Source organism: Mycobacterium sp. D16Q16 (assembly GCF_002013745.1).
Classification (GTDB): Bacteria; Actinomycetota; Actinomycetes; order Mycobacteriales; family Mycobacteriaceae; genus Mycobacterium.
Genome location: NZ_MAEY01000025.1, coordinates 57,672 through 139,001, shown reverse-complemented (window position 1 = coordinate 139,001; position 81,330 = coordinate 57,672). Strand labels below are relative to the sequence as shown.

Here is an 81,330-nt window from a genome sequence, read left to right as displayed (position 1 = left end):
TGCCGCCAAGGTCTTGGTTAGCCGCTAACAGCAGTGCTTGATGGGCGCCACCGGTGCGGCGTCACCTTCTGTCCGTGAGGCGTCGAGGAACGCGTCCAGGTCGACCCTGCGCCCGCCGATCGGTTGCCATCTGCTGCCGTTCTCGTGATAGAAGATCTGGCCGTCCAGCAGATCACCCCAGTAGTAGTACTGGAACGGCGACATGGATACGTGCACGCCCAACCGTGCGGGGCGATCGAGCTGTGCACGGGTGGCTCCTCCGGCATGTTCGAGGCGCCACCGGTGATCGGTGCCGAGCAGGCCATGACCCTGCAATGCCGCCTCGTACGCATCAAGCTGCTCGCGAGCGGGTTCCGCCCACCGTGCCGGGGTCGATAGCCGCACGCCTGGTGGCAGCCGAGTCGACGTACGCAAAGGACGTCGCGCCTGACCCAACCCAGACCGCGCCATCGGTCCACAGCTTGACACCCGTTTTGCACAGCAAATCGTCGCTGGCAGTGAATGTTTCTGGCTCGGTGTAGGTTTCGGTGGTCGACATCTCCCACAGACTCACCCGCAGCGGACGTGACGGGGACGCGGCGAGTGCCTCGTACGCGGGCTTGAGCTGAGGGTCGTACGTCATATCCGAAGTTGATGTGTATCCGGCACGGGACATCACGGCGAAGAACTGTGCGGCTGAGTGCAAGGGATTGCCCAGCCCAGCGATCAGGGGAGCGAGCACTTCCGTCAGCGCGGGAACTTCAAACCCGCGCCCCTTGAGAGTGCCATCGGGGTTGCGTTGATAATGCCCGCCCACCGGGTCCGCCGGCGGAGCGCTGTCCCACCGAAGTAGACCCCGTGGCCGGAATTGTCAGTGACGGCCGCGACCCGATCACCGAATATCTGATCCAGCTCATCGACATCCGGTGCAGCATGTTCATGCAGGAGCGCGTCGAATCCGCTGAAAATCAACGGTTCTGAGGGATCTGTGTGTTCGCGAGTGCATCCCGAAACGCGGCGGTGACGTCGGCCCAGCTTGACGCCTTCCAGGGGGCGATCGAATGGACTGGCGCTTCGGTGATGACGCCACTCATGAACGGATGGCCATGTGGTTCAACGAAACCGGGAAGAAGCGCCCCCGCTCCGGTGTCGATTACCTCGACACCCGGCAACGCCGCGGCGCGCTCCTTGCGGCGCGTGCACTCCTTCCCGCCGAGTGGAGTCGGTCCTGGCCGTCACACAAGTATCTGGTGAAGGGCGCCATGACCTGGGGGAATGCCCACGTCTCCCCGGTATGGACCACGACAACGCTGAATCCCGAACCGCCCTGCCTGCCGCGATGCTGGCGGCTGGTTCGAGTCTGCGACAGAATCAGGGTGTACTCCGTGACGAGAAAGAGAGACAACCAATGACCGATTGGGATGTGGCCGGCCGGGCGAACTACGTGTCGTTCACGAGCTATCGCAAGGACGGCACGGCGGTGTCCACACCGGTCTGGATTGCTCCGGCCGACGGCAAGCTTTACTTTTTCTCGGAGGTCAGCGCGTACAAGGTCAAACGCATCCGGCGCAATCCCGCGGTGACGTTGCAGCCGTGCAGTGTTCGCGGGCAGCTGACTCCCGGTGCGCCAGTCGTGGCAGGTACCGCGCGGGTGCTGGACCTCGACGACACTCCCCGGGTCCGCAAGATCGTCAACCGCAAATATTGGCTTTTGGGCCCGTTGAGTGAATTCGGAGTCTGGATTGCCCGCCGCCAACAGGCGTCGGTTGCCATCGAGATCTCCCCCGGTGTCCCTGTTTCGCCGTAACTGGGCCAGGCTTTGCGCAGACTCAGATCAAGATCGCATGGCGATATGATCAACGTGTGAGCGTACGAAGCCTAAATCTGGACGATTTACGGTGCTTCGTAGCGGTTGCCAACAGATTGAATTTTACCCAGGCGGCACGAGAGCTGCATCTGACTCCATCCGTCCTGAGTAGGCGGATAAGCAATGCGGAACGACTTCTCAATGCGAATCTTTTTCTCCGCGACACACGTACGGTCGTGCTGACAGGCGAAGGTGCGCGGCTGCTTCCGCTCGCGCAGGAGATCATTGAGAAGTTCGACAAGATGCCGCATGAAATCTCCAAGGGTCCACTCCCGGTGCGGAAAATTCGGTGCGGCATCCCTCCCTGGTTGCCTCCGGCATTACAGGCCAAGCTGACCACCTTGGGGGAAAGTAACACCGAGAAATTCAAGTTCACACAGGCGCCGCTCGCCAGCCCCGACATCATCGAAGGGATACTGAACGAAAGGTTGGATTTCGGCTTCGTCAGGCCCAATTCGCATGCGACCGTGCTGTCCTACACGACCGTGTGGAAGGAAAGGATCGGCGCCGTGCTCTCGCGCGAGCGGTACGAGACTCGCGATTCGATCTCCGTCGCCGAGCTCCTCGTGCTTGATTACATCGGCGACCGGCGTGACAGCGATACCGAGTACCGGCGCCATGTGGAAACAGAGCTGGAGAAGCAAGGGCCACTCACGCGGACGGAATTCACACTCGGCGACGTCGTACGGGTCAAGCAGGCAATCGCGTCAGGGCAGGCTTTCAATCTGGCGCCGATCCCGGCACCTGGCGAACCGAACGCGCTGGAATACGACGAGTTCGTACTTGTTCCGATATCGGATCTGAATTTCAGGCTCTTGACCTGTCTGGCGTACCGGGACGACACGGCCGGACGTGATCGCGAGCTGCAAGAGATTCTTAACACGGTAATTCTGCTGTTCCGCGAATAGCCGCGTGGGAGGGGGCCCGCCTCGCGGCGGACCACCTCATACTGTCCTCGGTGTCAATGGCGTCCGAACCGTCGCCTCGGGCGCCCAGCGCCTGACTCCTGCCCCAGCGGCTGTTCCGGGGAGCTGCTACGGCAAATGAATCGATTGGTGCGGCACCTTTCCTATCGTTTGCCTTGGCCAACATGAGTAGACCTGTAATTTACATTTTCGATACCTTCGAACATGCCTTACCTTGTGCTACAGACTATTTGAGCCTCGCCCCGAGGGTCACGTGGTAAAGCGCATTGCGGAACTCATCCAATTCGCTCGCTCGATCTCAGAAAAGCTGTAGTAATTCGCAAACACCTTGACTATCACGAGTGTGGCGATTTCACCATCCGAGGTACACCCGGTGCTGGTGGGGATTGTGCAGTATGTTCATTCGCAAAGGTAAAAGCACAGCATCGGGGCCTCGAGGAGTTATGAAGCTTGGGCAGGTATTCGATAGACGTCACAATGCTCTGACCATGTGGCGTCTCGTTCTGGCGATCGGAGTGGTCCTCTACCATTCCTGGCCCCTGACCGGTCGCCAGATTGACTACGCACCGGCGGTGCGGCTGCTCAGCAACATATTTGCCGATGGATTCTTTGTGATCTCCGGATTCCTCATCACCGCGGCGTGGATGCGTCGTCCGTACCTCAAGGAGTACTGGGCATCCCGTGTATTGCGAATCTTCCCGGGCTTGTGGGTATGTCTGCTCGTGGTCGCCTTCGTCATCGCTCCGATCGCCGCCAGGGTCCAGCACTCCACTGTCACCCTGTCTTCAGAGCTCGCGTATGTCGTCAACAACGCCCTGCTCAATGTGGCCTATTTCGACATCGACGGCACCCCTGCGGATGTGCCATATCCGGGAGTCTGGAACGGATCCATCTGGACACTCTTTTTCGTTCTGCTCTGCGATGTCATGGTTTCGGTGCTTGGCATTATCGGCCTACTGAAGCACCGCTGGGTCATTCCGACTCTGTTCGTCTTGGCGACAATGTGGGCTGCCTACGTTTCGTACACTCCACCGCTGTACAGCTGGCCGCAGGTGCTGGCCCGATTCTTCGTCGTGTTCCTTGCGGGCGCGATGCTCTACCAGTACCAAGACCACGTGCCGGCTCGCTGGTCGCTGGTCGCGGTGAGCGTCGCCATCGTTCTAGCGTCGGGATTCACGCAAAACTACCGGGTAATCGGCGCCCTACCACTGGCCTACGCGATCGTTGTTTCTGGCGCCCTCATCCGCAAAACGCGGCTGCGCAACGATCTTTCGTACGGCGTGTATATCTACGCATTCCCCGTCCAGCAGTTGCTGGCTTGCTGTGGGCTTGCCCGGTTGAATCCGTTCTTGTTCTTTCTTCTTGCCGCCACAGTCACCCTTCCGGTTGCCGCGCTGAGCTGGTTTGTGGTGGAGAAGCGTGCCGTGGCCCTCAAATCTCGTATCCACCGGAAGTCCGTCGAGCAACCCACCGCGCACAGGGTGGCGATGCCCTGACAGCAGCGCCAGTTGCGTTGGCGTTCAATGTCGTTGCGGACGGGATGGAAGTGTTCATGTGAATGGCAGAACAATGCGCGATCTTGGTGCTAGCTTCTGCTCTTGTGCTCCCCTTCACGCCTCGCCTGATCGTCGAGCCGGATGACGGCCTGGAACCGGTTCGCGATTTCATCGAGAGCGCGGAGACATCGCTTCTCATCAAACAATTCACCTTCACCGAGGAAAGCTTGATCGGGGCGGTGATCGGTCGGTGTCAGGCGGGTGTAGATGTCCGCGTGATGCTCAACCCGCAGCGGTCGGGCGGTGACCGAGCCAACGATGATACGTTCGAGACGCTCTCCACGGCCGGGGTGAAGGTCGCCTGGTCTAGTCCGAAATTCTATGTCACACATGAGAAGTCGATAGTCGCCGACAACAAGGCGGCGCTGGTGGCCACCTTCAACCTTTGTGAGAAGTACTTCACACGGACTCGCGACTACGGCGTCATCACGGCCGTGCCCAGCCACGTCAGACAGATCGTCGAGGTGTTCGAGGCCGATTGGGAGCACCGGGATTGGGTGCCGTCAGTCTTCGAGGGGCTGTTGTGGAGCAATGCGAACTCTCGCTACCACATGGCGGAGTTCATCGACGCGGCCGAACAGCGGCTCGACATCCAACATCCGAAGTACGTCGATGCGGTCATCCTGGACCGCGTCGCCGCAGCGGTGGACCGAGGTGTCAGAGTCCGTGTGCTGTGCGGAGGCAGACACGGCATCAGCGAATGGGACATTCTCGACACGTTCGCATCGCTGCGGACACTGCGCCGCATCGGGGTGAAGGTCCACAAGCAGAAGAACCTGAGGGTGCACGCCAAGCTGCTTGTCGTCGACAACGCCCACGCCCTGGTGGGCTCGATGAACATCGATCGCAGCGCCTTCGATCTGCGCCGCGAGCTTGGGATCACGATCACCGATGAACTTGTGGTCGCCCGGTTGCAGGATGTGTTCAACACCGACTGGGACCTGTCGCATCAATATGACCCGCCGGATCCGCTCGATTCATACCAACACCAGGAGGATGACTTCCCGCACGATCCGGAATTGATGCATGAGTAGCGAGGATGTCGATCCCCCACTGCCACAGGTATCCCTGTTTCGGTTGGCCTGGACGTTCAACCACATCGCGCTGGCCTCGTTCGGGGGCGGCCTCTCGGCATGGTCGCGGGAGGTGCTCGTCGTCGAAAGAAAGTGGCTGGGCGAAGAAGAGTTCTTGTCCGCGATGACGATGTGCCGAATTCTTCCGGGGGCCAACCAGATCAACATGGCCGTCTTTGTCGGCACCAAGATGCGTGGTGCCCCGGGTGCCGCCGCGGCCGTCATAGGCCTATGCCTGGTACCGCTGGTCCTCGTGTTGACGGTGTGCTACTTCTACTTTCGCTTCAAGGAGGTGCCCGCCGTCAAAGGCGTGCTACATGGCGCCTCGGCAGCCGCCGTGGCGCTCACCCTGGCAATGGTGATCAAGACGGGCCAGAAGTGCCTGACCGGGCTGATACCGGTTCTCTTGTTCACCGCCAGCTTCGCGCTCAACGGATTAATGCGCTGGCCCTTGCTGGCAACACTGGCACTGCTCGCACCGTTGGCTCTCTTCTGGGCGTGGCCCAGGAGGGCGTCCGCGTGAATACCTACTGGCAGTTGGTGGTGTTGTTCGGGTCGCTCTCGCTGATGTCCATCGGCGGCGGCAATGCGGTGCTGCCAGAGATGCACCTGCGCTCAGTGAGCGGCGAACACTGGTTGACCAATTCGCAATTCGCCGACATCTTTTCGATTTCCCAGACCACACCGGGCCCGAGCATTCTGATCGTGGCGATGGTCGGGTACGCCGCAGGGCTTCCGGTCGGCGGCGTCGCGGGGGGCATTCTCGGTGGAGTCGTCGCGACCGTCGCCATGGTGTTTCCCGCCGCATCATTGGTGTACGCGGTGACGCGATTCTGGCAGCGGGCGCAGAAATCGAAATGGCGCATCGCGATGGAGCGAGGCCTGGCGCCGCTGACCGTCGGTCTGATCCTGGCGACGTCACTGGTGATGAGTCGCGCGGCGGATCACGATTGGCGTGCGTACACGCTGACTGGTGTCTGCACACTAATCTTCGTTGTCACAAAGATGAATCCCTTGATCGTGGTCGCCGCGGCGGGAGTGTTCGGCTACTTCGGCCTGGTGTAGTACCGCTATCCGGATCAGCGCCACCCATAGCCGGGTGCGCCAAACCCGTACCCAAATCCGTCGTCGCCTGCCCACATCCATGGCGAAAGGTCATCATCGGTACTTTGTGTGCACGCGGCATCGGGGCCCAGGCCACCCGAGAACTGGCACGGAGGTTCGGCCCTAGCCGGCGCGGCCAAGGTCACCGCTGCCACCAACACCGCTGTGACACATGCGCTGTAAGGCATTCCGCACCCCCTTTTTTTTCGTGACAACAACGTGCGGGGCTGGAATTGAGATTAGCACCGGAATCGGTGATCCGCCGAGGGTTGAACCAGGCATTCTCGTGGTCTGATCTGCGGCGCGACATTCACTTGCGACAATGGCTGCATGGTTGAGCAGAGCCTCTGGATGCAAAAAGTCGCGGCCGATCCACACCATTCGCATTGGTACATCGAGCGCTTTCGCGCGCTGGCGCGTGAGGGCGCGGATTTGGCGGGCGAGGCCCGCCTCGTGGATGCGATGGTGCCGCGTGGTGCCCGCGTCCTCGATGCCGGGTGCGGCTCCGGTCGGGTGGGCGGATTTCTCGCCGCGGCCGGTCACAATGTCGTCGGTGTCGACGTCGACCCCGTGCTCATCGAGGCGGCCACACAAGACCATCCCGGATCGCGTTGGATTGTTGGCGATCTCGCCGATCTGGACCTGCCCGCGTGCGGTATCGCCGAGCCATTCGACGTCATCGTGTCAGCGGGCAACGTGATGGCATTTCTTGCCCCGAGCACCCGCGTTCAGGTGTTGACTCGACTACGTGCGCACTTGGCGAGCGACGGCCGCGCGGTGATCGGTTTTGGGGCCGGCCGTGACTACGAGTTCACCCAGTTCTTCGACGATGTGGGCGAGGCCGGCCTCATCCCAGATCTTCTGCTGTCCACCTGGGACTTGCGGCCCTTCACCGACGACTCCGATTTTCTCGTCGCGTTGCTACGGGCAGGAGATACCCAGCGTGAACTCTGAGGGCGAGACCATCACGCGGAGCAAGCGGCAATCATTGGCCTTGGTCGGCATCGCTTACGTCATCGCCGTGTGCGTGGGCGCCGCGTGGCTTGCCTGGGGGCCAGGTACGGGACGCATGTGGCTGGACACCTTGATCGCCGATGTGCTGGCCACCGTGGTGATATTCGTGTTCAGCAGGCTGTACCGCAATTCGAGCTTCTACGACGCCTATTGGAGCGTGATACCCCCGCTGCTGCTGATCTATTGGTGGTCTCAGTCCGGGGTCTACGAGTTGCGTTGTTGGCTCGTCGCACTCGTCGTCCTGGTGTGGGCAGTGCGTCTCACGGCCAACTGGATATATGCGTTCCCCGGTCTGCACCACGAGGATTGGCGTTACCCCATGCTGCGCGCCAGCGCTGGGCGATGGAGTTTCCTGGCCGATCTGGTGGCGATCCATCTCACTCCCACGCTGCTGGTTTTCGTCGGGATGCTGCCGGCATATGTCGCGGTGACTCGACCCGGAGGCGACCTGGGCTGGCTGACAGCGATCGCATGTGCCGTTGGCCTCGCGGCGGTCGCCCTGGAGCTGGTCGCCGATACACAAATGCACCGGTTTACCCGCACCCGTCGCCCCGGCGAGGTGATGGACCGTGGTCTGTGGTCGTGGTCGCGGCATCCAAACTACTTTGGAGAGTTCAGTTTCTGGCTTTCTCTGGCGCTCTTCGGCATAGCGGTCTCCCCTGCGGATGCGTGGTGGCTGTGTCTCGGCGCCGCGGGCATGTTGGGGATGTTCCTGGGCTCGAGCATCCCGATGATGGAGCAGCGCAGTCTGCAGCGCCGCCCCGAGTACCAGGACGTGATCGCGCGGGTGCCACGATTCGTGCCGCGTCCACCACGGAAATCGACGTGAGACGTCGACGGGTCCTGGTCGCCGGGCTCGGCGACAGCGGCCTGCTCACCGCGATCCGGCTCGCGCGCCACTGCGATGTCGTCGGAATCTCCGCCAAACCCGGGTTGGTCAGCGGACAAGAGCTGGGCCTACGCCTGTCACGCCCAGCAGAGTGGACGCAGAACTACTGGGTCCCCTTCGACCGATTCCGCGGCTTGGACCGCGTGCGCACGGTGCACGCCGACCTTACCGGCGTCGACCTCAATGCCCGAACGGTTTTCGGCCAGGACGGTGACGGTTCACCGCTGACCGAACCGTATGACACGTTGATCATCTCTACCGGTGTCAGTAACGGGTTCTGGCGGCAGCCGACTCTGCAGTCGAGCGCCGAAGTGGCCGCGGACCTGCGCACGGCCCATCATCGGCTGGCCTCCGCGCATACGGTGATCGTCATCGGTGGCGGAGCCGCCGCCGTGAGCAGCGCTGCCAATCTGGCGATGACATGGCCGAACCTGCGCGTCGATCTGTACTTCCCCGGTGAACACGCGCTGACACAGCACTCGCCGAAGGTCTGGGACCGGATCCGCCAGCGGCTGAAGGAACTTCGCGTAGGATTGCATCCCGGGCATCGTGCACTCATCCCCGAAGGATTCGCATGCAACCGGATTACCGGCGAGCCGGTTCACTGGAGTACCGGCCAGTCACCGGCGTCCGCCGATGCGGTGGTGTGGGCCATCGGTCGCGTCCGGCCCAACACCGGCTGGCTGCCGGCGGAGCTGCTCGACGAGCACGGATTCGTGCGGGTGACACCGGAGCTGCACGTTCCGCACCACCGGGATGTCTTCGCTGTCGGAGACGTCGCGGCAACCGATTCGCTCCGCACCTCTGCCCGCAATCGTGCCGATCGGATTGTGGCGCACAATATTCGAGCCGGGGCCTCTGGGCGGCCGTTGCGTACCTACCGCCCACCCAGGTACCGGTGGGGCTCCGTGCTCGGTGTGCAGCCCAACGGGCTGGAAGTCTTCGCGCCCTCCGGCCATGCGTTCCGATTCCCGGCATGGTCGATCGAGCGCGTACTGCAACCCTGGATCATTAGACGCGGGATCTACCGGGGCATCCGCGACAACCGGCCGCTTGCCTCCACCGTCGACGCGCTCGAACCTCCCCGGAAGGACTGATCACTTGGGTATCGACAGCACCATTTTCCTCGCTGCGTGCGCGGGCCTTGTCACCCTCACTGTGTCGTGCGGGTCGTCGACGGTGCAATCTGGCCGGGAGCCGGTAAGCCGCACCGACTTACAGCGTCATGATCTGAGCATCCCGGGCCGTGAGGCGCTGCAGACGCGTGTCGATTTTCAGCCGGGAGCCGAAGCCGCCAGGCACAAGCATCCAGGCGAGGAGATCATCTACGTACTCAAGGGCACGTTGGTCTACGACATCGATGGTCAGGGTTCCAAGACGGTCACTGCCGGCGATGTACTGTTCGTTCCCGCCGGGACCTTCCATTCGGTCCGCAACGTCGGCACCGACGAGGGTTCGGAGCTCGCGACCTACGTCGTCGACAAGGACAAACCCCTCGTGGTGTTGGCGAAGTAGGGCACGATATTTCTGGGGTTAGCCCGTGATGGTGTTACCTTTCACGGCAACCGCTTTGGCCCATTCCTGCCGCTCGGACACCGTGTAGACGCGTCCGTTGCGAAAGACGAAGTCCACCTCGGTGCTGTCCGAATTGTCGCTGCTCGCTGTGGACGACGAATCGGTCCCGGTCGAGCATGCCGCGACGGCGCCCGCCCCGAGAGCGACCGTGGCTACGCGCAGCGCCGTCCGGCGGGTGGTCTTGGCACTCAACGACGAGAAATGCGGGGCCCACTCGGACGCGGTGCACATATCCGCACAATACCCAATCTTGACTGAATTTTCAGTTTGTTCTACCGTCGCAGTTATCACCCCCCAGGAGGTAAGCAATGCCCGAGTCGGGATTTGTCGTCGAAACCGCGTTCACACCGCCGAGCTCACCGGCGCGCGTACGCGAGCCACGGCGAGCGGCGCTCCGTGTGGGTCTGGTGCAGCACTGCTGGCTCGCCGATCCGCAGCACCTGCGCGACCAACTCTCCGAAGGCATCCGATTGGCCGCCGACGAGGGTGCAAAGGCCGTGTTCCTGCCGGAGCTGACGCTTTCCCGCTACCCCGCCGATGTACGGGCAGGTGCGAACCCGGGTGCCCGTGCCGAGGACCTGCTGTCGGGGCCCACGTTCTCCTTCGCCGCACAGGCCGCGAAGGAGAACGGCGTGCTGGTACATGCGTCCCTATACGAGCGTGCGGATGACGCTGATGGGCTCGGCTACAACACCGCCATCCTGGTATCCCCCAGCGGTGAGCTCGTCGGGCGCACCCGGAAACTGCACATTCCTGTGACCGCGGGCTATTACGAGGACACGTACTTTCGCGCCGGACCCGCGGATAACCCCTATCCGCTGTATCGCGTGGCCGAGCTTGATGATGCCGCGGTCGGGATGCCCACCTGTTGGGACGAGTGGTTTCCTGAGGTCTCGCGGATGTACTCGCTGGCGGGCGCGGAGATCCTGGTCTATCCGACAGCGATCGGTTCCGAACCGGCCTTTCCGGCCTTTGACACCCAGCCGCTCTGGCAGCACGTGATCGTGGGAAACGGGATTACCGCAGGGACATTCATGATCGTGCCCAACCGTTTTGGCGATGAGGGAAATGTGAACTTCTATGGTTCCTCGTTCATCTCCGATCCGTACGGCCGGGTTCTCGCGCAGGCGCCGCGCGATGCCGCGGCGGTATTGGTGGCAGATCTGGATCTGGAGCAGCGCCAAGATTGGCTGGATCTGTTCCCGTTCAACATGACCCGCCGGCCCGACACCTACGCCCGGCTTATCGCACCTGTCGATACGGCTAATCCGTACGGGTCGCACGCGTCATGACCTGGCTCATGCCGCCGGAAACTGCCCGGCAGGAACGTATCTGGATGGCATTTCCGTCGCAGGGGGCGACCGTCTTCGAGAACGCGGAATCCACGCACGAGGCGCGTACCGCATGGGCCGCGGTCGCGCACGCCATCCTCGACTTCGAGCCGGTCTCGATGATCGTCGACCCGGCCGATCGCCCGGCGGCGCGCACATATCTATCACGGGAGATCGAGGTATTCGAGGCGCCGCTCGATGATGCCTGGATGAGAGACATTGGACCCACCTTCGTGCGCGGGGCAGACGGTGGCCTGGGTGCGGTGGACTGGGTGTTCAACGGATGGGGTGCCCGTGACTGGGCGCGCTGGGACGAAGACGCACACATCGGTGGGCTTGTAGGTCGGCTCGCCGGGGCGGAGATTGTCTCCTCTCCCTTGGTCAATGAGGGCGGAGGTATCCAGGTTGATGGTGAGGGCACGGTACTGGTCACCGAGACGGTGCAGCTTGATCCCGCCCGTAACCCGGGGCTGGACAAGCCCGCAGTGGAAGCGGAGCTGGCACGCACGATCGGCGCGCGGCATGTGATCTGGCTGCCGCGCGGCCTGACTCGTGACGCGCAGCGGTTCGGCACGAATGGCCACGTCGACATTGTGGTCGCCATCCCGTCGCCGGGACGGCTGCTGATTCACACACAGAACAACGCCACACACCCGGACCATGAGCTCACCAAGGAGATCATCGAGCTACTGGCGCAGAGTCACGATGCCCGGGGAAAACCTTGGGAGATAACGCAAGTCCCGGCGCCGGGCGTGCTGCGCGACAGCGAGGGCTGGGTGGACTACAGCTACATCAACCATCTCGTGGTCAATGACGCCGTGATCGCTTGCCGGTTCGGTGACCCGGCCGACGACACCGCCAAAGCCATTCTCGCCGAGGAGTATCCGGGGCGCGCCGTGGTGACCGTCGACGCACGTGAGATCTTCGCGCGGGGCGGCGGTATCCACTGCATCACCCAGCAAGAGCCAGCCCTGTCCTGATGGCAACACGATGCGGGATCGCGGCCATTCCCTAGCATGTAGCGAGCTGTCGAGACGGAAGGGAGGTGTCGGGTGACCAGCCGACAGGAAGCGATTCTGCAGGCCAGTGCCGCCGCCATCGCCGAGAACGGTGTCCGGGGCCTGCGTGTCAGCGATGTAGCACGGGTGGCCGGGGTTTCGTCGGGTCTGCTCTACTACCACTTCAGGGACCGTGATGGACTGCTCGCGGCGGCCCTCACCTACATCAACGATCAGGCACGCGCGTACCGGCAGGCCGCCAGCGGTTCCGGGGTATCACGGGGCCAGCTTATTGAGCATATTCTCGGGGAGATTCAGGATTCCGCCGCAGTAGTGGAGAACTCGTTGGTGTGGAACGAGTTACGTGCGTCTGCGGTCTACGAGGAACCACTGCGCGAACCCCTTGCGCGAACTTCCGAAGAGTGGACACGTGAAACCGCTGCCGCCATCCGGGCCGCTCAGGACATCGGTGAGGTCTCCGAAACCGTGGACGCGGACAGCATTGCCCTGGTTCTCAATGCGCTCACCGAGGGTTTGGCGTCCCGTTGGCTTTCCCACGAACTGACCGCCGCCGAGGCGCGTGCTCATCTGCGCGCCACTGCCGAGTTGATGCTCCCTGCACATCGCCGTGGCCCCAAGGGTGTTCAGCCAATGCGCGGATGACGCGACAGCACCGCTATCTGGCCGTCGGATTGGAGTAGACGCGGCGGGGCGTGATGAGGACGGCGGCACGACGTTCCTCCGCCATCACGCGGTCGTAGATTTCCCAGTCGTCGTGAGTGCCGCCCGCCGCCTGAAAGATGTTGCGTAACAACAGGCGTAACGCCTCGCTGTCGACGCCGGGATCCGAGTCGTCGGGACCGATGATCTGCGCGGTTCCCTCGACTGTGACCCATTGCCACCCGGCCCGCACGACGATGGTGGCCCGCGGATCGGCCCGCAGATGGTCAAGCTTGCGGGTACCCCCTGCCGCCACCAGCGCGACGATCGGCTCGCCGGTTTGGGGATGCCGCATGACGCCGGCATTAATCACCGAAGACTGGACGCTGCCGTCGCCCCGAACCGTGCTGAGCACACACAGCCCGTGATCGAGCTGAACGAGCTCGGCGAATGCGGAAATGTCTGTCACGACTGAGTCCCTTCCGTGAGCTGCCACGAGCGATCTATCTCACTGTAGGCGGCGGGTTCGCTCACGGGAGTGAGCTGGCCACTCTCACATCGTTGTACGTGACGGTGTGCGCGACATTCGGTACCCGGCGGTGAGTAGCAACAGCCACACCGCCCCGACGACGAGCGCAACGCGAGTGTCGGCGCTAAAGGCCAGCAGGACCATGACGAACACCAAAAACCCGGTTGCGAACACCTGTAGGTACGGCCAGCCCGGCACCGGAAAGGCCGGGGCCGATGGATCACTGACGCTTGGCTGTGCCCGGAATCTGAAGTGGGACAAGAGGATCATCAGCCAGACAAAGATCGTCGCGAAGGTGGCGACGGATGCGATCATGACGAAAACGCGCTCCTCTATCGCATAGTTCAACACCACGCCGACGAGCAAGGCCGCCGTCATGACGACGACGGTCGTCTAGGGGACACCATTTCGCGACACCCGCCTCATGATCGCCGGGGCCTGTCCCCGCTGGGCCATCCCGTAGATCATTCGCCCGGCGGCGAAGATATCGCTGTTGATGGCAGACAGTGCGGCCGTCACCACCACGATGTTCAACACGGTCGCGGCCGATGTGAGCCCCAGACGTTCAAAGATCTGGACGAAGGGGCTGCTGTTCGCATCAATGGATCGCCAGGGATTCAACGACATGATGACGGCGAGCGTCAGGACGTAGAAAAGCATGATGCGCACCGGGACTGTATTGATGGCCCGGGGAATCGTGCGCGCAGGGTCTTTTGCCTCGCCCGCGGTGATTCCGATGATCTCGGTGCCGCCGAACGCGAACATCACGATCATGAAGCTGCCTACGAAACCAGCCAGCCCGTTGGGAAAGAACCCCCCGTCATTCCATAGATTGGCGACACTGTGCTGAGCGCCGGGATCGGAAGATGTCCCCCACAGCAGGATCGCGATACCGCCGCCGATCATCGCCACGATAGCCAGGACCTTCACCAGGCTGAGCCAGAATTCGACTTCCCCGAACACCTTGACGCTGAGCAGATTTACCGCGCCGATGAAGAAGATGATCGACAGAACCCAGATCCAGCGCGGCACGTCCGGGAACCAGAAGCCCATGTACACGCCGAACGCGGTGACGTCGGCCAGACAGACGACGATCATCTCCAGGGCGTACGTCCAGCCGGTGAGAAAGCCTGCCAGCGGGCCCATGTATTGAGTTGCATACTCGCCGAACGATCCCGCGACCGGGCTGCGCACGGCCATCTCCCCCAGGGACCGCAACACGATATAGATGACGGCCCCGCCCAGCAGATAAGCCAGAAGAACCGACGGGCCCGCTTGCCTGATCGCTTCGGCTGACCCATAGAACAGCCCTGTACCGATGGCCGAACCCAATGCGATGAAGCGGATATGGCGAGCGGAGAGCCCTCGCTTGAGCGTCTCCGACGTGCTGTTCACAGGGCGAACTCCTATCGCGTGGCCACATTCAGGGTTATGAGATAACCGGGAAGTTAGCTGAGTTTAGGTGCTCTGCCGGTGAACATGCCCGTCGGAGCTGCCAGACGCGATCACGTGAATCCCCCGTTGACCAGAATTTAGCTTGGCTGATCGCTAACCGGCACGATGCCCGGCGTTAGGTGAGGATCACGTGCCAGGCGCGTTCAGCGAGAAGATGGCAGACCTGGTGCCGCCGCTAGAAGCAGGCGCATCGCTACCGCAGCCAACTAGCGAAGCGATGACCGCCATGGAGCTGAGCCTGTCTTGTGCGGCGCATGATGAGGCGAATATCCTGTGGGCAATTGGCTAAACACCACAGGTACGGCCCGCATGGCCGGTGCCTCCGAGGGGTGTCGGACGGTGAGGTTGTGGTCACGGCATGTCTGATGAACTTATGGAGACGGCGGCCGACGCCAGCTTGGAGCAGGCGTTGGCGGGCGGGGCACCGCAACACGTCGGCTGGTTTCGCTTCTATTTTGCCGACGAGCGATGGGAGTGGTCCGTCGAGGTTGCGCAGATGCATGGTTATGGACCCGAAGAAGTCACCCCGACCACGGAAATCGTTCTTTCCCATAAACACCCTGACGACTTTCGTCAGGTCGCCGCAACGCTCGATGAGATCCGCCGTACGGCACAGCCCTTCAGCACTCGTCATCGCATCATCGATTTGCAGCAGCAAGCTCACCACGTCGTAGTGATTGGCGACCGGCTCTATGACGGCGACGGCACCGTGGTCGGAACCCACGGGTTCTATGTAGACGTCACCCCGTCGGCCCAACAGGACCGTGAGGATTCGCTGACCGCCGCCGTCGTGGAGATTGCGGAGAGCCGCGGGATCATCGAGCAGGCAAAAGGCATGCTGATGCTGATCTACCGGCTCAACGCCGACACAGCATTTGAGTTGCTGAAATGGCGGTCACAAGAGAGCAACGTGAAACTGCGCGCGCTTGCCCAACAGATCGTCGCAGACTTCCAAAATTTGGATTTCGGAAGAAGCTTGCCCTCGCGTTCGGAGTACGACCGACTGCTTCTGACCACTCACCAACGAATTCCTCGGTAAGGGTTTGACACCAAGTCATTCCGGGAAACCTTTCCGCAAGGGATCTGAAGGAAGGACAACGCCGTGGCTGCGTACGCGACCCGCGAAACGCTGGTATCCGAGCGCGCTCACTCGGTGTGCCAGACAGGTATTACGGGAGCCTGCGATAGCTAGTTGCCACGGATATGAACGCCCCGATGTACAGCGACCCGGCACGAAGATTCCGGGATAGACGGAGCGTCCAGAAAGCGGTGAGGTTCAGCCTCACGGTCGTGATACTTGCCGCCATCACCCTCGTCGCTACCGTGATGTGGATCGGACGGTGCTCGATCAGTCTGGATGTGAACACGGCGCTGTGCAGCCGAGAAGGAACACCCCTGATCGCGCTGGCCTCGCCGACTGTCCTCTTGATAGGTGGGATTGTTGCCTTCATTCAGACTTACCGCGTCTGGAGGCGCCGGGAGAGCTGGTGGGTCTGGCAGGGCGCCGGTTGGTTTCTGCTGGTGCTCATGGTGGTGAACCTCATGCTGACTGGACGGATGATGACGACCTGACTCTGCTTGCCGGTTTGATCGACGGGATCGCGGGTAAAGCTGAAATGAGTACCGTTACCCCTCTTGTCAATAGGAGATCCCGTGCAAGAAGCAGCTGACGACCCTGTGGACCACGCCCGCACCTTTCGCCCCCATGCTGGTGAGACCTTGACGGACAGGGCGTCGTGGCCGGGATTGGCGTTCATGGCACTTGGCATCACCGCGGTGGTGCTGGGCCTCACCGCTGCCGGCTATCGGTTGTACGGATGGACATCGGTAGCAGGCGCATCGGCATTGGTGTTCTTCTTCGTCGGGTGGCTCTGGCTCCACATCGAACGCAAGCGGATTCGCGGGATGGAAAGCCGTTGGCACCAGGAATATTCGGAACCTCACCACGATTGAGCTAGCTACTCGTACGCTTCTGACACATCTCGTCGGATTTGGCCTCTGCCCTGGCCTTGTCGACCTCAGCATTCCCCCTGCGCTGCACCACGCTCCTGTTTAAGGGCCGCGATGCAGGGTAACGCGGCGATCGATGAGCAAGACGAGCACGGCGATGCGTAACAGTGCCAGGAAGCTCAACGGGATTGCCGACGGGTTCGCTGATATCGCCGATGCATTGGCGCGCATGAACCCGGAGTTGGCGTCCAACCTAGGCCGGGACCGTGTGGATCTGCTCGATGCGGTAGGGCTCGAAGCGCATGAGAGCACGGAATCCGGATGACCTCGAGTCTCCGATCCCATGGAGGGGCGGGCTCGTACGTCGGCGTCGCCGCGCGAAAATACTCATTCGTTATCGTCCACTCGCGCAATCGATGATTGAGTCCACGGTGCACCGGGTAGACCACATCCATCATGAACGAACAGGCTCTGCTCGTAACCCGCGTCGCATCCATCGGCGACATGCATGTCGGAGAGGACCCCGGAATGTACGTCGGCTTGCGCAATTCTCGGGTGATTGTGACGCGGACCTACGAATTAGGTTGTTGCACTGGCTGCTTACTCCATGCGGTCGAGCAGTACCGGCCCTTGCGCAGAGCGATTGAGGCGAACCATGGTGAACGGCGATCAGCAATGAATTCCCTTGGCCCGGCATACGATGACGGCGGCAGACGTATACTCGCGTTACCCAGTTTTCAACGGCGACACGCAGAGCTCGGCGTGGATGCCTATCGGCCGCAGGCAAGAATTGGTTGTGCATCGATGATCCGGGTAATCACGAACGCAGAAATCTTGGGAGAGACATGACCGAGACTCACACCGCACAATCCGGCAGTCATCCGGACGACCGATCACTCACGCTCCAAACAGCCGCGCGGCTGGACAATCTGGCGATGCTACGTACGGTCGTAGCGGCGGCCGCAGCACTTGACGACGCGGATATGGATACCGTGGCCGACCTCAAACTCGCCACGGATGAGGCGTGCACTCGACTCATCAGAGCATCGGTGCCCGAAGCCACACTCACTATCCGATTGGATTTTCATTCGAACCGCCTCGGCATCGTGGTGTTCACGAACTGTCTGCCTGGGGAGGTCTTTCCGCCTGACAGCTTCAGCTGGCACGTCCTCAACTCATTGGTAGACCACGTCGAAACTTTCGAAGGGGCCGACCCGGCGGCCGGTACGGGCCGGATCGTCGGCGTCACCATGACCACGGGGCGGGACGCCACTGCTGCGGTCCATGTGGCGCATGGATAGTGCCGCGCCTTACCTACCGCTCTCGGCTACAGCGCCAACTTCCTCCATACCTCGGGTATCGAATCGCTCACCGGAAAAGTGCTGCTGTCGCCACTGATGTCGAGTAGCTTCCGCACGGCGCGACCTGGAATCACGGACCATTCGATCCCCTGCATCGCACAATGGCGACGTATTTCGTCCAGGGCCACCAAGCCGTCGGTTCCGAAGAAGCGCAGTCCTTCTAGATCGAGCACCAACGTCCGGTGCCCATCTAGGTAGCGTGTTGCATACTCCGTGAGATGGCCGGCGTTGACCGCGTCAATCTCGCCGGTAACACTCACGAGGACTGCAGATGGACGGTGCCAATGAGCCGTGAACCGTGCCGTGTCGTCCGTTGACGAAAACAGTGAAACGACACCGGTTTTGGTTCGAGTCGAGAAACGTGATGCATTCTGGTCAATGACAGACATATGACTCCATCGATCGAAGCGTGCATTCTTTCGGATTGGAGACACCAGGCCAGCTCGCCCGATATAGGGGCCCAACACTGCACTGGTATCTACAGATCCTGCGCGGCTGTGGACTCAACCTGTTGAAGACGTTACGCCGACTCGCGTTCGTGCACAATGTTTCTAACGAGCAGGGTCGTTCAACGCAAACATCGGCGAGCGGCGCTGTCAGGTACTCGCGCTATCAAGCTAATTTTGATGATCGTGACGCTGACAGAGTTGGCGCCCCGGCGAAGTACCAGTCAAGTGGCGACTACTGCAGTTGGTCCCTGAGGTATCGCAGTGTGTCGCCGAGAATCCGTGACACATGCATCTGGGACACGCCGATCTGCTCAGCTATTTGACTCTGCGTCATACCCTTGAAGAACCGAAGTTCTAGGACGATGCGCTCGCGAGAGGCCAACCCAGCCAACAACGGTCGTACTGCCTCACGATTTGTGACGTGTTCCAGCGCCGGGTCGTCGTCACCGAGCAAGTCGGCCAGGTGCTTGGATTCGTCGTCTCCGTGCCCCACGGGTGCCTCGATTGACTGGGGCCGATAAGCGTCCGCCGCAACCAGGCTCTCCACGACTTCTTCACGGCTGATGCCCAATTCGGTTGCCAACTCAGTAGCCGTGGGTGCCCGCTGTAAGGTCTGCGTCAATTCCGCAGTGGCCCTGGATATCTGGGCGTGTCTATCCTTTATCGAGCGCGGCACGTGCATTGACCACCCGTGGTCCCGGAAATGCCGACGCACCTCCCCCATCATGGTGGGAACAGCGAAACCTAAAAAGCTCGAACCCTTCTGAGGATCGAAGCGGTTAACCGCATTGAGCAGTCCAACGCGCGCCACCTGGACAAGATCTTCCAGATCCTCACCACGGCGATCGAAATGGCGCGCGACGTTGTCGGCCAAATGGAGGCACCTGGTCACGATCTGCTCGCGGCCGCGGTGGTATGCGGTGCTGTCAGGCGGCAGACCGCGGAGGGCCAGAAACATGTCAGGAACGTCCGAGTAGTCGTCGGCCGTGCCGCTTTGTTTGGATCTAGCCTCCGTGTGCCCGGTCTCCGGAGCATCCACAGGGCATTCCATTTATGAACCCTCTCAACGCTGTCGACGAAACAGCTCGTTCGACTTGTCCGACCGCATCCGCGCCGGCGAGCCGTGCCTGCATTCGATGGCGGATCACTTGCCGTTCCTGTGCCGGCGGGACCCTGTCCTCCTATGCCAACCATGTGCGCGCCACATCTACTTCTTCCACACTAAGCGGATATTGCGATGGGCACCACCCGATGTCCGCGAGAAAGTAGAGGTTTGATCTTTAGGCCTGCGGGTAATACACACTCGAATGGCTATCCACTGACTCGCGAAAGCGATCGCCGACAATGCTCGACTTCGCCCTCGGCGCTGCGAGTCGCGTCTTATCCGGGTACTTATGCACCGCAATGTGATTCGACACTGCCGGCGGCAAGCACCTGTTCGGCGGGCGGCACGGAATGTCGTCGCGTCAGGTTTTCACGCTTCGTGGCCCGGATGGAGATGGGTGGCATCGCGGGACGACACGTATCCGGAAATTTCCGATGTCTGAGACACCGCGACCGGCACCAATACGTGCCCTATGTGGTCGCCAAGCTTGACGCGCGTGGCGATCTCACCGACAAACCAGGCCGAGGCATCCTGCAGTATCGGGGCACCATGCGGACCAGTGCGCCAGGAACACTCTGCGAATTTGTCGACACAGTCGCCGGTCTCCTCCCCAAAGAGGCGCACTAACTCGCCTTTCGCCCGGGGGATCACATGCACTGCCAGATGGCTTGCCCCATGTGAGACACGCCAGGTGTGATTCTGTTCGGATAGCCCTACGAGAAACAACGGTGGGTCGATGCTGAACTGACTGGCAAAACCGACGAGACATCCGGAGAGGCCGTCGGCTCCCTGCACCGTCACCACATACATCGGTTGGTCCAGCTGGCTCATGAGGCCGGCGAAATCTGCTGGCACGTCCGACTTCGACGAAGCTGCTGCGCTTACCATTCCTCATACGCTAGGCGGCATGTCCGACCCAGCTGGCGGAATGCCCGATTGTTCGCATGCCCGTCCGCGTTGAGGGCATGCATGAACTCGTACTGCCGACGCGAGCCGCTGCGCGCCTGCCTGAGGCGGCCGCCGGGCAGTGTGAAATTCACGCCGGTGCGCAGCAGGTTCACCGGGATTCGCAGCATTGGGTACCACGGAGGCATATAGGCGGGCAGCCCGAGTCTGCGCATCTGCGCACGCCCGATGTACGTCGTGGTGATCGAAATATGTTGTGCCCATGCGATTCGGCGGCGGATAGCTTCGAAGTTCGAGTAACGCCAATGCAACGGATCATTGACCATCGGCACCGCCATCGCTCGGCTGGTCTTCATCGCATCACGGAAACTCACGGGTAGGTATTTGTTCCCCGACACCGAGAATGGTTGCCGCCATATCGGTTTGGTTGACCGGTGTCCCCAATCCTCGGCCTTCCATTCGGGTAGTGCTTCGACATGCCGTTATCGGCAATGGTGCTGAGTGCCCACTGCATGGTTTCGGCGAAGTGCTGGGCGCGCCCGCTCTCCCTGCTCTGTCCCGTCATGGTCAGAAGAAGCGTCCGGTTGATACTGGCCGGTTGATAACGTCGCGTCGACGTGACCTTGCAGCGGCTACTTGCCGGTGCGCTCGCGGTGCTTACACCCGGGCCAGCAGCAGGGCCGGCGCTTGCCCTCCTCGAGCTCCTCTTGGGTCCGCCGAATACGGCGTTCCCGAGTGGCCTCCTGCTTCGCGTCTTCTACCCAGCAGATGAACTCGTTGCGCCCCAATGGCGTGATGTCCTGCCACAGGGCTAGGGCCGTGGGGTTCTCGATCAGTGCCGTGCGCAGATCGGCAGGCACCGTATGCACTACTCCCCCGGCGACCTTGACGTGAGTCACGGCGTCGGACTGCTCGGCGCAGGACCGTCTGGCGCAGGACCGGTCGGTTCATAGCCGGGCGGCGGAGGGCCCGTCAACGACGTGTACCCCGGTGGTAGTGGCGGTCCCGACGGCGCCGGTGCATAGGGGTCGCGTATCCGCCCCGGGTTGGAGGATTCAGGGGCATTCGTCGAGATGTAACCCGGCGGCAGCTGCGGCGCGGGTCCCGCCCCTGCCGGGCGCCCTGCCACACCTTCAGGAGTGTCCAGCGGTCCGTCTTTGGCCTGATGGTAGAGGTCGCGGATGGTGCCCAGCGGACCTCCGGACCCCGAGCCGTACGAGGGATTTGCGACCTCAGGAACCGACGGCTGCGCGGGCGGCGGGGGCGGTGGACCGACAGGTGCGGTGGCCGCGGCTGCCGCATCTGGAGCCGCCGGCCCGGGCAGGGGCCCCGGGGTCACAGGATCCGCTCCGGCGGGAATCGACAGGGATAGCGCGGCACCAGCGATGATCACGCCAGCGACGAACAGCTTGGCTGCGTCCATCGAGCCATCGTCGCATAGACGATCGGCAGTCGCAGGTCACTGTCGGTGTAACGCGGTGACGAAGCTGCCCCGGATAGACATCCCACCACGGTAAAGTCCCACGTCGTCGTCACCTGGGTCGACGCCAACAGACCTCTCACGGAATCGGTTCCCTGACATGATCAGCAGACGTGGATTATCCAAGGTGGCGCTTGCCGCAGCGGTCGGCGCAACGACCCTCGGGGCATGCTCGAACGGGGCCAGTATCGACACGACTCGGCCACGCACACAGTTCCCGCCACTCAAACAGATCGACGCGGGACTGCTCAACGTCGGATACGTCGATGAAGGGCCGGCCGACGGACAGCCCGTCATCCTGCTGCACGGCTGGCCCTATGACATTCACAGCTATCTCGATGTGGTGCCGCTGCTGACCGCCACGGGATTTCGGGTTCTGGTGCCGTATCTGCGGGGGTATGGCAGCACCCGGTTCAGGTCCACCGATACTTTCCGCAACGGTCAACAAGCAGCGCTCGCCACCGACGTCATCGACTTCATGGACGCGCTGAAGATTCCATCGGCCATCCTCGGGGGATTCGACTGGGGCGCACGTAACGCCGATATTGTGGCTGCGATCTGGCCGGAGCGGGTGAAAGCGCTGGTGGCGGTCAGCGGTTACATCATCGTCAATCTGGAAGCCAACCAGCAACCGTTGTCTCCGCAGGCGGAACTGGGCTGGTGGTATCAGTACTACTTCTCCACCGATCGCGGCGTGCGGGGCTACCGGCAGAACACCCGCGATTTCAACGAGCTCATCTGGCACAACGCCTCTCCGGCGTGGCACTTCGACGACACCACCTATGACCGCTCGGCCAGGGCCTTCGACAACCCCGACCATGTCGACATCGTGATTCACAACTACCGGTGGCGGCTTGGGCTGGCCAAGGGCGAGCCGCGCTATGACGCTATTGAAGCCAGACTGGCGGCCAAGCCGGCCATCGGTGTACCAGCCATCACGATCGGCAGCGATTTCGACGGGCCGGCCAAGGACGGGTCCGGCTATCGGAAGATGTTCACCGGTAAGTACGCCCACCGGACACTCGATGGAATCGGGCACAACGTCCCGCAAGAAGCTCCCAAGGATTTCGCCACGGCGATCATGGACGCGAACGCCCTTTAGGTCGGCGCCTCGAGTGCCCGCCTAGAATCGGAGAGGAACAGGCGAACAGGTAGGGAATGAACTCACTCGGAATGTCGATCGGGGCTACACAGCTGGTCGCCACCGACGGCAACCCTGACGGTGTCCCCGTCGTGCGGACCTCGATGCTCACGCTCCATGAGGACCGGCCCTCGGAGGTCGGTATCCCGAAGGAACCCGGCCTGGGCCTCACCGGATTCGTCGATCGAATCGGTGACCCCGTCGGAATCGTCGGAGCCGACGGGTCCGTGCACAGTGCCGATTGGGTCATGGCCGAAGCCATCCGGGTCATGATCGCCGACGCGGCGGTGGTCGCGAACGTCGACGCTCCGCCGGCACTCGCGGCCGCCGTGCCGGCCCATTGGGGCGCACACTCCATTGCCGCATTGCGCGCCGCCCTTGACAAGGTGCCAGCCCTGGCGCCCGGCGGCACCCCGATGAAGCTGGTGCCCGACGCACGCGCCGCACTGGAGAGCGCGCGTGATCGGCTCCCCGCGCATGGTGTCGTCATTGTCTGCGATTTCGGCGGAACCGGCACCAGCATCACGCTCGCCGACGCCGCAGGCAATTTCGGGCCCATCGGCGAGACCGTTCGTCATCACGACTTCTCCGGGCAACGCATCGACCAGGAGCTCTTGACGCAGGTTCTTGCCGGCCTCAGCCAAGATCCCGATGGAACGGCATCCTTGGGCGCGCTGACACGCCTCCGTGATCGCTGCCGTGCGGCCAAGGAACATCTTTCAGCCGACACCACGACCACGGTCCCGGTAGAGCTGCCCGGCCTCACCGCCGATGTACGGCTCACACGCAGTGAGTTGGAAGACCGGATCCGGGAGCCACTTGCCGCGCTGATCACCAAGGTTCAAGAAACCTTGGAACGCAACAACATTCCTCCCGCCAGCGTCACTGCCGTCCTCACCGTCGGCGGTGGCTCGGCCATCCCTCTTGTCACCCAACAGCTTTCCGAGCGACTGCGATGCCCGATCGTCGCGGCGCCGCAGCCTCAGCTCGCCGCCGCGTTCGGGGCTGCGGTCATGGCAGGGCAACCAGAGGAAACGCCGTCGCTCGATGCAACGATGATGCGCCCTGTGCCCGTGGGTGAGGAGACCGCCAAGAGCCCCGCGTCCAAACCCATAGATACCGTCGAATCCGACAGGTTGGCATGGTCAGAGGGCGACACCTCCCCGGAATTGCAGGAGTACCAGGACTACTCGACGCCGGCCACCGACGCCCGGCCGGAGGTGACGTTCAGCCCTGGACCGGGCGACTATCGCGACACCGACCGGATGCGTTGGTTCCAGCGACCGTTCCTCTGGTTCCTTGCCGCGGCGGTGTTCTCCGGGGCCGTATTCACCGCGCTGTTCATCGCCTGGCAGGACCGCGACGACGCTCCGTCACCAAGCAACCGGACATCGACCACGACGACAGTGACAACCACGCCGCACCCCTAGTTCACCGGCTCCGCGGCCACTACGCATCAAGACCCGCCAATCCTCGTGAATCACGTTTTAAGCCAGCCATTCTGAGCCAAACCCGGAATCTTGCCGCGCGCCCCGGTGTGATCTAGAAAGTAAGAGCGGGACGGCGCGGCCGGCCTTCCCTTTCTCCTGTCGGCACTGTTGGATGTCGGGATGGTGTTCCTCGAGGAGCGGGCATGACCGGCGCGAAGCGATTCTGGGTCGCGCTCATGATTGGACTGACGGTCGGCGCCCTGACCGGGGTGTTGTTGCAGCGCTGGCAGGTTGCGCTGCTCGCGGTGGTCATCATGACCGCTGCCGTCAATGTCGTGTGGGCACTCACGGTGTTGTGGCCCATGGATCCCGACCAAACACGTGCCCGCGCGAGCAGCGAGGACATGGACGACGAGCTCGGCGACTTGGCAATGCTGCTGATCCTGGTGGCGAGCTTGTCCGCAATCGGGATACTCCTGATCTCAGCCAACGAGGAGGACAAGGGCACCTACGCGGGACTGTGCATCGGAGCCATCCTGACGGTGTGGGCGATGCTGCACACGATCTACGCCGCTCGATACGCGCGGATCTATTACCAGGGCATCGCCGGCGGTATCGACTTCAACTCCGACGTCCCGCCTCGCTACGTCGACTTCTACTACTTCTCCTTCAATCTCGGCATGACCTACCAAGTCTCCGACACCGCTGTCACCGCGTCTCACATCCGCGACGTGGTGTTGAAGCATTGTCTTTTCAGTTATATCTACGGCACGGTGATCATCGCGTGCACGATCAACCTGGTCATCAATCTCGTCGGCTAGGCCTAGGCGCCGCGTACGCGCTGATACCGTGCGGTGTGAAAATCGCGATTGCCGAATTCTGACTCAATTGCGGTGAGTCGCTTGAAGTAATGTCCGATCGCCAGCTCCTCGGTCATGCCCATGCCACCATGCAGCTGAACTGCCTCCTGCCCCACCAGGCGGGCGGCCCGCGCGATGGTCGCCTTGGCGGCCGACACCGCACGGGTACGGCGCGGACCCTCGAGATTGAGCGAAGCCAAGTAAGAGGCGGCCACCGCTTGCTCGACCTCTATGTGCATGTTCACCATGCGGTGTTGCAACGCTTGAAAATTGGAGATTGCCACGCCGAATTGCTGGCGTTGCTTGGCGTATGCGACCGTGTCAGCCAGGACCTTCCGCAGCATTCCTACCGCCTCGGCCACCGTGGCGGCCGTGGCTTCGTCGAGGGCCGCATCGATCAGCGGCCAGGCCTCGTCCACCTCCGAGATTCGTGCCGAATCCGGTATGCGTAGGCCGGCGATCACCAAGTCGCTGGCGTGATGATCGTCGATTGTGCGGTAGTGATGTGCGGTGATTCCCTGGGGCGGACTCGCAGGGTCGAACGGAACCGCGAACAGCGTCAGACCCGCGGTGTCTGTGACATCGCCAGCGGTACGGGCGGTGATCAACAGATGGCTGGCGATCGGTGCGTCGCTCACCACGATCTTTTCACCGTCGAGCACCCAGTCGTGTCCCTCGCGACGGGCAGTTGTCCGCACGGAGTGAAACGATTGCCCCGAAGTTGGCTCCAGAGCGGCGAATCCCGTCACCACATCGCCGGCCGCAATCCCACCGATCAGGTCCTTGGCCAGGTCGCTGTTCGAGCGCCGGAGCAGGCCGCCGCCGAGCACCACCGTGCCGATGAAGGGCTCTACGACGAGATGCTGTCCGAGCACTTCGGCGATGACCAGTACCTCCTCCGCGCCGCCACCCAGACCGCCACGGTCCTCCGGCAGCGGCGCGGCGAGAATGCCAAGTTCCTCAGCGAAGGACTTCCACACCTGCGGCTGCCAGCCGACGTCCGAGCGCGCCGCACGGCGGCTGGTGTCCAAGGCGTAACGGTTGGACAGGAAATCCGAGACGGAATTCTTCAGGAGCTGTTGTTCGTCGGTGAGGCTGAAGTCCATGGTGATGTTCGCTCTTGTCTGTCAGAGGCCCAGTTGGGCCTTGGCGAGGATGTTGCGTTGAATCTCGTTGGAACCCGCATAGATTGATCCCGCGCGGTCGTTGAAATAGTGCAGTGGCGCCACCGCCTGCCACAGCTCACCGCTGTGGTACCCGTCGGCGGGCGGGGTGTACTCGACCACCGGACCGCCCGGCTTCGTGACATGGGGCTGATACACGCGGCCACGCGGGCCCGCGGCCTCCAGCGTCAGGGTGGTCAACGCCTGGGACAGTTCTGTTCCAAGAATCTTGAGCATCGAGGAGGCCGTGCCCGGATTGCCGCCACCGGCGACGACCGCCAGTACCCGGTGCTCGAGAACCTCCATCACGTCGATACGTATCGCGAGATCGGCGAGCTTGGCGCTGAACACCGGATCGTCTGCCAGGGTGCCATTCTCGGCGGGTACCGACTGGGCGGCCGCGCTCAGCTGGTCCAGGCCCACCTGCAGCATGGGAGCCGCTGCCCCACCGCCGCGCTCGAACTCAAGGAGGTACTTGGCCACAGTCCATCCCTCATCGATCTCACCGAGGACATTCGTCTTGGGGACTCGTACGTTGTCGAAAAACACAACGTTCTGCACCTCCTCGCCCGAGCTCATCACCAGGGGCTTGACCTCGATCCCGGGTGAGGTGAAATCAATCAGGATGAAAGTGATACCGAGCTGTTTCTTCGGGCCCTTGGTGGTGCGGACCAGTGCGAACATCCAATTCGCCTCGCGGGCATGGGTTGTCCAGATCTTGGAGCCGTTGAGGATCAAGTCGTCACCGTCGGAGAGCGCCGACATCTGCAACGACGCCAGGTCCGAGCCGGACTCGGGCTCGCTGTAACCCTGACAAAAGAAGACCTCCCCCGTCAGAATCCGGGGCAGGAAAAAGTCCTTTTGCTCCTGTGTGCCGAACTTGACGATTGCGTGCGCAACCATCCGAATGCCCATGGGCGACAACGCGGGCGCCCCGGCAAGGGTCGATTCGACCGCGAAGATGTAATGCTGCGCCACGGTCCACGGCTGGCCACCGTGCTTCACCGGCCAGGCCGGTGCCGCCCATCCCTTCTCGTGAAGGATGGCCTGCCATTGCAGACTTGCCTCGTGATCGCTGTACACACTCGTTTGTAGGCGTCCGGCCGCGCGCAGATCCTCGGTGAGGTTCTTATCCAGGAACTCCCGGACCTCCGTGCGGAATTGTTCTTCCTCTGCCGAGAAGGCCAGGTCCATGTGCACTCCGTTGTGTCGAGGCTGCGTTGGGGAAGCGATAGATCTCATTAATCTGGATGCAAGTGCATTCAGATTAATGCCCGTTCTGCCCCCAGGCAAATATCGGCTCCTGTAAGACTGGGTGGGTGTCATCCCCAGCCGGCCGCTCATACAGCGGTCTTCCCGCCGACGAACGCCTCGCGCGGCGTCGGCAACAGCTGCTGGAGGCGGGGCTCGACATTCTCGGTGCCCCGGACGGACCCGGCGACCTCACGCTGCGCACCGTCTGCCAACGCTCGGGTTTGGCGCAACGCTATTTCTACGAAAGCTTCGCCGACAAGGACGAATTCGCCACCGCGATCTTTGATTGGGCCGTCGAGGGCCTTACGTCGACCATCGAGGCCGAGGTGGCGGCGGCGCCGCCGCGCCAGCAGGTGAGGGCCGGTATCAGCAGCGTAGTGCGTGTCATCAACGCGGACCGTCGCATCGGGCAGCTGCTCTATAGCCCTAGGCAGGTCAATCCGGTTCTGGTGCGCAAGAGGTTCGAGGCCACGGCGATGTTTGTATCGCTGTTCGCTCAGCATCTGCGCGACTGGTTTCGCCGTGATGATGACGGCAGCCTTCCGGTGCTGGCCCATTTCGTCGTGGGGGGCGTTGGGCAGGCCGTCGCGGCATGGCTGAATCAGGACATCGCGGGCACCGAAGAGACCCTCATCGATCAGTTGGTCGACATGCTGCTGGCCCATGGGCCCGCACGTTCCACGCAACGCTGAAGGCCGGCCGTCGCTGCCACTTACCCCTACCCCGGCCCGGTATCCTGAGGATTAGCTGATATCTCCATGTGAGCTTCCTGATTTCCTTGACCACGATGTAGACAAACCTTCTGAAATTAATATATGCATATATCGCAATGTATTGAAGGGCCGCTCTGGCGGCGAGTTCGATTAGCTGATTTTTGGCAGAGTGGAGAGGTGTGGGCATGAAGATGCTTACGGCAGTGAGTTCGGCAATGGTCGTCGGGGCGATCACCCTGATCGGGTCCCCGGTGGCCGCGGCGGCGCCCGAGCCGCCGCCGGTGTGTTACGCGAACCAGCCGAGCGTCGGCTCGACCGACTTCGATCCGTGTCTTGCCCCGGGCGACATTGAGTACCAGCAGGGCGCGCATCAGCCGACCTACGAGGGCGCCAACCCGTTGACACCAACCGGGGTCAACCCATTCGTGCCGGACGGCACGAACAAGAACAACGCTGGCTAGCGCCCGCCGCGACGCGCGCGAAACACCTGACCGACACGCGGAAAAGCTCTTGAGAACACCATGCCGGGCAGCCAAGGATATGGGTGTGAATTACGGTGAGGTGCTCGAGAAGTTGGTCGCGTGGGCGACCGAGGTGGATGCTGTCCGGGCGGTCATTGTCACTGGGTCCGCGGCCGACGGGGACGTTCACCCCCTGTCGGACCGGGACATCGAGCTCTACGCATCCGACCCGGATGACCTGGCAGACGAGGATTCGTGGTGGGCATCGCTGGGCGAAGTTCTTGTGGTCGAGCGTATGGAGGACGAGGACTCCGGGTATCAGACCCGGCTGGTCTACTACGCCGGAGGCAAGCTTGACTTCACCCTGATTCCCGCCGAGGATCTCGCCGAGATGGAGCACGATCGGCCCTTCCAGGTATTGGTCGACAAAGACGGTCAGGCACCTGACCCGGACGCGGTGGGCACGCCCGACGGTGAGCTGCCCGCCGAAGAGGAGTTTGAGGAGAGCGTGCACTGGGGCTACGCCGCAGCGCTGATGTGCGCGAAAGCCGTGGTACGCGAGGAGCTCTGGTCGGCGAAACTACGCGACCAGGATCTCAAGGAAGAGCTGCTGCGCATCATTGAGTGGGACCACCGTGTTCGGTATGGAACCGGGCATGACACGCGCTATCTGGGTACCCGCATGAACAGCTGGATGGACGCTGAGGTCCGCGTCGAAGTCGAGGGCTGTTGGGCACATTTCGATGCCGACGACACCGTCAACGCACTGCGGCGCACGGTCGACCTATTCGCGCGGTTGTCGGCGCGTACGGGCACCGCCCTCGGTTTCGAACCGTTCCGGCACGAACGGCTGCGACGCGAGATCGAGCAGATCCTGTCGCTGCGCGCCTAGAAAGGCTCCTAACACCAGCACCCGCCGAGCACGGTGTTGGCATCGGTCTCTATGAACTGCTGTCCGATGATGGCTCCCGTGCGCGGATCGAAATCTACGAGCGTGCTGAGGGGGTCATGGCGCAACCACACCGTCAGCGTCAAAGGTCTTTGTGCGCGGGCCGTTTCGTACGATACGAACTCGACACCACCGGGCTTGCCGAGCGCCAGCGCATCGGTCACTGCCTGCCGGATGCGGTATGCAGAAATCTCTTCTACCCGAAATGGCGTCCGCGCCCAGGCATACCCGGTTTGACGACCGAAGTTTCGGAATTCTCCGCGCCGCTGATCGAGCTGATCGAGCTGTTGGGTGTCCCCGACTTGAGCCTCTATCGAAATGTGCGCCGGATAGATCATCACCCGGAACAATCTCCGCCCGGGCAGCTCGCGCTGCATGGCGGACAACTCCCCGTCCAGCCGCGGCGCGCCGTACAGCGGATCTCTCTCGTCAATCAGTGCCCCGACCAGTGGCAATCTGCCCCAGTCCACTGGTGCGACGGCTGCCACGCCAGCGGCCGTGAACACTAGGAGTGCAACGCCAGCGATCACGACGCGCCGCCGGAGAGCGCCCGGCTGTCTCTCACTCATGCCTGACATTGTCCACCGGAACACACTCCTCCCCCTCGACGACGGATGACGCGCTCGAAGCTCGGAGCCTACGCCCTGCATGATGGACGTCATGGAGTCGTCCCGCGTCGATCGGTGGCTGTGGGCGGTCCGACTGACGAAGACCCGGCCGGACGCCGCGGCGGCATGTCGCGGTGGACATGTGCGCATCAACGATCGACCGGTGAAGCCGTCGACGGCGGTAGCCCCCGGTGACGAAGTACGCGTATTGGTGGGCGACACGACCCGAATCGTCAAGGTGGTGAGGGTGATCCAGAAGCGGGTTGGTGCCGCCGACGCCGTGACTTGCTACCTCGACCGAACACCTGCCCGGCCTGAGGTTCCACAGGTTCAGGTGGCGGCGCGCGACCGCGGTGCGGGCCGGCCGACTAAACGGGACCGGCGGATGCTGGATAAGTGGCGTACTGGCCGGGAATGAGCCGTCAGTAGACGTCGCGCACGTACCGATGGCTCCTGATGAGGTCATTGACGTACGCGTGCGCTGCTGCGGTGTCCATGCCGCCGCAGCGGGCGACGATCTCGTGCAACGCCGCGTCGACGTCCTTGGCCATGTTCTCGACATCGCCGCACACATACAGGTACGCACCGTCCTGTAGCCAGGCGAACAGCTCCGCCTCGCTCTCCAGCATGCGGTGCTGGACATACTGTTTCGGTTCACCGTCGGCGCCATCTCGCGAAAAGGCGAGGTCGAGTCGGGTCAATACGCCCGAATCCACGAAACCCTGAAGCTCCTCGCCGTAGAGGAAACTGGTAGCACGGCGCCGGTCTCCGAAGAACAGCCACGAACGCCCGTGCGCGCCCGCGGCCTGGCGCTCCTGGAGGAAGCCGCGGAACGGCGCGATCCCGGTCCCCGGCCCGATCATGATGATCGGCACGTCGGCGGCCGGCAGCCGGAAGGTGTGATTGGGTCGCAGATGCACCCGCATCGTCTGCCCGCGGTCGGCCAGAAATGTCGACGCCACACCGCCATAGATGCGATCGGCATCGGCGTATCGAATGGTCGCCACGGTCAGGTGCACGGTGTCGGGGTGCAGGGCTGGGCTCGATGCGATGGAGTAGTCACGGAACTGAAGCGGGCGCAGATTGTCGACCAGCTCGTCAACGGTCAACTCCCCCAACCTGATCAGATCCAGAACATCTTTTCCGTACAGCCAGGAACCCGGCGCCGGAGTGACGTCGCCACCGAGTGCGGCGACCGCGTCCATGTTGTCCGTTCGGGTGGCGACCAAGGCGCGAAGAGTCCGTGAGGGGGTGCGGATTTCGAGATGATCGGACAGTAGTTCGGCGAGCGGCTCATCGTGGCCGGCGACCCGATGATCGGCACCGACACCCAACTCGGCGAGTATCGCCGCGACGAGCGAGGGATCGTTGGTGGCGTGCACGGCAATCGAATCGCCTGCCTCATAGGAGATTCCGGAGTCGGTGAGGTCCAGTTCGTAGTGACGTACCTCCTTATCGGATTCGCTGCTGGTGAGCAGCCGGTTGACAAGCAGTCGCGCCTCGACAGGCTCGTTGCGGTCGCGCTTGGGTGGTACGGGCGCCTCCGTCACCACGGGCGTTGCGGTGGTACTGAGGTGGCCGGCCGCCAGACGCTTGACGAGATCGGTGGTCCACTCCTTCGACTGCTGGAGATAGGGCCCGTCGATATCGACGCGTTCGGTCAGCCGGGCCGCGCCCAGAGCCTCCAGGCGTTGGTCCAGGAGTAGACCCGCGTTGCAGAAGAATTCGTAGCTGCTGTCACCGAGCGCGAGCACCGAGAAAGTCAGATGTTCCAGCCGATCGGCCGCCTCGGCGCTGATCGCCTCCCAGAACAGCAGCGCGTTATCGGGAAATTCACCGTCGCCGAATGTCGACACCACAGCCACGAAATGCGATGCGGATTGCAGATCTGCGACATCGACCTGGTTGAGTTCGATCGCCTCGGACTTGATGCCGGTGGCCTCTTCCAGGGCCTCGGAGAACGACATGGCAGCGTCCTCGGCATTGCCCATATCGGTGCCGTAGCCGACGATCAACGAGAAGTCCGGCTGGGCGGTCACAACACTCCCTCGCTCGCGCGCGTGGGGCTGGTCCCCAGCGCTGGGTAAGGGCGACCTTACTTTGGCGAGCGAAGCCATGGGGATCTCCCCCCTCTTTTCCCTGCGTGGACCCCCTAACCCGATAGCATCCGTGGGTGGGCTGGCTTAATTCTTGGTGGCACTACGACGTGGTGGACGGCTACAAAGGTCCCCTGCTGTTCGGGTTCGTCGCGTTCGTGGTGACCTTCGTCGTGACACGCACGATCACGCGGCTTATCCGCGATGGAAAGGGGCCCTTTCACAACATTTCCGGCGGCGGTGTGCACATCCACCATTCGGTCCCAGGGGTGGTGTTGCTGATCGTCGGTGGTTTCACCGCGCTCGGGTCTCCGCCGCTGTCGGTGTGGACGTACGTGGCGGGCCTGTTGGTGGGGGTCGGCGCGTCGTTGGTGCTCGACGAGTTCGCGATGATCTTCCACTTGGAGGATGTCTACTGGTCCAACGAGGGGCAGTTATCGGTCGACATGGTCACGCTCGCGTCCGCGTGTATTGGCCTGGCCGCTGTCGGTGTGTCACCGCTCAACGTGGACGGCCTGACCGGTGTGATCGCGATCGCTCGCGGGGTCGCGATGCTGCTGTTGCTGATACACCTTGGGCTGGTGGCGGTTACCGCGCTCAAGGGCAAGTACCCCACCGCGATGATCGGGATCTTCATCGCTCCCGTCGCCTGGTGGTCCGCGGCGCGTCTCGCCCGCCCGACATCCCCATGGGCGCGGTGGCGCTATTCGGAGGAGAAGCTCGCGCGAGCACGCGAGCGCGCCTTGGTATTTGACCGTCGGTGGGGTCCCGTGCGTCGGCGATGGCTCGACGCGATCGGTGGCACTCCAACCCCCGAGCTGTCTCACGCACCTACAGAATCGCGGACTCGCTGAGCGATCTCGGCGAGTGTTGATTCCTCATGAACCGGCGCCCCCCACTGCGGGGCGATAGTCAGCGGAACCCAGCTGGCGCAGCCGCCGTGTGCTTCTGTGCGAAGAATTCGCACCGGCGCGACCATTGGGTACGCCCGCACCACCAACGCCGTGAGGCGGTGCTTGGGCCGAAAATCCAAGCGGTCCGCGCGAATCGATTCGATTGTCCAGATATGCAGTGCGGCAAGCTCTTCGAGTGCCTCGGGTCGGTTGACCTCGACCGCGGCCACAACCTCGGCCCCGGCCCGCACCACGACGTGCGTTTCGGTGCTGTCGGCGGCCGCGCGTGCCAGCAGGTCCCGATGTTCTGGCCGCACCCGCTCGGCATGGCCGTGCACCGCCGTCGGGAAGAGCAGGAACCGAGAATCAGCAAGGGTGAAGCGCTTCTCGTGGATTCCGCCCTTGCGCAGCAGAATCGTCTGTCGGCCATCGAGCATGCCGTGAATCGCGGCGCTCCACTCCTTCAGGGCGAGCCGGCTTGGAATCTCGGTCACATCGCGAGACTACGGCCGGGGCGCCACCAGCACCGGACAGGTGGCCTTGTGTATCAATGCGTGGCTGGTGGACCCGAGAAAGAAGCCCGCGACGTCACCGCGGCCGCGGCTTCCCGTGACGAGCAACTGTGCACCCTCGGCCTCGCGAAGCAAGACGTCGGCGGGATGCCCGACTGCGACAGTGCGCCGTACCGGCACATCCGGGTATTTCTCCTGCCAGCCATCCAGCCGCTCGGCAAGGATCTGTTCCTGGCGCTGTGCCTCTCGGGCCGAATCCATCGTGCTCCACGCCGTGTAGGCGTACACGTAGCCCGGAGGAATGTTGTTCCAGACATGCACTGCCACCAGCTCGGCGTCTCGCATCGCGGCCTCCTCGAAGGCCCAGGCGATCGCGCCGTCACTGGATTCAGAGTCGGCGACGCCCACGACAATCGGCCCCGCCGGTCCCGGTGCTTCCCTGACGACGACGACTGGGCTGTGTCCCTTCGCGGTCAGCGACACCGACACCGAACCGGCCATCATCCCGGTGAATCCGCCGAGTCCGCTGGAACCAAGCACCGTCATGGCGGCGTTTCTCGACAGTTCGACGAGGATCGCCACCGGTTTACCGGTCGCCTTGACCGTGGACACCTCAATGTTCGGATGCAGTGCGTAGACGTGGTCCTTGGCCTGGCTGAGGAACTCGGCCCCGTCGGTGTCCAGGTGATCAAAGAAGCTCGCCGATGCTCCCAGGTTGTAGCCCTGGCCGAAGCTGCTGTGGTCGATGGCGTGGACCAGCGTCAGCGGCAGGTTCCGCCGCTGGGCCTCGGCACCCGCCCATGTCAGAGCGTGTAGAGCCGATGTCGATCCGTCGATGCCCACGAGAATGTGCGGGTGGGGCGTGGTGGTCATGACTCCTCCGATGCGGTAGGACGGTTGCTCCCACCACCGACACTATGGACAGGCCGCCGTGGCTCCCATGGGCCAAAATCCCCATTCTCTGTGACTTTCGCCCATACAAAGGTGTGCTGCATCACTCAATATGAGTGTCATTCGTGTTGGCGGAGATCTCATTTGGGGCTCATGGGCCGGTAGATAGCATGACTAAGGACTCTGAGGATCCTGCTAGCGTTGTGCGTAACGGAATCTCGCCGGCAGTCGATATGGACGTCGGGGGAACTGGTGGAAGGTAGACGAGAATGCCCTTGACGGCGAAGTTGATTGTTGGTTCTGGCGCGGTGGCATTGTCGCTGGTTGCGGGCGGTGGAATCGCTTCCGCCGACCCGGATGTGACGGCTATCGTCAACACCACGTGCACCTACCCGCAGATTATGGCGGCACTGAACGAGCAGTCGCCCGCGGCGGCACAGCAGGTGAACGCGAATCCGATCGCCGGTGCGTGGCTGCAGCAGTTCGTGGCCTCTCCGCGAGCGAAGCGGCAGCAGATGGTCAACGAGGTGCGCGGTATGCCCGCCGTTCAGGAGTACACCGTCCTGATCAACCAGGTCGCCAACTCCTGCAATAACTACTGATCGGCGATTTCCCGGCCGCTACCTCATAATGGTGATGGGGCGGCCGGTCCATTGATGCGTCGGCACGCTTGCTAAGCCTGGTAGTCAGTGTGAGGTATATCCCGCTGGCTATCAGACCTTATTGACTTAGGCTAGGCTTGGTTTAATTGACCCCAAAGGGCCGGATTGCCGGCTTCTATCGGGTCGTGACCATGCCGAGCACTGGTCAGGGCGGGTTCGCTCAACGAACGAGAGACCCAACGTCACACGCTGGATACGCCGTGCGCGGCGCTGGGTAAGGAGAATCGGCTGAACGGGCTGTATGACCAGAGCCAGGAGAAAAGTAGCTGCGGCGTCGGCTTCCTGACCCGCAAGGACGGCGTGCAGACACACGACGTCGTGCGGATGCTCCACGAGGCGCTCTGCGCCGTTCCGCACCGCGGTGGGATGTCTTCCGAAGGTGTCGGTGACGGAGCCGGTGTCAACATGGACCTGTCCTTGCGCTTCTTCTCCGAATTGACGGGTGATCCCGGCTTGCGGCCGGGCCAGTTCGGCGTGGGCAACTTCTTCCTGCCCAATGACCCGGCGTTCCACCCCGAGGCCGAGGCGGTCATCGAGCAGGCACTGCTCGCCCAGGGATTCACGATTCTGCTCAAACGCGATGTGCCGGTGAACAATGCGGCGATCCGCCCGGCAGCCATCAGATATCAGCTGCCGATACGGCAGTGGGTGTTCCTCTCCGACTCCGACCGCAAGACGCATGAGGCGCTGATGGCGATCGAAGCTGTCGGCTACACACGCCCGGAATTGCTAGGGCTGTACCCACTCTCGCTCAGCACGCAGACTCAGGTTCTCAAGGGGCGGCTTAACTCGAATGAAGTGGTGCCCTACTTCAGTGACCTATCCGACCCGCGCATGGAAGTGCACTCGATGTTCTTCCACACGCGGTTCTCGACGAACACCGCGCCGAATGCCACCATGGCCCAGCCGTTCCGGTTGATGGCGCACAACGGTGAGCTCAACACCGACAAGAAAAATCGCCTATCCGAAAACGCTATGGCACGCGCCCGTAATCGAGCGATCATTCGCCCGGTAGGGCAATCGGACAGCTGCCGGCTGGACCAGACCCTCCAGAGCCGTGTGCTCGAGGATGACCTCGATCTTGTCACCGCCGTTGTCGCGATGATGCCGCCCGCGTGGGAGAACGACACGACACTCTCGCCCGAAGTGACGGCCATGCTGGAGTACTTCAGCCTCTAGAAGGAGAAGAACGACGGCCCGGCCGCGTTGATCTTCGGAGACGGCACCATCATCGGCGCACGCCTGGACCGGCTGGGCCTTCGGCCGCTGCGCACCGTCGAGACGGCCGAGTACCTGGGGGTGATGTCCGAGGCCGGCCAGATCTACTTTGACCCCGACACGGTGCTCGAGCGTGGCCGCATCGAAGCCGGCGGCATGCGCTACTACGACCACGCCGAGCGTCGGTCCTACGGCACTGTTGAAGCGCTGGAAAAGCTTGCCGCGCGCCATGATTACCCCACCATGCTGGCGCAGGCCCGCGTGAACATCGCCGATCTGCCCCATGTGCCCCCCTTGGGCCAGGGTTCGCCGGCACGGTATGACGGTGACCTCGACCGGCACCAGCGGTACGTGGCCTATTCGCTCAACCAGGAGAGCTTCAAGTTCCTGATGGATCCGATGCTGGCCACCGGCCAGGAAAAGATCTCCGCGATGGGATACGGCGCGGCCATCAACGCGCTCTCCAATCAGGAAGGCGGCGTTGCGAAATACTTCTCGCAGCGATTCGCTCAGGTGACCAACCCGCCGCTGGACTCCATCCGCGAGGCGGATGGAATGACCTTGCGCGTCGCGCTTGGCGCGAAACCCAACAGCGGGGCACAGCCCGCACCGCAGATCGTGGTGCCCTCCCCCGTCCTCACTCATCTCGACATGCTCAAGATCCGCGAGCAGCAAGGCACCCCGGTGCGGCGTTTCGGGATGCGCTACCGAGTCGAGCTGTCCAACCCTGAGTCGAACGCCGAGCGGATCGTGCTGGCTATCGATGAATTATGCGATGCGGTAGAGGAATTCGCCCGGGAAACTGGCGGTATTGCCGTCATCTCCGATCGCCATGTCTCCAGTGATCGCGCCGCGATGCCCCTCATCATCGTGATTTCCGCCATCAACCAGCGGCTGATCGAAGAGGGCCTGCGGCTGCGCGTTTCGCTGATCGCCGAGAGTGGGCAACTGTGCTCCTCCCATCACGTGGCCGCTGTGCTGGGCTTCGGAGCTTCGGCGGTGTATCCGCTCGCGGTGCAGATGCGGGCAGAGGAAAAGTACGGCGCCGATGCTGACAAGGCGTTCAAGCATTTCGCCAAGGCAGCCGAGAAATCCCTGATGAAGACGATGGGCCGGGTCGGTCTCTGTACCGTCGAGAGTTACATCGGTGGAGAGTTCTTCGAGCCCAACTATCTGGACACGTCGGATCCGGTGTTGCACAGGTACTTCCCCAATGTGACGTCACCGGTCGCCGGTGTCGGATTCTCCACGCTGGCGGCGGCGGTCGCCGATTGGCATGCGCGGGCACTGGCGGTAACAGGTGAGAAGGACGTTCCATTACTCGGGCTGTTCAAGGAGCGGGCCGAAGGCGCCGGCCACTCGTACGGGACGACAGCCGTGCGTGGGTTCGTGGACATGACCGAGGAAGAAATCTCGTTCGGGGACGACGCGCGCCCGGACAACCCCGACATGGCCGACCCAACCTACCTGCGGCTGCTGCCATTGCACCAGCTCGAGGGTGCGTTCGGCCTGGACGATGGTGCCTACCGCAACAACAGCTTTGACGAGCTGCCCGCACGTGCCGTCGACAGTTTCGACATTACGCCCGGTTACCGCAGCTTCGTCCGGGCAATGAACACGGAACGTACCCGGCGCCCAGCCGCTCTTCGCGACGTGCTGGCCCTGCCCGCCGACGTCAACTTCGTGCATACGGCCAATGAGTTCCGCAGGGAAATGGGGCAATTCGCCCGGTTTGGGAACAACGACTTTCAGGTGCGTGGCCTGTCCTGCCAGCAGACTGACGACGAGTTCGTCCTGCGGCTCGCGCACACCCACGAACGGCTGGCGGCTCTTGCGGCCTCGCTGCGCGTGCGGTTCGGCAGCGACATCACCGGCCAGGAGATCGTCGGCGACGAGCTGCGGGTGCGTGCGACAGGTCAGGCGGCGATCTACCTGGCGAAGATCAGGACGGCCCCCGAGTCGGTTCCGTTGTCCTCGGTGCAGCCGGCCAGCGAGATCACGCCGACGCTGACATCGGGAGCCATGAGCCACGGCGCGTTGGTTGCCCCGGCGCATGAGGCGGTGGCGCATGGAACCAACCTGGTTGGCGGCCTGTCGAACTGTGGTGAGGGCGGCGAGCACATCAGCCGTTACGGAACCATCCGCGGCTCTCGTATCAAGCAGTTCGCGTCGGGCCGCTTCGGGGTGTGGGCGGGTTACCTCGCCGACCCGATGCTTCAGGAGTTGGAGATCAAGATCGGTCAGGGCGCCAAACCCGGTGAGGGCGGGCAGCTCCCTGCGCCCAAGGTGACCGTGCAGATCGCGGCGGCACGCGGCGGCACCCCTGGCGTTGAACTCGTCTCTCCACCACCCCATCACGACACGTACTCGATCGAGGATCTTGCCCAGCTCATCCACGATTGCAAGGCCGCGCGCGTCCGGGTGATCGTGAAGCTGGTGTCTTCGGAGGGCATCGGCACGATCGCGGTGGGTGTCGCGAAGGCCGGTGCGGACGTCATCAACGTCGCCGGGAACACCGGCGGCACCGGCGCGGCTGCCGTGACGAGCCTCAAGTACGCGGGCCGGTCCGCCGAGATCGGCGTCGCGGAAGTACATCAGGCGCTTTGCGCCAACGGAATCCGGCAGAAGGTGGTGCTGCGCTGTTCGGGTGCGCACCAGACCGCCAGTGACGTCATCAAGTCGGCGCTGCTGGGCGCGGACAGCTTCGAGTTCGGAACCACCGCGCTGATGATGCTCAAGTGCGTCATGGCCAAGAACTGCAACATCAAGTGCCCCGCCGGGTTGACGACCAACGCCGAGGTGTTCGAGGGTGACCCACGCGCGCTCGCCCAGTATCTGCTGAACATCGCGCACGAGGTGCGGGAGATCCTGGCGGCGCTCGGCCTGCGGACACTGCGCGAAGCGCGCGGGCGCAGCGACCTGCTGCACCTGTTGGACCATCCCTCGAGCATCGGCACCCTCGATCTGCGCCGAATGCTCGCGGTGGCAGAGGAATTCGTCGTCGAGAACCCCGTGTACATGGAGAAGGACTACTCGGTGGACGACGCGTTCGCCGCCCAGCTCGATCTTGACGGCGCGGTACTGCCGCTTATGGGATTGACCAATCAGAACAAGAGCGTGGGCGGGCAGCTCGCGATCGACATCGAGCGGATGCTCAACTACCAGGGGGCGGACGGATCCGCGGTTGCCGCCGACGAGCGCGGCCGCCGTTATCTGCTGCCGGAGAGCGTCACCATCACCACCACCGGTTCGGCGGGCCAGAGCTACGGCGTCTTCTGTAACGACGGCATGGCGCTGACGCACACGGGCACCTGTAACGACGGCGTCGGCAAGAGCGCCTGCGGCGGCACAATCACGGTGCGCTCGCCGGGCGGCGGTTCGGATGCCGCCGGAGGCAACGTTCTCATCGGTAACTTCGCACTGTTCGGCGCCTCCGGCGGCCGACTCTTTGTCGAGGGTCAGGCCGGCGACCGCTTCGCCGTTCGAAACTCGGGTGCCACAGCGGTGGTCGAAGGAGTCGGCGAATTCCTGTGCGAATACATGACAAACGGAGCTGTTCTCAACATCGGTGGCTTTGGTAAGGGCGTCGCGAATGGGATGAGCGGCGGCTTCCTGTATCAGTACGACCCACTGGGCGAACTGCCGTCGAAGGTGAGCACCGACTCGGTACTGGTACTGCCCGTCACCGATGCGCCGTTCCACGAGGCGGCCGCACGCATCCTGCTCGAATGGCATGTGTCGGCTACCGGATCGGCCAAAGGTCAGGCTTTACTTGATGATTGGCAGTCCACTCGAGAGCACCTGGTCTATACGATGTCGCGGGCTCTGCTGCAATACCAGGATTCCGACGCCATTCTGCACGGCAAGACACGCAAGGAGCTGTTGGACGAGCTCACCGCTGCCCTGGCCGGCTACCAGGTGCATAAGTTGAAGCGGTCGTATCGCGACCAGCGCGATGTCCTCGGTGGATCTGTGCCCGCCTATGGCGACACCGATACCGAGGGCATGTACGCGCTGCTCAACACCTACACGGTCCTGAACATGGCACAGCAGCTCGCACTATCGAGGATGCCGAACGTCACGGAGGTGACGGATCCGCGGATCGACAAGGCGGTGCGCAATCTCGTGCTGACCGAGGACTTTTTCCTGATCCAGAAGCTGCAGAAGTATGCGAGGGAGGCAATCGACGGATACAGCGACGAGGACCTGGCCGTGCTCATCGCGGACAAGCGCCTTACCGACTACAAGGACGCGCTGAACCAGCGCAATGTCCTGTCGATGGACAGCCCCGGCACCTATGGCTGGATCCTCTTCCAGAGCGCCAAGAACCTGGACAAGATCGGCCGTCTGCCTTCCTTCGAAGAGCTATTCGCACATCAGGCGTTGCCTGTCGTCGCCCTCTCCGGACCGTCCCTCCAGACCACGTGAAGAAGCCATGAAGATCGCCTACATTCCCGAAGACGCCCCATTCAACGAGGACCAGCGCGCCTGGCTCTCGGGCTTCCTGGCGGGGCTGCATTCCCGCCTTGCCATGAACCTGGCGGCTCCGCCTCCGGCTGCCACCGCAGACCTGGCAGCTCCGCGGCCGCCGCTGCGGGTTCTCTACGGCACGCAGACCGGCAACGCCGAAGGCGTGGCGGGTGACATCGCCGCGGCCGCCAAGGCGCAAGGATTCGACGCCACGGTCAGCGGACTCGACGAGATAGCACTCGACGAATTCGCCGGGCTGAAATACGTCCTCATCGTCACGTCCACCTATGGCGAGGGCGAGATGCCCGACAATGCCGAATTGTTCTGGGAAGCACTGTCTTCGGCACTGGCGCCGCGGCTCGAAGGGGTGTCCTACGGAGTGCTCGCGCTCGGCGACACCAGTTATGACGGCTTCTGCCAGGCGGGCAAGCTCATCGACACCCGGCTCGAACAACTCGGCGCGAGCCGGGTGGTGGGGCGCACCGACTGCGATATCGACTACGAGGCTCAGGCCGCGGAATGGGTGCTGGGGGCGGTAGGGAGCCTGGCGACCCTGGCCGGGGCCAGCGGCGGTCCCGGCACTCCCCCGCCGAGTATCGCGGCACGATCCGGGTGGACCCGGAAGAACCCATTCTCCGCGGAGGTACGGGTCAACAGGCTGCTCTCACGGGCCGGTTCAGACAAGGAAATTAGGCACTTCGAGTTCGCGCTCGCAGACAGCGGAATCGTGTACGAGGCCGGCGATGCCCTTGCGGTCATCCCGGAGAACGACCCGGCACTTGTGGAGGCGATCGCCGATCACTTCCGTGTCTCTGTCGGCACGCTTGTCGACGGCGAGCCGTTGGGCGAGCTGCTGGGCGCACGCTACGAGATCAGTACGCCGTCACGGGATCTGTTGAGCGAGGTGGAGAGCCGCGCGGAGAGCGAGGAGTTCTCACACGCCTTGCGCGGCGGGGTCAAGGAGGTGCTGGACGCCTGGCTGTACGGCAAGGACATCCTGGACATCCTGCGTATCGGCGGGGATGCGCTCAGCCTTGAAGAGTTCGTCGGACTCCTCAAACCGCTTCCGCACCGCGCCTACTCGATCTCGTCCAGCGCGCTGGCCCATCCCGACCGCATCCATTTGACGGTGGCCAGCGTCCGCTACCAGAGCTTGGGCCGCGAGCGCGGCGGCGTATGTTCCACCTTCCTGGCTGACCGCAGCAGCAGTGCCCGAATCTTCCTGCAGCCCAACAAGTCATTCCGGGTGCCCACCGACGATGACGCTCCGATGATCATGGTGGGCCCCGGCACCGGCGTAGCACCATTCCGGGCATTCCTGCAGGAACGGGAGCAACGTGGTGCCAGTGGCCGTAACTGGCTGTTCTTCGGTGACCAGCACCGGGAGCATGACTACATCTACGAGAACGAGCTGGACGGCTGGCATGCCTCCGGACTCCTCAGCCGCCTGGACCTGGCGTTCTCTCGCGACCAAGCGCAGAAGGTCTATGTACAGACGCGGATGCGCGAGCACGGCCGGGATCTGTTCACATGGCTCCAGGACGGTGGGCACTTCTATGTGTGTGGCGATGCCACGCGCATGGCCAAGGATGTGGACAAGGCATTGCACGAGATCGTCGGTGAGCACGGCGCATTGAGCCCCGACGAAGCCTCTGAGTACGTCAACACCCTCAAGCGGGAAAAGCGGTACGTCCGCGATGTGTACTGACGGCCGGCGTTGCGAACACTGCCCCGCCCGGCGGATCGTGGCGGGGCCCAGGGCCATCGCCGAAGCACTACCCGCGCTCGGCACGGTCGTCGCGGTCACCGCGAACGACGCCGCCCTGCTGAGCCACACCGGCGAGTACCTCGAACCCTCATTTCCGGGCGATGCGCTCAGCTGCGATGACGAATATGTTGCGCTGCGGCTGAATCCGGCCCTCGTGCGCGAGGCGTTCCTCGCTCCGCGGGGGCTGACGATAGTCGGTGACACGGGCACCCACCGTGCCTATCTCACGCCGCTCTCGGACCGCCTGACGGTCAGCGCGCTCGAACTGGCGCCAGCGCCCGATCCGGAGGCGTTCCCCGTCACGGACTGGTCGGACGTCAGCTGGCGAGACACCGACCAGCTCACCCATCTCGACGCCCTCACTCCTGGGCGTTACCGGGTGCTCCCCTTTACCGGTGCCCGCACGATCGATTCCGCGGTTGTGCCTCATCTCCTGGCCCACCTCGTCGATGTGGACATGCCGTTTACCGTCGCGGTCCCCGGCGGTGGCTGTGTCCAGTTGCACCGCGGCCACGCCGCGATGGTCGAACAGGCAGGCGCGCATATCGCCGTCATCTTCGGTGCCTCGCGGTACGCCATGGACCCGGTGTTCGTCGCCGAGAGCTGGGTAACGCATGCGTACGGCACCCAGGGGCTGACCTCCTCGGTGGAGCTGTACGACCACAGCCACCGTTGTGTCACCGCTATTACACAGACCGGGCCGATCACGGCCCGACTGCACCAGGCATGGGAGCACATGGTTGCCTCGCTGCCGGCCGGTGTTTGACCGACGCAGGGCGGATGTTTCGGCGCTTTGCTCACAGCGGCCGGTCGCTGGCGTGTGAACAGATTGAGATGTCCCGGTGAATTGGGGGCAGCGTCCGGGAAATTGTGCGGCCCTAGCGTGTCCGCATGAGAGCGACACCAGGAGTGTGCAACATGGGCCGTGAACCGTGAGCAGCCTGGCCAAGATCGGCGATCCGATTCTGCCCGGTCGGAACGCGGACCTGCGACAGGCGCAGTACTACCAGGATGTCATCGGAGAGCTGCGTTCGGTGGCACGGCGGGAATTGGACGACCATCTCGCCTCTCTGGAGCGAAGAAGACAGAGCGGCAAGCCATCCAGCCTCTCGCGCCTGCACCGGCTCGTCGGCGCCAAGCGTGCGGAACTGGCCGCCCTCGACCAGCTGCTCGTGGCGCTCAGCGATCGATTCGGTGACCACTCGACCCTCTCAGCCGGGTAGTCCCGCCCGTCGGTACGAAGTGCCTGGGTGGCCGTCGGCCAGGTGTGGGCCGTGACCGCCGAGATGCTCACGCAGCGTGTGCCTTTCGCGATGATGCGGCACCCGCCCGCGGCGGCGCAGCTCGGGCACGACGAAACGGGCGAAATCGACGAAGGTCCCGGGTGTGGTCACGTACGCGACGTTGAACCCGTCGACGTCCGCCTCGTCGACCCAGCGTTCCAGTTCGTCGGCGATACCGGAGGCCGAGCCGACGAGAACCGGTCCGCGCCCGCCTATCCCGATTTCCTGCGCCAGTTCCCGCGTTGTCCAGGTTCGGCTCGGGTCCTTGGTGAACGAGGCCAATGCCGAACGGTTGGCATCGGTCTCGACATGACGCAGTGGCTCGTCGGGGTCCAGTTCGGCGAGGTCGACGCCGGTCCAGCCGCCGAACAGTGCCAATGCGCCAGCGGTGCTGACGAATTGACGGTACTGGCGCAATTTGGCGACTGCCAGGTCGTGGGTCTCGGCGACGATCGGCGTCACCATCGTGAATACCTTGATGGACCGGGGGTCGCGGCCCAGCCGGGCGGCTTCGTCGCGAAGTGCCCGCACCGGCCCCCGCACCATCTCGGGCGTCGGGCCCGACACGAACACCGCTTCAGCGTGCGCGGCCGCGAATCGGACTCCGCGCGGTGAGGTACCGGCCTGGAACAGCACCGGCGTGCGCTGTGCGGACGGTTCGCACAGGAATGGTCCGGGAACGGTGAAGTACCGGCCGCGGTGCTCGATGTCGTGGACCTTGGCGGGGTCGGTGAAGATACCGCGTGCGCGGTCACGCACCACCGCGCCGGCCTCCCAGGAGCCCTCCCAGAGCTTGTAACAGACCTGCAGGTACTCGTCGGCGATGTCGTAGCGCTGATCGTGCGGTATCTGCGCGTCCAGCCCCAAATTCCTTGCCGCACTGTCGAGATAAGAAGTCACGATGTTCCAGGCGACCCGCCCCTCGGTGAGGTGATCGAGCGTTGAGAGACGACGGGCCAATGCATACGGCTGTTCGTATGTGAGTGACAGCGTGATGCCGAACCCGAGTGTTTCGGTGACTGCCGCCATCGCCGAGACGGCCAACGTCGGATCATTGACCGGGAACTGCGCGGCATCGGCCACGGCGGCATCCCGTGAACCGCCGAAGACGTCGTAGGCGCCCAGCACATCGGCGAGGAACAGCAGATCGAAACCCCCGGCCTCAAGGGACCGGGCGAGCCCCGTCCAATAGCTCAGCGTGCGGTAGCGGTGTCCCTGGTCCTCGGGATGGCGCCACAGGCCGGGTGACTGGTGACCGACACATGCCATGTCGAAGGCGTTGAGATAGATCCGGCTCATAGCGAATCTCCGATCCGATCGCGGTAGGTCTCGCGCGCGGCGCGTGCCGAGGCGAAGGTGAGTGCCGCCAGCACCAGGTAGTAGATGACGATGAGCCAGGGGCTGCCGTGATTGGCGGCCAGGAGTGCCGCGGCGATCAACGGGGCAAACCCGCCAGACAGCACGGCACCGATCTGGTAGCCGAGGGATGCCCCGCTGTAGCGGACGCGGGTGTCGAAAAGCTCGGCGAACCACGCCGCCTGCGGCCCATACATGGCGTCGTGAACGATGTTGATGCCGAACACAATGGAGAGCACGACGAGGACTTTCGACCCGCTCGCGGCGGCCAGGAAGAACAGCGTCAGGGCCACCGGCCCGGCGGCGGCGCCGAACAGATAGAGCGCGCGGCGGCCCACCTTGTCCGAGAGCGCCGCCCACGCAGGGGTGCTCAGGATGCCGATCGCCGAAGAGATCAGGACGGCGGTCAACCCAACCTGACTGTCCTTCCCGAACAGGTCCTGCAGGTACGTCAGCGAGTAGGTCGTCAACAGCACGAACAACGCGATCTGGGATAGTCGTAAGCCGGTGGTGAGCAGCACATTACGGGGCTGTGTGCGCATCACCTCCACCACCGGCAGGCGCGCGACCTCGCCGCGCTCGCGCACCTGCCGGAAGACCGCCGATTCGCTCAGCCGCAGCCTGATCGCCAGTCCGATGACGACCAGGACAACACTGCTGAGGAATGGGATCCGCCAGCCATACGCGAGAAACGCCTCCGGCCCGGTGAGCAGGCGGGTCAGACCGAATACCCCGGTGGCCAAGAGCATTCCCGCGGGCGAGCCCAGCTGGGTGAAGCTACCGAACAGGCCCCGGCGACCGGCAGGGGCGTGTTCAACCGATAGCAGGGCGGCCCCGCCCCATTCCGCTCCCGCAGCAAGGCCCTGCAGTACCCGTAGCACTGCCAGCGCCGCCGGTGCGAGAACACCCACCTCGGCATAGGTCGGCAGGGCGCCGATGATCGCGGTGGCGATGCCCATGAGTAGCAGAGCGCCGACGAGAACAGCCTTACGCCCCAAGCGGTCTCCCACATGCCCGGCGATCACCGCTCCGATTGGTCGCGCACCGAAACCTGCCGCGTAGGTGGCGAATGAGGCAAGCGTGCCCGCGGTCGGTGAGACGGTCGGGAAGAACAACGGCTTGAGGACAAGCGCTGCAGCCGTCGCATAGAGGTAGAAGTCGTACCACTCGATCGTGGTGCCGACCATGCAACTCAGCGCCACGGTGCGGGCACCGGGACTGCCCGTGCTCGCGTCGGCGGCAGGCGCCGCGCTGGTGGTGGTCACGTGACGCCATGGTGTACTGCCCGGCGGCTGGTGGGAACCTTTGCGCTCGGCGGGATTTCAGCGGCAGGGCTAGAAGCCGCCAGCCCGCATATCGGGCTGTGAATCCTCCAGTGGGGTAAGGATTGTCGCGAGCCACGTCACGGTCAGAGTCGCCGAGGAAAGTGCGGTGAGCAGCGTCCATACCAACGGATCGGACCCGTCGGCGGTCTGATGCCACCACAGTGCGGCGAGACTGGTCACCGTGCCAAGCGCCGCGGTGTACGCCGCCGCGCAGCACCACCGGAAGTGTCTCCGCCGCAGAGCGATGAGCGAGACAACGCATGCCGCCAGGAACATGATCGATGTCCCCGGCACGACCGCGTCGACATGCAGCGACGGGCTGACGTGGGCACCGAGGTTTGACCAGCGGCTCGTCGCGGCCAGTCCCAGGACGATGGCCGCCACTAGCGCGGTCCAGCGGCGTGGCCTGCTCATCCAGACGTCCTCAAGCACGCCGCGCTCGATCGCGCGAAGCGTGTCCTCAAGCCCAACGTCCTGGCGCTGCGTCTTCACTCAATGCCTCCCAATTTCGAACATCTCTGAGAGTAGAGGTCGGATGCGGGGCCCCGGCAGTTCCGTGCCACTTGTCGCCCGTCCTGCTAGGTTCCGGCCGTGGACCTCTTCACCCACAGCTGGGCTGCCCTGCGTGCCGCGGTCGCAGGTCTGCAAGACCAGGCGTTTGCGCAGCCCTCCGGCTGCACCGGGTGGCTCGTCCGCGATCTGGTGTGTCACCTGATCATCGACGCCCAGGATGTGCTGATCACGCTCGCGACCCCCAGTGGCGCGTCACCAACCCACAACGCCCTGACCTACTGGGACGTGCTGGACGCACCGCCGAGCGGTCAAGATCCGCTGGACGCGCTGATTGTGCGGCTTGCCGCCGCCTACCGGGAGCCCGGTCTGCTCACCTTCCATCTCGACGATCTCGGCGCGGCCGCAGGGCGTGCGGCGTCGCTCGCCGACCCGGACCAGCCGCTGGCCACGAAGGGACAGATTCTCACCGCGGGTGATTACCTCGACGCCTACGTCCTGGAGTGGACGCTGCATCATCTCGACCTTGTCGCACATCTGACCGATGTGGCCGGTCCTCCCGCTGCGGGACTCTCGCGGGCTCGTCAGATGGTGGAGCAGATAGCCGAGCAGGAGTTTCCGTTCGCGCTATCGGATACCGACGCTCTGTTGATCGCGACGGGGCGGCGCTCCCCGACCCCAGCACAGGTCCGCCAGCTGGAGGCTGATGGGGGCAGGTTTCCGGTGTTCCTCGGGTGAGTCGTCAGCGCGACGCCGAGTTCGGGTCGTAGGCGATGGCAGGAGGGTTGGTACCCCAGGGCACTAAGGGGTTGGTCCCGTAAGGAAGCCATGGATTGGTGCCGCCTGCCGGGCAGAAGATCTGCCCATGGCAGGGAGTCTCGCCGCCGGCGAGGGGTGCCCGCCGGGCCGGTGTGGGCATCGGTAGCGCCACGGCGACGGCGATAGATACCAGCGCCTGCGCGGCGCGGCGCCCTCCGATGTGTCTGATCTGCATGATCGGGACCCTTCTATCGTTCTGGTCAGTGCTGTCCGTACGGGAAGTTCTGAATGCTGACTCCCCATGGGACGTCGGGGTTGGTGCCTTCCGGGACGCGGGGACTCGTACCGCCCGGCACGCAGTACCCGAATTCATCTGTGTCGCAGGGTGTTTGAAGTGGGTCGGGATTCAGGACGCGCGCGCCATCGGCAGGCAAGAGCACAGCCACGACCGCACATGCGGCGGCCAGCGATATGCCCAGATTGGTGGCGAGCATCGATTGCTTCCCTTCTGTCGCGCGCTGGGTATGCACTGCTTCGTCTAGGCGCAGTTGAGGGTGACGTAGGCCATCTTGAAGTCCGGGGGTTCTTGTCCGCGAGCCGGCGCCGGCCTGATATCGCTCGTGTGCAGGTGGTGCACCGGAGACTGGGTCAGGATGGATCGCACCGTGCAGTCCTCGATGTCTCGGCCACCGACCTTGGTGACAATCACGCGGTACCCCTCAGAGGTGAGCATGTCGATGACGCCTTGGGCACCGCCCACCGCGGCCGGGCCCGCTACGGCAACCACTGATCCGAAAAGGGCGTCGGCCGCGATCACCGCTGCCGCGGCGAATCCCGTCGCGGACACCGCCAGGACGGGCATTCTGCTGCGTTGACCTGCGCATTGGGTGATCATTGGTGTGACTCCTCTCGTTACGAGGTCCACCATATGACACTATGTGTCATAAAGTAACCATCGTGTCATGTGGCGTGGAGCACATCTAGACGGACGAACTATTTATCGGCGCTCGCGGCTAGCATTGGGACATGACAACGCAGTTTGACGCCGTGATCGTCGGGGCCGGTTTCGGTGGGATGGGCGCAGCGATTCAGCTCAAGGAGCTGGGCCTGACCAATCTGGCGATCCTGGATCGCGAGGATGATCTCGGCGGTACCTGGCACGTCAATCACTACCCCGGCCTGGCTGTCGACATCCCGTCGGCTACCTATTCGTACTCATTCGAGCCGAACCCGTACTGGTCCCGATTGTTCGCGCCGGGCGCGGAGCTCAAGCAGTACGCCGCTCACGTCGCCGAGAAGCACGATCTGCGCAAGTACATGCGTTTCAACACCCCGGTATCGGGTGCGCGCTGGGACGAGGAAGGCCAGCACTGGGTGGTGGCCACCGAAGCCGGCGATACCGTCACCGGCAAGTACCTGCTCACGGCCACCGGCTACCTGTCCCAACCGAAAATGCCCGATATCGAGGGTATTGAATCCTTCGCCGGCAAGATCATCCACACCACCAAGTGGGACAACAGCTATCGTGCCGCGGGCCACAAGATTGGTTTGATCGGCACTGGCGCCACCGCTGTTCAGCTCATCCCTGAGCTGGCCAAGGATGCGCAACACCTCACCGTGTACCAGCGCACCCCGATCTGGGTCGTACCCAAGGCCGACGCGAGGGTCCCCGGCGTGATCAAGAAGCTATTCGCCAAGGTGCCACGTACCCAAAAGATCGCTCGCACAGTGGGTTCGGCGATCCTTGAGGTGATCATGGTGGGCGGAGTGCTGCATTTCCGCCAGTTCCGGCAGGCCAACAACGGGGCCGCGATGCTGGCCAAGGCGCATTTGTTCGCGCAGGTGCGTGATCGCGAGCTGCGCCGCAAGCTGACGCCCGACTATGACTTCGGCTGCAAGCGGCCAACCTTCTCGAACACGTACTTCCGAGCGTTCAGCAAGAAGAACGTGAGTCTCGAGACGGCATCGATCGAGCGCATCGAGCCCGACGGCATTGTCACCGCGGACGGTCGCAAGACGGTCATCGACACCCTGGTGCTGGCCACCGGTTTCAATCTGTGGGAATCAGCCTTCCCCGCGTTCGAGGTGGTCGGTCGTGAGGACTACAACCTCGGAAAGTTCTGGCGGGACAATCGTTTCCAGGCATTCGAGGGGATTGCGGTCCCCAAGTTCCCCAATCTGCTGACGCTCAACGGGCCCTACTCCTACAGCGGGTTGTCCTACTTCGACACCATCGAGTCCCAGATGCGGCATATCAAGCGGCTCTTCGGCGAGATGGCGCGCACCGGCACCGAGACCTTCGAGGTCACCGACGAGGCCAACACCGAATTCCTGAATCGCATGGTTGGCAACCTGGACAATTCGGTGTTCTACCTCGGCAGCTGCCAGACGGCACGAAGCTACTACTTCAATCAGCACGGGGAGGCCGCGCTGCTGCGCCCGACCTCGACGGCCAGCGCGTACAAGGAGCAGGAGTCCTTCCCGCTGGAGGCGTACCAGCTGGCCTAGCCCGGCTCGTCGCAGATTTAGGTGAGGACACAGTCACCGCAGACCGCGGAACGGTCGTCGGTGAGCTGGTAGATAAGGCAGCAGCTGCGCCTCCGGAAATCCGGTCCCGCGCGCAGGGTGCCGTCGTCGATGCGCTGGTCGCGAAGGTATGCGTTGGCGACTTCGCGGGCGGCCTCGGTCAGCTCCGATCGCGATGAGGCAATCAGACGCGCGGCGCTGTTGACGGCCGATCCGATGTTTCCCCACAGAACGCGGTGACTTACGCCGGATTGGTCCATCACGCCCCGAGTTATCAATTCGACGGCCGATCCGGCAGAGGTGTTGCGCTCCCCCGCCCGTAGGACCACTGACAGCGGAAACGGGCCGCCCAGTGCGTCCTGCCACCACAACTCGCGCAAGTCCTGCGAGATGCGCAGCTCACCGCATGTCGCGGCGGCAACGGTGGGCGCGAGGATGCGGGCGACAAGGCCAAGGTGAGCCACGGAGGCCGCTACCCGCGGATCGATGTCGGCGGGGCTTATCGCCATGCGTGCGGCGAGACTGACTCGCACGCTGTCGATCCGGTCCGCGAGTGCGCTCGATCCGTCGGCTAGCTCCGCCATCGGACGCCACGGATGCACCGGTACCTCCCCGGCGTCATGGGCCTCGACGGTGAAGAAGGGCCCGAAGGCCGACAGCTCAACCGCGCTCACACGCCGATGATGCCACCAGCACGATCAAGATCACGCGCGGGCGAGGTATTCGGATTAAGTTGTTTGCGTCCACCGCATCGATAGGCGGTGTGCACGAAAGGGGTGTTTGGTGGCTGAGCAGGTCGGGGACCTCACTACTGTCAACTTTGAATACCACTACTCGCATCCTGCCCATAGCGTGTGGTCGATACTCAACTCGCCACAGCTATTCGGGCAGTGGGTCAGAGACTTCGGGCCAACGAAATACGAGACAGGACTTAACTTTTCGTTTAACGTCTTCCCGTTCGTGGGAAGCGGATTCGTCGGCGAGATCGACGGCCGGTTCACTGAGGTGGTCGACGATGAGGTGTTGGCCTACCGAATGGCCACCCGCGACGGTTCGATCGTCATCGACTCGCGCTGGATCCTGAAGCCGGACTCGGAGGGCACGCGACTGTCTGTCGAAGCGACCGGATTCAATCCGAAGGACCACGACCAGATGCGGTTCCGGCAGCTGTGTCTCGTGGGCTGGCCCGCCGTTCTGGAGCGGATTGACGACTTCCTGCGGGAGCGTTGATCGCGCAGAAAGTCGCGCTGGTGACTACTCGATCACGCGAACAAGGTAGGGGGCCATGTCATTGAAGCGCACCGGCGATACCTGCACCGCGGGTTCGGACGCCTCGAGCATGAGGTTGTTCCCCAAGAACATCGTCACGCTCTGGCTCCCGTTGGGGCCATAAAAGATGAGATCTCCCGGGAGTGCCTGTGCTGGAAGAACTTTCCGGCCACCTTTGTAGTCGTACTGGTCGCCGGACCGGCGGGGCAGTTTGATGCCGGCGGCGGCGTAGGAGTAGACCATGAGCCCGGAGGCGTCGAATCCCGGAACCTTCGGGGCGGGCGTAGCCACCGGGGCCGGGATCAATCCCAACAGGCTCGTCGCCGCCTCGGGTGCGGCCGGCGCGGTGTCGGTGCTCGTGGTCGGTCCGTCAGCGTTACCGCCCCCATACGTGAACGGCACGCCGCGCTGAGCCAGACCCCTCGCGATCACCGCGTTAATGGCCTTCTGCGCGTCGGCGGGGCTTCGGTGGACGTCAGCGGCGGCCAGCCCCGGCGTGGCGAACAACAGGGCGATGCCGAGCAGGACTGCGTAGGTGCGTTTCATTCGATTGTCGCTTCTCTCCGGCCGTGAACTCTGGCTCCCGGGTGGTTCCTTCCGGCCGGCGATGACCACCAAGATCCTTTCTACCGTTGGCGCCGTGTAGATCCCAATTAGGTTCTGCGACATAGCCAATGAGTTGTCGTACTGTGACCGAACGGTGACACTGGGAAGCTGTGCGGCGATAAGTCAACCGTTGCGCTCAACGTTTCTTGAGCGCGGTCGGCCCGCCGGTCGTAGGCTGACGCCATGACCGATCACGACCGCCTTGCCACCCGCCGCGAGATTGCCGACGCACTCACGAGTGCGTTCGAACGGCGCCATGAAGTGCTTGATCTGATTGTGGAGGCCGATGACCGAAAGAGCGCCATCGATGCGATCGCTACATTGCTGGGAACTTCGCACCTGGGTGGCGAAGCGGTGATGGGCATGTCCTTCGACCAGCTGACCAAGGACGAGCGCCGCAAGAATGCCGCCGAACTTGAGGATCTCAACAGTCAGCTCACCTTCACCCTTCTGGAGCGCCCCGCGAGCTCGGGCGATAGCCTCGAACTGCGACCGTTCTCCGGAGACTCCGATGCCGATATCTTCGCGGCGCGCACCGAAGAGGTGGGCCAGGCGGGCGACGGTTCCGGCGCCCCGGCGGGCGGTCTCGATGATGAGTTGAGGGCGGCGCTCGCACGTATCGACGACGAGGAAGCGGCATGGTTCGTCGCATTCGAAGGGCCCAGCAAGGTGGGCATAGTCTTTGGGGAGCTGGTGGACGGCGAGGTGAACGTGCGGATCTGGGTTCATCCCGATCATCGAAAGAAGGGGTACGGCACAGCGGCTTTGCGGAAATCCCGGTCGGTGATGGCGGCCTACTTCCCCGCCGTGCCCATGGTGGTGCGGGCGCCCGGGGCCGCCCCTTCCTGAGTATCGAGGCAGGCCGGGCGCTCATCAAGAGTGTTGATCAATGTGCTTGATACACTGACGAATTGGTGTGAATTTTCTGGACGACACGCCGTCCGGCCGCACCTGTTCGGGCGGTGGATCACCGACGAAGTCCGCTACTGTTAGCGCGGTATGAGCACATACGAGGAATCTCCGATGGGCATTCTGGTGTCTCAGATCTATCGAGTGCTGTGGTCACGAGCCTCGGCGATCGTGCGCGACTTCGGTGTGACGGTGCCGCAGATGGAGTGCCTGGCCGTGCTGTCCGCGCAGCCGGGGATATCCAACGTTGAGATCGCTGCAGAGCTTCGCATCACGCCCCAGGCGGTAAGCCTGGTCCAGCGCTCACTCGAAGAGGCGGGCCTGGTACTCCGATCGCGCCGACAGGCCGATGCCAGGGTGCTGACCACTGAGTTGACCGCCAAAGGGCGGAAGCTCTTCGAGCGTGCCGACGCCACTCTGCGCGAGGATGACGACGAGATACTCGCCAACATGACAGATAAAGATCGCGCCCAGCTGCGCAGGCTGCTCGGTGGCGTGATCGAAACTATGTCGGCCAGGTAATCCACCCGTTACTGGGTGCAAAAGCGCTCGCTGTCAACATTATTGACGATCCGTGTCGGCTTCTTTGCGCTGGTCAGGCGGATCGTGAACTCTTTCCAACTCTTTTGCAGTTTTCCTGGATTCATTCCAGATAATTGAGGCATACTGACGTGGTGGCCCTCACATCGGATGAGTACGCGGCGCTGTTGCGGACTGCCGATCTGCGCGTGACCCGGCCCCGGATCGCCGTTCTCGAAGCCGTGGAAGCACATCCGCATGCTGACACCGAGACTGTTTTTGGTGTCGTCAGGACCGGCCTGCCCGAGGTCTCCCGTCAGGCCGTGTACGACGTCTTGGCGGCGCTGACATCGGCGGGCCTGGTGCGCAAGATCCAGCCCTCCGGCTCCGTCGCACGATACGAATCGCGGGTCGGCGACAACCATCACCATGTCGTATGCCGCTCGTGCGGCGTCATCGCAGACGTCGACTGTGCCGTCGGTGCCGCACCGTGTCTCACCCCATCCGACTACAACGGTTTCGTCCTCGAGGAGGCCGAGGTCATCTATTGGGGCCTATGCCCCGACTGCGCTTCCCCGCAAGCGCCCACACGAATTTCGGGATCACACACGTGATCACAGCCCACATCACCCCCTCCCGAAAGGATCGCTGTGCCTGAAGAACACCCGCCCATCGCAGAGGCGAACAACCAGCCATCGAACGGTTGCCCCGTTGCGGGCGGTCGTCTCAACTATCCGGTCGAGGGTGGTAACGCCAATCGCGAATGGTGGCCCACCCAGCTCAACCTGCAAATCCTTAAGAAGAATCCTCCTGCCGCCAACCCTCTCGGTGAGCACTTCGACTACGCCAAGGCCGTCCAGACGATCGACGTCGACGCGCTCAAGGCCGATGTCGAGAGGGTGCTGACCGATTCTCAAGACTGGTGGCCCGCCGACTTCGGTAACTACGGCCCGATGTTCATTCGTATGTCGTGGCATGCCGCGGGCACCTATCGCGTCGCCGATGGCCGGGGCGGCGCGGGCGCCGGTATGCAGCGATTCGCCCCACTGAACAGCTGGCCCGACAACGTGCTGCTCGATCGCGCGCGGCGCCTGCTGTGGCCCGTCAAGAAGAAGTACGGGAACTCGTTGTCCTGGGCCGACCTCATCGTCTTTGCCGGTAACCACGCCATGGACACCATGGGATTCAAGACCTTCGGTTTCGCGTTCGGGCGTGAGGACCGCTGGGAGCCCGAACAGGACGTCTACTGGGGCCCCGAACACACCTGGTTGGGCGACGAGCGCTACACCGGCGATCGCGACCTGGAGAACCCCCTTGCCGCGGTGCAAATGGGTTTGATCTACGTCAATCCCGAAGGCCCCAACGGCAATCCGGATCCGCAGGCCGCCGCCATCGACATCCGCGAGACCTTCGCCCGGATGGCGATGAACGACGAGGAAACCGCCGCGCTGATCGTCGGTGGCCACACCTTCGGTAAGACGCACGGCGCGGGCGATGCCGGCCTGGTCGGGCCGGTTCCCGAGGACGCGCCGCTGGAGCAGATGGGCATCGGATGGAAGAGCTCGTTCGGCACCGGCAAGGGCAATGACGCGATCGGCAGTGGTCTGGAAGTCACCTGGACCCACACGCCGACCAAGTGGGACAACAGCTTTCTGGAGATTCTGTACGGCAACGAGTGGGAGCTGACCAAGAGCCCCGCCGGCGCGCATCAGTGGAAGCCCAAGGACGGCGGCTGGGCCAACTCGGTGCCGGCGGCCCAGGGCACGGGCAAGACGCATCCCTCGATGCTCACCACGGATCTATCGATGCGCTTCGACCCCATCTACGAAGGGATCACCCGGCGCTGGCTCGACCATCCCGAAGAGCTGGCCGACGCCTACGCCAAGGCCTGGTACAAGCTGATCCACCGCGACCTGGGGCCGGTCAGCCGCTATCTCGGTCCGCTGGTGCCCAAGGAGACCCTGCTGTGGCAGGACGTCATCCCCGCCTCGGACACCACCATCGGGGCCGATGACGTCGCCGAGCTGAAGAAGCAGATCCTCGCTTCCGGCCTCACGGTGCCGCAGCTGGTTTCCACCGCATGGAAGGCAGCGGCCTCCTATCGCAACAGCGACAAGCGCGGTGGTGCTAACGGTGGCCGTATCCGGCTGCAGCCGCAGGCCGGCTGGGAATCCAACGAGCCCGATGAGCTCGCCCAGGTGATCCGCACGCTCGAGGGCATCCAGGAGTCCTTCAACGCGGGAGGAAAGAAGGTTTCGTTCGCGGATCTCGTCGTGCTCGGTGGCGCTGCCGCCGTCGAAAAGGCGGCCAAGGATGCCGGTTTCGATATCGCCGTGCCGTTCACACCCGGCCGTGGCGATGCGACTCAGGAACAGACCGATGTCGAGTCGTTCTCCTACCTGGAGCCGACAGCCGATGGGTTCCGCAACTACCTGGGCAAGGGAGCGCAGATTCCTGCCGAGTACAAGTTGATCGACAAGGCCAACTTGCTGGCGCTGTCCCCGCCCGAACTGACTGTCCTCGTCGGCGGTCTGCGCGTGCTGGGTGCCAACTACCAGAGCTCCGAGCTCGGCGTGCTCACCGACAACCCCGGAACATTGACGAACGACTTCTTCGTCAATCTGGTCGACATGGGTACCGAGTGGACGCCGTCGTCGGACGGCGACGGCACCTACGTGGGAACCGATCGTGCCAGCGGTTCGGCGAAGTGGACCGCGAGCCGGGTGGATCTGGTGTTCGGTGCGAACTCCGAGCTGCGCGCTCTGGCAGAGGTTTACGCGCAGGACGACGCCAAGGAGAAGTTCGTCAAGGACTTCGTCGCGGCGTGGGTCAAGGTGTCGAACGCGGACCGGTTCGACGTTCGCTGATACTCGCAGCATGTTGATGGCCGGCTTCTTCGGGGGCCGGCCATCGCGCTATGTGTCAGGACTTGTTACGGCCTGTCGTCCGGGTCTTTCGCCTGAGCACGCGTCGTCAGCGGCACGCCTGCCTCCTCGAAGATCTCCTCGATGGCGTCCCAATCCCTCTTCCCCACCGCTGACTTGATGCGCGTCGCGTCCCGCAGAACGAACCGGAACGGCTCATCTTCGGGGGTGCCGAATCCGCCCCGAAGGCAATCGACAAGGGCGTCGAGGTTGCCGCCGAAGTAGCCGCCCGGCCCGTTCACCGCGCGGCCGAGCTCGGTGAAGAAGTCCTCCCGGGTACGCACGCGGGAGCCATCGACGAAATAGGTCTTCATGCGCCTTCGACCTCACAGAATGACTGGTAGTGATCGCCTGTGTAGTAGACGTGCGGCGGATCGTTTAGCGGATTGCCGCCAGTGATGATGCGCCGCGTGCCGCGGGTCTTACCGCCCGGAGTGCGGACCGTGTACTCGTGGTAATACCCGCGGGGCTCGGAGGGCAATATCCTCTCGCGATTCTGGAACACGACGCCGTCATTGCGGGGATACGGGAACGGTCCGCCGGCATGGATCAGGTCCACGGTTCCGGTGGCCTCCGAAGGTAGCTCGCCCAGGCTGCACTGAGAGATGGTGGCGCGCGCCGACAAGGGCTCGGTGCAACCGATGAGCGCCACCGCGAGGAGCGCGGCGCCGACGGCGCGCAAACACGGCGACATTCCTCGACGGTACTGCATGCATCTGCTGGAACTGCCGTCGATGACGACAGCGCTAGCTCGATCTTCCCCGCAGCACGGCCAATTCGTTGTGCGTGGACGCGTGCTCGACTTCGACCAGTGCGGCCTGTTCGTCGGCGGGGTCGGCGAATAGGAACGAGCCGGTGCCGGGTGCGCCGGCGGATCCGAGTTTGTTCATGCGCTGTGGTGCTGCCGCGCCCTGGTATTCCAGCGGGATGGCGTGGCCGTGCTCGTCGACTCCGGCTAGTGGCTGGTGCAGCTCGATGTATTCGCCGTGCGGCAGTCGCTTGATGATGCCGGTTTCGATGCCGTGTTCGAGCACCGCGCGGTCGCTGCGCTGCAGGCCGATGGCCCACCGGTAGGCGAGGTAGTAGACGACGATCGGCAAGATGACCATGCCGATGCGGCCGATCCAGGTCGTCGCGTTCAGCGAGATGTGGAACTTCAGCGCGATGACATCGTTCATGGCGGCCAGCGTCAGGATCATGTAGAACGAGATCGCCGCCGAACCGATGGCGGTGCGTACCGGGGCATCACGCGGACGCTGCAGCAGGTTGTGATGGGCGTCGTCACCGGTAATGCGTCTCTCGATCCAAGGCCAGGCGACAATCACCGCGAACGCGAGCATGATGCCCAGTACCCCCCACAGCACTGCGGGCACGGTGTAGCCGAAGACGTAGAGCTCCCAATCCGGGACGAGCCGCAGCAGGCCGTCGGTCCACATCAGGTAGATATCGGGTGGCGATCCGGCCGCTACCTGGGATGGCTTATAGGGCCCGAGGTTCCAGACCGGGTTAATCTGCAGTAGGCCACCCATAAGCGCGAGAACAGCGGTCACGATGGCGAAGAACGCGCCGGATTTCATGGCGAATACCGGAACGATCCTCACCCCCACAACATTGGACTCGGTACGGCGCGGACCCGGGAATTGTGTGTGTTTCTGGTACCACACGAGCGCCAGGTGCACCCCGATGAGCGCGATCATGATGGCGGGAATGAGCAGCACATGCAGGGCGTAAAGTCTTGGCAGCACGATGTTTCCGGGGAAGTCGCCGCCGAAAAGCGCCCAGTGCATCCAGGTGCCGACGACCGGTAGCGACATCATGCCCTGGGTGACCACGCGAAGTCCGGTGCCGGACAGCAGATCATCGGGCAGCGAGTAGCCCGCGAACCCTTCTGCCATGGCCAGGATCAGCAGGACCGAGCCGATCACCCAGTTGGCCTCGCGTGGGCGCCGAAATGCGCCGGTGAAGAAGATGCGCGCCAAGTGCACGACGATGGAGGCCGCGAACATCAGTGCCGCCCAGTGGTGGATCTGGCGGACAAACAGGCCACCGCGGACCTCAAAGCTCAGATTCAGGGCACTCTCGTAGGCCTTGGACATCTGCATGCCGCGCAACGGTTGGTAGACGCCGTTGTAGGTGACCTCGGCCATCGACGGGTCAAAGAACAGGGCCAGATAGATGCCCGAGAGCAGCAGCAACACAAAGCTATACAGCGCGATCTCCCCCAGCAGAAATGACCAGTGCGTCGGGAAGACCTTGTTCATCTGTCTTCGCAGGCCCGATGACGGGTGGTAGCGCGAATCGACCGCCTTGGCAAGCTCCGTTGCTTGACCCATAGCTGCTCCCTTGGGAAGAGACCTTATGCCTACTACGGAGAGTAGTACGTCATTACTACTCGCGGTAGTAATTGTCGGAGATTTGATGGAGCCAGCCATTTTGATAACAGAGCGTCTGCTCTGTTACTGTCCGGGGGTGCCCCGCCCGCGCATCCACTCCGTCGACGATCTGCTCGATGCCACCGAGCGGATCGCGGTGGACGCGGGCCCGGCGGCGGTGACGGTCCGGGCGGTTTCGCAGATGACCGGAACGTCCAATGGCGCGATCTATCATGCCTTCGGATCACGTGGTGCGATGGTCGGAAGGGCGTGGTTGCGTGCCGCGGAGCGGTTCCTTGCCATGCAGCGCGACGCCGTGGATAGAGCGTTCGCGACGGGTGCGCCCATCCACGTCGCCGCGGTGAACGCCGTTGTCGCGGCCGCCGACAGCCCCACCGTCTTCGCCGAACGATTCCCTGAATCCTCGCGGCTCGTGCTCGGCGTACGGCGCGAGGATCTTCTGGGCCCCGATGTTCCTGACGACGTCGCCGAGGCCATGGCGAACGTCGACGCCAGGCTTGTCGCGTTGTTCATTCTGCTATCGCAAGCCCTGTGGGATCGGGAGGACGGTCGCGCGGTTCAGGTCATCGAGGACTGCATCGTGGGGTTGCCGACCGGCCTTCTGCTGCGGGGTCGCCGCCGGCCCGATGTGGAAGCACGCGCTCGTCTGGAGGCGGCGGTACGCGCCATTCTTGCTCTCGATCCACCTCCAGTACGCCCAAAAATGAAGGGCGCCACAATGAAAGGAAGCACGTGATGCCCCCCACCCTCGAACTTCAGGACACCATCGCGGTTCTGAACCTCGGCACGGACGAGAACCGCTTCTCCCCCGATTGGCTCGATGCCGTCGACGGGCTGCTCGACGATGCGCTGACGCACGCCAAGCCATTGGTCACCGTGGGGACCGGAAAGTTCTATTCGAACGGACTCGATCTGGAGTGGCTGATGGCCCACGGTGATCAGAGTGATTGGTACGTCGGCCGCGTGCACGCGCTCTTCAGCCGAGTTCTCACCCTCCCGCTGCCCACCGTCGCCGCGGTCAACGGTCACGCGTTCGGGGCAGGGGCAATGCTTGCCGTCGCCCACGACTACCGGGTGATGCGATCCGACCGTGGGTACCTGTGCTTCCCCGAGGTCGATATCAACATCCCATTCACCCCCGGAATGGCGAGCCTCATTCAGGCCAAGGTGACCCCGCAGACAGCGGTCACCGCCATGACCACCGGGCACCGATACAGCGGAGACGCCGCCGTGGCTGCGGGTCTGGCCGACCGGGCCGTGTCCGAGGACCAAGTACTCAGTGTCGCAGTCGATCTGATGAGTCCCCTGACCAGTAAGGGCAGCGGCACCCTGGGCGCCATCAAGACGACCATGTTCGCCGCGACCACCGCTGCACTGGCGGCGTAAGGCCGCTCTACTGAGGTGGAATGACCGGTGGGCGACACACGTTGCCCACCGGGTCCCACCACCAACCGTTATCGCAGTTCAACGGTGTGGTCGCGACCGCTGGCCGGCAGGTGTTGGCTACCGGGTCCCACCATCCGTCCGGACAGTTGGGCACGATGGGATCCGCCGAGCCGATGCCCGGCGCGATGCCCGAGACCACGGCGAGCGGCAAAAGCGTTCCAGCGACGAGGATCACCAATCGGCGGGCAAGCAGGTTCATAGGGACCACCTCCGGTATCGGGTAGTGCTGCTTGTGTGAGCCTACTCGGCAGGAGGTATGCGAAACCTCGGTGCCAGTACCCGTTTTGCGGCAGCGTCCAGGGCATACCCGAGCGCACCGATCACGAGAATGACGGCCACCACCTGGTCGTAGGCCAGCTGATCGCGTGCGTTGAGGATTTGATAGCCCAAACCGGATCGCACGCCCAGCATTTCGGCGGGAACAAGGACCACCCACGCGATACCCAACGCGATGCGCACACCAGTCTGAACGCTGCCCCGGATGGCCGGGAGTATGACCGCGGTGAGGAGTTCGATGCGAGTGGCATGAAATGACCGTGCCACGTGCAGGTACCCGGGTTCGATACCGTGCACGCCGGCGGTGGTGTTGAGGAGAATCGGCCATACCGCCGCCGCGGCGATGAGGAAAATGACAGGTTGACTGCCGATCCCGAACACGGCCACCGCGATCGGCGTCCACGACAGTGGCGAGATCATCCGCAGGAACTGAATAACGGGACGTGCCGCACGTTCGGCGGTGGAACTCACGCCCAGTAACAGGCCCGCTGGTACGCCGATCACAACGGCAAGGCAGAGTCCGATCACCAATCGCCACAGGCTGATTCCGGCGTCCGGCAGTAAGACGCCGCGATTCAGCAGATCGATGACTGCGGGCAATACTTTGTCCGGAGCGGTCTGACGTAGCAGCGAATGGGGTTGGCTGAGTACCGAGCTCGCGAGCCACCACAGGACGATGCTCGCCGAAATGGCCAGTGCCGGAGGCCAGATCTTGGGGAGCAACCGTGGTTTCGCGGGTGTGGCTCCGCCGTCACGGATGATCGCGGGAGCGCTCTCGATGGTGCTCACAATGCCTGTACCTGTTCTGTTCGGGTGAAATCGGCTGCGATACCGAAGGCCTGTGGTCCCCCATGTGTGGCGATTGCCCGGCGGACAAAGGTGTCGTCGACGAGGTCATCGTGTAACCGGGCTGGGTCCAGCCGGTCCAGAAATCCACGATCGCCGTCGACCACGGTGTCGTGCATCGACTCGACCAACCGCTGCGTAAAGCTCCGATAGGGAAACGGCTGGAAGCCAAGGCGCTGTGGGTGCCAATCAGGATGTTTCAGCGGGTAGGGCGGATTTGGGTAGGTCAATGCCGTCTGCACCGCCGCCACCGGTTGCGGCAGGTACTTTCCTCCGGCGAGCGCGGTCGCCGCCGCTTTTCTGTCGCCGTCGATCCGCAGCTGGGCAGCTACCACCGCGTCGGTGACACCCTGTACGGCCGGGGCGCGACTGGCGATCACATCATCGCGTGTGACGAGCACGCAGCAGGCATGGTCACGCCACACATCGCCGAGAAACGTATGGATCCGTCCGATCTTCTTGATCTGTGCGATGGCGTTGAACGGATCGGCGACGACGTATCCCCCGATGGACCGGTTGGCCAGCGCCGGCACCATATCGGAGGGGCTCATGACGATGAGCTCAACGGTGCGCTGGCCACGCGAGGCGGCGCTCCGAACCACCGGCCGCAATCCATGGCCGCGCAGCAGCTCTTGTAAGACGATGTTATGGATCGACCACCAAAAGGGAATGGCCACTTGGGTGCCGGCCAGATCCTCCAGGTGTTCGATATCTGGAGCCACAGTGAGTGCCGATCCATTGGTGTGATTCCACCCGAGCACGCGTACACCGTGTCCCAGTACCTGTCGGAGCTGGATCGCCATCGGCATCAGCAGATGCGCCACATCGATCTGCCGGGCCATGAAGGCCTCCGCCAGTGCGGCCCAGCTACGGAACAGCACGGGTTTGGCGGCGCTGACAGCGCCCGCCGGATACATCCCGGCGGCGTGCGCGAGTAGCAGCGGTGCTGCGTCGGTGATCGGCAGATACCCGATGCGCAACTGGGAGGTGGTGTTCGAGGCGTCGGACACCGCGGTGCGAATCAGTCCAGCACCACCGAAAATTCCTGCCGTGGCCGTTATCCCAGCAGCTCCCGCCAGTACGGCCCGGCGCGAGACAATCCCGCTCACTCGGTCCCCGCCTCCGCCGGTTGATACTGGGTCAGGATTTCCTGGCGTACCCGGCCGTGCTGCACGGCGGTACCGCTATCGAGCGACCACTGCTGACGTATACGTCCGTCGTCGCCCAAGAGGATCACTCTGTGCGCGAGTGTCAATGCTTCGTCGACGTCATGGGTCACCAGGATGACGGTGACGGCCAACTCTGCGGCCAGATCTGCCAACCAGGACTGCAGATCTGCCCGCGTCGCAGGGTCGAGGGCGCTGAACGGTTCGTCCAGGAGCAGTAACCGAGGACGGGTGGCCGCCGCGCGCAGGATCGAGACACGTTGGGCCTGACCGCCAGACAATTGATCGGGATATCGATCCGCGAGCCGCCGTATCCCGAAACGAGCGACCAAGTCGTCCACGTACGCGTCGTCGAAGCCGCTGCGGTGCACCGCGAATCGCTTGGCAAATGCGATGTTCTCCGCGACGGTGAGCCACGGCATCAGCAGGGCGTCTTGGAACACCACACCCGTTCGTGGCCGCCCTCCGTCCGATCCCCAGTCGACGGTTCCGGTGCTGAGTTCTTCGAGTCCCGCGAGTACGCGCAACAGGGTGGACTTGCCACTCCCGCTGGGGCCCAGGACGGCCACGAACTCGCCGGATGTCACCTGGACATCGATCTCCCGGAAGGCAGCTGTTGATCCGAAATACCTGGTGCCGTGTGTTATTCGTACCGCGTCAGTTCCCACCGCAGCTGTCCTTCCGAGGGTGATTGAATGGGCAGAAACGCGGCCTCGCGAAACCGCCGGTTGGCCGCCGTTCCCAGCGCGTAACCGGCGCCCCCGGCCAAGGTGACCTCCAACCGCGACGCCTGACCGGCGAGGACAGCGGCATCCAGCCGGAGCCGGAGAAGCTCGGCGATGCTGGGACCAGATGGTGCTGCCGCAAAGGCGTAGAGACGATCTCGCAGGGTGTGATTCTGCTGCAAGAGCTCTCCCAGTTCGGTGGTGAACTGTCCGGCGAGCTCGCTGCGCGCGGATTGTGCGCCGCGAAGTGCCGCACCGCTGACCCCGGTGCAGAAGGCGGTCTGGAGCAGGAGAAAGGCCGGCCGGATTCGGGCGACGAAACCTCGCAGGTCTGTGCTGATGATGTTCTCGGCAGGAACTTGGAGATTATCCAGTTGCAGGGATGTCGAGGCCGTGGCCGTTAACGCCATCAGATTCGGCGGTCGATCGATGCGTATCCCCTCCGCGTTGACATCGACCGCCACCACGAAGGTGGCACCGTCCGCCCCGCGGGCCGGCAGCACCATCAGCGCATCGGGAAACACGTTGGAAGCCCATCGGATCGGGCCGGTAATGCGTAGGCCGTCGGGATGCGTCGTAGCGCGCAGCGGTACCTCCCCCAGCCCCGCAACCTGTTTGAGACCGGCTGCCATCGCGGTGACCCCCGGGCGGCGTCCGGCCGTCAGGGCGGGCAGATGTGCCGCACGAAAGGCCTGCGGCGCCAGGCTCACATACTCGATGGTCATGCGATGCGCCCATGCCGAGAAGCCCACGGCCAGACTGCTTGTGGCTATCCGTTCAATCACCCGCGCCACGGGTGCGAGGTCAGCAGCGGCAAGACCGGCATCGAACAGACCCTCAGCGCCCAGGGCGGCGATATCGGCGCGTACGTCAGTCTCCTCCGCGTCGAGAGCGGCCGCACGCGCCGCCACCGAGTCGCCGACCCGTTCCAGGGCCGCGTCGATGTCCTTGACCACGGCCGCCGTCATAGCGAGATGTTTCCAAGTCCGTGCAGTCTGTCGACCGGGGTGTCGACGGCCTTGCGGGCACGGAGCACAGCGTCCTCGTCGGGCGCGTCGTAGAAGCACAGGCACTTGTCCATGTCTTCACGGACGTAGGTACGCAGGAAGCTCACTTCAGGCACGTCGGCGTACTTGGGCGCCTTGGCCTTCTTGCGTGCGAGATAGGTCTGCATATCCAGGTCCGCGGGCAGGTCCCATTCCACCAGGTATCCCGCCGCCGGTCGCACCGATTTCAGCTGGTCCAGGTCTGCGCCCACCAGGCGAACCGGATGCGGTCCCGAAACCGTCTCAACGCCCAGAGAATCCGCGTCTAACAGGGTCGCCTCACCACTGAACTCGGCGATGACGAAGATACGGCGAGCCTCGCGTGTCACCTGCGCTTCGATCAATTCGCCGCCGCCGCGATGAACCAGCCCATCGATATCTTTGAGAAGTTGTGTGGCATCGGGCTTGTCGGCAGGGGCAAGGGCGATCTCGTAAAGATGCAGCGTCACGTCACTCTTCCTAACTTCGGTGGACGACTTCGATGTGCGACAAGGGGGACGGTTCCATGGACAGACCGGTCTGTCTATGGAGGTCTGGTGGGTTACCCTGCTCTCATGAGCCCCACGACAGTACCCGCGGCCGCTGCGGCCGCCTCGACTCCCCGTGTGCTCGCGCCCGCCGATCGACTGCTGCGCGCGGCCGCAGATCTCTTTGCGGCGCAGGGAATTAGAGCGGTTGGGATCGATCAGGTCCTGCGCGAGGCGGGGGTTGCCAAGGCGAGTCTGTACAGCAGTTACGGATCCAAGGATGCGCTCATCGTCGCCTACCTCGAAGAATTGGATCAGCGTGATCGCAACCGCTGGAACGCGGCGGTCGCTACGCAGCGCGATCCCATCGCTAAGGTCCTGACGTTCTTCGATCTGGCCGCCGCTGCCGCGAGTGCCAGAAACTTCCGCGGCTGTCTGTACGCGAATGCCGCTACCGAATTCCCCGGAACGGAATGGGAACCGGTGCGAGCACATCGTGAGTGGTTCCGTGCGACCGTGACCGCACTGCTGCGCGAGGCCGGGATGTCGCGCCCTGACAACATCGCCCGGCGCGTGCAGCTGTTTTACGACGGTGCGCTGACCGCCTCCAAGATGGAGAAATCCGTGGCGCCGATAACGCTGGCGCGCAAACTCACTCGCGAATTGATCGGCTAGACGACAGGACTCTGGTTGGATGGAGCGTATGACTGAGGACGTCAGAGTGGTCTCTGCGAGTCGCGAGATTGATGCGCCGGCGGCGGCGATCTTCGAGTACATCGCCGATGCCGCGCGACAGCGCGAATGGGATGGCAATGAGAACCTGGCCGAGGCCGCCGCGGGGCAACGCGTTCACGGTGTGGGCGATGTGTTCGTGATGACCCTGACCAACGGTGCGGTTCGCGATAACCACATCGTGGAATTCGAGGAGGCGCGCCGGATCGCGTGGTTGCCCTCTGAAGTCGGCAAGGAGCCGCCTGGCCACCTCTGGCGATGGGAGCTGGAGCCGCTTGGCGATAACCGTACTCGGGTGACCCATACCTACGACTGGACGAACCTGACCGACGAGAAGAGGCTGCCCCGGGCCCGTAGCACCACCTCGGAGCGGCTGCAGGCCTCGGTGGACAGGCTCGCGGCACTCGCCCAGTCACGCGCCTAGCCCGCCCCGGGATTCTGCGGTTCCGTCCTTGACCTCAAGCTCACTTGAGGTTGAACACTGGGCTCATGACAACGAAAACGTCGAATGTGCGTCAGCTTCGATCGGATCTGTGGGAGACGCGCAGGGACAGCCCGTTCCCCGGGCTGACCACTCACGCCTACCTGTGGACCCGCCCCGACGGGAACGTGCTGTTCTACAGTCCAGCCACCGAGGCCGACTTCGAGGCGATCGCAGAGCTGGGCGGCGTGGCCCACCAGTATCTGTCGCATCAGGACGAGGCCGGACCGATGCTCGCCGTCGTGAAACAGCGATTCGGGTCGGCACTGCACGCATCCGCCCACGAGCGGAACGAGATTGGCGAGCACGCCGACCTTGACGTGCCCATCGACGAACGTCATGTGGATGACAACGACGTAGAGGTCATCCCCACACCGGGTCATTCCCCCGGCAGCACAAGCTATCTAGTCACGGGCGCGGACGGCCAGAGGTACCTCTTCACGGGGGACACCATGTTCCCCACCGAGGATGGCACCTGGTCTACCTTCCTGGGTCCCGGGCGCGGGAGCGCCGATGAGTTGGCGAGGAGCCTAGAACTGTTGGGGAGCCTCGACCCGGATGTCGTCATCTCCAGCGCCTACGGCGGGAACTCCGCGGTGTACGAGCTTCCGGGGGGCCGTTGGCGCGAGCTCATCGCACAGGCGCAGCAGAGCGTGCGACGCGACTAGGGGCGAACGGCCTGCGTGAACTCGAAGACTCCGCTGGGATCGTAGGCGGAGGCAATCCGTCGCAGTCGCGCCAGGTTGTCGCCGTAATAGGCCGCAGCCCAATCAGGCAGGCGGGGATCGATGTAGTTCACGTAGGCCGCGCCGCCACAGATCTCCGCGAGCCGATCCCGTGCCTCGTCCACGCGGCGATACGCGACGGACGAGTCTGTGCCGACTCCGTGATAGATCTGGATCGATGCGGCGGCCCGTCGATGCGGGAAGGCGGTGGCGTCGGCCGCAACTCGGCTGACGGCGCCTCCGAGGCTATCGAAGATGAAGGTGAGTCCGCGGTCGCCGACGAGTAACGCCGCGATTCTGGAGGTGTCGATCGCCGCGTGCGGGACCATCCGGGAGGACGCCACAAACGCCTCGCGCTGCAGCTGTCCCCTCGCGGCCCCGGTCCATGCCGGATGACACTGAGCCACCGTCAATGTCGAGCAACCGCCCATGAACTTCATGGCATCGAGAAAAGTCTTGTCGGCGACGAATCGATCGGATGGAACAATGCCTATCGCGCGGCGGAGAGCATCGACCAGGGCGCGTGGATCGTCAGTCTTGGCGATACATCCGACGATCCGGCATTGCGGTGTGGTGCCGGCCACGGCGTGCAGGGTTGTCCACAGTTCATCGGGCGCATCGCCCATGTACATCAGCCACCGGTGCATGATCGCGGCGGCATCCCCCGGCGCGTAGTCGAGCGTGAACACCGTGAGGTCGGTTGCCTGTGCGGTCTCGAAGGTGAACTCCGTGGCAATGCAGAAGTTTCCGCCGCCCACTCCGCGGATAGCCCAGAACAGATCGGGCTCGGAATCCGGCGACAGGACCCGGATCCCACCGTCGGCAGTGACCGCGCGGGCCGATATCAGTTGGTCGCACGTGAGTCCGAACTTGCGGGTGAGAACCCCCACCCCGCCCCCGAGGGTCAGCCCGGCGATGCCGACGGTCGGACAGGAGCCGCCGGCGAGCATCCGGCCCGCCGACCAGACGCCGGCGTAGACATCGATCAGACGTGCGCCGGATCCGACCGTTGCCCGTGTCCCCGTCACCGAGACCGCCGCCATCCGCCCGAGATCCACCACCAAGCCGTCGGTCGGGACGCAATAGCCCGCATAACTGTGGCCGCCACTGCGCGCCGCTATGGGTATCCCGGAGCTGGAGGCGAACTCCACGCAACGCGCCACATCCTGTTCAGAGGCACAGAAGGCCACCGCGCCAGGATGATGTATATCGAAGAGTGGATTGAACGTTCGCGCGGCCTCGTCCCACCCAGCGTCCCCGCGCACCGTGAGAGTTCCGGATAGCTTGCGGCGCAAGTCTTCCCATCGAGGGATAAGTGGTACGTCTCCTGAGAGGATCGGGGAGCATCCGGTGATTGCCCCTCCGCCGAGCGCCAAGGCCGCCCCGGCGGACAGCACACTGCGTCTGGTGACCAGCGCAGCGCGCGGGCGATCCGGTTGGGGGTCCATCACTGCTCCTGTCGGCCACTGTCGGGTGGATTCCCCATCTTGTCGCCTACTACCGGTGCGCGGTGCGCGCAACGGTAGATTGGCCCACATGACGGTGAGCCCGGCACCCGATCCGGTGGCCGATATAGCGCTCAGCCCCACCGGTCCGCAGGTAGGGGCCTTCTTCGACCTGGACGGCACTCTCGTGGCCGGATTTACCCCGACGGCACACGCTCGCGATCGGATGCGCCGTGGTCAGGCCAGCGTCGGCGAGGTTCTCGGAGTCCTGGAGGCCACATTCCGGTACAAGCTGGGCCGCATGGAGTTCGAGCGTTTGGTGGTGCGCGCCGCGGGATACCTGCGCGGCGACTCGCTGGCCGAACTCGAAGCCGTCGGTGAACGAATCTTCCACCAGCACAATGCCTCGATGATCTATCCGCAGATGTACGAGCGCGTGCGGGCGCATCAGGAACAGGGGCACACCGTGATGCTGAGTTCCTCGGCGCTGACCATTCACGCCGAGCCGGTGGCCCGCCATCTCGGCATTACCCATGTGCTCTGCAACCACTTTGATCTCGACAATCAGGGGCGTCTCACCGGCGGTATCCGCGCACCGATCGTGTGGGGACGGAACAAGGCGACCGCGGTCGCACTGTTCTGCGAATCCAACGGTGTTGATTTGCAACGCAGTTACTTCTATGCGGACGGCGAAGAGGATATCGATCTGATGTCCCTCGTCGGTGAACCCTGCCCGGTCAACCCGCGCGGCCGGCTCGCGGTCATGGCATCGCAACAAGGCTGGCCAGTCCTGCGGCTGAACGATCCCAGGCCCCGTGGCGTGCGCTCGTCGCTGCGCAGGCTCGCCGGGTTTGTTCGTCGATAGGCTTGGATCATGGCGGGACGCTATGTGGCATTGGGAAGTTCGATGGCGGCCGGACCGGGCATCCTGCCGCGTGCGCCAGGCTCGCCTCGACTGGCCGGACGTTCGGCACGCAACTATCCGCATCATGTTGCTGCCCGCAAGGGATATCAGCTGGTCGATGTCACCTATTCCGGTGCGACCACGGCACATATCCTGACCGACCCGCAGAACACCGCGGCGCCGCAGATCGGCGCGCTCGATGGCACCGAGGAGCTGGTGACGGTCACGATCGGCGGTAACGACGTGGGCTATGTGCCGTTCTTGTTGGCCGCGTGTCTGCCGCACGTTCTGCGTGCCCTGCCAGTCGTCGGCGGCGGATTGGCCGACATGCTCGACACCGATAAGCGGGATGCGGCACTGGCTGTTGTGGGTCAATCGCTGCGCGCGGTAGGTGAGCAGGTGCGGAATCGCGCACCGCGGGCGCGGGTGATCTTCGTCGATTACCTCGCACTCTTGCCCCCGGAAGGCGAGCTCGCGCCGCCGTACACCCAGACCGAGACCGCCAGTGGACGTCGCATCGCCGCCGAACTCGCGGCGGCCACCGCGGCTGCGGCCCACACCACCGGCTGCGAGATCGTGCGCGCATCAGCGGCCAGCGCGGACCATCACGCCTGGTCGGCACGGCCCTGGACAACCCGTCCCGGATTCCCGTGGCCGTGGCGCCCGGCTCCCCTTCATCCCAACGCGGACGGCATGAGCGCCGTGGCCGATCTGATCGTGGCCGTATTGGACGCCGCGTCTAATGACTGAGGTTGCGGAGTGAGCCGCCCGCGCCATTGCGATACTTGATCCTGTGCGCATAACTGCCCTGCTGATGGTTCCCGTCTCGGCCCTTGCGATCGGCGTCGGATTCGCCAGCCCTGCCTCGGCTGTGGCGCCTCCGGCGGACGGGACATATCGGATGATCGAGGAAGGATTCGGCGAGGTTTCCTGGACGCTGTCCGCCGTCTGCGTACAGGCCTCGGGCACCCGCATTCAGTCCGACTACACCGACCCCACCATCCAGGCCGACGGCTGCACGCTCACGGTCACCAGCGCGACACCCGACATCCTCAAGCACAACGACAGACTGCAGAACTACTCCACCACGGCCAAGCTGGTCGACGACCAGTGGACGTTCCTGCATGCGCGGCCACAGGGCATGACCTGCCCGGACGGGACCTACGCGCCCACCCAGGAGAAGTACGTCTTCAACGACGAGACCCTCGCCGGGGTGCACACCACGATCCACAGCGCGGTATGCGGCGGTCAGCCCGGGATGACAAAGCGGCCCTTCAGCCTGCAGTTCGTGAAACCACTCGACGTACCCGTCGATCGGTTCCCGCAGTACTGCGATGGCTTCGCGCATTGCTGGTGACGGTTAGGGCAGCAAGGGCACCCGCCAGAGCGGTACGCCCGGGTCGATCACCAAAAGCCGCGTCATCGTCAATCGCGTGATGAGCAACGCGCCTCGAATCATCACCACCGCGACGGGCAGCTCGGCCAGAACCGCGGTCAGGATCGCCCATCGCACCTCCGCGGGGCCGGCTGTCATCACGTCGAACCAGGCGTCGCAGATCAGGAGCACTCCGGTGGTGAACGCCGTTAAAACGAGTAGTTGACGACGCAGCAGACCCAGTACCGCGGTCGCGGCCATGAATGCCACCAACAACACGTCGAAGCCGACCCACGTCGCCGTCCACCGCTGTGCCACATAGTTTTCGGGCAGCGTGAACGCAAGATAGGTGATCCACGGGATCAGCGCGATCGAGCCGCCGATCATCAAACCCAGCCGGAGCACGCGAAACCTCGCCAGATTCGGCGGCGCCACCTCGCTGAGCGGGCGTTCCAGCCGCTGAATCAGGTCCCTTCGCTCCTCGGCGGACAGCGCCGCGATGGTCTCGTCCGATAGATAACTCTGGGTCATGTCCAGCTTCCTCCCAGGAAACGTCATCACAATGTCAGCGTGCCACCGACTACGCCGATGCCCCCTCCGGCGCCGACTCCCATTCCACAGCTGCCTGCGAACGACTTCCACCAATACAGCCACGGGATTTCAGCCCTCGGCGGTTGGTTTCCGATGGTCGTCCAGGTGCTCGCGGTGGTGGCCTTGCTGGTGGTCATCGGATGGCGCACGCGCCGGTGGCGCCTGCTGTGGGTGCCCGTGAGCGTAGCGGTCGGCGCGGTGGGCGCGTTGGCGGCGTGGATGTATATGAACTCCGAAGGGTTGGCGTCAGACCCGGCGCCCTTCAAATTGTGGATATGGATCGGTGTGTTCGTCACGTCGGTCGCGGTCGCCGTCATCGGCTTCCGGGGTGCGCGCTGGTGGCGTCGCGGTGTATCCGTGTTGGCCATTCCGCTCACGCTGCTCGCGGCACTTGTCGCGCTCAATGCCTGGGTGGGCTACTACCCCACCGTGCAGGCGGCGTGGGGCGCGGTCTCGGCGGGCCCACTTCCCAACGAGGTCGACATCACTGAGCTTGCGGGTCTGCGTAATTCGAATCCCAGTACCGGCAAGCTTGTCGACGTCGACATCCCCAGCGACGCGAGCGGGTTCAAACACCGAGGCGAGTATGTCTATCTCCCACCGGCCTGGTTCGCGGGCGATACCCCGCCGCGGCTGCCGGTGGTGATGATGATCGCCGGCGAGTTCAACACCCCGGCCGACTGGATCCGCACGGGTAACGCCACCCAGATGATCGATGACTATGCCAAATCCCACGGTGGGCAAGCACCGATTTTCGTCTTTGTGGATGTCGCGGGAAGTTTCAATAACGACACCGAATGCGTCAACGGCCCGCGTGGCAACGCCGCCGACCATCTCACCGAAGATGTTCGCCCCTACGTGGTCTCGGAGTTCGACGGGTCGGCCGACCCGGCCAACTGGGCGGTGGTCGGCTGGTCGATGGGCGGCACCTGCGCTATTGACCTGACCGTCATGCATCCGGATCTGTTCTCCACATTCGTGGACATCGCCGGGGACCACGGTCCCACCGCGGGAACCAAGCAACAGACGATCGAGCGGCTGTACGGCGGAGATGCCGCCCGATGGGATGCCTTCGACCCACGCACCGTGATGGCCAAACATGGTCCGTACACCGGCGTCACGGGATGGTTCGAGGACGCGATACCTCCGGCAGGCAGCAAGAAGCCAAGCGGTGCAAAGCGCCCCACAGCCGACACCCCGACGGGAATCGGTGGGCATGACGATGTGACCGACGACGATCGCGACGGTGCCGCCGCGGATCTGTGCGCGGCGGCCCAGCAGGCGCAGATCTCCTGCACCATTCACCAGATGATCAGTGGGCATACCTGGCAATTCGCCAGCCGAACATTCTCGGACGCGCTGCCCTGGCTGGCGGCGCAGCTCCGCACCCCGGGAAGCCCTTGAGTGCCTTACGCTCCCCCGACCTGAGCCCGCAGCGACTCCAGAAGCTCCTGCCACCATTCGCCGTGGCGGCGCAGGAACAATCCGTCTGGAAAGGTATGGCGGGCAACGTGATCCTGCGGAACCGACTCCCAGCCGAGGTGTTCGACCGTCACCCGGGTTTCGTCTCTGATCGGCTCGAACCGCACCTCAACGGTAGTCATCTGACCTTCGGTGAAGCTGTCCTGACGCCAGGTGAGGCCGAGCCGGCTGCCCGGTTCCCACGTTGTTACCGTGCCGATTTCGAACTCGGTGCCGTCCGGGTATGACTCGATGAAACGGCCGCCGAGCTCCGGTTCGATCGTGAGGGCGCCGCGGCGCCGAGTGAATCGGAACAGAGTGTTGGGCTGCCACCAGATTCCGATGTCGTTGACAAATACGTCGAACGCGCGCTCCGGGGTGGCACGTACCCGCAGCGACACCAGCACGCGTGAAGCCATCAGCCCTGCTCTCGCTCGATGTGCTCCTTGAAGGCCGAAAGTTGCGTAGCCCAGAGCTTCTCGATCTCGTTGAGCCATGCCTTGAGTTCCGCCATGGGAGCGGGACGCAATGTGTAGATACGTACTCGCGCGTCGAACTCGGGGTGAGATTCCTCGACCAGCTCGCTGGCCTTGAGGGTTCGCAGGTGCCTACTGAGTGCAGCGGGGCTCAGGCCTACGGCGTGTGCGATCTCCCCCGCGCGGCACGGTCGATCCCGCAGCACCTCAACGATTCGCCGCCGATTGGGGTCTGCCAGCGCGGTGAGTGTGCGATCTATGCTCGCGAGTTCCGGAGTGGGCCGGGTCAAACCCAGCCCTCGATGTTCAGACCGCTCGCCTTTTCGGCATCCTCGCGCGAGACCGTCCGCACCGACTGGCCGAAGGTCCAGACGTGTCCCTCGGGATCTTGAGCCCGGTACACCCGATCGCCGTAGAACTGGTCGGCCGGGCGCATCAAGATCGTGGCACCGGCCGCCTCGGCCTGCGCGCAGTGCGTGTCGATATCGCTGTCAATCTGAACATGGATCGTCTGGGTACACCTGCCACCGACCGTTTTGGGGCTGGCGACGCTGGCGTCCCACTCGGAGCCGACCATGAGATAGCCATCCCCAAAACGCATCTCGGAATGCTCGATCTTGCCGTTGTTATCGGTGATGACCATGGACCGTTCGAAACCAAAAGCCTTTTCCAGCCAGTCGAGGGCCGCCGACGGATCCTGGTAGACGACCGCCGAGGCCAGGCTAGCGCGTGTGCTCATGGTTGATATTTAACGCTTGCGTTGAATATCTGTCAACGGTCGCTCGAGCATGAGGCGCCCGCGGCTCGAGGACCGCTACGGGTTGACCTTGGAGACGACGTGCTCGGCGAAGCCCTCCAGGTTCCTGATCTTCGCCTCTAGTGGCTCGGTGTCCGGCCCGACGATGTAGGGAATGCGGAAGCCGACGATGACATCGGTGACGCCCTTGTCCTCCAGGCGTTTCACACCATCCACGGTGAATCCGTCGACGGAGATGACGTGGACCTCAAAGGGCTTATCGGCCGTCCCCTCTTCTTCACGGAACTTGTTGAGCTTGACCAGCAGCTCGTCCAGGTCCTCGGTGCCACCGCCATGCATCCAGCCATCGCACCGCGCGGCACGACGCAGCGCGGCGTCGGCATGTCCACCGATGAGGATCGGGATGGGCTGGGTCGGCGCAGGACACATCTTGGTCTTGGGGATGTCGTAGAACTCGCCATGGAACTCGAAGTAGTCGCCGGTGGTGAGCCCCTGGATAATCTCGATGCACTCGTCCATGCGCTTACCGCGCTTGGCGAAGGGCACGTTCATGAGTTCGTAGTCCTCGGGCCACGGGCTGGTGCCGACGCCGAGGCCCAGACGGTTACCCGTCAGTGCCGCGATGGACGAGGCTTGCTTGGCCACTAGGGCGGGCGGCCGGATCGGCAGCTTGAGTACGAAGATGTTGAACCGCAACGTCGAGGTCACCGCGCCGAGGGCCGCCGTGAGCGTCAACGCCTCGATGAACGGTTTGTCTTCCAGGAATTCGCGGTTCCCGTCGGGCGTGTACGGATACTTCGCATCCGACTCGTAGGGATACGCCAGGCTGTCGGCGATGGTCATACCGTGGTAGCCTGCCGCCTCGGCCGCCTGGGCCAAGGGAATGTAGTACGACGGATCGGTCATGGCCTCGGCGAAGGTGAACCGCATAGCTTCCTCCTAGAGTGCTTCAGAAACACATTGTGCTGTCGGTACCACGCACTCTAGCGGTTGCGAAATCTGAACTCGCATATTGATTTTACGGAGTCAACGAGCCTTCTCGTCTTCGCCCGCAATGGCGAAAAATAGTGCGGGGATGAGAATTTCGACGGCGAGCATGACAATCCAGAATGGATGGGGCACTCCGGAGTCGATCAGTGATGCCACCCTGCCCAGCCCACCCACCAGCAGACCCGCGGCGAGGAATCGGATGGCGATGCCGGGAATCGGCGACTGGCGGGCCACCCAGATCCACGCCGCGCCGTAGACGGCGAACAGCCCGGCGAAGAAGCGCTCCTGGCTGTCGTTGCTCGCGGTGATGTCACCCCCGCCGATGACCGTTCCGGGCCCCCCGATGAGGTGATAGAGGCCGATGGCCACGCAGATCACGCCGGTAAGAATCGCCAGGTACTTCAGCACTTTGTCCATCACTGCGCCCTCCGGGTCGCGTTGACTTGATAGAACGTTCTAGTAAGGACCGTACAATGCGACGAGGCCGGATACAAGGCCCGAAAGGACGCACCATGCCCGCTGATACACGCGACCGCATTGTCGCCGCCACCTGCGAGTTGTTCCGCCGACAGGGCATGACCGGCACCGGCCTCAAGCAGATCGCGCAGAGTGCGGGCGCACCCTTCGGATCGATCTATCACTTCTTCCCCGGAGGCAAGGCGCAACTGGCAGACGAGGCCATTCGCACCGCCGGGGGGATGTATCGGGATCTCGTGTTAACGCTCTTCGATCAGGGTGGCCCCGATCTGACGGCCACCATCCGCACGGCGTTCGCGGCCGCGGCCGACAATCTCATCGCGACCGACTACGCCGACGCCTGCCCCATCGCCACCATCGCCCTCGAAGTAGCGAGTACTGACGATCTCCTCCGTCAAGCCACCGCCGACGTCTTCACGGACTGGATTGATCGGGGTACTGAACACATCTCTGGATCGGGCCTGCCGTACGAGGTCCGCAGACGTCTCATGTTGGGATTCGTCACCAGCCTGGAGGGCGCGTTCGTGCTGAGCCGGGCGTTACGCAGCCCGGAGCCACTGCTCGCCGCGGGTGAGACGGTCGCAGCCGCCGTCGCGGCCGCACTGGTCGCCGCGGATGCGCTACGGGAATAAAGCGGACTGCGGTCCGGTTGAGCAAGGCATAAGAACACTCATCAGGAGGTTTGCATGCCAGCTATCACCGTGTCGTCTATGGACGCCCTGACTCTGCCGCGCATACCCACGCCCGGGCCCGCCGATACCGAACGTCCCGTGCGGTCCATCACCAGCGGGCCCCGTGGATACGAGGGTGAAGGCTTTCCCGTTGTGCGCGCCTTCGGCGGAGTGCCGTCCGCCGAGTTGGACCCGTTCATCCATATGGACCAAATGGGTGAGGTCGACTATGAACCGGGCGAGCCGCGCGGAACGGATTGGCATCCTCATCGCGGATTCGAAACCGTTACCTACATGATCGATGGCAGGTTCGCTCACCAGGACTCTCACGGCGGAGGCGGGCTCATTCACGACGGGGCAACCCAGTGGATGACCGCCGGGTCAGGAATCTTGCATATCGAAACTCCCCCAGCCGAATTGGTGGAGAGTGGCGGAATCTTCCATGGCATCCAGCTCTGGGTCAACCTGCCGGCTCGCGACAAGTTCCTGACTCCGGCCTACCAGGCCATTGAGGGGGCGCAAACCACGCTGGTGAGCTCGCCCGACGGTGGCGCCCTGGTGCGGATCATCGCGGGAGACATCGGACCGCATCATGGTCCGGGCAGCACGCACACGCCGATCACCCTGGCGCATGCGACCATCCAGCCTGGCGCGCAGCTCAACGTCCCATGGAACCGCGAGTTCAACGCGCTCGTCTACGTCCTGTCCGGACGGGGTGCGGTGGGTACATTGGGGCATCCGATCGAGCAGGGGCAACTCGCGGTGCTGGGTCCCGGCGACCGGATCACGGTGCAGGCCAACGCGGGTCAGGATGATAACCGCCCGGCGCTGGAAGTGCTCATGCTGGGCGGCCGCCCCATCCGTGAGCGTGTGGTGGCCTATGGGCCGTTCGTGATGAACACCAAGGCCGAATTGATTCAGGCGGTTGAGGACTACCAGTCAGGCAAGTTCGGCGCCATACCCCCGAATGCGCTGATGCCGCACGTCGCGCGCTGACCGTGAGGCGCCTATCGCCGGAATGCCCGGCGATAGGCGCTCGGCGTTGTCGCGGTGACCTTGCGCAGATGCGTCCGCATGGCCGTGACGCTGCCAAACCCACAGTGTGCGGCAATGGATTCCATCGTCATATCGGTGTTCTCCAGCAATTCGCGAGCGCGGGTGGCGCGCTGTACGTCGAGCCACCGTTTGGGCGTGGTACCGACCTCCTCACCGAAGCGCCGGTTGAACGTGCGCAGGCTCAGATGCGCGTGTCGCGCGAGTGCCGACACATCATCGATATCGGCGAGACGCTCGGAGGCCCAGCTCAGGGTCGGGCCGAGGCCGCTGGAGTCATGAGAGGTCTTGGTGGGCGGGATGAACTGGGCCTGGCCGCCATCACGATGTGGTGCCATCACGTTCCACCGGGCCATCTCCGACGCCGCGGCGGCCCCCAGTTCACGCCGCACCACATGCAGACACAGGTCCATACCCGCCGAGAGCCCCGCCGACGTGAGGATGTCCCCGTCGTCCACATACAACGCGTCGGGCCGGAGATCGACCTGCGGATAGAGCGTGCGCATGTCATCGCAGTACTCCCAATGTGTGGTGGCGGGACGTCCATCCAGTAGACCCGCGGCCGCGAGAACGAAGGCGCCCAGGCAGATGCTGAAGATCACGGCACCGCGTTGGTGTGCGCTCGCCAGAGCGTCCAGTACGTCATCGGGTGGCGGATAGTCGTGCGGGGCCCGCGCGGGAACGACGATGAGATCGGCGGTGTCCAGCGCGTCGATGCCGTGTTCCACGTCAATATTGAAACCGTCTGGCGTCCAGACACTTCCGGGTCGATGGCCACAGGTCACCAGATCGAAACCGTCCGGCTGGCCGGATCGCCCGGCACCCCTGCGGAACATCTGCACGGCGCATGCCAGGTCGTAGGTGATGACGCCATCGAGCGCGAGTGCCGCCACCGTCTTGGTGCCCATGGCTCACTATGGCATAAATCCGAGCATCTATGGCTTTCATGCCACTGGTTGTTTCGGGCGTACCGGCCTTGACTGAGGCGATGACGATCGAATTGGACTGGCAGTGGGCGACGCGGACCGGCGGCGAGGTCTCGGCGGCCCAGCGACGGGCACTGTTGGGACGCTTGTTTCGCGCGTTGCCCGCCATGGTCAGCGACACCGTCAAGACGAGAATGGGCCGGCGCGGACAGGGACGCGTGGAGTTCGGATCGATCGCGGTCCCCGATTCCGCGCTCGCACGCGCCGCCGAGCAGGAGGCACGGGACTCGGTAACACCCCACGTCCTCGAACACTCTTACCGCACCTACTTTTTCGGAAAGGCGCTGGCCGCGTTTGACGGCGTGCGGGTCGATGACGAGCTCGTCTATATCGCGAGCCTGTTGCACGATCTGCAACTTGAGCATCCGACACCAGGGCGGTGCTTCGCCGTGGTTGGCGGGGAGCGTGCCGCACAATTCCTCAGGGATCAAGGCGCCTCCGAGGACCGCGCGCAGGCGGTGGGTGCTGCGATCGCCGCGCATATCACCCTGGGGGCCAGTGAAAACCTCACCGACCCCGGTGGATTTGTGTCGGCTGGCGCGGGAACAGATGTCTTCGGTCTGCGGCTGTCCGACCTCGATGCCGGTTGGGTGGATGAGTTGCTGCGGCGGCATCCTCGGCTGGAATTCAAGCGGCACATGCTCAAGGCCTGGGCAGCCGAGGGCACCGCGGTACCGAATGGCCGCGCCGCGTGGCTGACCCGCTATGCGGCGTTCCCGCTGCTGGTCAAGGCCGCCCCCTTTGCCGAGTAGGGCTATCGCTGGAGCAATCGGCGCAACAGATGCAGGGCGACTGTGGTGGAACGCTCACGAATCTGGTTGCGGTTTCCCGGGATAACGACCCGGAGGTCGGCCCTCTCCCCCGCTGCGGTCTTCACACAGAAGCACACCGTGCCCACCGGCTTCTCCGGCGTTCCGCCGCCGGGGCCGGCAACGCCCGTCGTGGACATCGCGATATCGGCACCCAGCGCCTTCAGCGCGCCGTCCGCCATGGCCTCGGCGACCTGCGGAGACACCGCGCCATGGTCGGCGAGTAACTGCGGGTCCACGTACAGCTGGCCGATTTTGACATCGTTCGCATAGCTGATGACTCCACCCAGGAAGTATTCCGAGGAGCCCGGCACATCGGCGATCCGTGCCCCCAACAGCCCCGCCGTGCAAGACTCCGCCACGGCCAGGCGTCTTCCGCGCAGCAGCCCGGCCACCAACTGGTCGACGGTCGAGCCGTCGGAGGAGAACAATGCCGCACCATGCCGGTCCTGGATGAACTCGTAGAGACGGGTCCACAGATGCTGGGCGGAGGCCTCGAATCGGGTGACCACCTCGACCTCGCTGCGTCGCAAGCAGGTGGTGATCTCCAGTGCGGCAAGGTCTCCCACGGCGCTTTCGGCGAGGCGCAGTGTCTCGGCGATATCGGGCTCGGTGATTCCGTACAGACGCAGCGTGGTCTGCTCAATGGCCGTGACATCGTCGCCGAGGAGAGCCCGGAAGGACCCGGCCCCGACTGCCGACGGCCACATTCGCTGCAGCTCATGCGGAGGGCCGGGCAACACCACGATGAGCACGTCACCCGTGCTCATGATCGCTCCCGGCGCGGTGCCCACCGGGTCAAGTACCTGTCCCTGTGCCGGCACGAGCGCCTGTTTGGCGATGCCGACGCGCAGCGCCTCCCAGTCCACGTTCTCCCACCGGTTTGCCATCGGTCGCAGCCGATCCATAATGGCCTCTTCCAGTGTGGCATCGAAAACAAGTGTGGTACCAGCGAATTCAGCGACGGTGGGTAACGTCATATCGTCAGCCGTGGGCCCCAGGCCGCCGGATGTGACGATGAGGTCCACACGCTGATCCGCGAGAAACTGCAGTTGTGCCGTCAGATCCTCTTTGCGGTCTCCGCACACGCAGATGTGTGCGACATCGACGCCGACCGCGCGGAGCTGTTCGGAAAGCCACGGGCCATTCGCATCGGCCACCCGCCCGGTGAGGACCTCCGTACCCGTGACGACGATTCCCGCGCGCAACATGTCAGCAGCCTAGGCCGGTAGGTTCGGTGTTATGGATGAGGGCGCCATCATCGAATACATCGTCACGACCTTCCCAGACCTTCAGCACGAGGTTGTGCAGGGCAACTGGTTCTTCTTCCGTGGCCCCGAACGCCAGATGCCCGTCATCACCCTGATGTCGAACGAGGCGTTCGACACGTACTCCGATCTGGGCCGGCCATCGGTGTACCGGCTCAACATCGGGGTCAGTGGTGACACCTTCGCCAAGGTCGTCGCGGGCCGCGGTGACGAATCGCCCGATGCCGACTACACCGCGTTCGACCGAGTTCTTCCCCACCCCGAATATGGCGGCGCCAAATGGGTATGCGTGGTCAACCCGGGTGAAGACACCTTCGGTGACGTGGTGCGTCCGCTGCTGACCGAGGCGTATACGCGCGGCCGCAGCGATTAGCCTTCGCTGACGTAAGCCCACAGATGGCGGGTGACGGCGGCCTCGCCAAGGGTGGGGAGAGTGAGCCCCTCGTTCTGGAAACCGTGCGCGGCGAGGGCGGCGATCAGGG

Annotated in this window: 94 protein-coding genes and 4 pseudogenes (1 of these 98 cut by a window edge); 53 read left to right on the top strand and 45 right to left on the bottom strand. The window is 63.7% G+C overall.

Annotated elements, in window-relative coordinates; genetic code table 11:
- Positions 1 to 24: 24 nt before the first annotated feature.
- The gene (locus tag B4394_RS22220) at positions 25 to 315 is read right to left on the bottom strand and encodes a hypothetical protein (RefSeq protein ID WP_078312937.1); all 291 of its coding nucleotides are present in this window, start codon (positions 313 to 315) and stop codon (positions 25 to 27) included.
- Positions 316 to 331: 16 nt separating this feature from the next.
- Entirely contained in the window at positions 332 to 796 is a 465-nt protein-coding gene (locus B4394_RS22215) for an amidohydrolase family protein (protein WP_078316291.1), read from the bottom strand.
- 41 nt (positions 797 to 837) lie between these two features.
- Here B4394_RS22215 and B4394_RS25840 point away from each other — a divergent pair, with 41 nt between their 5' ends.
- The 8 genes from B4394_RS25840 (at position 838) to B4394_RS22180 (ending at position 6,466) form a co-directional block, all read left to right on the top strand.
- Complete coding sequence (locus B4394_RS25840; RefSeq protein WP_286142288.1) at positions 838 to 960, top strand: hypothetical protein; 123 nt, start codon at positions 838 to 840, stop codon at positions 958 to 960.
- A gap of 80 nt (positions 961 to 1,040) precedes the next feature.
- On the top strand, positions 1,041 to 1,391 hold the full coding sequence (locus B4394_RS22210; RefSeq protein WP_078312939.1) for a hypothetical protein: 351 nt from the start codon (positions 1,041 to 1,043) through the stop codon (positions 1,389 to 1,391).
- Positions 1,388 to 1,786 carry a PPOX class F420-dependent oxidoreductase gene (locus tag B4394_RS22205; protein WP_078312940.1) on the top strand — a complete coding sequence of 133 codons (399 nt, stop codon included), beginning with the start codon at positions 1,388 to 1,390 and terminating at the stop codon, positions 1,784 to 1,786. Before B4394_RS22210 ends, B4394_RS22205 begins: the two co-directional genes overlap by 4 nt.
- A gap of 56 nt (positions 1,787 to 1,842) precedes the next feature.
- Positions 1,843 to 2,754: a LysR family transcriptional regulator gene (locus B4394_RS22200; RefSeq protein ID WP_078312941.1), complete on the top strand. Its 912-nt coding sequence runs from the start codon at positions 1,843 to 1,845 to the stop codon at positions 2,752 to 2,754.
- A gap of 461 nt (positions 2,755 to 3,215) precedes the next feature.
- The gene (locus B4394_RS22195; protein ID WP_078316290.1) at positions 3,216 to 4,268 is read left to right on the top strand and encodes an acyltransferase family protein; all 1,053 of its coding nucleotides are present in this window, start codon (positions 3,216 to 3,218) and stop codon (positions 4,266 to 4,268) included.
- Positions 4,269 to 4,372: 104 nt separating this feature from the next.
- Complete coding sequence (locus tag B4394_RS22190) at positions 4,373 to 5,362, top strand: phospholipase D-like domain-containing protein (protein WP_078312943.1); 990 nt, start codon at positions 4,373 to 4,375, stop codon at positions 5,360 to 5,362.
- A complete protein-coding gene (locus tag B4394_RS22185; RefSeq protein ID WP_078312944.1) occupies positions 5,355 to 5,924 on the top strand; it encodes a chromate transporter in 570 nt (189 codons plus the stop codon). The genes B4394_RS22190 and B4394_RS22185 overlap by 8 nt, the downstream gene beginning before the upstream one ends.
- Positions 5,921 to 6,466 carry a chromate transporter gene (locus tag B4394_RS22180; RefSeq protein WP_078312945.1) on the top strand — a complete coding sequence of 182 codons (546 nt, stop codon included), beginning with the start codon at positions 5,921 to 5,923 and terminating at the stop codon, positions 6,464 to 6,466. Before B4394_RS22185 ends, B4394_RS22180 begins: the two co-directional genes overlap by 4 nt.
- A gap of 14 nt (positions 6,467 to 6,480) precedes the next feature.
- Here B4394_RS22180 and B4394_RS22175 read toward each other — a convergent pair whose 3' ends face one another.
- On the bottom strand, positions 6,481 to 6,693 hold the full coding sequence (locus tag B4394_RS22175) for a hypothetical protein (RefSeq protein ID WP_078312946.1): 213 nt from the start codon (positions 6,691 to 6,693) through the stop codon (positions 6,481 to 6,483).
- Between the two features lie 142 nt (positions 6,694 to 6,835).
- On the opposite strand from B4394_RS22175, the gene B4394_RS22170 reads away from it, so the two are divergent.
- From B4394_RS22170 to B4394_RS22155, 4 genes are read left to right on the top strand one after another with little or no spacing between them, the layout of a single operon-like run.
- Positions 6,836 to 7,459 (top strand): class I SAM-dependent methyltransferase, encoded by a 624-nt coding sequence (locus tag B4394_RS22170; RefSeq protein WP_078316289.1) that lies wholly within the window; start codon positions 6,836 to 6,838, stop codon positions 7,457 to 7,459.
- Positions 7,460 to 7,469: 10 nt separating this feature from the next.
- On the top strand, positions 7,470 to 8,348 hold the full coding sequence (locus B4394_RS22165) for a DUF1295 domain-containing protein (RefSeq protein ID WP_078316302.1): 879 nt from the start codon (positions 7,470 to 7,472) through the stop codon (positions 8,346 to 8,348).
- Positions 8,345 to 9,505 (top strand): FAD-dependent oxidoreductase, encoded by a 1,161-nt coding sequence (locus B4394_RS22160; RefSeq protein ID WP_078316288.1) that lies wholly within the window; start codon positions 8,345 to 8,347, stop codon positions 9,503 to 9,505. The genes B4394_RS22165 and B4394_RS22160 overlap by 4 nt, the downstream gene beginning before the upstream one ends.
- Before the next feature lie 4 nt (positions 9,506 to 9,509).
- The gene (locus B4394_RS22155) at positions 9,510 to 9,923 is read left to right on the top strand and encodes a cupin domain-containing protein (protein WP_078316287.1); all 414 of its coding nucleotides are present in this window, start codon (positions 9,510 to 9,512) and stop codon (positions 9,921 to 9,923) included.
- Between the two features lie 24 nt (positions 9,924 to 9,947).
- Here the strand turns inward: B4394_RS22155 and B4394_RS22150 are convergent.
- Positions 9,948 to 10,214: pseudogene (locus B4394_RS22150) on the bottom strand (amidohydrolase); the annotation flags it as partial.
- A gap of 77 nt (positions 10,215 to 10,291) precedes the next feature.
- On the opposite strand from B4394_RS22150, the gene B4394_RS22145 reads away from it, so the two are divergent.
- The 3 genes from B4394_RS22145 (at position 10,292) to B4394_RS22135 (ending at position 12,975) form a co-directional block, all read left to right on the top strand.
- On the top strand, positions 10,292 to 11,275 hold the full coding sequence (locus tag B4394_RS22145) for a nitrilase-related carbon-nitrogen hydrolase (protein ID WP_078316285.1): 984 nt from the start codon (positions 10,292 to 10,294) through the stop codon (positions 11,273 to 11,275).
- Entirely contained in the window at positions 11,272 to 12,294 is a 1,023-nt protein-coding gene (locus B4394_RS22140) for an agmatine deiminase family protein (RefSeq protein ID WP_078316284.1), read from the top strand. The genes B4394_RS22145 and B4394_RS22140 overlap by 4 nt, the downstream gene beginning before the upstream one ends.
- 72 nt (positions 12,295 to 12,366) lie before the next feature.
- Positions 12,367 to 12,975 carry a TetR/AcrR family transcriptional regulator gene (locus B4394_RS22135; RefSeq protein ID WP_078316283.1) on the top strand — a complete coding sequence of 203 codons (609 nt, stop codon included), beginning with the start codon at positions 12,367 to 12,369 and terminating at the stop codon, positions 12,973 to 12,975.
- A gap of 13 nt (positions 12,976 to 12,988) precedes the next feature.
- Here B4394_RS22135 and B4394_RS22130 read toward each other — a convergent pair whose 3' ends face one another.
- Both B4394_RS22130 and B4394_RS22125 read right to left on the bottom strand, forming a co-directional pair.
- Positions 12,989 to 13,441, bottom strand: coding sequence for a TIGR03618 family F420-dependent PPOX class oxidoreductase (locus tag B4394_RS22130; protein WP_078312954.1), 453 nt, complete (start codon positions 13,439 to 13,441; stop codon positions 12,989 to 12,991).
- 84 nt (positions 13,442 to 13,525) lie between these two features.
- Positions 13,526 to 14,896: pseudogene (locus B4394_RS22125) on the bottom strand (amino acid permease).
- Between the two features lie 418 nt (positions 14,897 to 15,314).
- On the opposite strand from B4394_RS22125, the gene B4394_RS22120 reads away from it, so the two are divergent.
- The 5 genes and pseudogenes from B4394_RS22120 to B4394_RS22100 all read left to right on the top strand — a co-directional run bounded on the left by B4394_RS22120 (position 15,315) and on the right by B4394_RS22100 (position 18,207).
- Positions 15,315 to 15,995 carry a PAS and ANTAR domain-containing protein gene (locus B4394_RS22120; protein WP_078316282.1) on the top strand — a complete coding sequence of 227 codons (681 nt, stop codon included), beginning with the start codon at positions 15,315 to 15,317 and terminating at the stop codon, positions 15,993 to 15,995.
- A 164-nt stretch (positions 15,996 to 16,159) separates the two neighbouring features.
- A complete protein-coding gene (locus B4394_RS22115) occupies positions 16,160 to 16,528 on the top strand; it encodes a hypothetical protein (RefSeq protein ID WP_078316281.1) in 369 nt (122 codons plus the stop codon).
- 81 nt (positions 16,529 to 16,609) lie between these two features.
- Positions 16,610 to 16,909, top strand: coding sequence for a hypothetical protein (locus B4394_RS22110; RefSeq protein ID WP_078312958.1), 300 nt, complete (start codon positions 16,610 to 16,612; stop codon positions 16,907 to 16,909).
- 169 nt (positions 16,910 to 17,078) lie between these two features.
- Positions 17,079 to 17,231: pseudogene (locus tag B4394_RS22105) on the top strand (low affinity iron permease family protein); the annotation flags it as partial.
- A gap of 520 nt (positions 17,232 to 17,751) precedes the next feature.
- Entirely contained in the window at positions 17,752 to 18,207 is a 456-nt protein-coding gene (locus B4394_RS22100; protein WP_078316279.1) for an ATP-binding protein, read from the top strand.
- Between the two features lie 26 nt (positions 18,208 to 18,233).
- Here the strand turns inward: B4394_RS22100 and B4394_RS22095 are convergent, their stop codons facing one another.
- The 6 genes from B4394_RS22095 to B4394_RS22070 form a co-directional block, all read right to left on the bottom strand.
- Positions 18,234 to 18,656 carry an STAS domain-containing protein gene (locus tag B4394_RS22095; protein WP_078312961.1) on the bottom strand — a complete coding sequence of 141 codons (423 nt, stop codon included), beginning with the start codon at positions 18,654 to 18,656 and terminating at the stop codon, positions 18,234 to 18,236.
- Between the two features lie 292 nt (positions 18,657 to 18,948).
- A complete protein-coding gene (locus B4394_RS22090) occupies positions 18,949 to 19,767 on the bottom strand; it encodes a SigB/SigF/SigG family RNA polymerase sigma factor (protein ID WP_078316278.1) in 819 nt (272 codons plus the stop codon).
- Positions 19,768 to 20,190: 423 nt separating this feature from the next.
- Positions 20,191 to 20,709 (bottom strand): flavin reductase family protein, encoded by a 519-nt coding sequence (locus B4394_RS22085; protein ID WP_286142281.1) that lies wholly within the window; start codon positions 20,707 to 20,709, stop codon positions 20,191 to 20,193.
- Positions 20,703 to 21,083, bottom strand: coding sequence for a hypothetical protein (locus B4394_RS22080; protein WP_139360374.1), 381 nt, complete (start codon positions 21,081 to 21,083; stop codon positions 20,703 to 20,705). Before B4394_RS22080 ends, B4394_RS22085 begins: the two co-directional genes overlap by 7 nt.
- A 276-nt stretch (positions 21,084 to 21,359) precedes the next feature.
- On the bottom strand, positions 21,360 to 21,587 hold the full coding sequence (locus B4394_RS22075) for a YdeI/OmpD-associated family protein (RefSeq protein ID WP_170915083.1): 228 nt from the start codon (positions 21,585 to 21,587) through the stop codon (positions 21,360 to 21,362).
- Positions 21,588 to 21,622: 35 nt separating this feature from the next.
- Positions 21,623 to 22,150 (bottom strand): hypothetical protein, encoded by a 528-nt coding sequence (locus tag B4394_RS22070; RefSeq protein WP_078312966.1) that lies wholly within the window; start codon positions 22,148 to 22,150, stop codon positions 21,623 to 21,625.
- Positions 22,151 to 22,307: 157 nt separating this feature from the next.
- Here B4394_RS22070 and B4394_RS22065 point away from each other — a divergent pair, with 157 nt between their 5' ends.
- From B4394_RS22065 to B4394_RS22055, 3 genes are all read left to right on the top strand, one after another.
- The gene (locus tag B4394_RS22065; RefSeq protein ID WP_078312967.1) at positions 22,308 to 23,309 is read left to right on the top strand and encodes an alpha/beta fold hydrolase; all 1,002 of its coding nucleotides are present in this window, start codon (positions 22,308 to 22,310) and stop codon (positions 23,307 to 23,309) included.
- Between the two features lie 56 nt (positions 23,310 to 23,365).
- The gene (locus tag B4394_RS22060) at positions 23,366 to 24,778 is read left to right on the top strand and encodes an Hsp70 family protein (protein ID WP_078316274.1); all 1,413 of its coding nucleotides are present in this window, start codon (positions 23,366 to 23,368) and stop codon (positions 24,776 to 24,778) included.
- A 203-nt stretch (positions 24,779 to 24,981) separates the two neighbouring features.
- Complete coding sequence (locus B4394_RS22055) at positions 24,982 to 25,599, top strand: DUF1345 domain-containing protein (RefSeq protein WP_078312969.1); 618 nt, start codon at positions 24,982 to 24,984, stop codon at positions 25,597 to 25,599.
- A 2-nt stretch (positions 25,600 to 25,601) separates the two neighbouring features.
- Here B4394_RS22055 and B4394_RS22050 read toward each other — a convergent pair whose 3' ends face one another.
- Positions 25,602 to 26,744, bottom strand: coding sequence for an acyl-CoA dehydrogenase family protein (locus tag B4394_RS22050; RefSeq protein WP_078312970.1), 1,143 nt, complete (start codon positions 26,742 to 26,744; stop codon positions 25,602 to 25,604).
- A 21-nt stretch (positions 26,745 to 26,765) separates the two neighbouring features.
- Positions 26,766 to 27,995, bottom strand: a complete 1,230-nt coding sequence (locus tag B4394_RS22045; RefSeq protein WP_078316273.1) for an acyl-CoA dehydrogenase family protein — start codon at positions 27,993 to 27,995, stop codon at positions 26,766 to 26,768.
- Between the two features lie 125 nt (positions 27,996 to 28,120).
- On the opposite strand from B4394_RS22045, the gene B4394_RS22040 reads away from it, so the two are divergent.
- The 3 genes from B4394_RS22040 to B4394_RS22030 all read left to right on the top strand — a co-directional run bounded on the left by B4394_RS22040 (position 28,121) and on the right by B4394_RS22030 (position 30,121).
- Entirely contained in the window at positions 28,121 to 28,747 is a 627-nt protein-coding gene (locus tag B4394_RS22040) for a TetR/AcrR family transcriptional regulator (RefSeq protein ID WP_139360373.1), read from the top strand.
- A gap of 212 nt (positions 28,748 to 28,959) precedes the next feature.
- The gene (locus B4394_RS22035; protein ID WP_078312998.1) at positions 28,960 to 29,229 is read left to right on the top strand and encodes a hypothetical protein; all 270 of its coding nucleotides are present in this window, start codon (positions 28,960 to 28,962) and stop codon (positions 29,227 to 29,229) included.
- A gap of 85 nt (positions 29,230 to 29,314) precedes the next feature.
- On the top strand, positions 29,315 to 30,121 hold the full coding sequence (locus tag B4394_RS22030; RefSeq protein ID WP_139360372.1) for an aminoglycoside 6-adenylyltransferase: 807 nt from the start codon (positions 29,315 to 29,317) through the stop codon (positions 30,119 to 30,121).
- A gap of 8 nt (positions 30,122 to 30,129) precedes the next feature.
- Here B4394_RS22030 and B4394_RS22025 read toward each other — a convergent pair whose 3' ends face one another.
- Positions 30,130 to 30,747, bottom strand: coding sequence for a hypothetical protein (locus B4394_RS22025; protein WP_139360371.1), 618 nt, complete (start codon positions 30,745 to 30,747; stop codon positions 30,130 to 30,132).
- 91 nt (positions 30,748 to 30,838) lie between these two features.
- On the opposite strand from B4394_RS22025, the gene B4394_RS22020 reads away from it, so the two are divergent.
- Complete coding sequence (locus B4394_RS22020; protein ID WP_078312999.1) at positions 30,839 to 31,204, top strand: RNA-binding S4 domain-containing protein; 366 nt, start codon at positions 30,839 to 30,841, stop codon at positions 31,202 to 31,204.
- A gap of 4 nt (positions 31,205 to 31,208) precedes the next feature.
- Here B4394_RS22020 and B4394_RS22015 read toward each other — a convergent pair whose 3' ends face one another.
- Positions 31,209 to 32,825, bottom strand: coding sequence for a diflavin oxidoreductase (locus B4394_RS22015; protein ID WP_078316271.1), 1,617 nt, complete (start codon positions 32,823 to 32,825; stop codon positions 31,209 to 31,211).
- 134 nt (positions 32,826 to 32,959) lie between these two features.
- Between B4394_RS22015 and B4394_RS22010 the strand changes: the two genes are divergently transcribed.
- Positions 32,960 to 33,736 (top strand): hypothetical protein, encoded by a 777-nt coding sequence (locus B4394_RS22010; protein ID WP_078316270.1) that lies wholly within the window; start codon positions 32,960 to 32,962, stop codon positions 33,734 to 33,736.
- Here B4394_RS22010 and B4394_RS22005 read toward each other — a convergent pair.
- Together B4394_RS22005 and B4394_RS22000 are read right to left on the bottom strand one after the other, a co-directional pair.
- Positions 33,706 to 34,212, bottom strand: a complete 507-nt coding sequence (locus tag B4394_RS22005; RefSeq protein ID WP_286142294.1) for a DUF1802 family protein — start codon at positions 34,210 to 34,212, stop codon at positions 33,706 to 33,708. The genes B4394_RS22010 and B4394_RS22005 overlap by 31 nt on opposite strands.
- A 66-nt stretch (positions 34,213 to 34,278) precedes the next feature.
- On the bottom strand, positions 34,279 to 35,160 hold the full coding sequence (locus B4394_RS22000) for a universal stress protein (protein WP_078316268.1): 882 nt from the start codon (positions 35,158 to 35,160) through the stop codon (positions 34,279 to 34,281).
- A gap of 287 nt (positions 35,161 to 35,447) precedes the next feature.
- On the opposite strand from B4394_RS22000, the gene B4394_RS21995 reads away from it, so the two are divergent.
- From B4394_RS21995 to B4394_RS21970, 5 genes and pseudogenes are all read left to right on the top strand, one after another.
- Positions 35,448 to 35,780 (top strand): hemophore-related protein, encoded by a 333-nt coding sequence (locus B4394_RS21995; protein WP_078292398.1) that lies wholly within the window; start codon positions 35,448 to 35,450, stop codon positions 35,778 to 35,780.
- Between the two features lie 288 nt (positions 35,781 to 36,068).
- Positions 36,069 to 41,486 (top strand): annotated as a pseudogene (locus B4394_RS21985) (glutamate synthase-related protein).
- Positions 41,487 to 41,493: 7 nt separating this feature from the next.
- On the top strand, positions 41,494 to 43,236 hold the full coding sequence (locus tag B4394_RS21980; protein WP_078312980.1) for a diflavin oxidoreductase: 1,743 nt from the start codon (positions 41,494 to 41,496) through the stop codon (positions 43,234 to 43,236).
- Complete coding sequence (locus B4394_RS21975; protein WP_078312981.1) at positions 43,226 to 44,062, top strand: ChuX/HutX family heme-like substrate-binding protein; 837 nt, start codon at positions 43,226 to 43,228, stop codon at positions 44,060 to 44,062. Before B4394_RS21980 ends, B4394_RS21975 begins: the two co-directional genes overlap by 11 nt.
- A 166-nt stretch (positions 44,063 to 44,228) precedes the next feature.
- Positions 44,229 to 44,519 (top strand): hypothetical protein, encoded by a 291-nt coding sequence (locus B4394_RS21970; RefSeq protein WP_078312982.1) that lies wholly within the window; start codon positions 44,229 to 44,231, stop codon positions 44,517 to 44,519.
- Here B4394_RS21970 and B4394_RS21965 read toward each other — a convergent pair.
- From B4394_RS21965 to B4394_RS21955, 3 genes are all read right to left on the bottom strand, one after another.
- Entirely contained in the window at positions 44,508 to 45,878 is a 1,371-nt protein-coding gene (locus B4394_RS21965; protein WP_078312983.1) for an LLM class flavin-dependent oxidoreductase, read from the bottom strand. The genes B4394_RS21970 and B4394_RS21965 overlap by 12 nt on opposite strands.
- Complete coding sequence (locus tag B4394_RS21960) at positions 45,875 to 47,122, bottom strand: MFS transporter (protein ID WP_078313001.1); 1,248 nt, start codon at positions 47,120 to 47,122, stop codon at positions 45,875 to 45,877. Before B4394_RS21960 ends, B4394_RS21965 begins: the two co-directional genes overlap by 4 nt.
- A gap of 147 nt (positions 47,123 to 47,269) precedes the next feature.
- The gene (locus tag B4394_RS21955; RefSeq protein ID WP_078312984.1) at positions 47,270 to 47,752 is read right to left on the bottom strand and encodes a hypothetical protein; all 483 of its coding nucleotides are present in this window, start codon (positions 47,750 to 47,752) and stop codon (positions 47,270 to 47,272) included.
- 99 nt (positions 47,753 to 47,851) lie between these two features.
- Here B4394_RS21955 and B4394_RS21950 point away from each other — a divergent pair, with 99 nt between their 5' ends.
- Complete coding sequence (locus tag B4394_RS21950; protein WP_078312985.1) at positions 47,852 to 48,508, top strand: maleylpyruvate isomerase N-terminal domain-containing protein; 657 nt, start codon at positions 47,852 to 47,854, stop codon at positions 48,506 to 48,508.
- 4 nt (positions 48,509 to 48,512) lie between these two features.
- Here B4394_RS21950 and B4394_RS21945 read toward each other — a convergent pair whose 3' ends face one another.
- The 3 genes from B4394_RS21945 to B4394_RS21935 are packed head-to-tail and all read right to left on the bottom strand — an operon-like array spanning position 48,513 to position 49,424.
- Positions 48,513 to 48,764 (bottom strand): hypothetical protein, encoded by a 252-nt coding sequence (locus B4394_RS21945; RefSeq protein WP_078312986.1) that lies wholly within the window; start codon positions 48,762 to 48,764, stop codon positions 48,513 to 48,515.
- A 25-nt stretch (positions 48,765 to 48,789) separates the two neighbouring features.
- The gene (locus B4394_RS21940) at positions 48,790 to 49,023 is read right to left on the bottom strand and encodes a hypothetical protein (RefSeq protein ID WP_078312987.1); all 234 of its coding nucleotides are present in this window, start codon (positions 49,021 to 49,023) and stop codon (positions 48,790 to 48,792) included.
- A gap of 44 nt (positions 49,024 to 49,067) precedes the next feature.
- On the bottom strand, positions 49,068 to 49,424 hold the full coding sequence (locus B4394_RS21935; RefSeq protein WP_139361797.1) for a hypothetical protein: 357 nt from the start codon (positions 49,422 to 49,424) through the stop codon (positions 49,068 to 49,070).
- Between the two features lie 131 nt (positions 49,425 to 49,555).
- Between B4394_RS21935 and B4394_RS21930 the strand changes: the two genes are divergently transcribed.
- Positions 49,556 to 51,037: a flavin-containing monooxygenase gene (locus B4394_RS21930; protein WP_078316266.1), complete on the top strand. Its 1,482-nt coding sequence runs from the start codon at positions 49,556 to 49,558 to the stop codon at positions 51,035 to 51,037.
- 17 nt (positions 51,038 to 51,054) lie between these two features.
- Here B4394_RS21930 and B4394_RS21925 read toward each other — a convergent pair whose 3' ends face one another.
- Positions 51,055 to 51,729, bottom strand: coding sequence for a (2Fe-2S)-binding protein (locus B4394_RS21925; RefSeq protein ID WP_078316265.1), 675 nt, complete (start codon positions 51,727 to 51,729; stop codon positions 51,055 to 51,057).
- 109 nt (positions 51,730 to 51,838) lie between these two features.
- Between B4394_RS21925 and B4394_RS21920 the strand changes: the two genes are divergently transcribed.
- Positions 51,839 to 52,285: an SRPBCC family protein gene (locus tag B4394_RS21920; RefSeq protein WP_078316264.1), complete on the top strand. Its 447-nt coding sequence runs from the start codon at positions 51,839 to 51,841 to the stop codon at positions 52,283 to 52,285.
- 24 nt (positions 52,286 to 52,309) lie between these two features.
- Here B4394_RS21920 and ripD read toward each other — a convergent pair whose 3' ends face one another.
- Complete coding sequence (ripD, locus tag B4394_RS21915; RefSeq protein ID WP_057967767.1) at positions 52,310 to 52,870, bottom strand: NlpC/P60 family peptidoglycan-binding protein RipD; 561 nt, start codon at positions 52,868 to 52,870, stop codon at positions 52,310 to 52,312.
- 243 nt (positions 52,871 to 53,113) lie between these two features.
- Between ripD and B4394_RS21905 the strand changes: the two genes are divergently transcribed.
- The 4 genes from B4394_RS21905 to katG all read left to right on the top strand — a co-directional run bounded on the left by B4394_RS21905 (position 53,114) and on the right by katG (position 57,225).
- On the top strand, positions 53,114 to 53,779 hold the full coding sequence (locus B4394_RS21905; RefSeq protein ID WP_078316263.1) for a GNAT family N-acetyltransferase: 666 nt from the start codon (positions 53,114 to 53,116) through the stop codon (positions 53,777 to 53,779).
- A gap of 174 nt (positions 53,780 to 53,953) precedes the next feature.
- The gene (locus tag B4394_RS21900; RefSeq protein ID WP_078313002.1) at positions 53,954 to 54,361 is read left to right on the top strand and encodes a MarR family winged helix-turn-helix transcriptional regulator; all 408 of its coding nucleotides are present in this window, start codon (positions 53,954 to 53,956) and stop codon (positions 54,359 to 54,361) included.
- A 152-nt stretch (positions 54,362 to 54,513) separates the two neighbouring features.
- Positions 54,514 to 54,972 carry a Fur family transcriptional regulator gene (locus B4394_RS21895; RefSeq protein ID WP_078316301.1) on the top strand — a complete coding sequence of 153 codons (459 nt, stop codon included), beginning with the start codon at positions 54,514 to 54,516 and terminating at the stop codon, positions 54,970 to 54,972.
- Positions 54,973 to 55,008: 36 nt separating this feature from the next.
- Positions 55,009 to 57,225 carry a catalase/peroxidase HPI gene (gene katG, locus B4394_RS21890; protein WP_078312993.1) on the top strand — a complete coding sequence of 739 codons (2,217 nt, stop codon included), beginning with the start codon at positions 55,009 to 55,011 and terminating at the stop codon, positions 57,223 to 57,225.
- A gap of 65 nt (positions 57,226 to 57,290) precedes the next feature.
- Here katG and B4394_RS21885 read toward each other — a convergent pair whose 3' ends face one another.
- Genes B4394_RS21885 through qcrB form a run of 3 tightly spaced genes read right to left on the bottom strand, consistent with a single transcriptional unit; the run spans position 57,291 to position 59,615 of the window.
- Positions 57,291 to 57,596 (bottom strand): barstar family protein, encoded by a 306-nt coding sequence (locus B4394_RS21885; protein WP_078312994.1) that lies wholly within the window; start codon positions 57,594 to 57,596, stop codon positions 57,291 to 57,293.
- Positions 57,593 to 57,994 carry a guanyl-specific ribonuclease gene (locus B4394_RS21880; RefSeq protein WP_078312995.1) on the bottom strand — a complete coding sequence of 134 codons (402 nt, stop codon included), beginning with the start codon at positions 57,992 to 57,994 and terminating at the stop codon, positions 57,593 to 57,595. The genes B4394_RS21885 and B4394_RS21880 overlap by 4 nt, the downstream gene beginning before the upstream one ends.
- A 34-nt stretch (positions 57,995 to 58,028) precedes the next feature.
- Positions 58,029 to 59,615: a cytochrome bc1 complex cytochrome b subunit gene (gene qcrB / locus B4394_RS21875; RefSeq protein ID WP_078316262.1), complete on the bottom strand. Its 1,587-nt coding sequence runs from the start codon at positions 59,613 to 59,615 to the stop codon at positions 58,029 to 58,031.
- A 136-nt stretch (positions 59,616 to 59,751) separates the two neighbouring features.
- Between qcrB and B4394_RS21870 the strand changes: the two genes are divergently transcribed.
- Positions 59,752 to 60,411: a TetR family transcriptional regulator gene (locus tag B4394_RS21870; RefSeq protein ID WP_078312798.1), complete on the top strand. Its 660-nt coding sequence runs from the start codon at positions 59,752 to 59,754 to the stop codon at positions 60,409 to 60,411.
- Positions 60,411 to 61,061: an enoyl-CoA hydratase/isomerase family protein gene (locus B4394_RS21865; RefSeq protein ID WP_078312799.1), complete on the top strand. Its 651-nt coding sequence runs from the start codon at positions 60,411 to 60,413 to the stop codon at positions 61,059 to 61,061. The genes B4394_RS21870 and B4394_RS21865 overlap by 1 nt, the downstream gene beginning before the upstream one ends.
- 7 nt (positions 61,062 to 61,068) lie before the next feature.
- On the opposite strand, the gene B4394_RS21860 is transcribed toward B4394_RS21865, so the two are convergent.
- From B4394_RS21860 to B4394_RS21835, 6 genes are read right to left on the bottom strand one after another with little or no spacing between them, the layout of a single operon-like run.
- Complete coding sequence (locus tag B4394_RS21860; protein ID WP_078312800.1) at positions 61,069 to 61,320, bottom strand: hypothetical protein; 252 nt, start codon at positions 61,318 to 61,320, stop codon at positions 61,069 to 61,071.
- 41 nt (positions 61,321 to 61,361) lie between these two features.
- The gene (locus B4394_RS21855) at positions 61,362 to 62,186 is read right to left on the bottom strand and encodes an ABC transporter permease (protein WP_139360370.1); all 825 of its coding nucleotides are present in this window, start codon (positions 62,184 to 62,186) and stop codon (positions 61,362 to 61,364) included.
- Entirely contained in the window at positions 62,183 to 63,352 is a 1,170-nt protein-coding gene (locus tag B4394_RS21850; protein WP_078316261.1) for an ABC transporter substrate-binding protein, read from the bottom strand. Before B4394_RS21850 ends, B4394_RS21855 begins: the two co-directional genes overlap by 4 nt.
- Positions 63,349 to 64,077 carry an ABC transporter ATP-binding protein gene (locus tag B4394_RS21845; protein WP_078316300.1) on the bottom strand — a complete coding sequence of 243 codons (729 nt, stop codon included), beginning with the start codon at positions 64,075 to 64,077 and terminating at the stop codon, positions 63,349 to 63,351. The genes B4394_RS21850 and B4394_RS21845 overlap by 4 nt, the downstream gene beginning before the upstream one ends.
- The gene (locus tag B4394_RS21840) at positions 64,053 to 65,102 is read right to left on the bottom strand and encodes an acyl-CoA dehydrogenase family protein (protein WP_078312803.1); all 1,050 of its coding nucleotides are present in this window, start codon (positions 65,100 to 65,102) and stop codon (positions 64,053 to 64,055) included. The genes B4394_RS21845 and B4394_RS21840 overlap by 25 nt, the downstream gene beginning before the upstream one ends.
- Positions 65,099 to 65,629: a DUF4242 domain-containing protein gene (locus B4394_RS21835; RefSeq protein ID WP_078312804.1), complete on the bottom strand. Its 531-nt coding sequence runs from the start codon at positions 65,627 to 65,629 to the stop codon at positions 65,099 to 65,101. Before B4394_RS21835 ends, B4394_RS21840 begins: the two co-directional genes overlap by 4 nt.
- Before the next feature lie 105 nt (positions 65,630 to 65,734).
- On the opposite strand from B4394_RS21835, the gene B4394_RS21830 reads away from it, so the two are divergent.
- The 3 genes from B4394_RS21830 (at position 65,735) to B4394_RS21820 (ending at position 67,528) form a co-directional block, all read left to right on the top strand.
- On the top strand, positions 65,735 to 66,322 hold the full coding sequence (locus tag B4394_RS21830; RefSeq protein WP_078316260.1) for a TetR/AcrR family transcriptional regulator: 588 nt from the start codon (positions 65,735 to 65,737) through the stop codon (positions 66,320 to 66,322).
- Between the two features lie 28 nt (positions 66,323 to 66,350).
- A complete protein-coding gene (locus tag B4394_RS21825) occupies positions 66,351 to 66,803 on the top strand; it encodes an SRPBCC family protein (protein WP_078312864.1) in 453 nt (150 codons plus the stop codon).
- Positions 66,804 to 66,868: 65 nt separating this feature from the next.
- Positions 66,869 to 67,528, top strand: coding sequence for an MBL fold metallo-hydrolase (locus tag B4394_RS21820; RefSeq protein WP_078312806.1), 660 nt, complete (start codon positions 66,869 to 66,871; stop codon positions 67,526 to 67,528).
- Here the strand turns inward: B4394_RS21820 and B4394_RS21815 are convergent.
- Entirely contained in the window at positions 67,525 to 69,033 is a 1,509-nt protein-coding gene (locus B4394_RS21815) for an FAD-binding oxidoreductase (RefSeq protein ID WP_502688427.1), read from the bottom strand. The two genes, B4394_RS21820 and B4394_RS21815, sit on opposite strands and share 4 nt — an antisense overlap.
- A gap of 88 nt (positions 69,034 to 69,121) precedes the next feature.
- On the opposite strand from B4394_RS21815, the gene B4394_RS21810 reads away from it, so the two are divergent.
- Genes B4394_RS21810 through B4394_RS21800 form a run of 3 tightly spaced genes read left to right on the top strand, consistent with a single transcriptional unit; the run spans position 69,122 to position 71,291 of the window.
- Positions 69,122 to 69,895: an HAD family hydrolase gene (locus B4394_RS21810; RefSeq protein WP_078312808.1), complete on the top strand. Its 774-nt coding sequence runs from the start codon at positions 69,122 to 69,124 to the stop codon at positions 69,893 to 69,895.
- Between the two features lie 9 nt (positions 69,896 to 69,904).
- Complete coding sequence (locus B4394_RS21805) at positions 69,905 to 70,684, top strand: SGNH/GDSL hydrolase family protein (RefSeq protein ID WP_078312809.1); 780 nt, start codon at positions 69,905 to 69,907, stop codon at positions 70,682 to 70,684.
- 43 nt (positions 70,685 to 70,727) lie between these two features.
- A complete protein-coding gene (locus B4394_RS21800) occupies positions 70,728 to 71,291 on the top strand; it encodes a hypothetical protein (protein WP_078312810.1) in 564 nt (187 codons plus the stop codon).
- Positions 71,292 to 71,294: 3 nt separating this feature from the next.
- On the opposite strand, the gene B4394_RS21795 is transcribed toward B4394_RS21800, so the two are convergent.
- Entirely contained in the window at positions 71,295 to 71,840 is a 546-nt protein-coding gene (locus B4394_RS21795) for a hypothetical protein (protein WP_078312811.1), read from the bottom strand.
- Positions 71,841 to 71,879: 39 nt separating this feature from the next.
- On the opposite strand from B4394_RS21795, the gene B4394_RS21790 reads away from it, so the two are divergent.
- Positions 71,880 to 73,304, top strand: coding sequence for an alpha/beta hydrolase (locus B4394_RS21790; RefSeq protein WP_139360369.1), 1,425 nt, complete (start codon positions 71,880 to 71,882; stop codon positions 73,302 to 73,304).
- A gap of 5 nt (positions 73,305 to 73,309) precedes the next feature.
- Here B4394_RS21790 and B4394_RS21785 read toward each other — a convergent pair whose 3' ends face one another.
- The 5 genes from B4394_RS21785 to B4394_RS21765 form a co-directional block, all read right to left on the bottom strand.
- Positions 73,310 to 73,780: an SRPBCC domain-containing protein gene (locus B4394_RS21785; RefSeq protein ID WP_078312812.1), complete on the bottom strand. Its 471-nt coding sequence runs from the start codon at positions 73,778 to 73,780 to the stop codon at positions 73,310 to 73,312.
- Positions 73,780 to 74,127 carry an ArsR/SmtB family transcription factor gene (locus tag B4394_RS21780; protein WP_212566668.1) on the bottom strand — a complete coding sequence of 116 codons (348 nt, stop codon included), beginning with the start codon at positions 74,125 to 74,127 and terminating at the stop codon, positions 73,780 to 73,782. The genes B4394_RS21785 and B4394_RS21780 overlap by 1 nt, the downstream gene beginning before the upstream one ends.
- Positions 74,124 to 74,576, bottom strand: a complete 453-nt coding sequence (locus B4394_RS21775; protein WP_078312814.1) for a VOC family protein — start codon at positions 74,574 to 74,576, stop codon at positions 74,124 to 74,126. Before B4394_RS21775 ends, B4394_RS21780 begins: the two co-directional genes overlap by 4 nt.
- Positions 74,577 to 74,651: 75 nt before the next feature.
- Positions 74,652 to 75,524, bottom strand: a complete 873-nt coding sequence (locus tag B4394_RS21770; RefSeq protein ID WP_078312815.1) for an LLM class flavin-dependent oxidoreductase — start codon at positions 75,522 to 75,524, stop codon at positions 74,652 to 74,654.
- A 96-nt stretch (positions 75,525 to 75,620) separates the two neighbouring features.
- The gene (locus B4394_RS21765) at positions 75,621 to 76,001 is read right to left on the bottom strand and encodes a DUF4345 domain-containing protein (RefSeq protein ID WP_078316259.1); all 381 of its coding nucleotides are present in this window, start codon (positions 75,999 to 76,001) and stop codon (positions 75,621 to 75,623) included.
- 95 nt (positions 76,002 to 76,096) lie between these two features.
- On the opposite strand from B4394_RS21765, the gene B4394_RS21760 reads away from it, so the two are divergent.
- Positions 76,097 to 76,693, top strand: coding sequence for a TetR/AcrR family transcriptional regulator (locus tag B4394_RS21760; protein WP_078316258.1), 597 nt, complete (start codon positions 76,097 to 76,099; stop codon positions 76,691 to 76,693).
- Positions 76,694 to 76,747: 54 nt separating this feature from the next.
- The gene (locus tag B4394_RS21755; protein ID WP_078312818.1) at positions 76,748 to 77,728 is read left to right on the top strand and encodes a pirin family protein; all 981 of its coding nucleotides are present in this window, start codon (positions 76,748 to 76,750) and stop codon (positions 77,726 to 77,728) included.
- A gap of 11 nt (positions 77,729 to 77,739) precedes the next feature.
- Here the strand turns inward: B4394_RS21755 and B4394_RS21750 are convergent, their stop codons facing one another.
- On the bottom strand, positions 77,740 to 78,693 hold the full coding sequence (locus B4394_RS21750) for a GlxA family transcriptional regulator (protein ID WP_078316257.1): 954 nt from the start codon (positions 78,691 to 78,693) through the stop codon (positions 77,740 to 77,742).
- Between the two features lie 29 nt (positions 78,694 to 78,722).
- Here B4394_RS21750 and B4394_RS21745 point away from each other — a divergent pair, with 29 nt between their 5' ends.
- The gene (locus tag B4394_RS21745) at positions 78,723 to 79,523 is read left to right on the top strand and encodes an HD domain-containing protein (RefSeq protein WP_078312820.1); all 801 of its coding nucleotides are present in this window, start codon (positions 78,723 to 78,725) and stop codon (positions 79,521 to 79,523) included.
- A gap of 2 nt (positions 79,524 to 79,525) precedes the next feature.
- On the opposite strand, the gene B4394_RS21740 is transcribed toward B4394_RS21745, so the two are convergent.
- Entirely contained in the window at positions 79,526 to 80,791 is a 1,266-nt protein-coding gene (locus B4394_RS21740; RefSeq protein ID WP_078316256.1) for a competence/damage-inducible protein A, read from the bottom strand.
- 31 nt (positions 80,792 to 80,822) lie between these two features.
- Here B4394_RS21740 and B4394_RS21735 point away from each other — a divergent pair, with 31 nt between their 5' ends.
- Positions 80,823 to 81,221, top strand: a complete 399-nt coding sequence (locus B4394_RS21735; protein ID WP_078316255.1) for a DUF6194 family protein — start codon at positions 80,823 to 80,825, stop codon at positions 81,219 to 81,221.
- Here B4394_RS21735 and B4394_RS21730 read toward each other — a convergent pair.
- Positions 81,218 to 81,330: the 3' end of a GNAT family protein gene (locus B4394_RS21730; RefSeq protein WP_139360368.1), read on the bottom strand. 958 nt of this gene lie beyond the right edge of the window; only the last 113 of its 1,071 coding nucleotides appear in the window; its start codon lies off the right edge, out of view — the gene reads right to left on this strand; the stop codon is at positions 81,218 to 81,220. The genes B4394_RS21735 and B4394_RS21730 overlap by 4 nt on opposite strands.

Bases quoted from the DNA above. Each gene is read 5' to 3' on its own strand.
- B4394_RS22210 (WP_078312939.1), top strand. From the start codon at position 1,041: ATGGACTGGCGCTTCGGTGATGACGCCACTCATGAACGGATGGCCATG.
- B4394_RS22205 (WP_078312940.1), top strand. From the start codon at position 1,388: ATGACCGATTGGGATGTGGCCGGCCGGGCGAACTACGTGTCGTTCACG.
- B4394_RS22195 (WP_078316290.1), top strand. From the start codon at position 3,216: ATGAAGCTTGGGCAGGTATTCGATAGACGTCACAATGCTCTGACCATG.
- B4394_RS22185 (WP_078312944.1), top strand. From the start codon at position 5,355: ATGAGTAGCGAGGATGTCGATCCCCCACTGCCACAGGTATCCCTGTTT.
- B4394_RS22175 (WP_078312946.1), bottom strand. From the start codon at position 6,693: ATGCCTTACAGCGCATGTGTCACAGCGGTGTTGGTGGCAGCGGTGACC.
- B4394_RS22170 (WP_078316289.1), top strand. From the start codon at position 6,836: ATGGTTGAGCAGAGCCTCTGGATGCAAAAAGTCGCGGCCGATCCACAC.
- B4394_RS22145 (WP_078316285.1), top strand. From the start codon at position 10,292: ATGCCCGAGTCGGGATTTGTCGTCGAAACCGCGTTCACACCGCCGAGC.
- B4394_RS22140 (WP_078316284.1), top strand. From the start codon at position 11,272: ATGACCTGGCTCATGCCGCCGGAAACTGCCCGGCAGGAACGTATCTGG.
- B4394_RS22120 (WP_078316282.1), top strand. From the start codon at position 15,315: ATGTCTGATGAACTTATGGAGACGGCGGCCGACGCCAGCTTGGAGCAG.
- B4394_RS22115 (WP_078316281.1), top strand. From the start codon at position 16,160: ATGAACGCCCCGATGTACAGCGACCCGGCACGAAGATTCCGGGATAGA.
- B4394_RS22100 (WP_078316279.1), top strand. From the start codon at position 17,752: ATGACCGAGACTCACACCGCACAATCCGGCAGTCATCCGGACGACCGA.
- B4394_RS22095 (WP_078312961.1), bottom strand. From the start codon at position 18,656: ATGTCTGTCATTGACCAGAATGCATCACGTTTCTCGACTCGAACCAAA.
- B4394_RS22090 (WP_078316278.1), bottom strand. From the start codon at position 19,767: ATGGAATGCCCTGTGGATGCTCCGGAGACCGGGCACACGGAGGCTAGA.
- B4394_RS22085 (WP_286142281.1), bottom strand. From the start codon at position 20,709: ATGGTAAGCGCAGCAGCTTCGTCGAAGTCGGACGTGCCAGCAGATTTC.
- B4394_RS22080 (WP_139360374.1), bottom strand. From the start codon at position 21,083: ATGAAGACCAGCCGAGCGATGGCGGTGCCGATGGTCAATGATCCGTTG.
- B4394_RS22070 (WP_078312966.1), bottom strand. From the start codon at position 22,150: ATGGACGCAGCCAAGCTGTTCGTCGCTGGCGTGATCATCGCTGGTGCC.
- B4394_RS22065 (WP_078312967.1), top strand. From the start codon at position 22,308: ATGATCAGCAGACGTGGATTATCCAAGGTGGCGCTTGCCGCAGCGGTC.
- B4394_RS22060 (WP_078316274.1), top strand. From the start codon at position 23,366: ATGAACTCACTCGGAATGTCGATCGGGGCTACACAGCTGGTCGCCACC.
- B4394_RS22055 (WP_078312969.1), top strand. From the start codon at position 24,982: ATGACCGGCGCGAAGCGATTCTGGGTCGCGCTCATGATTGGACTGACG.
- B4394_RS22050 (WP_078312970.1), bottom strand. From the start codon at position 26,744: ATGGACTTCAGCCTCACCGACGAACAACAGCTCCTGAAGAATTCCGTC.
- B4394_RS22045 (WP_078316273.1), bottom strand. From the start codon at position 27,995: ATGGACCTGGCCTTCTCGGCAGAGGAAGAACAATTCCGCACGGAGGTC.
- B4394_RS22035 (WP_078312998.1), top strand. From the start codon at position 28,960: ATGCTTACGGCAGTGAGTTCGGCAATGGTCGTCGGGGCGATCACCCTG.
- B4394_RS22025 (WP_139360371.1), bottom strand. From the start codon at position 30,747: ATGAGTGAGAGACAGCCGGGCGCTCTCCGGCGGCGCGTCGTGATCGCT.
- B4394_RS22020 (WP_078312999.1), top strand. From the start codon at position 30,839: ATGGAGTCGTCCCGCGTCGATCGGTGGCTGTGGGCGGTCCGACTGACG.
- B4394_RS22005 (WP_286142294.1), bottom strand. From the start codon at position 34,212: ATGCTCGATGGCCGACAGACGATTCTGCTGCGCAAGGGCGGAATCCAC.
- B4394_RS22000 (WP_078316268.1), bottom strand. From the start codon at position 35,160: ATGACCACCACGCCCCACCCGCACATTCTCGTGGGCATCGACGGATCG.
- B4394_RS21995 (WP_078292398.1), top strand. From the start codon at position 35,448: ATGCCCTTGACGGCGAAGTTGATTGTTGGTTCTGGCGCGGTGGCATTG.
- B4394_RS21980 (WP_078312980.1), top strand. From the start codon at position 41,494: ATGAAGATCGCCTACATTCCCGAAGACGCCCCATTCAACGAGGACCAG.
- B4394_RS21975 (WP_078312981.1), top strand. From the start codon at position 43,226: ATGTGTACTGACGGCCGGCGTTGCGAACACTGCCCCGCCCGGCGGATC.
- B4394_RS21965 (WP_078312983.1), bottom strand. From the start codon at position 45,878: ATGAGCCGGATCTATCTCAACGCCTTCGACATGGCATGTGTCGGTCAC.
- B4394_RS21960 (WP_078313001.1), bottom strand. From the start codon at position 47,122: ATGGTCGGCACCACGATCGAGTGGTACGACTTCTACCTCTATGCGACG.
- B4394_RS21945 (WP_078312986.1), bottom strand. From the start codon at position 48,764: ATGCAGATCAGACACATCGGAGGGCGCCGCGCCGCGCAGGCGCTGGTA.
- B4394_RS21940 (WP_078312987.1), bottom strand. From the start codon at position 49,023: ATGCTCGCCACCAATCTGGGCATATCGCTGGCCGCCGCATGTGCGGTC.
- B4394_RS21935 (WP_139361797.1), bottom strand. From the start codon at position 49,424: ATGATCACCCAATGCGCAGGTCAACGCAGCAGAATGCCCGTCCTGGCG.
- B4394_RS21930 (WP_078316266.1), top strand. From the start codon at position 49,556: ATGACAACGCAGTTTGACGCCGTGATCGTCGGGGCCGGTTTCGGTGGG.
- ripD (WP_057967767.1), bottom strand. From the start codon at position 52,870: ATGAAACGCACCTACGCAGTCCTGCTCGGCATCGCCCTGTTGTTCGCC.
- B4394_RS21905 (WP_078316263.1), top strand. From the start codon at position 53,114: ATGACCGATCACGACCGCCTTGCCACCCGCCGCGAGATTGCCGACGCA.
- B4394_RS21900 (WP_078313002.1), top strand. From the start codon at position 53,954: ATGGGCATTCTGGTGTCTCAGATCTATCGAGTGCTGTGGTCACGAGCC.
- B4394_RS21885 (WP_078312994.1), bottom strand. From the start codon at position 57,596: ATGAAGACCTATTTCGTCGATGGCTCCCGCGTGCGTACCCGGGAGGAC.
- B4394_RS21880 (WP_078312995.1), bottom strand. From the start codon at position 57,994: ATGCAGTACCGTCGAGGAATGTCGCCGTGTTTGCGCGCCGTCGGCGCC.
- qcrB (WP_078316262.1), bottom strand. From the start codon at position 59,615: ATGGGTCAAGCAACGGAGCTTGCCAAGGCGGTCGATTCGCGCTACCAC.
- B4394_RS21865 (WP_078312799.1), top strand. From the start codon at position 60,411: ATGCCCCCCACCCTCGAACTTCAGGACACCATCGCGGTTCTGAACCTC.
- B4394_RS21860 (WP_078312800.1), bottom strand. From the start codon at position 61,320: ATGAACCTGCTTGCCCGCCGATTGGTGATCCTCGTCGCTGGAACGCTT.
- B4394_RS21840 (WP_078312803.1), bottom strand. From the start codon at position 65,102: ATGACGGCGGCCGTGGTCAAGGACATCGACGCGGCCCTGGAACGGGTC.
- B4394_RS21830 (WP_078316260.1), top strand. From the start codon at position 65,735: ATGAGCCCCACGACAGTACCCGCGGCCGCTGCGGCCGCCTCGACTCCC.
- B4394_RS21825 (WP_078312864.1), top strand. From the start codon at position 66,351: ATGACTGAGGACGTCAGAGTGGTCTCTGCGAGTCGCGAGATTGATGCG.
- B4394_RS21820 (WP_078312806.1), top strand. From the start codon at position 66,869: ATGACAACGAAAACGTCGAATGTGCGTCAGCTTCGATCGGATCTGTGG.
- B4394_RS21815 (WP_502688427.1), bottom strand. From the start codon at position 69,033: ATGGACCCCCAACCGGATCGCCCGCGCGCTGCGCTGGTCACCAGACGC.
- B4394_RS21810 (WP_078312808.1), top strand. From the start codon at position 69,122: ATGACGGTGAGCCCGGCACCCGATCCGGTGGCCGATATAGCGCTCAGC.
- B4394_RS21805 (WP_078312809.1), top strand. From the start codon at position 69,905: ATGGCGGGACGCTATGTGGCATTGGGAAGTTCGATGGCGGCCGGACCG.
- B4394_RS21795 (WP_078312811.1), bottom strand. From the start codon at position 71,840: ATGACCCAGAGTTATCTATCGGACGAGACCATCGCGGCGCTGTCCGCC.
- B4394_RS21785 (WP_078312812.1), bottom strand. From the start codon at position 73,780: ATGGCTTCACGCGTGCTGGTGTCGCTGCGGGTACGTGCCACCCCGGAG.
- B4394_RS21775 (WP_078312814.1), bottom strand. From the start codon at position 74,576: ATGAGCACACGCGCTAGCCTGGCCTCGGCGGTCGTCTACCAGGATCCG.
- B4394_RS21770 (WP_078312815.1), bottom strand. From the start codon at position 75,524: ATGCGGTTCACCTTCGCCGAGGCCATGACCGATCCGTCGTACTACATT.
- B4394_RS21765 (WP_078316259.1), bottom strand. From the start codon at position 76,001: ATGGACAAAGTGCTGAAGTACCTGGCGATTCTTACCGGCGTGATCTGC.
- B4394_RS21760 (WP_078316258.1), top strand. From the start codon at position 76,097: ATGCCCGCTGATACACGCGACCGCATTGTCGCCGCCACCTGCGAGTTG.
- B4394_RS21755 (WP_078312818.1), top strand. From the start codon at position 76,748: ATGCCAGCTATCACCGTGTCGTCTATGGACGCCCTGACTCTGCCGCGC.
- B4394_RS21750 (WP_078316257.1), bottom strand. From the start codon at position 78,693: ATGGGCACCAAGACGGTGGCGGCACTCGCGCTCGATGGCGTCATCACC.
- B4394_RS21745 (WP_078312820.1), top strand. From the start codon at position 78,723: ATGGCTTTCATGCCACTGGTTGTTTCGGGCGTACCGGCCTTGACTGAG.
- B4394_RS21740 (WP_078316256.1), bottom strand. From the start codon at position 80,791: ATGTTGCGCGCGGGAATCGTCGTCACGGGTACGGAGGTCCTCACCGGG.
- B4394_RS21735 (WP_078316255.1), top strand. From the start codon at position 80,823: ATGGATGAGGGCGCCATCATCGAATACATCGTCACGACCTTCCCAGAC.